Source organism: Streptomyces sp. NBC_00286, from assembly GCF_036173125.1.
Taxonomy (GTDB): domain Bacteria; phylum Actinomycetota; class Actinomycetes; order Streptomycetales; family Streptomycetaceae; genus Streptomyces.
The window spans coordinates 6,943,772-7,057,755 of sequence record NZ_CP108054.1 but is presented as its reverse complement, the minus strand read 5'-3'; the positions used below and the strand labels follow the sequence as shown (position 1 = coordinate 7,057,755).

The window sequence follows — 113,984 nt, the reverse complement described above, 5'->3', positions numbered from 1 at the left end:
GGGGGAAGGTGTCGAGGCCTCGTTCCATCCCTGGTCCGCTTCCCCGTCGACGGCGGCAGAAGGGACCGAGGCCAGGACCCGCTCCCCTTCCGCATCCGCCCCCTGTGCGGATGCGGAAGGGGATGCCCCGGCGCCGGCCGTCACGTCCGACTCCGGCGACGGCGACGGCTTCGCGCCCGCCCCGGCAGCCCCCGCACCCGTGACCCCCGGCCCCGGCATGAGCAGTTCCACCCGCAACCCCGCCCCCCGCTGCTGCGCGACGAACTCGTCGATCTGGCTGCGGCAGGCGTGGTCCAGGTGGGTCACGCCCGTGAGGTCGAGGCGGATGCGGGGCTTACCGGAGGCGGCCGCGGACTCGAGGGCGTCGATCAGGCGCGGCAGGCGCAGGAATGTGGCGTTGCCCGCCATGACGACCTTCGCCGTGTCGTTGTCGATGTGCTGCCGGACGACCGTCTGCGACATCCGCAGCGCCGCCAGGATCACACCGGCCGCGAGGCCGATCAGTACGCCCTCCAGGAGCGCCGTGGCGACGATGACCAGCGTCGTGGTGGTCATCACCGCGAACTCGCCCCGGTCCTGCCGCCACATCTTCGGGAACTCCTCGGGCGCGAACAGCTTCCACCCGCTGTGGACGAGGACACCCGCGAGCACCGAGATCGGGATCAGCGCGAGCACCTGCGGCAGCAGCAGCGCGAAGGCGAGCAGCCACAAGCCGTGCAGCGTACGGGAGAGCCGGGTCTTGGCCCCGGCCTGCACATTGGCCGAGCTACGGGCCACGACCGCCGTGATGGGCAGCGCCCCGAGGACGCCGGCCACCGTGTTCCCGGCGCCCTGGGCGATGAGTTCGGTGTTGTAGCGGGTACGGGGACCGTTGTGCATCCGGTCCACGGCCGCCGCGGTGAACAGGCTCTCCGCCGAGGCGATGACCGTGAAGGTGAGGATCGCGGTGATGATCCCGGCGTTGGCGAGGCCGGCGAACTGCTCCGGCCCCGGCACCTGGACGGAAGCCAGCAGGTTGCCCACCTGGAGCGTCTTCACGTTCACTCCCGGCAGCGAGGCCACCCCGATACCGATGCCCACGGCCACCAGCGCCGCCGGGACCTTCTTCACCGGGCCCGGCATCTTCTTCCACACGAAGCTGAGCACGATCGTCACGATGCCGAGCAGCGCCGCGATCCCCGCCTGGGGATTCGCCAGGGTGTCCACAACCAGGCCGGGGACACCGGCAATGTTCTCGATCGGCATGCCGGGAGCCTTGGCGTCGGCCATCGGGTACGCCTGGCTGAACATCAGCGGCAGTCCGATCCCGGCGAGCATCCCCTGCACGACCGCCAGCGAGATCGCCTGGAACATACGGCCCAGCCGGACCGCCCCCAGCACGATCTGCAGGATCCCGGAGAAGAGAACGATCACGCCGAGCATGGCGACGCCGAACTCCATCACCGTCTCCGCGACCAGCGCCGCGAGCCCGGCGGCCGGCCCGCTGACCTGGAGCGTGCTGCCCCGGGCCGCCCCGACCACCAGCCCGCCGATGACCCCGGAGATGATCCCCAGCTCGGCAGGCACCCCGGACGCCACGGCCACCCCGATACACAGCGGCAACGCGACGAGGAACACGACGAGCGAGGCGGTGATCTCGGTGGCGAAGTCGACGCGACCGCCGCTGCCGCTCTCCTTGCGCAGGTTGGCAGGACCGGCAGATCCTTCCTCGGTACTTCGGGAGCCCGGAGGAGTCCGAGGGCTCTGACTGCGAGGGCTCAGCGGCCGCTCCATCGTGACCGTCGACGACGAGGCCCCCGCCGATCCCGTCCCGCGTCCGCGCGCCCGCCGCGCATGCTGCCCGCTCATGACGCGTGCACCCGGAACAGACCGTCCTCGTCCAGCTCATGGACCTGGCCGGTGTCGATCTCGTAGTACCAGCCGTGCAGCCGAAGCCGCCCGGCATCGAGGAGTTGACGGGCCGTCGGGTACTCGCGCAGGGCAGCCAACTGATTGCGCACGTTCATCTGGACGACGTCCCGCAGAGCCGGATCCTCGGGCTCGACGGCGTTCCCGAGCAGCGAGGTGAGTCCCGGCCGGGCGAGGTCGAGCCAGGCGTCCACCCGCGGCAGCGCGGACAGATCCGCGCCGTGCTTCAGCGCCCCCATGGCGCCGCAGTGGGAATGACCACACACCACGACGTCCTGAACGCCGAGCACCTCCAGTGCGTACTCGATGGTGGCGGCCTCGCCGGAGGCCGCTCCGTGCTCATCGTGCGGCGGCACGATATTGCCCGCATTGCGCAGCTCGAATATCTCGCCGGGCCTTGCTCCGGTGATCAGAGCGGGTATCACCCGCGAGTCCGAGCAGGTGATGAACAGGGCTTCAGGGAATTGCCCCTCGGCCAGCTTCCGGTATTCACCGCTCTCGAAATCGACCCGACGCTTGAACGACCGGGCGCGATCCAGCAACGCCTTCATGCTTCCTCCCTCAAACCTACCGAGAAACCTGTCTGACCAGGTCTTATGCACCGTAGAGGAGGTCCGACCAGAGAAAGGTTAAGGGGACACTAAGACAACACCAGGTTTGCCACATATTTCAGCCAGGCACCCCACCGAAGCCGCCGGAACCAGTCGAATCGGACAGATACAAGCGCTTACTGAGCGCCTTTTCACAAAGCCCGCATTCATGGGACACGCACATGAGTCCTCTTGTAGCGTGGCGACCCCACAGCACGGGATTCGTGTTGTCCGGATTCATGTTTCATGGAGAGACAGGACGCATGGGCGTACGAGTGCTGCTCATCGAGGACGACGAGACGATCGCCGAACCGCTGACCGAGGGCCTGCGCCACTTCGGGCTGACGGTCAGCCATGTCGCCACCGGCGCCGACGGGTTGAGAGGGCCGCACGGCGATGTCGTCCTGCTCGACCTGGGCCTGCCCGACCTGGACGGCATCGACGTCTGCCGCGGCATCCGCCAGACCTCCGACGTCCCCATCATCATCCTCAGCGCGCGCGGCGAGGAGGCCGACCGCGTACTGGGCCTGGAACTCGGCGCGGACGACTACCTGGCGAAACCGTTCAGCATCCGCGAACTCGTCGCCCGCATCCGCGCCGTGACGCGACGGCTGCACCGCACGGGGCCGGGGACGGGGACGCCGGGAGACGCAACTCCCGCGGCTGGTACGTACGTTGGTCCCGCAGCCGGTACGTACACGCCTGATCCGTACGCAGCCCAGTCGGCGACGTACGATCCGAACGCGTACGAACCTGCCGCCCCGTACGAAACTGCCGTCCCCGCCGCTTACGACCGTGGCGCCTACGAACCGCCCAGGTACGAGCAGTCCCCGCCCGAACCCGGCGAGCCGGCGGGTGACGCCCGGGCGCCCGGACCGCTTGTGGTGGACCGGCGGACGCGGCAGGTCTGGGTGGGCGAGGTGCCGGTGCCGCTCACGCCCAAGGAGTTCGAGCTGCTGGCGCTGCTCGCCGAGGACCCCGGCGCGGTGTACTCGCGGCAGCAGATCCTCAACCGGGTCTGGGACACGCACTATCAGGGCCCGACCAAGACCCTGGACGTACATGTCGCCACCCTGCGCCGCAAGTTGGGCGACACGGCGTGGATCCAGACCCTGCGCGGGGTGGGGTTCCGGCTCGCCGTACGGACCGCGGGGCAGCCGACCGGCCGGGAGCGCGGCGGCCAGGGCGACGCCCCCGACAGCCCAGGCACCTCCGAGGAGGCCGCGGTGTCATGACCCGCCGTCTGCTGCTGACCTACCTCAGCCTCGCCACCTTCGTCCTGCTGTGCCTGGAGATCCCGCTGGGGATCGTCTACTCGCGGGCCGAGCGGGAACGGATCGTCAACTCCGCCGTCGACGAGGCCGAGTCGGTGGCCGCGTTCGCCGCGCTGTCCCTCTCGGCCGGGCGGAAGGGCGAGCTCGACAAGCGGGTCGTCCACTGCGCCGAGCGTATCGGCGGACAGGTGGTCGTCCTCGACGCGGACGGCGATCTGTTGGCCGCCTCGCATCCGCTGTCCGATGCGGAGGAACGCGAACTTCCGTCGCGTACCGAAGTGGCCGCCGCACTCGACGGCACGGCCACCAGCGATGTCCGTACGTCCACCATGGGCGGCGTGCAGTACCTGTCCGTCGCCGCCCCGGTCGTCGCGCCCGGCGGGCCTCAGGCAGCGGGCGACGAGCGGGCGCGGGGCGCGGTGCGGATCACGCTGCCCACGGAGATGGTCGCCGACCGGGTCGGCCGGGTGTGGCTGCTGCTGGCGTTCACCGGATGCTCGGCGCTGACCGCCGTCGCCGCGCTGGCCTTCGCGTTCGCCCGGTGGGCCGGGCGTCCCATCCGTCAACTCGAGGAGGCCACACACCAGTTGGCCGACGGAGGCCAGGCGACTCCGGTGGCGGTCACCTCCGGTCCGCCGGAAATACGCAGCCTGGCGGCGGCCTTCAACCGGACCGCCGCCCGCCTCGAACACCTCCTGGCCTCGCAACGCGCCTTCGCCGGCGAGGCCTCGCACCAGCTGAAGACCCCGCTCGCGGCCCTGCGGCTACGGCTGGAGAACCTGGAGCCCGACACGTCGCAGCGCGCGAGGGGCAGCCTCGCCGCCGCCGTGACCGAGACGGACCGGCTGTCGCGGATGGTCGAGGGACTGCTGGCGATGGCCCGCCTCGAGGACAGCGCGGCGGCTCCGGGCCCGGTCGACGTGGGCGAGATCTGCGCGGAGCGGCACCGGACGTGGGCGCCGTTGTTCGCGCGGCACGATGTCTCGCTCGTACTGTTCGCGGGCAGCGTGGGCAAGGTGCTCGCGATTCCGGGAGCGGCGGAGCAGATCCTGGACAACCTGCTCTCCAACGCCCTGCGGCACTCACCGTCCGGCAGCACCGTGTCGATGGAGCTCCGCCTCTCGGCACCCGCCCGCCGGCATCCCCTGCACCATCTCCACCACCTCCGCGACACCCGCGCGTCCTGGGTCGACCTGCACGTCACGGACGAGGGCCCCGGCATGAGCCCCGAACAGCGAAGCCGCGCCTTCGACCGCTTCTGGCGCGCCCCCGGAGCCCCCAAGGGCGGCACCGGCCTGGGCCTCTCCCTGGTCCAGCGCCTCGCCCATGCCAGCGGCGGCGAGGCAACCCTGCACGCGGCGGCCACCGGCGGCCTGGACGCGGTGGTCCGTCTCCCATCTGCGCAATCGCACGAGCCGCTGGCCGAAAAACCCGGGCCCCGCCGCCGCGAGGCCCCGGCGCTGCCCGCCTGACGTAACCTGGCGCCGACGACTCGGGCGGAGGTGCCGGACGTACATGCGCGAGACCGATCCGCACATCCACGTCGAGGAGAAGGTGGCGCAGGCCGGCGCCGCCTACCGCAACACGATCGCGTCGACGCTTGGCCGCGTGCCCGACGCGCCGAGCGTCGTCACCACCGGTTGCGCACGCCGGGTGCCGTACGCGATGACCTCTCCCCACCCGGAACGCGTCACCTGCCTGGCCTGCCGGGAACACGCCCACCGGGAGCACCTGCGCTTCGCCGACCAGGTCGAACGCCTGAGCCGGATGCCCGGCGCGATCATCACCGGCGACCAGGCGGCCGAGGCCGCGCAGTGGCACCGGGACCTGGCGAGAAGGTTCTCCGGCTGATTCTCGGGTTGAACGCGGCGGTGTTCGCACGCCCCGCGCTTTACAAAGCCCCGCCCCATGAGCGGAGAGTTACCCTCCAGTCACGTCACGTTCGCATCACGGGTCCTTCATATCGCCTCTACATCGACAGCCCCTCAATACGTTGATCACCTCAAATCCGCTCGATGGCCACTTCGTGATCACGCGTACGGATATCCGCACATATCTGGGGGCTCTCCATGAACCTGTTCCGCAGACCTGCCGCCGTGGCCGTCGCCGCCCTGGCGCTGGCCGCCCTGCCGACCACCGCCGTGGCCCATGACGGCGACCACCCGTTCAAGAACTGCCCCGAGGCGTACGAGAACGGGTACTCCAACATCCGCGAGGGCGACGAGCACTACGGCGGCCACCTCGACCGCGACAAGGACGGCGTCGGCTGCGACAAGCCGCCTGCGGGCTTCGTCCCGGCCGAGGACACGAACACCGGCGGCGAAGACGAGAGCACCGGAGACGAGGACGCGGGCGCCGGAGCCGACGAGTCCAACGGAACGGACGACACCGCGGGCGACCAGGGCACCGACCTGGCCGCGACGGGCGGCAGCAGCGCGACCCCCTACCTCGCGGGCGGCGGCGCGGCCGTCCTGCTCGCCGGGGGTGGCGTACTGCTGGCGGCCCGCAAGCGCCGTACGACCCGCTGACCTGTGGTCGCCTGACAGGATGACGGAATGACGGACGGACTCCGCTGGGTGGCCGAGGCGTACGACTTCGGTTACAGCCTCATCTTCTGCGAGGACCTCGCACCAGAGGAGGTACTCGTACGACTCGGTGCCTGGCGAGAGTCCGTCCTCTTCCCGCTGACACGACAGCAGGCCCAGGAGATCGAGGTCCGCAACTCGGCGGACGAGCCCTACGACCTCGACTTCCTGGAGGATTTGGACGTGGAGGCGGTGGAGGAGCGGGGGTTCCTCCAGCGTTACGCCGACGCCATCGTGCGAGCCGGGTCAATCGAGGGGTGGGCCTTCGCCATCCAGGCCTCCACCTCGTACGTCTGCGCCCGGGACTACCTTCCCGTACTCTCCCGGGGCACCCGCGTCATCGCCGTCAGCAGGGACATAAACGCCGTGCAGCGCGTGGAGTACGCGGTCGACGGCAGCGTCCTGTCCTCTTTCGATCCCGGGATGAACCCCGCCCACAACGACGGCGCTGATCCGTCGGCGTTCCCCTGGCCGTCGTCGGTTTCGGACTCAAGGCAGGTACTGGAGCACCTGGAAACCGAATTCGACCTGTGGGTACCCAAGGCCTCCGAGAACCAGCTGCTGCTGGCTGCGGCCTTGTCGACCCGGTGATGATTTTGCGGTGCCGCCACCGACCACTACCGGTCACGGACCGACCATGCACTCCAACTACTCGATCTCGAAAACTGAGAACGCATCAGCCTGCGGGTGGGGAGCCTGCGGAGTGCGGCGGCCCAGATCGGCGACGAACCACTGCACGAGAGTGACGGCGAGATGGACGGCACCTTCTACGAACACCGGACCCCGCGCCTCACTTGACGAAAGAACCGCTATCTCAACCTCGGCCAGGGCGCTGCTCACCCACGCTTCGTCCGCCAGCCGCGCCAGCAGCCACGCCCGCAGCGCGGCCGATTCCGCCTCGTGGTGGGCGATCGACAGAAGCACGCGGGTATAGAGGGCCTGTCGGCCCGCGCTCAGGCGCCGCCAGCTCACCGCGTTCTAGCACTACAGTCGCGTCTATGACGCGTGTCCGCGTCGCTGGTAGTGGTGTCGGCGGGCGGTGTGCTGGTGTCTTCGTCGCCAGCGTGAGCGGCGCAGCTGAGCACAGGACGCCTCCTTCAGCTTCCGTTCGCGGCCGAGCGCGGTGGTTGCCGTGCCTGGTTCCGGAACTGTGCGGGCGATGAGCCGACCACGCGGCGGAACGCGGTGCTGAACGCGCTCTCGGACAGGTAGCCCGTGGCCCGTGTGAGCTCGGAGATCGACAGAGTGTCGCGGGCGAGGGCGTCGCGGGCGAGGCTCATGCGCCATTGGATCAGGTACTCCAGAGGCGGGACCCCGACGTGGATCTTGAAGGCCTGGGCGAACGCGGAACGCGACATGTGGCTGATCTCGGCGAGCTCCTTGAGGCTCCAGGAGTGGGCCACGTCCGCGTGCACGGCGCGCAGGGCGGCCCCGATGCCGTCCTCGTTCAGGGCGCCCAGCCAGCCTGTGGGCCGGTCTGTTTGACCGGCGTGAGCACGCAGCATGTGCACGAGCAGGATCTGCGCGAGGTGGTTCTGCACCAGCGGGCCGCCGGCGGCGGCGACCCCGGCCTCGGTGGCCAGGAGATCGATCAGCTGCGCGAGTCGCCCGCCATGAGGATCGCCCACGCGGACGATCACGAGCGGCGGCAGAAGATCGGTCAGGAGGGCCGCGTTCCTGTCGTCGAACGCGATGTGCCCGACGCAGAGGTAGAGGTCCTCCTCGGACTCCGGGCCGATCCACACGAACCCGTCCTCGGCACCCGCCCACACCTGCTCCGCAGAGCGCGGGCTCGCGTCGAGCGTGCTGGCCAGCACGTAGGGCGGCGGGTTGCCCAGCATGAAGGTGTCACCCTCCTGCAGGAGTACCGGCTCGTGCCCTTCGAGGATCAACCAGCACGTGCCGCGCACGAGGCCCCCGATCCGCACGTGCAAGAACGTGTCGAAGCGCAAAGCCCACTCTCCCGCGGCCAGGAGACTGGGCCCGATCACCGTGCGGGGCCGGAGCAGGCCGATCGCGTCAGCCACTGGATCCCGAAATCCGAGCACCGACGACACCTCCTGGACGATACGTAAAGGATGCCGGACTCTGCATTATGGATAGCATCCCCGATCTCCCGCAGTATCGATGTCGAACGGATCGGCATCGAGAGAGCGATGGAGACATCCAGATGGGACAGTTGGAAGGCAAGACGTCGGTGGTCACCGGGGGCAGCACCGGTATCGGTCTGGCCACCGCCGTACGGCTGGCGGACGAGGGCGCGCACGTGTTCGTCACCGGCCGACGCCAGGCCGAACTGGAGGCCGCCGTCAAGACCATCGGAACGGACCGGCCACCGCGGTCGTCGGCGACATCGCGAAGCCGGAGGACCTGGACCGGCTCCACGAGGCGGTCCGGGCGCGAGGCCAGAATTTGGACGTGCTCGTGGCGAACGCGGCGATCGGTTCGTTCATGACGCTGGAACAGACCACCGAGGAGCACTTCGACCAGACCTTCGCAGTCAACACCCGAGGCACGCTGTTCACCGTGCAGAAGGCGTTGCCACTGCTCAACGACGGAGCCTCGATCGTCCTGGTCGGTTCGACGGCCGCTGACCGCGGAATGGAGGCGTTCGGCGCGTACGCGGCGTCGAAGGCGGCCGTCCAGTCCTTCGCGCGGACGTGGTCCACCGAGCTCAAGGGCCGTGGCATCCGGGTCAACGTCGTCTCGCCGGCATGGATCGAGACTCCCGGGGGCACCGCCGCCTTCGGCGACGAGGAGACCGCCCGCGCCATCAAGGAGCAGGTCGCCGCGACCGTGCCCAAGGGCCGCATGGGCCAGCCCGAGGAGGCCGCCGCAGTCGTGGCCTTCCTGGCCTCGGAACAGAGCAGCTACGTCGTCGGCGCGAACGTCTACGTCGACGGTGGCGAGAACCAGACCTGAGGCACCACACGGTGGGTGGCATCTGAAGCGTCCCAGCTTCCATGCCGCTTCCGACGCGCCGACCTCGCGACGTTCGGGCGTACCGCGACACCGGAGATGGCCTGCAGCAGCACGACGCAGTGCTGTACGGCGCGACCCGCAACCCGTGGGACCCGCAGCGCAGAGCGCGTGGGTCCAGCGGGGGCGCGGGCGCTGCCGTCGTAGCCGGAGTGGTCCCGATCGCAGACGCCGCCGCCGGTTCGATCCGCGTCCCCGCCGCCTACAACGGCCTCTTCGGGCTGAAGCCCACCCGCGGCCGGGTCTCCGCAGGCCCCGACTTCGACGAGGTCTTCAACGGCCTGGCCGTACAAGTCGGCGTCAGCCGCACGGTACGTGACAGTGCGGCGCTGCTCGACGGATGTGTGGCCGGGAACCGGGCGACCCCTACGAGGGCGACCTCGCAGACGAGGGTCGGTGGGGCAGCGTCCAGCAGTGGCAGGTGCTGGGCAATGTTGTGGTGGTTTGCCGCCGGAAAGCGTGTCGACGAGTGGGTCCCGTGACGGTCGAAGATCAGGCATCCGTTGCGTTTATGGACCCTGAGGGGCGTATGTGGCGACTCAGCATCAGTTCGGCGTCACATACGCCCCTCGTCGGCGGCGATGACGCGGTTCCGCGTCATGAGTAGCCGTCAGGGGAAGCGCAAGTCATCCACCGTCACTTCGAGAGGAAGTCGCGGAGCGCGGTGTTGACCTCGTCGGCGTGGGTCCAGAGCAGGCCGTGCGGCGCTCCTTCGACCTCGACGTAGTCGGCCTCGGGGAGTGCCTTGTGGAATCGGCGCCCAGTGGCGTCGATCGGGAGGATGTTGTCCTTTGTACCGTGCAGGATCAGTGCGGGCTTGCCGCTCGCGCGGACCGCCTCGACGTCGGCGCGGAAGTCCTCGATCCATGCCGGTACCACAGCGTACGCAGCCACCGGAGCGCTGCGGATCGCGACGTTCCAGCTACCGGTCACGACCTCCTCGCTGATACGCGTGCCGAGGTTCTCGTCGAGGTTGTAGAAGTCCGCGTAGAACTGCTTGAACCAGGCGTACCGATCCGCCTTCGCGGTCGCGGCGATGCCGTCGAAGACCTCCTGCGGCACCCCGCCGGGGTTGTCGTCGCGGGCGACGAGAAACGGCTCGAGCGAGGCGAGGAAGGCGAGCTTCGCGACACGCTCATGACCGTAGCGACTCACGTAGCGGGCGAGTTCCCCGGTGCCCATTGAGAAACCGACAAGGACGACATCCTGCAGGTCGAGGGTCTCAAGAACCGTGTTCAGGTCAGCGGCGAAGGTGTCGTAGTCGTAACCGGAGTTCACCTTCGACGACTGGCCGAAGCCCCGACGGTCATAGGTGATGACCCGATAGCCCTGGGCCAGCAGCTCGCGCGTCTGACGCTCCCAGCTGTGCCCGTTCAGTGGGTAGCCGTGGATCAGGACGACCGGCTGCCCAGAACCCTGATCCTCGTAGTAGAGCTCGACCGGCGTACTGTTCTCCGTGCCGACGGTGATGTAACCCATGATTTCTTCCCCTTCTGGCCGACGAAACGAACGCCGGCCGGCATCTGCATGTGGAAACTGTGTGTTATCGGAGGTGGGTCAGAGGTTTCGCGGCTCCGCATCGGCCTGCGGTGGGGCGCGAATCTCACCATGCGCGTTCAACCGATCTGACCTCCTCCCGCGGTCGCCGTGTGCGAGTCAGCGTGATCGACGTCGTCTACGACTGTGACTCGGCCACCATCGCCGGGATCGGGATCGGGCATGATCGATTCTGGGTCGACGAGGTAGACCTCGTGACCATTCAGCGTCAGCCGGCGTGCGACCTCCAGCAGCACGCGCCGTGCCACGTCGTCGATCGAGTAGACCCTTGTCAGGTCCAAAGCCACCCTGACGTCCGAAGGCGAAATGTCCTCGGCTTCCTGAACAACTCTCTCGGCTCCGGCAAAGCCGATGCCACCTTGCAGTTGCAGGACCCGGAGCGCGTTCGGTCCGCTGCCAACGACATGGTGGGACCGCACGACGGCACGCGCAGCGGCGGGGACCTCCATCACATGCAGACCCATGTCGGAAGAGAATCGTTCGAACAGTGAAATCCCGCGAACGCTGTTCCCGTGACTATCCAGTCGTGGTGAGAAAGTGGCAATGCCGATCTGCCCGGGAAGCGCGCCGATCAGGCCCCCGGCCACCCCGCTCTTTGCCGGAATACCGACCTGGGTCGCCCAGTCACCAGCGGCGTCATACATTCCACAGCTGAACATGACGCTCAGCACCTGACGCACCACCGGTTCCGGCACCACCTGCTCACCCGAGAGAGGGTTTATCCCACGGTTGGCCAACGTCGCGGCCATCATGGCCAGATCTCGCGTGGTGACGAGCACGGAACACTGGCGGGTATAGCCGTCCACGATGGGCCTGGGATCCTCGGTGAGGACGTTGTGACTGCGGAGCATGTGCGCAATGGCGAGGTTGCGGTGCGCGTTCTCCATCTCTGACGCACATACCGCCTCATCCATCCTCAGTCGACGACCGGCGAACGCCGAGAGGCCGTGGAGCACACGTTCCACACGCTCTGCCGGATTCAGGTCCTCCGCGCCGGTCAGTGAGTGTACGGTGATCGCGCCGGCGTTGATCATGGGATTAAGAGGGCGCCCGGTATCACTTTCGAGAGAGATCTCGTTGAACGCCTCTCCGGACGGCTCGACACCGACTTTGGCGAGCACAGGGTCGAATCCGCGATCAGACAGGGCCAACGCATATGCGAACGGCTTGGAGATCGATTGGACTGTGAACTCGATATCGATGTCACCGGCACCATAGACCTCTCCGCCAATCATGGCAAAGGCCGCCCCGAGGCGCTCGGGGTCCGCTGCTGCGAGCTCAGGAATGTATCCCGCCAGCTCTCCGGACGTGTCCGACTCCACATCTCCCACTACCTCGGCCAAATAGTCGGGAATGATTGACCGCATTCGTCCTCCATGCATAACTGCAACCCGGAGTTCACCTTTGACGACTTGCCGAATCCCCGACGGTCGTAGGTGATGGCACAGTATCCGGCGGCTAGGAGATTTCGCGTCTGGCGTTCCCAGCTGTGACCGTTCAGTGGATATCAGTGGATGAGGATGACGGGCTGAACCACATCCTGATCCTCGTAGTAGAGCTCGACCGGCGTGCTGTTTTCATTCCCTACGGTGATGTACCCCATTTACTCCTCCCTTCTTGAGTCGCTGTGGGCGTCGAGGCCCGGAGAATCGGATCCCCTGGTTCCGTGCCTGCTCTTGGACTGGCGTCGAAGACGGCTCTACCCGCAACCACACAGAATGACCCTGGTCTCCGCGCGCGGGCCTGCCGCCGTGGCCATGCTCAACTTGTCGCGCGCCACCAACTGCCCGACGGAGTTGCGCGTGATCTGCGTGGGCCGGTCCGGGTCTCCGCCCCTCAGTCCACGAGTTCGTACTGCAGCGCACCCGAGGGACAGCGCCGCACCACTTCGGCCAGGCGCTCGGCCTCGGCGCCGTCCGGCCGGATCCACGGGCGCTCACCCGGGGCGAAGACCTCCGGCAAACCGTGGACGCATTCGGCGGCGTGCAGGCAGCGCCTGGCCTCGAAGGTCACGGTGATCGACTTGCCCTTGTACGCCTTCTTCTCGGTTTCGTTGCTCATACCGCCTCCGTCGCTGCCATGCCCGGTGTTCAGTCGCTGACGCTGCTGCGGGACTGATACAGCAGGTCCTGGTACTCGGGGTGCCGGGCGATCCACCCCGCGAAGAACGGACAGGTCGCCAGCACCCGCAGGTTCGCGGCGCGCGCCTCGTCGAGGGCGGTGCGCGCCAGCGCCGCCCCAACCCCCCTGCCCTCGTACTCCGGCGAGACCTCGGTATGCACGAACGCGACGAGTTCCGTCGTACGGATGTAATCCGCGATGCCCGCGACCTTGGACTCTCCCTCGGCCCGGGCTTCGTACCGCTTGGCTTCGGGAACGTCACTCACTTCCACTGCCACGTGTCCTCCATGTGCCTTCCGCGTGGGCCTTGCTTCACGCTGAACCCAGTCCAGTTGATGAATCGATTTTGTCTACTTCGCAAGCGTGGCCACACCGACTTACCGCAATTTCAGCGCCCCACCCTGAAGTTTGCGCTCATAGGAGGCCGGGAGCACAGCACCAGGTCCGGGTCCTTGCTGGCCACGGAGCTTCTGCGGCGCTTGTCTTCGTGGTGTGCGGTCGCCGACCGCTCGTTGACACACGGGGAGGCGGTCTGGCGCCCACTGCCGTGGGCGCCAGACCGCCTCCGGCGCAGCAGCCGCCCGCGCTACGCACCAGCACCATCGGTGGTGGGTGTGGCCAGCAGCTGCAGCTCCCAGGTGAGCGCGATCCCGCTGGCGCCACCGTGGTCGAAGAGGACCGGCCCGAGCGCCTCGGCCGTTGACTCGCGAGCCCAGTCGCGCTGCCACTCGCTGGCCACGGCCATCCAGGTGATGGGTACCACGCCGGCCTGCACCATGCGACGCACCGCCATGTCGTGCGCCTCGGCGGTGACCCCGCCGCTGGCGTCCGTGACGACGAAGACGTCGTACCCCTCACCCAGCGCCTGGAGGGCGGGCATGGCGACGCAGACCTCCGTCCACAGCCCGGCAATGATCAGCTTCTTGCGCCCCGTGTTCTCCACGACATCGACGACGTGACGGTCTTGCCAGGTGTTGATTAACGTGCGGTTGATCGGCTTCTGGTCCGGGAAGACGTCTTGGAGGCCCTTGATGAGGTAGCCGCCGCGTCCTTCTATCACCGTCGTCAGCACCGTAGGGACGTCGAACACCTTCGCGGCCTTGGCCAGGCCGACGACGTTGTTGACGATCATGGTTGATTCGTGGCTGTTGAGATTGGTGAACTGGAAGGGCTGGTGGTCGATGAGCACCAGGACGCTCTCCTCGGGGGTGAGCAGTGCTTCGAGTCCGGCCTTTGCGGTGCGCGTCACGATGTTCCTTCTGTGTGATGGGTTGAACGGTCGATGGTGAGAGTCAGCGCTGTTCGGGTGATGCCATCCGGTAGACGAACTGGCCGAGCCCGGACTGGGCGATCGCGAAGATCGGGTCGGCCAGGCCCTCCTGAGTGGCGGCCATGCTCAGGCCGCCCAGGCGGACCGCGTCGTATCCGGCGACAAGACCGAACTGCCTGACAGTGCGCTGGGCTTCGTCGTCACCGGACCACAGGTTGCCCGGCCGTCTCCGAGGCACCGACGTCGCCGCCTGCACGCCCCAGCCGCGTCACCTGGTGCCCGGCACGTTCCCACAGGTCGGCCAACCCGCCGCCGATGTCGCCTCGTTGGATCACGGCGATGCTCACGCTTCTCTCCTTGCCAGGCTGATGTGCGATGGAGGCCGGTCACGTCAACCGAGACCGGATCCGACCAGACTCGACGGGACAGGTTGGAACGTCTCCCGTGGCGTGAAACGACGCTACGGCGGCCATCCGGCGGGAGTCCAAGACTTGTCCGGACGCCGGGCGATAGGATTCGTCTATGGATGTCAGCCCCCGCGTCCTCCGCTACTTCATGGCCGTAGCCGAGGAACTCCACTTCGGCCGCGCAGCCATGCGTCTCTACATCTCCCAGCCGTCCCTGAGTCATCAGATCCGCAAGCTTGAGGAGACCCTCGAAACCCCGCTCTTCGTGCGTTCGAGCCGTCGGGTGCAGCTCACCGCCGCGGGCCGGACGCTGGCTCACGAGGCACCAATCGCGCTGGCCGCGCTGGAACAAGCCGTGCAGCTCACCCGGCGGGCCGGGTCAGGCATTGCGACGACGATTCGGGTGGGCTATACGCCGGTCACGAGCTTCGGCACGCTCACGGTGCTTCTGGATGCTCTCCAGGAAGACCACCCCGACTTCACGATCGACCCTCGAGAGTTCTACAGCGCCGAGATTCCCGAACGGCTCTGTGCCGGCGACCTGGACATCGGTCTCGCCCTCTCACCGCAGCCGCTCGACGGGGTGAATGGCGAGATTCTCCGTGAAGAGCCCGTTTCCGCGCTCCTCAGCACTCACCACCGCCTCGCTGCCGCACCGACGATCCCGGTGAAGGACCTCCGCGACGAGACGCTGCAGCTGTTCCCTCGCCGTCTCGCCCCGGCGTACTACGACAGCATCGTCGCCGCGTGCCACGAAGCAGGCTTCTCACCCGAGATCTGCGCGTTCGAGGATCCGCCAGTAAACGCCATGCTCGCCAGGCTCTCCAGCAGACGCGAGGTCGGCTTAGCCCCTACATCGTTCGCTGAGCACGCCGCGAAGGCCAGCACCGGCATCGTTCGTCGCGATGTGGTCGATCCGTCGATCGTGGCAGAACTCTCGGTGCTGTGGCCCGCGAACGATCCGTCGCCCGCCATTGCGAGCGTCCTCGCCACCGCCCGACGATGCGCTGAACACAATGGATGGCTACGCAGCCCCATCACATAGCGCGTGAAGCTGCGGCCCGCAGCCTCGATCACCGAATCGCTCCGCCCCACAGTCACGGGCGGTCGTTCGACCCCGTCGCCTGCGTCGCGTAGCCGGCGAGGTCGCCAACCAGGGTCTTCGAACTTGAGCCGTGCGTCGTCCTGAGCGGCTGGCTGTCTGTCACGTTGGGTGAGGGCCAGAGGTGGCCCCGGCAGCAGGACGCCCGTGGTCCTGCATCCGGGGCCGACAACCACCCCACCCATCACGGACCGTGACGTCCAGTAGCGCACACACCAGACGCACACCGCTCAAGTTCGAAGACCCGCGAAAAGCGTGAAAACTATCCGGGGAAGTGTTCACGCTTTCACCGGCCCCGAGCACGTTCAGCCCCGAAGGTTCCTGATCATCACCGCGTACACCGGCGAATCGGCGAACGGCTGTTGCTCACCAACCTGGCGGTATCCCCAAGTCTCGTACAGGGACTGCACCTTGGGATGAGTCACGTCGACCAGCAGCACAGCAAGGTCTTCCGCGCGTTCCTTGAGCAGAGCTTCATGAAGCCGCTCGGAAATTCCCTGCTTCCGCCATTGCGGGCGAACCATCACCTCGGACACGGCGTAGGTGGAGGTGTAGCCGTCGCTCGGCTCGTAGCCCGTGGGACGCCACCATTCGCGACCAGGCGTGAGCGGAGCCCCATACGCGAACCCGGCCGGTTCGTCTCCCTCGTAGGCGACAACGCACGAGAAGCCTTCCATCGCTGACCAGTGGTCGACGAACCATGGAAAACGCTGGTGGAAGGGGTCGTCCATCTGGTCGGCGTACGCATCGGCGTGCACATCGACCAGCATTTGCTTGAAGCCCTCGGGGAGGTCCCCCTGGTGGAAGTGACGTAGGTCGATCACACCCGACTCCATTCAGCTCGCATACGGTCTGCCCACTCGCGCGCGTAGACGGTCGACGGGGCCAGCGCGAACAGGTCCCGGTGGAAATCACCGATCAGCGTCCGCATCCGGCCTGGCAACGGAGCATCGTCCATGATCGTGAAGACATGGGCGGCTGTTGTTGTGGCCTGTTCGACATCTCCCTGGTGGAGCTGCGCGTGGGCGAGTTGTGCAGTGGCCAGGGCCCTGTTGCGGCGGAAAGTGCGTGGAATTTTGGCCAGAGCTCGATGCGCCATGGCTTCGGCATGGCTGAAACTTCCGCTGTGGTGATGAACGATGGCAGCGAGGTGGTCCAGTTCGGCGGGGCCGTAGAACGCCGTCCACCGGGGACGCTCGCGCTCTGTGGCCTTGGTGAACGTCTCCTGGGCGAAGCCGAGCGACCGCCGAGCAGCCTGGCGGTCGCCGAGCACCGCGTAGGCGAGGCCAGCGCGGACCCGCCCCAATGAATCGAAGAAAGCGTCCCGTCTGGCTGCCGAAGAAGCTTGGGCTGCCTGGGCTGCCGCAAGCGCTTCGGGCCAGTTCCTGCGCTGATACGCGAGCATCGAGAGATTGACCCATACTCGCATTTCCGTTGGCCCGTCCTGTGAAAGGCCGGCGTACGTTGTGGACTCGTTCAGATATTTTTGCGCCTGGTCAAGATTGCGAACATCGATGCACGAGAAGGCCGCAATGGTCGTGTAGCGGTGCCCGTGGCCGAGGTGATGAAGGTACGACGCCGCACTGGGTCCTCCTGCGGGTGTTGCATGGTGCGTGGTGCGGTGAACCCTAATTCCTCGACAGGGCAGCCGAACACTAGCTCCAGAGCCGCGCACGTGCGTCCGATGGGGCGGCGCGATTCTCCGCTGAGCAGGTTGCGGATCGTACGGGCGGAGACGTCACCGGGCCTTCCGGTGATCTCTGCCAGCGCAGTGTTCATCCGAGCAGCCAACTCATCTTGTGTGAGCCCGAGTTCGCGCATCCGGCTCTTGAGCACGTCATTCGCTCCCATGGCACGGACCGTAGCGCTGCGGTCACAGGTCGAGCCAGACCCCAAGTCACGGAACGGCAAAGTCTTCCGGTCCGGTGCGACCAGCCGCAGGGGTTCCCTTCCTGTTCCCTTTCACCTCGCGGTCGTTCACTGGTCAGCAGCCACCGAGCGGACCTCTCGAGAGAAGGCCCCGCTCGGTGCACGAAGGAAAACCCGTCCCTGTCTGCTCCGCCTGGGCCGGGCGTCCACACCGGAGGGAAATCCGTGACCATGACAGCCGCAAGTCCGAACGCGATCGGTGCGCCTGGCTACACCGAGACACTGCCGTGCGCGCCCGAGTCGGCATCTCGCGCCCGGCTCCTCGTCTCGGCCGCACTGAGGGCTTGGGGCATAGAGGAGCTGGTCGAAGACTCCACGCTGATCGTTTCGGAGCTGCTGGCGAACACCATCGACCACACCAACTGTCGGACGGCGCGCGTCCTGGTGCAGCGCCGACCCAGCGGGGTCGTACGCATCGGCGTGGCCGACAAGTCCTCGGGCCTGCCGGAAATGCGCACCCCCGGCGCCGAGGCCGCGGAGGGCCGCGGCCTCCTTCTGGTCGACGCGTTGAGCTGGAGATGGGGATACGACCGACACCACGGACAAGGTCGTTTGGGCCGAACTGCGGGTGCCCGCCGGCCGAACACTGAACCCATAAGCCTCCGAAACGCGACGATCCCGCGCTGGCGTTGTGCGACGAGTTCTGCACGGACTCAAGAACGGGCGCAGGGCGAGGGGCACACCTCTGCGCCTGCTCCCCACCCATCGAGGAACAAACTCCTGTCAGGGCCCTTGGGCCCCTTCCCTTGGGAGGTACCTGTGCACACTGCTCAGGCCCCGCTTTCCGCACCCCCGGTCGACTGGACCGCGCTACAGAACTTCGCCGCCCTTCGGGGGCAGTTGCGCGTCTCCTTCGGGCCCGCCTGCAACCTGCTGTGCTGGTTCTGCCACAACGAAGGCGATGTTCCACCCCCGCGGACCCGAGAGGACCGCAATCAGCAGCCGCGCAGGCGCTCGTTGTGCGCGGCGCACTACGTCACCGTGATCACCGCGCTCATGGATGCCGGGCTGCGCCGCGTCTACTTCACGGGAGGAGAGCCCCTCGTCTCCCGTTTGGCCCGCCCCGTACTGGAACAGCTCCCCGAGGCAGATGCCGACGCCTCGTACACGCTGATCACCAACGGCCTGCTCGTACAGGCAAATCAGGAGTGGCTGGCCCGTTCCCCGTTGGACAAGGTGAAGGTCAGCCTCCACTACTTCTCCGACGAGTCACTACGAGCCATCGCCAAGACACGCATCGGAATCAACGCTGTCCTCGACGGCGTCGAGGCGGCACGCGACACATTCGAACGCGTTGAGCTGAACACCCTGCTCCAGAGGGAGAACGCGCACGAGATCCGGGACATCCTGCACTTCGCCCTGGACCGCAGGATGCCGATCCAGTTCATCGAGCTCGTGGGAACGGACTTCAACGAAGATCGCGCATCCTCTGCCATTTCGGCCGACGAGATCGTGAGCTATCTCCGCACGCTGACCACCAACGAGCACACAGAGGTGGCCGGTGTCGGCCAAGGGCGCCGCGTGTTCCGGGTCGACGGTGTGGAGATCGACGTCATCCACCGCAATCTCGGCCGCCACCACGTCGGCCAATGCGGCACGTGCCCCGTCCGAGCCAAGTGCGTCGAAGGCTTCTGGGCGCTGCGCTTCGACCACTCCGGCGGCCTCCAGCCGTGTCTTCTGCGCGAGGACCTGCGCCTGGATCTCAAGGCACTCCTGGCCGATCCCGAGCGCCTGGCCGAGGCCGTCGCCGGACACGTCACATCGTTCACCGAAGGGACGCTGTGAAACTCCCTCTCCCCTACCAGCCCGCGTCCTTCGACGAGCCCGGCCTACCGCTGATCGTCCTCGAAGGCGTCTCGGGCATCGGCAAGTCGACACTGGCCAAAGTCCTCGCCGAGCGACTGAACGGCGCCTGTACCCACACGCTCCCCGTGCCGCACTCCGACTGGTCCCAGCCGGTGAACACCCAACTGCGGGCGCTTCCCCAGTTCGCGTTCTACCTCTCCGGCGTCCTGCACTGCTCCGACTCGATCCGCCGGACACGGCAGATCACCCCGGTGATCGCCGATCGGTACGTGTCGTCGGTGATCGCCTGCCACGCTGCCGTGCACGGGGTGAACGTCGAAACGGTCAACAAATTGCTCGCACCCTTCCGCCCCTACCTGGACGCACCGACGCACACCTTCTACCTCCGCTGCTCGGAATCCTCCCTGCGTCAGCGGCTCGCAAGCAAGCGCGACTTGAAGGACGACGACATCGCCTTGCTTCGCACGCCCGGACGGCTTGCCCACCTCCTCGACAACTTCGAAGCGGTCGCCAGCACCGATCCCACGGCCGTCCTGCTCGACACCAACGGGAAATCACCAGACGACCTGGCCGACTGGATCATCGACCATCTCGGTGAGGGACCAAGTGCTCAACTCCATTGACACTGAAGCGGTTATCCGCGACGGCGGCGCCGTGGGCACATACCCCGGCGAGATCCACAAGGCCGTGGCGTGGTGGCTCGGGGCCTGTCTCGTCGTCACACAGAAGGCCCGCAGGATCGTGGTGGCGCACGACGGACACCCTCTCACCCCCGAGTTCGCGCAGCGGTTCTGCAGAGGCGCCATCAACGCCCAGCATTACGCGTGCAACGTCCGCTTCATCGGCCACCAGACCGAGGAACATCTGCTGAGGACCCTCGCGTGCTTCAACGGCGTACCCGGCGCGATGGTCAGGGCAAGCGGAGTTGCCGAGGCGCCCACCGTGCACATCAAGCTCTTCAACAGCCACGGCATCCTTCTGGACGACACCAACGGTCTCGCCGGGATCCGCCGTCTGATCGCGGAAGACCGCGTCCCCATCCCAGTGAACGCGAAGGCCAAGGGGACGATCGAGCCATGGCACGACCAGTTCACCGAGGGAGGACGATCGTGATCGACGCAGCCGAGATCATCGGGTCCGGCACGAGCATCCTCTTCGTCACCCTCGACTCCCTCCGCTACGACGTTGCCAGGACCGCCCTGGACGTCGGGCTCACGCCGGGCCTGAAGAGTCTCCTGCCCAGCGGAGGATGGGAGCTGCGGCACACTCCTGGCAGCTTCACGCTCCCGGCTCACTTCGCGTTCTTCAGCGGCTTCCTCCCCAAGGTGCCACGACCAGAGCAGCCTCCACGGTTGTGGGAGTGCCGCCCGCCCGCCTTCAAAAAGGTGGCCGAGGAGACCTTCGTCTTCGACGCTCCCAATCTCCTCGAAGGGCTTCGGCAGCACGGGTACCTCACCGCGTGCGTGGGCGGGGTGACGTACTTCTCCCGTGAGACGCCACTCGGTTCGGTGTTGCCGAACCTCTTCGACGAAGACCACTGGCGGCCCGAGTTCTGCTCACCCGAGCCGGACTCGACCCGACACCAGGTCGACCAGGCTCTCGAAGTCGCTGAACGCTACGACCGACGCCCTCTGTACCTGTTCGTCAATGTCTCGGCCACGCACGTGCCGCACGGCCACTACATCGCCGAGAGCCGCGACACCCCGGCCTCTCAGAAGGCTGCACTCTCCTACGCCGACGCCCACCTCGCCTGCTTGATCACGACCCTTACGGCCAGAAAACGGTGGTTGGTCATCATGTGCGCCGACCACGGTGACGCATACGGCGAAGACGGTTACCACGGCCGAGGGATCGCGCACCCCGTCGTCATGAACGTGCCGTTCGCCGCCTGGGTGAACTGATCCTCGCTACGCTCGCGTGGCATGAGTGACGACATCCAGAGCCGCGGGCCCACCCGCGATGCCTCAGTGGTGGTGGCCCGCGACTCGGACGGCCTCGTAGCCCTCCTGAGCGCGCACTTTCCCCGGCACGATGGTGAGTTCCTCTTCCTTCCCGGCGGACGCAGAGAAGACGGGGAAAGTCCCGAGCAGTGCGCTCGCCGGGAGCTTCTGGAAGAGGCCGGCATCACCGCTGTGGTCTGGAGGTCCCTCGGCTCCTACGCCATCACGCTCGACTCGGCCGCACGCGTGCATCTCTTCGAGGCCACCTCACTCACCTGCGGCCCACAGCAACTCACCTCTGCCGAGGCGGACTTCAAGCTGTCCTGGTGGCCCATGGTCGACGCCGTCAAGGCGGCCGTACAAGGCCGATTCCTGCTCCCGGCCGGTCCTTTGGCCCTGCTGCTCGCAAGCGAATGAGCCTTGTGCAGGCGTCGGCCGGACACGGTAGGGAAGCCCCTGCCTACGGTTGCCCCTTCTTCGTGCCGGTCTCGCAGCTACTCGGCCGTGGCCATCTGCGCGGCGAACTGCTGGTACGGGACGGCATGGTGCATGGCTGCGTCGCGCACGGTCGATCGCCGCCGAAGTGGGCCGCTGCATCACCGTGCGGACCATCGAGGTATCCGGCCGGCCACAACCTTGGGTCAGAGGCCACAGGCGTTGCCTCGGGCGGCACGGCGCCACGACATGTGTTTTCCGCTCACGTCTCCCACAATGGAGATGTCGTCCCCGGGATCGTCGGCGTCGTGTCCCTCTGACGGAATGGGGAGGTCCATGGGAATCGTTTCGCGGGGCTTTCACAGCCGGGCGCGCCCAGCGGATGTGAAGCTGCCTCCCGGGCAATATCTGACCGAGGACTTTCCGGTGCTGTCGGCCGGTCCCACGCCGAGCATCGCACGGGAGGAGTGGGAGTTCACCATCACGACCGAAAGCGGTACGCGCCACCGCTGGTCGTGGCGGGAGCTGCTGGCGTTGCCGAGCGAGCGGCCGACAGTGGACCTGCACTGCGTGACCAAGTGGTCGAAGCTGGGCACCGGCTGGGAAGGGGTGTCGCTGGACACGCTGTTCGCCGATGTGGAGACGGCGGCCGAGTTCGCGCTGGTCCACTCCTACGGTGACTACACGACGAACATCCCGCTGGAAGACCTGCTGGGCGGCGAGGCGTGGATCGCCTACCAGTACGAGGGGGAGGACCTCGCTCCGGTGCACGGCGGCCCGGCCCGGCTGCTGGTGCCGCATCTGTATCTGTGGAAGTCGGCCAAGTGGGTGCGCGGGATGCGGCTGCTGACCGAGGACGAGCCGGGGTTCTGGGAGAGCCTCGGCTACCACGACTACGGTGACCCGTGGCGCGAGCAGCGGTACCAGGGCGACTGAAAGCGCCCCTGACCTGGCAGGCCGCCCGGCTGGTCGGTCTGCGCGACGAGACGCCTTCGGCCCGCACGCTGGTCTTCGACGTGCCCGGCTGGTCCGGACACCTGGCCGGCCAGCACGTGGATGTGCGGCTGACGGCCGAGGACGGCTACAGCACCCAGCGCAGCTATTCGCTGACCTCGGCACCCGACGGCGACCGGTTCGAGCTGACGGTGCAGCGCGCGCCCGACGGAGAGGTCTCGCCGTACCTGGCCGATGTGATGGAGATCGGTGACCTGGTGGAGATCCGGGGCCCGGTGGGTGGCTGGTTCGTCTGGCGCCCGGCAGACATCCGGCCGGTGCTGCTGGTGGGCGGCGGATCGGGGATCGCGCCGCTGATGGCCATGATCCGCACGCGCCGCAGCCTCGGCAGCCGCACCCCCTTCCGGCTGATCTACTCGGTCCGCACCCCCGAGGACGGGTACTACGCCTCCGAACTGCGCACCCCGCAGCCCGGTGACGGCGGCCTGGAGGTCACCCACCTCTACACCCGGCACACGCCTGAGGGGTGGCCGAGACCCGCCAAGCGCCTGCAACTCGCGGACCTGCAGGCCCACGGCTGGCCACCGGAGTTCGAGCCGGTCTGCTTCGTCTGCGGGCCGACCGGCTTCGTCGAGACCGCCGCGGCCCAGCTGGTGGCGCTGGGCCACGACCCGCGCCGGATCAGAACCGAACGCTTCGGCCCCACGGGAGACTGACATGGACCGACAGGACACCACGGATTACGAGGACGGCAACGCGCTCGCCGGCCCTCTGGGCGAACTGTTCACCGCGGACGTCACCGCAGCCTCCGGGCGCTGCGCCGGCTGCGGGCGCACCGCTGTCGTCGCCGACCTGCGCGTGTACGCGCACGCCCCGGGCCTGGTGGCCCGCTGCCCGAGCTGCGACACGGTGATCCTGCGACTCGTACGGGCCCCCGACGCCGCATGGCTGGACCTGCGCGGCACGGTCTACATGCGCGTCCCGCTACCGCCCGCATGAGGCCACCGCCCGCGGCAGCGGCCAGCGGCAGCCCCGATTGCTCCTCGAGGTGAGACGGAGTCATTCATGACCACACCGCGGGACCTGTTGATCACCGCCATGGACTTGACGGCCAGCCATCCTCCGGAACAAGGCGATCTGTCCCTTGCGCTCGCGGGAGCCGAGCTGATCGACCTCCTGGAGGCCCGGGCCATCACACTGGACGGTGACCACATCGTGCCGAGCGACCGGCGAGCCACAGCTGATCAGGAATTGGATGAGGCCGCGTCGTCACTTGCGCGACAACCGCCGTACGAGTCGGTCGGCGACTGGCTGTGGCGCAGAGGCCGCGGCCTGTCCGCGGCCTATCTGACCGCCCTCGAAGCGGAAGGCCGGCTCACTCGGCGACGCCGCCCCTGGATGATCTTCCAGCCCGCTCACCTGGTGCTGGTGGATTCGCCCGCACGCCGCCGGGCGGCGAACCGCTGGGCATCGGAGGAGCCCGTCCTCACAGCCCTCGCGGCGGCCGTCGGGATCGGCGACAAGCCGACGAGAGAGTCACCGAGCGTGGCCGACGATGCCGTGGCGACAGTGCTCGCCGCCGTCCATGACGCGGTAAGGAGCCTGGAAGCCGAACGGCAGCGGCGAGCCCTCGACGAGGCGGCCTTCGACAACATTTGGCGGGGCGAGTAAAGACCGCACGCGCGGTGGCATGGTCGCCGCGTTCACCCTACGGCGCCTTTCGCCCGCCGGACCTGGCTCCCGCGTCAGCAAGCCGGCATCACCGCTGTGGCCTGGAGACCCCTCGGCTCCTACGCCATCACGCTCGACTCGGCCGCACGCGTGCACCTCTTCGAGGCCACCTCACTCACCTGCAGCCCACAGCAACTCACCCCTGCCGAGGCGGACTTCAAGCTGTCCTGGCGGCCCATGGCCGACGCCGTCAAGGCGGCCGTACAAGGCCGGTTCCTGCTCCCGGCCGGTCCTCCGGCCCTGCTGCTCGCAAGCGACAGGGCGTCGCACCAGCACCCACTGACGATGCGTCACGTCTCTCGTACGGCGGTCAGGCAGCGGACGGCCTGGGCGCGCAGGGTCTCAGCGAGTTCGGGCGGGGCCTCGGTCAGGGAGAAGTCGGCGTCGACCGAGGTGATCATCCAGGCGAGGTCGCGGGGGTTGTCGGCGCCCAGGTGCAGCAGGCAGCTGTGGTCGTCGACGGGTTCGAGGACGCCCATGCCGGGCCAGACGCGGTCGGCGACCGCCGCGGCGGACTCGTGCAGGGTGACGGTGGCTCTGAACGGCCATGCCTGCGTGGACAGTTGGTGGGCGAGATACGTGGCCACGTCCCCGTGGGGGACTTCCCGAGGCGTGAAGCGCGGGCCCGTCGGCGTGCGCGGGGTGAGCCGGTCGACGCGGAAGGTGCGCCAGTCGGCGCGGTCGGTGTCCCAGGCGACCAGGTACCAGTGGCGGCCGAAGCTCACCAGGCTGTGCGGCTCGACCGAGCGGATTCCGCCCTTGCCGCGGGCGTCGGTGTAGTCGAACCTCAGCCACTCGTGCCGGCGACACGCCTCGGCAACGGCCATCAGGACGTCCGGGGAGACCTTGGGGGCCGGAGCCTCACCCGCCCGGACGGTCGCGGCGTGCAGGGTGTTCACCCGGTAACGCAGCCGTGCGGGCAGCACCTGCTCCAGCTTGGTCAGCGCGCGCAGCGAGGACTCCTCGATTCCGGCGACCGATCCACCGGCCGCCGTGCGCAGGCCGACCACGACGGCGACGGCCTCGTCGTCGTCAAGCAGCAGCGGCGGCAGCGTGGTCCCGGCCCCGAGCCGGTAACCAGCGGTTCCCCGGGTGGCCTGCACCGGGTAGCCGAGTTCGCGCAGCCGCTCCACGTCACGGCGGAGCGTGCGACCGCTGACGCCGAGGCGGCCGGCGAGCTCGGTCCCGGACCGGTCATCGTGGGTCTGCAAAAGGGACAGCAGTCTCAGCAGCCGTCCGGACGTCTCCAGCATGCTGTCAGACTGCCAGAGGGTTAGGAACGTTCCTGACCTAAGTGCCTTCTAGCGTCACGGTCATGGCGAACACGAACACGACCACCCCCGACATCCGTCCCTTCCACATCGACATCCCGCAGACGCAACTCGACGACCTCCACGCCCGCCTGGCCGCAACCCGCTGGCCGGACGAACTGCCTGGCGTCGGCTGGAGCCGCGGCGTCCCGGTCGCCTACCTCAAGGAGCTGGCCGAGTACTGGCGCACCACGTACGACTGGCGGGCGCAGGAGGCGTCCCTCAACAAGTTCCCCCAGTACATGACCACCCTCGACGACCAGAACCTCCACTTCCTGCACGTACGTTCGCCCGAGCCCGATGCCACACCGCTGATGCTGCTGCACGGCTGGCCGGGCTCGGTGGTGGACTTCCTCGACGTCATCGGCCCGCTGTCCGACCCCCGCGCCTACGGTGGCAACCCGGCGGACGCCTTCCACCTGGTCGTCCCCTCCCTCCCGGGCTTCGCCTTCTCCACACCCCTGGCCGGCCCCGGCATGAACGCGGCGAAGATGGCCACGCTGCTCACGGGCCTCATGTCCCGCCTCGGCTACGGCCGTTACGGCGTCCATGGCTACGACACCGGCGCCTGGGTCGCCCCGGCGATGGGCAAACAGGACCCGGAACACCTCACCGGCATCCACGTCCACGGCCTGCTCACCTTCCCAGTGGGCGTCGAGGGCGAGATGGACGGCCTGACCGAGGCCGAGCAGCGGCGCTGGGACCGGATGCAGAACTTCAACGACGGCTACCTGCAGTGCAACTCCAAGCGCCCGCAGACGGTCGGCTACGCCCTCACCGACTCCCCCGTCGGCCAACTGGCCTGGATCGTCGAGAAGTTCAAGGAGCACAGCTTCCCCGAGGACGGACTGCCGGAGGACAGCATCGACCGTGACCACATGCTGACCGGCATCTCCCTGTACTGGTTCACCGCCACCGCCGCCTCGGCCGCCCAGATCTACTACGAGGAGATCTCCGCCGCCACGTGGGACCTCAGCGGGCGCGGCACCGCACCCACCGCGGTCCTCCTGACCGCCAACGACGTGGCCATCCGCCCCTGGGCCGAGCGCGACCACAACGTCGTACGGTGGACCGAACTCGACCGCGGCGGCCACTTCCTGGCGATGGAGGCCCCGGACCTGCTGGTGGACGACGTCCGAGCGTTCTTCCGCACGGTGCGCTGACCTCGGCCGTCGCGCCGAGAGGGCGGCGCCTCCGCACAGGCGCCGCCCTCTTTCCTTTCACACACCGGAGCCGCCATCGCGTCGGTGAGGGTCGGGGTGACCGACGGCGGCTCCGGAGTCGGGAAGGTCAGCGATAGTCGCCGCCCCTCGACGTGAGGCTCAGCGGTGATCACTACCCCTCGATATAGCAGGTCAGCGGTGGTCGCTGCCCTTCGACGTAGACGCCGCGCGGCCGGCCTCAAGCCGCGCCACCGGGATCCGGAACGGCGAGCACGATACGTAGTCCAGACCCACCTCGTGGAAGAAGTGGACCGACTCCGGGTCGCCGCCGTGTTCGCCGCAGACGCCGAGTTTCAGGTCGGGGCGGGTGGCGCGGCCGGCGTCGGCGGCGAGTTTCACCAGGGAGCCGACGCCGTCCTTGTCGATCGTCTCGAAGGGGGAGACGCCGAAGATGCCCTTCTCCAGGTACGCCGTGAAGAACGAGGCCTCCACGTCGTCCCGGCTGAAGCCCCACACCGTCTGCGTCAGGTCGTTCGTGCCGAAGCTGAAGAACTCCGCCGCCTCCGCGATCTGACCGGCGGTCAGCGCGGCCCGCGGCAGTTCGATCATCGTGCCGATCGACAGCTTGAGTTCCGTACCCGTCGCCGCCTCGACCTCCGCGACGACCTGGTCGGCCTCCTCGCGGACGATCTCCAGCTCCTGGACCGTACCGACCAGCGGGATCATGATCTCCGCTCGCGGATCGCCCTTGGCGTTCTTGCGCTCGGCCGCGGCCTCGGCGATCGCCCGTACCTGCATGGTGAACAGGCCGGGGATGACCAGGCCCAACCTCACACCCCTGAGCCCCAGCATGGGGTTCTGCTCGTGCAGGCGGTGCACCGCCTGGAGGAGGCGGAGGAGGTTCTCGTGCGGCTCCTGGCGGGCCTCCGCCAGGGCGACCCGGACCGACAGCTCAGTGATGTCGGGCAGGAACTCGTGCAGCGGCGGGTCGAGCAGACGGACCGTCACCGGCAGGCCGTCCATCGCCGAGAACAGCTCCACGAAGTCCTGCTTCTGCAGCGGCAACAGCTGCTTCAGCGACTCCTCGCGCTCGTCCTCCGTGTCGGCCAGGATGAGGCGCTCGACCAGCTCACGACGGTCACCGAGGAACATGTGCTCCGTACGGCACAGGCCGATGCCCTGCGCGCCGAAACGACGGGCGCGCATCGCGTCCTCGGCGTTGTCCGCGTTGGCGCGCACCCGCAGGCGGCGCTTGCGGTCGGCGAACGCCATGATCCGGTGTACGGCCTCGACCAGTTCGTCGGCGTCCTGGGCGCCCGCGTGCATCCGGCCCTCGAAGTACTCCACGACCGGCGACGGGACGACCGGGACCTCGCCCAGGTAGACCTTGCCCGACGACCCGTCGATCGAGATCAGGTCGCCCTCCTCCACCACATGACCGCCCGGGACCGTCATCCGACGGCGCTTGGTGTCGACCTCGAGCTCCTCCGCGCCGCACACACACGTCTTGCCCATGCCGCGCGCCACGACCGCCGCGTGGGACGTCTTGCCGCCCCGCGAGGTCAGGATGCCCTCCGCCGCGATCATGCCGTCCAGGTCGTCCGGGTTCGTCTCGCGGCGGACCAGGATCACCTTCTCGCCCGAACGCGACCACTTCACCGCCGTGTACGAGTCGAAGACCGCCTTGCCGACCGCCGCACCCGGCGAGGCCGCGATGCCCCGGCCGACCGTCTCGACCTTCGTGTCCTCGTCGAAGCGCGGGAACATCAGCTGCGCGAGCTGAGCGCCGTTGACACGCTGCAGCGCCTCGGCCTCGTCGATCAGCCCCTGGTCCACCAGTTGGGTCGCGATACGGAAGGCCGCGCCCGCCGTCCGCTTGCCGACGCGCGTCTGGAGCATCCACAACTGGCCGCGCTCGATGGTGAATTCGATGTCGCACAGATCCTTGTAGTGGTTCTCCAGGGTCTCCATGATCTGCATCAGCTGGTCGTACGACTTCTTGTCGATCTTTTCCAGATCGGCGAGCGGGACCGTGTTGCGGATGCCGGCGACGACGTCCTCGCCCTGCGCGTTTTGCAGGTAGTCGCCGTACACGCCCTGGTGGCCGCTCGCGGGGTCACGGGTGAAGGCCACGCCCGTGCCCGAGTCCGGGCCGAGGTTGCCGAAGACCATCGAGCAGACGTTGACGGCCGTGCCGAGGTCGTGCGGGATGCGCTCCTGGCGGCGGTAGAGCTTCGCGCGGTCGGTGTTCCACGAGTCGAAGACCGCGTGGATGGCGAGGTCCATCTGCTCGCGCGGGTCCTGCGGGAAGTCGCGCCCGGCCTCGGTCTTGACGATCTTCTTGAACTTGGTGACGAGCTTCTTCAGGTCGGCCGCTTCGAGTTCGGTGTCGACCGTGACCTTCTTGGCCACCTTCGCCGCCTCCAGCGCGTCCTCGAAGAGTTCGCCGTCGACGCCGAGGACCGTCTTGCCGAACATCTGGATGAGGCGGCGGTACGAGTCCCATGCGAAGCGGTCGTCGCCGGCCTGCTTGGCCAGCCCCTGGACGGACTTGTCGGAGAGCCCGATGTTCAGGACGGTGTCCATCATGCCGGGCATGGAGAACTTCGCCCCTGAACGGACCGATACGAGCAGGGGGTTATCGGCCTGCCCGAGCTTCTTGCCCATCTTCTCTTCGAGGGCGTCGAGGTGTGCACTCACCTCGTCACGCAGTGCCGCGGGCTCCGCGCCGCTCTCGAGGTACGTCTTGCACGCCTCAGTGGTGATCGTGAAGCCCGGCGGGACGGGAAGGCCCAGGTTGGTCATCTCGGCGAGGTTCGCGCCTTTGCCGCCGAGGAGGTCCTTGAGGTCCTTGTTGCCCTCGGTGAAGTCATAAACGAACTTCACGCCCTGAGCGTCGCTACCAGTTACGTGGGGATCTTTGTTTTCCGACACGGATCTCGACTCCTCGAGGACGCGCTGGCTGCCCTGACGGCGAGGAACATACCCAAATCGAAGGTACCTCGGTACGTCCACTTGCGCGTCATGCGGCCGTAACCGCCCGTCCGCCAACAGATCGCAAGTCAAGAGCTGGCAATGAGTCGAGAGGTGATGTTTTCACTTCCCGAACGAGTCGACGCCCGTAGACCCGCTTAAGCGCTCACATGAGCAGCGCTTCGTACGTGTGAGTTCACAGCGTGAACGATCAAGGGGTGGCACTGAGTGCCACCCCTTGGAGAAGTGCAGTTGCCCAAGATCCGCTCATCTGAGCGCAACCCTTATCAAGGGTGGCAAGAATCACGCCGATTCGAGCGGCCAGATTTCACCATGCGGACGCGTACGCGGTCCGTAATGCGAATGTCACACACCGATCGGCACCCCCGCGCATCCACTGACGCCGGGCGTCTCACACGCCCATCGCCAGCAGCCGTTCCTCGGCCCGCTCCGGCGCGTACAGGTGCTCCACCACCAGCAGCCCCGCCCCCACCAGGCCCGCCCGCTCCCCGAGCCGTGAGGTGACCACGTCCAGGTGGGCGGTGGAGCGGGGCAGGGCGCGCTGGTAGAGCAGCTCGCGTACGCCCGTGAGGAACGGAGTTCCGGCCAGATCCCCGGCGATCATCAGCACTCCGGGGTTGAGCAGTGTCACCACGGTCGCCAGTACGTCGCCGACCAGCCGCCCGGCGTCCCGCGCGAGCGCCGCCGCTCCCGGGTGCCCGGCGGTCAGCAGATCCCGCACATCCGAGCCGGAGGCCGCCGGCACCCCGGTCTCCGCGAGCCGCCGCGCCACGGCACCGCCACTGGCGACGGCGGCGAGACAGCCGTACGAACCGCACTTGCACAGCGCGTCGGCGCCCTCCGGGACCCGTATGTGCCCGATGTCCCCGGCGCCTCCGTCGATGCCCCGGTAGATCGTGCCGCCGACGACGACGCCCGCGCCGATGCCGGTGGAGACCTTGATGAGGGCGAAGGCCGAGCAGTCCGGGTAGGCGGTGCGCTGTTCGCCGTACGCCATGAGGTTGGCGTCGTTGTCCACAAGTACGGGGACGGATTCGGTGCCCGTGTGCTCGGCGAAGGAGCGGGCCAGCCGGGTCCTTATGTCGTAGCCGTCCCAGCCGGGCATCATCGGCGGCTGGACCACGCGGCCGGTGTCGCTGTCGACCGGGCCCGGCACGGAGAGCCCGATCCCGCACACCTCGTGCGCCCGGTGTCCCGCCTTCTCCAGCAGCTCACCGAACCAGCGGCCGAGTTCGCCGAGCACCACGTCCGGGCCGTCCTCGATGAGCAGCGAGCCCGTGTGCTCGGCCAGCAGTTCGCCGCTGAGCGAGAGGACAGCGGTGCGCGCGTGCCGGGTGTCGAGGTCGGCAGCGAGGACGACGGCATGTGAGTCGTCGAACTCAAGTCGGACCGAGGGCCGGCCGCCGAGCGGCGAGTCCACCGGGCCCGCGGCGCCCTCGCGCAGCCAGCCCGCCCGGAAGAGCCGGTCCAGGCGCTGGCCGACCGTGGCCCGGGACAGGCCCGTGACCTGCTGCAAGGCACCGCGTGTGGTGGCCCGTCCGCTGCGTACCAGCGCCAGCAGCTCGCCGGCGCTCCCCTGGCCGGCCGCCCTCGCGGCCCGTCCTGCCGTACCGGTCCTCCCGGCGTTCTCAGTCATGCACACCCCCTTGCGCTCCTCAACTCTGCATTACATATTGAGTTTTGCGTGTTAAATAGACGTAACCCTACGGAAGCATCAACCGAACCGGCCGGACATACGTCTTCGTGGAGACCCGAGTGGACCGCTCGACCCAGCTCACCGCCCGCCGCACCGGATCCCCGGATCCCGTACGCACCTCGACCTCACCCCCATTTTCCGGCCAGGGTGAGATCGGCCATTCCGGGACGGTCGTATACGATCCGGGCCCCGCCGCGCGTTCGCTGCATCTGAGGGCCGCGCGCGTCCTGCACGACAACTGGACCGGGACGTCCACGGTGCCCTCGCGTGGCCTGTACCCCCACCAGTGGTCCTGGGACTCGGCGTTCATCGCGATCGGGCTGCGCCATCTGTCGCCGCTCAGGGCACAAGTGGAGCTGGAGACGCTCCTGGACGCGCAGTGGGGCGACGGCCGGATTCCGCACATCGTCTTCAACCCCTCCGTCCCGCTCGACGCGTACTTCCCGAGCCCCGACTTCTGGCGCTCCTCCACCGCGGGACGCGCCGCGGGCGCCCCGCGCACCGTACAGACGTCGGGCATCGTGCAGCCACCGGTGCACGCGCTCGCCGCCTGGCTGGTGCATGTCGCCGATCCGGGCCTGTCGCGGGCCCGCGGCTTCCTGTCCGGCCTCTATCCGCGACTCGCGGCCTGGCACCGCTATCTGCTGCACCGCCGGGACCTGGGCGGCGGGGGCCTGGCCTCCGTGGTCCACCCGTGGGAGCAGGGGATGGACAACGCCCCGTCCTGGGACGCCCCGCTCAGCCGCGTCACGCCCGCCCCGCCCCGCACTTTCCGCCGCGCCGACCTGGACCACGGGGCCGCCTCGGACCGGCCGACGGATCTGGACTACGGGCGGTATGTGGCGCTGGCGAGCGACTACCGGGATCGTGAATACGTAGACGGTGAAGGCGATGGGGTGGCCCGCAGGGCCTCGTTTGAGGGCGGTGGTGGGAGACGGGCGGGAGAGTTCGCGGTCGAGGACCCGGCGTTCAACGCGCTGCTGATCGCCTCCGAGTACGCGCTGGCCCGGATCGCCCGCGAGCTGGGCGCCACGAGCACGGCCCGCAGTGCGCGCGCTGAGCGGCTGACGGCGGCGCTGGTGGAGCGGCTGTGGGACCCGGCGGAGGGCATGTTCTTCTGCCGGGACGTCACGACCGGGGAGCTCATCCCCGAGCGCGGCGTGGCAGGCCTCGTCCCGCTGCTCCTGCCTGCCCTGCCCTGCGACGTCGCCGACAGTCTCGTACGGACCCTGCGCGGGCCGCACTTCGGGCTCGGCGGCGCCACCCGGCTCGTACCGAGTTACGACCTGACCGGTGAGGCCTTCGATCCGCACCGGTACTGGCGGGGCCCGGCCTGGTTCAACACCAACTGGATGCTGGAGCGCGGCCTCAGGCTGCACGGGGAGCAGGCCCTCGCGAACCGCCTCCGCAGCTCACTGCTCGACACGGCGGGCGCCTCCGGATTCGCGGAGTACGTGACCCCGTACAGCGGCGAGGCCTGCGGAGCGACCGGCTTCAGCTGGACCGCCGCGCTGACGCTCGACCTGCTGCACGACCACGACCACCAGCACGAGCCGGGCCCTTCACGGAGCGCGGCGCAGCACGTAAGCGATCACGTAGGCGAAGAGATCGGCAAGGGTGCCAAGGGAGGGAACCAGGTATGACGGACCGGCAGCATCTGCTCGTGCACGGTGGGACGTTCGCGGCCGTGGGTGACGGCGGGGACATCAGCGGAGTGCGCGGCAGCGGCTCCCCCGACGGGCTGTTCGTACGCGACGCCCGGCATCTGAGCCGCTGGCAGCTGACCGTCGACGGCGCGGTGCCCGAGGCGCTGTCGCCGGTCACGGACGGCGACGTGGCGCGCTGTGTCCTCGTACCGCGCGGGGGCCGGCAGGAGCCGCCCGCGTACACGCTCTTCCGTGAACAGGCCGTCGCCGACGGCGCGTTCGTCGAGTCGTTGCGCGTCACCAGCAATCGGCCGGTGCCGACGACGGTCCGGATCGCGGTCACCGCGGACGCCGACTTCTCGGACCAGTTCGAGCTGCGCTCCGACCACCGTACATACGCGAAGATCGGCGCCGTCCGCTCCCGCGAAATCCTGGACGACGGCATCGAGTTCAGCTACCGGCGCGGCGAGTGGCGTTCTTGTACGACGGTCACCGCCGAGCCCGCGCCTGACGGTGTCGAGGAGACGGGTACGGGCGCCCGTCGCCTGGTCTGGGCCCTCGACCTGGAGCCGCACGGTTCCGCCGAACTGGCTCTGCGGGTCGCGGCCCGCCCGCACGGCACACCGCACCCGGAGGTGCCCGCGTCCCCGTCCGCCGTGAACGAGCAACTCCGCGCGCTGGAGGGCGAGTTCACCGAGGGCGTGCCCTTCCCGACGGGCTGGCCCGAGCTGGCCGCGGCCTGCGAGCGGGGCCTCGCCGATCTGGCCGTCCTCCAGGTCCCGGCAACGGGCCCCGATGGAGAGGAACTTCGTGTCCCGGCGGCCGGAGTCCCCTGGTTCCTGACGCTGCTCGGCCGGGACGCGCTCCTCACCTCCCTGTTCGCGCTCCCCTACCGCCCCCAGCTCGCCGCCGCCACCCTGCCCGCGCTCGCCGCGGCCCAGGCGACCGCGACCGGCACCGGAGCGGTGGCCCAGCCGGGCAAGATCGTGCACGAGGTACGGCACGGGGAGCTGGCGCACTTCGGGCAGGTGCCGTACGGGCGTTACTACGGCTCGGTCGACGCCACGCCGCTCTTCCTGGTGCTGCTGGGCGCGTACGTCGAGCAGACCGGCGATGTCGCGACCGCTCGCCGTCTCGAGCCGCACGCCCGCGCGGCGATCGGCTGGATGCTGGACCACGGCGGCCTCACCTCGCGCGGCTACCTCGTCTACCGCGCCGACGAGGGCGGCCTCGCCAACCAGAACTGGAAGGACTCCCCCGGCGCCATCTGCTCCGCCGACGGCAGCCGCGCCACCGGGCCGGTGATGGCCGCGGGTGCGCAGGGGTACGCGTACGACGCCCTGCGCCGTACCGCGCATCTGTCGCGCACGGTGTGGGACGACGAGGTGTACGCGGCGCTGCTGGAGCAGGCGGCGAGCGACCTCCGCGACCGCTTCCAGCGGGACTTCTGGATGCCCGAACGCGCCTTCCCCGCGCTGGCGTTGGACGGCGACGGCAACCAGGTGGACGCGCTGGCCTCCGACGCCGGGCATCTGCTGTGGTCGGGGTTGTTGGACAAGGAGTACGGGGAGTTGGTGGGGCGGCGGTTGCTGGAGCCGGACTTCTTCTCGGGGTGGGGGGTGCGGACGGTGGCCTCCGGGCAGGCCGCCTACCATCCGCTGTCGTATCACCGGGGGTCGGTGTGGCCGCACGACAACGCCTTGATCACACTGGGGTTGGCGCGGTACGGGCTCCATGACGAGGCCCGGACGGTCGCGCATGCGCTGGTGGACGCGGCGACGACGGCCGGCCACCGGCTCCCGGAGGTCCTTGCGGGCTACGGCCGCGACAGTCAGGGGGAGCCGGTGCCTTACCCGCACGCGTGCGTGCGGGAATCCCGGTCGGCGGCGGCTCCTTTGGCGTTGCTGACTGCCGTCGGGGGCGCCTGAGCTCGAGCTCAGGCAGCGCTGGCGTCGACCTTGATGTTGTAACTGACCTGCTTGCCGTTGACCGCGGTGGTAGTGACGGTGACAGCGCGGATGTCGGTGCCGGCAGTGACCTTGCAGCGGATCGTGGCGCCGACCCGGGCCGGGAGGTGCTCAGGACACGCGCGTGAGCGCTGCTGCCCGTACTGCCCGTACTCAGAGGTCGTCCACGTCGACCAGCCCGTCCTGGATGGCGCGGGCCACCAGGCTTGCCTTGGTCCGCGCGGGGCGGCCGACGTTCGCGTACTTGATCCGCACCCGGTCCAGATACGAGTTGACCGTCCGTACGGAGATGCCGAGACGCTGCGCGACCAGCTCCTTCGACTCCGACTGGAACCACTCGATGAGCACGTTCTCCTCGCGCACGGAGAGCTGGGGGCGGTCGGCGCGGGTGTTCGTTCCCAGCGCGCCGGCCAGCGCGGGCGGCATGTAGGGCCGCTCATCGGCTGCCGCCAGCGTCGCCTCGACCAGGTGGTCCCGGCCCTCACTCTTGGTCAGAAAGGTCGCGGCTCCCAGGTCCAGGCAGTTGAGTGCTGTCTTCTCGTCGTCCCGCATCGAGTAGACGACCACCTGCCGCCCGGCGTCGACGAGTCTTCGAAGGCTGCCGAAGGCGGGGCCGCCCTCGCCCAGTTGCAGATCCAGGACGACGACATCGGCGGTGCTGCCGGGCGCGGTCCAGGCTTCCTGTACGGAGCCGCCGGCCGCGACCACGGTGATGGGCCGCCGTGATGCGGCGTACCACGCCTCTACGCCCGAGAGGATGGCGGGATGGTCGTCCACGACGACCACGCTGACTGGTGCGTTGTCACTCATGCCTGGTCAACTCCGGAGATCGCCGGTCTTCTCCAGCCGGCCTCCACCCACACACTTTCGCCGCGCGTCGTTCGGGCCACGGTCACCTTGGCGTCCATAGCGCGGTCGTGTGCTTGAGCGGCTTCTCCCGTGCCGCGGCCGCCGGCGCAGTCCTCGCTGACCACGCTCACGCGTACCGCGCGGGGTGTCCACACGACGGTCACCCGCGCGGTCGAGCGGGTACGGCCCAGAATCACCGCCAGCGGGTCGACCAGCTCCCTGCGTACCTCCACAGGCACCTCCCCCGGCCGGCCTCGTACGGCCAGGCTCACCTTCACCCCCTGGTGCTCGACCACCTCCACGCACGCCCGCAACTCGTTCAGCAGCGGGTCGGAGACGGCATCGCTCTCCGCGAACAGGCGGCGCATACGGGCGGCTTCCACGCCGCACCGCAGCCTGACCTCCTCGTCGTGCGGGCTCAGCACGCCGTGGCCGAGGCCCACGAGCAGCGGCACCGTCGTCGCCGTCAGGGCGCGGTAGCGCTCCTTGTGGTCACGCTGCATGTCCTCGTGGATGCGTTCCCGGGTACGCAGTTCCTCCTCCTGTGCGGCCGCGGTCCCCGCTGCCGGCGCCGTACCGTGGAGCAGGTGCGTCAGCAGTACACCGACGGAGAGCTGGAAGCCGCAGTCGGAGATCCCCATGACGGCCGACTCGGCGGCGGTCGGCGCCCCCGACAAGAACACAGCGGTCGCGTTGAGTCCGATATGCACCCCGAGGAATGCCGCGAACACCCTGACCCGCAGGTCTGCCAGCAGGAACAGCGCATGCCAGCCGACCAGCCCGAACACCCAGTCCTCCGCCCCTGCCAGCCGCTCCGGCGGGAGCGTGAACGCGCCTGTCGCGGAAACCGTCAGCACCGCGCCCAGGCTCCACCAGCGCACCCTCGGCGGGATCTGCCTGCCGCGCAGCAGATAGGCGCCCCCGGTCGCCGCGACGGCGGCGAGGCAGACGAAGGCCGCTGTCTGTGCCCACGCGGGGCGGTACACGCTCTGGTAGGCCATGAGCTGGTACAGCGAGAGGGTGAACTGCGACAGCAGACTGATCAGCAGCGCGGCCAGTTGAGCCCCGTACAGCAGCTGCCCGCGGATGAGGCGGACGAGGGCCGTGTGCTGTGTCTGGGCGCGGGGCGGACGCGGTACGCCGCCGGTCACCTGCGCTCCGCCCCCTCCTGCCTGTGACGCCCGGGCCGGGCCGTGCCAGCGCCACTGCACGCGGGTCCCGGTGCCCGGATGTGAGGTGACGGAAGCGGAGCCGCCGACCGCGTGCATCCTGCCGACGATGGAACCGGAGATGCCCCGGCGCCGTGCGGGGACGGACTCCGGGTCGAATCCCCGTCCCGCGTCGGACAGTTCGACGACGGTGCCGTTCCCCTCCGCCCATGCCCTGAGCTCCGCTTCCCGCACCCCGGCATGGCGTGCCACATTGGTGACGGCCTCCCGGACCCCGTTGAATATCGCAAGCCCAGGGCCGGACGGGACCGCGAGCGGGCCCTCGATGTGCGTCTTGAGCCGCACCCTGGCCTGCCCCTCACCCTCGGGCACGCAGCCGAGAAGTGCCGCGAGGTCGACGTTCTCCGTCTCGAATCCGGGCATGGCGGACAATGCCTCCAGATCCTGTCTGGCACGGGCGGGCAGCCACGACCAGTCCCGGCCGTCGCCCTGGGAGACCATCAGCAGCGTCGCGCTCGCCGTGTCGTGCAAGGTCGCCAGGTACTCGCGCTCGGCCGCTCTCCGTGCGGCGGCGACATCAGCCTTCCGGCGCGACGCCGCCCTGGCCGCGGCCGCCCGGTCAGCCGCCCGTGCCCGCGCCCGAACCATCAGGAAAGCGGCCCTCGACAGGCCCGCCAGGAAAAGCATGCGCATCAGAGGGATCAACTCCGGGCCGTGCCCGGGCGAGGAGAGGACGTCGCCCAGCGCGCTGACGAGGGCCCCCAACGCGGCCAGGGCAGCCCCGGCCAGGGGGCGCGTCGCCCACTCGTGCTGGAAAGTGATGAGGCTGATGCCGACAATCGCCTCCACCATCACATCCGCGCCGTCGCCGCCGAGCACCGGCTGGGACAGTCCCGTCAGCACCAGCGCGGCCGCGTCCAACGTCCACAGCAGGGCGAACGGGAGCGGGCGGCGCAGCGAGTAGAGGCGCACACCGCAGGCGAGGAGAGCGGGCACCAGCAGAGACATCGCCAGGGGAATGTCCGCCACATCCGCCGAGGCGACGCCCAGCGCACTGCACAGACAGACCACGGTGGACCGGAGCCACACCCCGTACCGCTCGAGGGCCAGGATCAACAGGCGCTCGCTGGACCTGGGGCCGTCCATCGGCTCAGCGGCTCCGCCCCTGTTCCCCTCGCGTCCCCCGTGCCGCATGGGGTCAAGGGTAGTTGAACGGCGATCAAGGTAGAGCGCCCAGCGGGGAGTCGCCGCGAGGCCCGAACACCGATAACGGCCGCTCCTTTGTGGGGCAAACGACCGACACACTCAGCGACTGGACCGGGCTACCGTGCCCGTCGTACGGGACTGACACCGGCCGTGGCGGGCGCCGCAAGAACTCGGGCAGTCCGCCAACAACCAGAAGGTGGAGCAGAGTTGAGCAAAATCCGAAGCGGGCGCGCCAAGTCGGCTACGACCGCGGGGGCCCTTCTGGCCGCCCTCCTCGGCGGCGCTCTCGCCGTCGCCCCGTCCGCGACCGCGGCTGACTACTCCCCTTGCACCTACGGGGCGGTTCTGCACAACAAAGTCACAAACCCCACCTCTTACAAGTACGTCCCTTACGTTGGCAATTCGCCCAATTGCTGGCTGGACTGGGGCATGAGCAATACGGCAGTCCGCGCCCTTCAGAAGAACCTGAATTCCTGCTACGGATACAGGCTGGCAACGGATGGGGACTTCGGAGATCTCACCGAGTCGGCGCTCAAATCCGTTCAGAGGAAGGTGGGCGTCCGGGCGGACGGCGATTACGGCCCCAATACGCGGAATGCGATGGTGTGGGCGAACTACAGCATGGAAACCGGGGCGCGGATCAGCTGTAACTGACGAACAGCCGATCCACCGCCCGGCCCCGCCCCCGGCGTGAACATTCGGGACCGTTCGGTCCGCGTCCATGGCGAGGGGAGGACGCGGCTCGGGCTTGGGCGCCGCCGCTGTTCACAGCGGCGGCGCTCACTCGACCACTTGGGCCGCTGCACCCGCAGCGAACACTCAACCCCCGGACGTGTCCAACTCCGCGTCCTCGCCGATCCCGGCACAGTCGTACGGGTCCTTCAGCCAACCGTCCGGCAGGACAACCCTGTTGTTGCCGGACGTACGTCCGCGTGGCCCGTCCGCGCCCGTCGGCCACGGCTGGTCGAGGTCCAACTCGTCGAGCCCGGAACGAAGTTCGGCCAGTGACGACGTGATCGCCAGGCGCTTACGCATCTCCGAGCCGACCGCGAAACCCTTCAGGTACCAGGCCACGTGCTTGCGGAAGTCGATGACTCCGCGCGCCTCGCCCGCCCGTCTCCCACCACCACCCTCAACGGTGGCCCTTCGGGCCGCCCCTCCTTGTTCGATCCACTCCCCGAGCAGGGTCGCATGGCGGACCATGACGTCGGCCACCTCGCGGAGGGTCGGTCGCGCGTAGTCGCCCGTACGACCCTCGAAGGCGGCCACCAGGTCCGCGAACAGCCACGGGCGGCCCAGGCAACCGCGCCCCACGACCACCCCGTCGCAACCCGTCACCCGCACCATCCGCAGCGCGTCGTCCGCCGACCAGATGTCGCCGTTGCCGAGGACGGGAATCTCCGGCACGTGCTCCTTGAGGCGGGCGATCGCCTCCCAGTCCGCCGTGCCGCCGTAGTGCTGCGCGGCCGTCCTGCCGTGGAGGGCGATCGCCGTCACGCCCTCCTCGACCGCGATCCGGCCCGCGTCCAGGTACGTGATGTGGTCGTCGTCGATGCCCTTGCGCATCTTCATCGTGACCGGCAGGTCCCCGGCGCCGCTCACCGCCTCGCGCAGGATCGCGCGCAGCAGGTGGCGCTTGTACGGGAGGGCCGAGCCGCCGCCCTTGCGCGTCACCTTCGGTACGGGGCAGCCGAAGTTGAGGTCGATGTGGTCGGCGAGGTCCTCCTCCGCGATCATGCGGACGGCCTTGCCGACGGTCGCCGGGTCGACTCCGTACAGCTGGATCGAGCGCGGCGTCTCCGAGGCGTCGAAGTGGATCAGCTGCATGGTCTTCTCGTTGCGCTCGACCAGCGCCCGCGTCGTGATCATCTCGCTGACGAACAGACCCTTGCCGCCGCTGAACTCCCTGCACAGCGTGCGGAACGGCGCGTTCGTGATCCCGGCCATGGGGGCGAGGACGACGGGCGGCCGCACCGGGTGCGGGCCGATCGACAGCGGGGCGTTCACGAGAGGTGTGGGCGTGGGCATGGCCCCATTGTCCCGTACGCCGACGGGCACGAGCCACGGCCTTTCGGCGACCGACCGAGGTCGTTAGTTAGGCGCACTACCGATATCGGCGTACCCTGATGGAATGCCCGAGCTCAGCCACCGCCGACGCATGCTCGTCCTCGCGATCTGCTGTATGAGCCTGCTGATCGTGAGCCTCGACAACACCGTGCTGAACGTCGCGCTGCCCTCGATGCAGCGCGAACTGCACGCGAGTACGGCCGGACTCCAGTGGACGATCGACGCGTACACGCTGGTACTCGCCTCGCTGCTGATGCTCGCGGGCTCGACGGCAGACCGTATCGGCCGCAAGCGGGTCTTCATGGCGGGCCTGGTCGTCTTCACAGTCGGCTCGGTGCTGTGTTCCCTCGCGCCGAACCTCGAATCGCTCATCGCCTTCCGGATGGTGCAGGCGGTGGGCGGTTCGATGCTCAACCCGGTCGCGATGTCGATCATCACCAACACGTTCACGGAGCCGCGCGAGCGCGCCCGCGCCATCGGGGTGTGGGGCGGTGTCGTCGGCATATCGATGGCGGCCGGCCCTCTGATCGGCGGCGTTCTCGTGGACTCGGTCGGCTGGCGCTCGATCTTCTGGATCAACCTCCCGGTGGGCCTGGCAGCGCTCCTGCTCACCCTCCGGTACGTCCCCGAGTCCCGCGCCCCGAAGGCCCGTCGCCCCGACCCGGTCGGCCAGCTCCTGGTGATCGCGCTGCTCGGCTCCCTGACGTACGCGATCATCGAGGCCCCCCACGCGAGCGCCCCCACAGTCATCGCCTTCGGCGCCCTGGCCCTGGCCGCCCTGCTGAGCCTCCTGTGGTACGAGCCACGCCGTGCCGAACCCCTCATCGACCTGCGCTTCTTCCGGTCGGCGCCGTTCAGCGGGGCCACGGTCGTGGCGATCAGCGCGTTCGCGGCACTCGGCGGCTTCCTCTTCCTCTCGACGCTCTATCTGCAGAACGTACGCGGGCTCACCGCCCTGAGCGCGGGCCTGTGGATGCTCCCCATGGCCGCCTTGACCTTCGTGTCCGCCCCGCTGTCCGGCCGCCTGATCGGCAGCCGCGGCCCTCGCCTCTCGCTCCTGGTCGCCGGGGTCGCGATGACCGCGAGCGGGGTGCTCTTCGCCGCCTTCGAGGCCGAGACCTCGAACGTCACGCTCGTCATCGGCTACGTCCTCTTCGGCCTCGGCTTCGGCTTCGTCAACGCCCCCATCACCAACACCGCCGTCTCCGGCATGCCCCGCGCCCAGGCCGGTGTCGCCGCCGCGGTCGCCTCCACCAGCCGCCAGATCGGCCAGACCCTGGGCGTGGCCGTGGTCGGCGCCGTACTCGCCTCGGGCCTGGGCTCGCTCCCGTACCGCGAGGTCTACGTCTCAGCCGCCCGCCCCGGCTGGTGGATCATCGCGGCCTGCGGCCTCGCGGTCCTGCTCGTCGGCGCCCTGACGAGCGGCCGCTGGGCCCGCCGAACCGCCGAACGCACCGCGGAACGGCTGGAGTCGGCGGAGGTCAAGGAACAGGCGGACGTACTGGCCTGAGGCTCTCAGCCCCGCTCGAGGGCGATCGCGTGCAGCTTCTCCAGGCGTTCGCGGGACTCGGTGTCGACCGGGGCGAATGTCAGCATGCGGGGGCCGTTGTGCGGGCCCAGCCACAGGTCGGTGCTGTCCACGGTGAGCAGGCCGACGTGGGCGTTGGTGAACTGCTTGCGTTTGCTGCTCGACGTCACGACCTCGTGCCGCTCCCAGATCCTCCGGAATTCCGGCGACTCGGTACGCAGCCGGCTGAGCAGCATCTTCCAGGCGGGCTCGGCGAGATGACCGGCCATCGAGGCGCGGAACTTGGCCGCCATGACCCGCATGGTCTCCTCCAGCCGCACGAGCGACGACTGCCAGTCCTCGTTCGTGAAGCACAGGAGCATGCAGTTGCGGTCCTCCGGCGGGATGGCGTCGAGGTCGCAGAACAGCAGCCCGTACGTGCGGTTGTGGGCGAGGATGTCGTACCGGCTGTTCTGGATGGAGGCCGGGATCGGATCCAGCTGTCGCAGGAGGGCCCGCTGGGCATCGGTGACCGACGCGCAGTGCGCGCCGGGTGCGGGGTCGACGGCCCCCGCCAGGTTGAACAGGTGCGCACGCTCGCTCCCGTCGAGCATCAGCGTGCGGGCGAGGGCGTCGAGGACCTGGACGGAGACCTGGATGTCCCTGGCCTGCTCGAGCCACGTGTACCAGGTGACGCCGACCGCGGAGAGCTGCGCGACCTCCTCGCGGCGCAGGCCCGGGGTGCGCCGTCGGCGGCCTCGCGGCAGGCCCACCTGCTCGGGGGTGACGTGCTCGCGGCGATGGCGCAAGAAGGCGGCGAGTTCATGCCGCCGGATCTCCGACTCCTTCGCCCCGCGAGCCTCGTCGGCCTGCTGGGCGCCGGGCGGCACGGCGTCCCGTACCGCCGTCTTCCGTGCAGCCGTCTCCTGGGCCATGCTCGTCATGCCTCCAGCCTGCCGCCACGCCAAGCCTGTTGCCAGGTACTGCTGCTACCAGGATAAGAAGACTCTGGTACCAGGCTGAGAGTCGGCCAAAGCTGAGGGACGTGACTGAAACGACGACTCTCGACCGCAGTGCCGCCCGCTCCCCCGCCGCCCCGCCCGTACTCGGCGGACTCGGACTCTTCACCGTGCTCCTCGGCGCGGCGCTCCCCCTCATCGACTTCTTCATCGTCAACGTCGCCCTGCCGACGATCGGCCGCGACCTGTCCGCCGGCGAGGCGGTCCTGGAGCTCGTCGTCGCCGGATACGGAGTCTCGTACGCCGTGCTCCTCGTCCTCGGCGGACGGCTCGGCGACATGTTCGGCCGGCGTCGACTCTTCCTCGCCGGTATGGCCGCTTTCGGGCTGACCTCGCTGGCCTGCGGCCTGGCGCCCACCGCCTGGACCCTGGTCGCGGCACGCGTCGCACAGGGCGCGGCAGCCGCGGCGATGCTGCCGCAGGTCCTCGCCACCATCCAGTCGGCGACTCAAGGACCGCGCCGCGCCAAGGCCATGAGCCTGTACGGAGCGACCGCCGGGCTCTCCATGGTCGCGGGCCAGATCCTCGGCGGCGTCCTGGTCGCCGCGAACATCGCGGGCACGGAATGGCGTTCGGTATTTCTCGTGAACGTCCCGGTCGTCCTGCTCGGCCTGGTCCTGGCCGCACGCACCGTTCCCGAGACCCGGTCGCAGCACCCCGAGCCGGTGGACGTCCCCGGCACACTGCTGCTGGCCGTCTCCCTGCTGACCCTGCTGGCGCCGCTGACCGAGGGCCGGGCGGCGGGCTGGCCGCTGTGGACCTGGCTGGCACTGGCGGCGTTCCCCTTCGCGGCGACGGCGTTCTATCTCGTCGAGCGCCGGGAGGACCGTCAGGGCCGTACGCCCCTGGTGCCGCCGAGCCTGTTCGCGCTGGCGTCGCTGCGCCGGGGCCTGGCCATGGTGGTGCCGTTCTCGATCGGCTTCAGCGGCTTCATGTTCGTGATCGCGGTGGCGCTGCAGCAGGGTGCCGGGCTCGGCCCGGTCCCGGCCGGACTCGCGCTGGCGCCCATGGCGGTGGTGTTCCTCGTCGTCTCGCTCTGGGGCCCGCGGCTCGTCACCCGATACGGAACCCGCATCGTGACCGTCGGCGGACTGATCCAGGGTCTCGGCGTGGCGCTCATCGCCCTCGCCGCCTGGCGCTCCTGGCCGGACCTCGGCGTGGTGGAACTGCTGCCGGGCGCGGCCGTGGCGGGCGCGGGCCAGGCCCTCCAACTCCCCATCCTTTTCCGTGTGATCCTCTCCGAGGTCCCGCCCGCCCGGGCCGGAGTCGGCAGCGGCGTGATGATCACGGTCCAGCAGTCGGCCCTCGCCCTGGGCGTCGCCTCCCTCGGCACCCTCTTCCTCGGCCTGGTCCCGAGCATGGGCATGCGAGATGCCCTGGTCACCACGCTGTTGGTGCAGTTGGCGGGCATCGTCCTGACGATCCTGCTGAGTCTGCGTCTACCGCGCAAGATCAGCTAGAGCCCCTGGCCTCGACGCCGTTCGTGTGCCAACTCTCCTCATAAGTACCCCCTGTTGATGTTGGTCTTGCTGCACACTCGCTCTGCGAGCCACCCCACAAGAGGAGTTCGTCATGCTGCAGATCAACACAAGCAAGGTGAGCCGCTGGGACCAGCACGGCCGCGAGCACGTCGTACGGGTTCAACGCTCTGGCGTGCAGCGCACGATCAGATGCGATACGTGCGGCTGGCGGAAGGGCGCCCAGTTCCTGCCGTGGCTGAAGGCGGAGGAACACCTGGCGGAGGCGCATCAGGCGACGGTGGATCCGTCGGAGGGATAGCGGAGCCGGTCCCTACCGTGCCCGCCCGGTGCCCACCAGCTGGCTCCGCAGCCGGGCCGCGTCCTGGGCCGGCGGCAGTCCGTACGCCCGTCGGTACTCGCGGTTGAACTGCGTCGCGCTCATATAGCCGACCCCTTCGGCGACCACGGCAGCCGTGGTGTCGCCGGCGAGGAGACGGCGGCGGGCCTCCTGAAGCCGCAGATGCTTCTGGAAGCGCAACGGGCTCATGCCGGTCGCGGACTTGAAGTGGCGGTGCAGAGTGGCGGGGCTCATATGGGCCACTGCCGCGATCTTCTCGATGCTGAGCGGCTCGGTGTAGTGCTCGCAGATCCACCTGGCCGCCGTGCGGACCCGGGCGGCGGCGGTGTCCCCCAGCGTGAAGTGACGCAGGGTCGGGCCGAGGGGACTGCCGAGCAGGCGGTAGAGGATCTCGCCCTCGATACGGTTCGCCAGGGGGCGGATGTCCTCCGGAGTGTCGAGCAGCCGTACCCATCGGGTGACCGCGTCGACGATCTCGGGGGTCATCGGTGCGGTGATCTGCCCGCCGGGCTCGGGCTCCGGACCGGTGGGCGTGACGGGGTCCGTTCCGTCCAGTTCCAGCAGGAGGTCGGCGAGCATCGTGCCGTCGAGGCGCAGCACCGCCGAGCGGTACGGCAGCCGCTCGAACGTAGAGGTGACCGGCAGCACGAGCGAGTTGAAGAGCATCTCCCCGCTCCCGGTCGTCCAGCTCCTCTCGCCCGCGACACTGCTCTTGGAGCCGTCGACGATGAAGCAGATCATGGGCTCGTACAGCAGGTCGATGGGGGTGATGGGCTCGTCCAGCCGCACCAGCCGGAGGCGTGGCACCGCGGAGTCGGACCACCAGTCGTCGCCGTGCCGGGCGATGGCCGACGCGAGCTCGTCCAGCATGAAGCGCTCCCTGAGTAGCGGGTCCTGAGTGGGGTCCCGAGCGGGCATCCTGAGAGGATCAGGCAATCCTATGCGGTCCTTGCCCCATGACCGCTGGGTGCCCGCGCTCGTAGCGTCGACGGCATGACACAGCAGGACACAGACCAGCAGGGCACAGACCAGAGCCGGAAGTTGCCGACCCGCAAGCTCGGCACGCAGGGCCTTGAGGCCGGGGCGATCGGTCTCGGCACGATGGGCATGACCATGGCGTACGGCGCCGGTGACGAGCCCGGCGGCATCGCCACCATCCGCAGGGCGTACGAGCTCGGCGTCACCCTCTTCGACACCGCCGAGCTGTACGGCATGGGCACCGGCAGCAACGAGCAGTTGCTCGGCCGGGCCGTGAAGGACTTCCGCGACGACGTGGTCATCGCCACCAAGTTCGGCTTCGACATGAGCGCCCCGCAGACCGGCGCGGGCATGACGCTGAACAGCCGCCCCGACCACATCCGCGAGGTCACCGAGAACAGCCTGCGCCACCTCGGCACGGAGTACATCGACGTCCTCTACCAGCACCGGGTCGACCCGGACGTACCCATCGAGGACGTGGCGGGCACCGTCGGCGAACTGATCGCCGAAGGCAAGGTGCGGTATCTCGGACTCAGCGAGGCCGGCCCGGACATCCTGCGGCGCGCCCACGCCGTCCACCCGGTGTCCGTGCTGCAGACCGAGTACTCGGTGTTCGAGCGGGCCGTCGAGGCCGAAGTACTGCCCGTGGTACGCGAGTTGGGCATCGGCTTCGTACCGTACTCACCGCTGGGCCGCGGCTTCCTCACCGGCGAGGTGAGGCCCGCCGCCGAATACCCGGCGGACGACATGCGCAGCTGGGACGACCGCTGGCAGCCCGGCAACTACGAGAAGAACCTGGCCGCCATCCGCGAGCTGACCGCACTGGCCGACGCGAAGGGCATCACGGTCACGCAGTTGGCGCTGGCCTGGCTGCTCGCCCAAGCCGACGACATCGTGCCCATCCCCGGCACCCGCAGCCCGCGGCGCCTCGCCGAGAACGTCGCGGCGGCGCAGGTCACGCTCACACCGCAGGACTTGGCCCGCGTCCAGGAGATCCTGCCGCGGGGCGCGGCGGGATCCCGCTACCCGGAGGCGATCATGCCGTCATGGTGAGGCCCGGGGGCCCTGGTAAGGCCCGGGGGCTGCTGATGGATCTCAGGCGCGCAGGCCTCGTAGCACCAGGTCCATGACCGCCTCGAACTCCGCGTCGATCCCCGGCCGTTCCCATTCCGGGGCGTAGACCGGGTCGTGGAAGCGGCCCGTGGCCTGGAAGAGGGCGCGGGCGGTGGCCGCCGGGTCGGCGGTGGTGAAGACACCGGCGTCGACACCGGCCCGGACGATCTCCGTCAGCTGGCCGGTCAGGTCGTCGAGATGCCGGCCGACCGCCTCGCCGTTCTCGTGGGCCAGCACGCTGTACGTGGCGAACAGCTCGGGATCGTCTCCCGCCTTGCGGCGCTTGGCGGCGAAGAGGGCCCCGAGCCAGTCGCGCACCCGGGCCTCCGGGTCCCGTTCGCCCTCGGCGACGATGCCGGACAGGGCTTCCGTCGTACGGTCCAGCCATCGCATCGTCACCGCCTCCCGCAGCGCCGCCTTCGTACGGAAGTGCCGGTAGACGCTGCCATGGCTGACGCCCAGCGCACGGGCCACGTCCACCACGGTGGCCTTGGCCGGGCCATGGCGGCGCAGCACCTCCTCGGTCGCTTCGAGGATGCGCTCGGCGGTCAGAGTCCCGGTGGTCGCCATGTCGATGACCGTACCTGGCGGCGGGGTCAGCGTTCGCTGTCGAGGTGTGCCATCTGCTGCTCGGGGTAGCGCTCGCCCGCGACGGCGTCGGCCGGCACCGCGTCCTCGATCGCGGCGAGGTCGGCGGCGTCGAGGGTGACGTCCAGCGCGCCGAGCGCCTCGGTCAGCCGGTCCCGGCGCCGGGCGCCGATCAACGGCACGATGTCCTCGCCGCGGGACAGCACCCAGGCGATGGCGATCTGCGCGACCGAGACACCCTTCTGCTCGGCGATCTTCCGCAACGCCTCGACGAGACCCAGGTTGTGCTGGAGGTTCTCGCCCTGGAAACGGGGCGAGAACGCGCGGAAGTCGTTCGGCGCCAGCTGCCGGTCCGCGGTGAAGTGCCCGGAGATCAGCCCACGGGAGAGCACGCCGTACGCCGTGACGCCGATCCCCAGCTCACGGGTGACCGGCAGCACCTTGTCCTCGATGCCGCGCGAGATGAGCGAGTACTCGATCTGCAGGTCCGCGATCGGCGCGGTCGCGGCGGCCCGGCGGATCGTCTCGGCGCCGACCTCGCTGAGGCCGATGTGCCGGACGTACCCCTTCTCGACCAGTTCCGCGATCGCGCCGACCGTCTCCTCGATCGGTACGTCCGGGTCGAGGCGGGCGATGCGGTAGACGTCGATGTGCTCGACGCCGAGGCGCTGAAGCGAGTACGCGGCGAAGTTCTTGACCGCGGCCGGCCGGCCGTCGTAACCGACCCAGCCGCCGTCCGGGTCGCGCAACGCCCCGAACTTCACGCTGGTGAGCGCCTGTTCGCGCCGCGAGGCGGGCGCGGTCCTGAGCGCCTCGCCGATCAGCATCTCGTTGTGGCCCATGCCGTAGAAGTCGCCGGTGTCGAGCAGGGTCACGCCCGCTTCGAGGGCGGCATGGACGGTCGCGATGGACTCGGCGCGGTCGGCCTCGCCGTACAACGCCGACATGCCCATGCAGCCGAGGCCGAGCGCGGAGACCTGAGGGCCGGTCGTTCCGAGAGGGCGGGTTTGCATACGAGCTCCTTGGGGTCCCGGCGGGGACGGAAGGCCCCGCCGGATGGGGTGTCGTACATCCACCACCCACCCTGACATGACAACTGACAGATTTCAATATCTGTTATCCGTCAGCTGTCATGTGTCAGCGATTGCTATCCAGGCACGGCTCAGCCCTGCCGGAGAGGCAGCGCCAGGTCCACGACCGCCCGGCCGCCGTCGAAGGTCCCCGTACGAGCCACCGAGCCGTTCAGCAGGTCCGCCCGGTACAGCCGCTGCTTGCCGTCGACGCGCAGGACGGCGTACGCGGTGTTCGAGCCGGAACGGGTCGAGGTGTAGATGTCGAAGCCCGCACTCGGGCCGGCGTCCACGCCGAGTTTGCCGGTGGGCGCGAGGTTGCCCGCGTTGGCCGGGGACTGGATGGAGACCTGGTCGAGGGCCGTGTCGAGGTCGAAGAGGGTGGTGGCGGTGTTCGCGGCGAGATCGTTGTTCGTGTACGCGGCTCCCGTCACCCCCTGCGCCGTGGCGCCCGTCGTGGCGGGCGGGACCGGCGGGTTGGTGAGCGTGCCGTCGACCGCGGTGGTGCCGGCTGGCGGGGCGCCGGCCGGGTCGTCGATGTTGTGGCGGAGGTTCTGGCCGGTGTCGCTGATGACCCGCAGCCGGTTCGCGGCCGGGTTGAAGTCGACGCCGAAGGAGTTGCCCTGCAGGGCGACGCTCAGCTGCGAGACCTTGGTGGCCTTGGCGCCGATCTCGCGGATCGTGTAGATGCCGCCGCGGTCGCCGACGCCGTACAGCTTGCCGTTCTGTACGCGGTAGTCGATGCCGATGAGCTTGCTGTCGCCCTTGAGGCCGTTCACCTTGCCGAGCGGGAGGGTGCGGTTCGGCTGGTCGACGCGGAACTTGACGAGTCGCTGGTTGTCGGTGAGCCCGATGGCGCTGAGCCGCCCACCGGAGCCCGCGGGCAGCGACCCCGCCCCGCCCTTGGCCTCTATCGCGGCAGGGGACGCCGCCCCCGGGGCCGCCCCCTGCTCCCCGTCACTCCCCGCGCCGCAGCCGACGGTTCCGATGGCCAGTGCCATGGCCGCGACGGCGATGATTGCCTGCTTACGCATTGATGCCCCCGTGAGAGGTCCGGCGGCCCACCCCCTGCGGGCCGCGCATGCCCTCTCTTCGGAGCGATTTGCCCCGCGGATTGCGAAAGCCCCGGTTCGTTACGTCCGTTACGGACGTGACAGAACCGGGGCATTTCTACGGGGCCGCGGCGGGGTTGCTGCAGAGGGTTCATTTCCCCAAGCCCGCCCCTTCCCGAAGCCAGGGGCTCCGCCCCCTGGACCCCCGCTGGGGACTACGCCCCCAGAACCCCCCTCGGGGCTGCGCCCCAGAACCCCCCCCTCGGGGCTGCGCCCCTGACCCCCCACGGGCTCCGCACCGGACCCCGGCCATGGGTTGCACCCCTGCACCCGCTCGGGGCTCCGCACCGGACCCCGGCCATGGGTTGCACCCCTGCACCCGCTCGGGGCTCCGCACCGGACCCCTTCGGGGGCCAGCCCTCGACCCCCGCTCCTCAAACGCCGGACGGGCTGATTTTCAGCTCGTCCGGCGCTCAAGGCGAGGCCGCCAAACCGTCACCCACCCACCCCGACACCCGCCCACTCGCACTCTGCAGACCGCCCCAGGCACAACCAGCCCGTCCGGCGTTTGAGGACGAGGCCGTTCAGGCCGATGCGGGGTCTGGGGCGGCAGCCCCAGCGGGGTCCAGGGGCAGCGCCCATGGTGGGGTTCTGGGGCGAAGCCGCCCCAGGGGGGTCGGCTGCTAGGGGGGCGCCCCCCTAGCAGCCGACCAGCCGGCTGGCGAGGTACCCCTCGATCTGGTCGAGAGACACCCGCTCCTGCTTCATCGAGTCCCGCTCCCGCACAGTCACCGCATTGTCGTCGAGCGTGTCGAAGTCCACCGTCACGCAGAACGGCGTACCGATCTCATCCTGCCGCCGGTAGCGGCGGCCGATGGCGCCGGCGTCATCGAACTCGATGTTCCAGTTCTGCCGCAGCGCAGAAGCCAGCCCCTTGGCCTTAGGGGAAAGCTCCGGGTTACGCGAAAGCGGCAGCACCGCGACCTTCACCGGAGCGAGGCGGTGGTCCAGCCGCAGCACGGTCCGCTTCTCCATCTTGCCCTTGGCGTTGGGCGCCTCGTCCTCGATGTAGGCGTCGAGGAGGAAGGCCAGCATCGCGCGGCCGACACCGGCCGCGGGCTCGATGACGTACGGAGTCCAGCGCTCGCTCGCCTCCTGGTCGAAGTACGAGAGATCCTGCCCGGAAGCCTTCGAGTGCGCGGAGAGGTCGAAGTCGGTCCGGTTCGCGACACCCTCCAGCTCACCCCACTCGTTGCCGCCGAACTGGAAGCGGTACTCGATGTCCGCCGTGCGCTTCGAGTAGTGGGAGAGCTTCTCCTGCGGGTGCTCGTACCACCGCATGTTCTCCTCGCGCAGACCCAGGCCCGTGTACCAGTTCCAGCGCTGCTCCATCCAGTACTCCTGCCACTTCTCGTCCTCGCCCGGCTTGACGAAGAACTCCATCTCCATCTGCTCGAACTCGCGCGTACGGAAGATGAAGTTGCCCGGAGTGATCTCGTTCCGGAAGGACTTGCCCATCTGCGCGATGCCGAACGGCGGCTTGCGGCGCGAAGTCTGCTGCACCTGGGCGAAGTTGGTGAAGATGCCCTGCGCGGTCTCGGGCCGCAGGTAGGCGACGGAGCCGCTGTCCTGGGTGGGGCCGAGGTGCGTGGAGAGCAGGCCGGAGAACTGCTTGGGCTCGGTGAACTGGCCCTTGTTGCCGCAGTGCGGGCAGTTGACGTCGGCGAGGCCGTTCTCGGGCGCGCGGCCGTGCTTGGCCTCGTACGCCTCCTCCAGGTGGTCCGCGCGGAACCGCTTGTGACAGGAGGTGCACTCGGTGAGCGGGTCGGTGAAGGTCGCGACGTGACCGGAGGCCACCCAGACCTCGGTCGCCAGGATCACCGAGGAGTCGATACCCACGACGTCCTCGCGCGACGTCACCATGTAGCGCCACCACTGGCGCTTGAGGTTCTCCTTGAGCTCGACACCCAGCGGCCCGTAGTCCCAGGCGGCGCGCTGGCCGCCGTAGATCTCACTGCACGGGTAGACGAAGCCACGGCGCTTGCTCAGGCTGACGATGGTGTCGATCTTGTCGGCGGCCACGGTGCTCTCTTCATTACGACGATTACGGACAGGTGCGGCGCGTAGCGCCTCGATGAGGGGTGGTGGTCGGGAGACGGGCGGGAGAAGCATTGCTTGAGGAGCGATTGCTTCAGGAGCGAATGCTTCAGATTACCGGCGGTCCCGCCCCCCGGATCAAATCGGTTCGGAGTCACGGACGGCCAGAGGACCTGAGCAGGGCGTGAGCAGGGCCCGAGCAGGGGTTTTCCGGCCTTACCGGCCTCTTACCAGGCGCTTGTTGACAATCGTTTCCACTTTCACTGAAAATGGGTGTCATGAACGTACGACGACGCCTTGCCCGCTCTCGAATAAACACCGCCGGGACCGCGGCACTGGCGGCCACCGCCCTCGCGATCGGCACCCTGTCCGGCTGCTCCTCCGACTCCAACGCCGCGGAGGGTGAGGGCGAAGGCGGCAAGCTCGACGTCGTGGCGTCGTTCTATCCGATGCAGTTCCTCGCGGAGCAGATCGGCGGGGACCACGTCAGTGTGACCTCCCTGACGGAGCCCGGCCAGGAGCCGCACGACCTGGAGATCAGCGCCCAGCAGACCGCGAAGCTCCAGGAAGCGGACGCGATTCTCTATCTGAAGGGTCTGCAGCCCTCCGTCGACGAGGCGGTGGGGCAGTCCGAGGTCAAGACGAAGGTCGACGCGGCCACGCTGACGAAGCTCGAGGACCTCGGCACCGAGGACAGCCACGGGCACGGCGAAGGCGAAGAAGAACACGCCGGCGAAGAGGAGCACGCCGGCGAGGAGGAGCACGCGGGCGAGGAAGAGGGGCACGCCCTCGATCCGCACGTCTGGCTGGACCCGGTGAAGTACGCCGAGATCGCCGAGGGCGTCGGCAAGGCCCTCGAGAAGCAGGACCCGGACAACGCGGCGGACTACAAGAAGAACACCGCGGACCTCGTGAAGAAGCTGGACGACCTCAACACGGAGTTCGAGGGCGGCCTCAAGAACACCAAGACGAAGGTCTTCTTCACCAACCACGCGGCCTTCGGCTACCTCGCCCAGCGCTACGGCCTGACCATGGAGGCCATCTCAGGACTGGAGCCCGACAGCGAGCCCAGCGCGGCGCGGGTCAAGGAACTCCAGGAGGAGGCGAAGGCGGACGGCGTCACCACCGTCTTCTACGAGACACTGGTATCCGACAAGACCGCGAAGACCCTGGCCGCGGACGCCGGTCTCAAGACTGATGTACTCGACCCTCTCGAGGGCATCACCGACAAGTCCAAGGGCGACGACTACTTCCAGGTCATGCAGGCGAACCTGACGGCGCTGGAGAAGGCCCTCGGCCAGAAGTGATCGCGTTCAGTGCACGCGGGAGTGCACGCGATATGAAGCAGCGAACGGAAGGCGCGAGCCATGAAGGCTGACCGGCCCGGGGAACCCGTCATCTCCCTGCGCGGAGTGACGGCCGAACTCGGCTCGCGCCCCGTCCTGCGCGGCATCGACCTCACCGTGCACCACGGCGAGGTCGTCGCACTGCTCGGCGCCAACGGCTCCGGTAAGTCCACGGCCGTCCGCACGGTCATCGGTCAAGTCCCGGTCACCCGGGGCGAGATCGAGCTGTTCGGCACACCGCGGCGCCGTTTCAGCGACTGGGCGCGTGTGGGGTACGTACCGCAGCGCACGACGGCCGCGGGCGGGGTGCCCGCGACGGTGACCGAGGTCGTGTCGTCGGGGCGGCTGTCCCGGACCCGCTTCGGTTTCCTGCGCAAGGCGGACCGCGAGGCCGTCCACCAGGCCCTCGAACTGGTCGGCATGGCGGACCACGCCAAGCACTCCGTCGACGCGTTGTCGGGCGGCCAGCATCAGCGCGTACTCATCGCCCGTGCTCTCGCCTCCCAGCCCGACCTGCTGATCATGGACGAGCCGATGGCGGGCGTCGATCACGCCAGCCAGGAGATGCTCGCCGAGACCCTGCGCGAACAGGTCGGCCAGGGCGCGTCCGTACTCCTCGTACTGCACGAGCTGGGCCCGCTGGAGCCGTTGATCAAGCGCGCGGTCGTCCTGCGGGACGGCTGTGTGGCGCACGACGGTCCGCCCCCGCCCGCGGTCGGCCAGCATGCCCTGCCCGGCCACGACCACGTACACCCGCACGCGGCGCACGGCGCCGAACCGGTCCGTTCGGGCCTGCTGAGCTGAGGAAGCTGAAGGACCGGCCATGGACATCCTCGATTACGCCTTCATGCAGCGGGCCCTGCTCGCCGCCGTGCTCGTCGGCATCACCGCGCCCGCCGTCGGCATCTATCTCGTACAGCGCCGCCAGGCCCTGATGGGCGACGGAATCGGCCATGTCGCGATGACGGGCGTGGGCCTCGGCTTCCTGCTGTCCTGGTCCCCGATCTGGATGGCGACGCTGGTGTCCGTGGTGGGCGCGGTCCTCATGGAACTCATCCGCTGGTACGGCAGAACGCGCGGCGACATCGCGCTCGCCATGCTCTTCTACGGCGGTATGGCGGGCGGCGTGATGTTCATCAACCTCGCGCCGGGCGGCTCCAACGCCAACCTGACCTCGTATCTCTTCGGCTCGCTGTCGACGGTGAGCGAGAGCGACGTCACGGCGATCTGCCTGCTGGCGGCTTTCGTGGTCCTTGTCACTCTGGGACTGCGCCGGCAGCTGTTCGCGGTGAGCCAGGACGAGGAGTTCGCGCGGGTTACGGGCCTGCCGGTCCGCGCGCTCAATCTGTTGACGGCGGTGACGGCGGCCGTCACGGTGACGGTCGCGATGCGGGTCGTCGGCCTGCTTCTGGTCTCCGCCCTGATGGTGGTGCCGGTCGCGGCCGCGCAGCAGCTCAGCCGCAGTTTCGCGGCCACCTTCGCGATCGCCGTGGCGATCGGGATCAGCGTGACGATCGGCGGCACGGTCACCTCGTACTATCAGGACGTGCCCCCCGGCGCGACCATCGTCCTGCTGACCATCGGGGCGTTCATCGCCCTGACCGCACTGGCCACGCCGCTGAACCGGCGCCGGGCCCGGGCCATGGCACAGTCCGCCGGAGACCCCGCGGAGTGCCCGATTCCGGCCACCCGGGACTCCTCGGGAAAGGTCGGCGTCTGACTGCGCAAAGACCGGGCTGGCACAATGGCCCGGCGACCCGCAGATAGAAGGAGGCAACGGTGACGACCGCTGGACCGCCCGTACGGGGCCGTTCGACCCGGCAGCGCGCTGCCGTGGCCGCGGCACTGGACGAGGTCGAGGAGTTCCGCAGCGCGCAGGAACTCCACGACATGCTCAAGCACAAGGGCGACTCCGTAGGTCTCACCACGGTGTACCGCACACTCCAGTCCCTGGCCGACGCGGGCGAGGTAGACGTCCTGCGCACGTCGGACGGCGAGTCGGTATACCGCCGCTGCTCGACGGGCGAACACCACCACCACCTGGTCTGCCGTATGTGCGGCAAGGCTGTGGAGGTCGAGGGCCCGGCAGTAGAGAAGTGGGCGGAAGCGATCGCCACGGAGCACGGGTACGTGAACGTGGCACACACGGTAGAGATCTTCGGGACTTGCGCGGAGTGCGCGGCGGCGCGGGTTGCCTCCGGCAGTTGAACGGGAGTGTTCGTCGTCGGGCGCGGATCCGTCGTGGCTTGTCGCGCCCGCGCGGCGGAGCCGCAAATCGATACAGCCCCGCGCCCCTGAAGGGCGCACCCCAGGAGCCGCAACGCCCCGAGGCTCCCAAGCCGCGACACGGCCTGTCACCCCCCACCCCTTGCGGGGGGTCTGGGGCGCAGCCCCAGGGATGGGACGGGTAGGGGCGGCGGGGGCGATCAACCCCCTTCGGGACGCCCCTTCATCGCGGCCTCCATCGCCAGCAACTGCTCATTAGGGACCGCCCCGCCGAAGCGGCGGTCCCGCTGGGCGTACTCGACGCACGCCCGCCAGAGATCCCGCCGATCGAAGTCCGGCCACAGCACATCCTGGAAGACCATCTCGGCGTAACTCGACTGCCAGATCAGGTAGTTGGAGATGCGCTGCTCCCCGCTGGGCCGAAGAAAGAGATCGACATCCGGCATGTCCGGGTAGTACAGATACTTCTGCACGGTCTTCTCGGTGACCTTCTCCGGATCAAGCTTCCCGGCGGCAACGTCCGCGGCCAACGCCTTCGCCGCGTCAGCGAGTTCAGCCCGTCCGCCATAGTTGACGCAGAAGTACAACGTCATCGCATCGTTCCGCTTCGTCTGCTCCTGCGCGACCTGAAGCTCCTGAACGACGGACTTCCACAGCTTGGGCATCCGCCCGACCCAGCGGATCCGGATCCCCATCTCGTCCATCTCGTCCCGCCGGCGCCGGATGACATCCCGGTTGAAGTTCATCAGGAAGCGGACCTCGTCCGGCGACCGCTTCCAGTTCTCGGTCGAGAAGGCGTACAGGGAGAGGTTCTTGATCCCCATCTCGATGCAGCCCCTGAGAACGTCCAGAACGACGCCCTCACCGACCCGGTGCCCCTCGGTCCGCGGCAGCCCCCGCTGCTTGGCCCACCGCCCGTTCCCGTCCATGACGACCGCCACATGGTTCGGGATCAGCTCACCGGGAAGCTTCGGTGCGCGGGCGCCGGACGGATGCGGCTCCGGCGTCTTGTACTCGCGGCGCTGGCGCCCCAGGATCCCGCGTACCACCATGTGCTTCTCGTCTCCTAGTTCTCGTACTTCTGTAGTGGTTCTACGTGGCTACTTCTCGACGTAACGCAGCGACCGCAGCCCACGCTCCAGATGCCAGTGCAGATAGGCCGACACCAGCCCACTGCCCTCCCGGACGTACCGCGACTCGCACGCGTCGGCCGTCGCCCAGTCCCCCGTCAGCAGCGCACCGAGCAGTTCGAGGGCCTGCGCCGAGGGTACGACGCTGCCGGGCACCCGGCAGTCCACGCAGACGGAACCTCCCGCGGAGACCGAGAAGAACCGGTTCGGTCCGGCCATCCCGCACTTCGCGCAGTCGCTGAAACTGGGTGCGTACCCGTTCACGGCGAGGGAGCGCAGCAGAAAGGCGTCGAGGACGAGACGCGGCTCGTGTTCGCCTCGGGCCAGTGTCCGCAGCCCGCCGACGAGCAGCAGGTACTGCTGCACGGCCGGTTCGCCCTCGTGGTCCGTGAACCGTTCCGCCGTCTCCAGCATGGCCGTCCCGGCGGTGTAGCGGGCGTAGTCGGCGACGATCCCGCCGCCGTACGGAGCGATCGTCTCGCTCTGCGTGCACAGTGGCAGCCCGCGCCCCACCAACTCGCTCCCGCGCGCGAAGAACTGCACGTCCACATGGGAGAACGGTTCGAGCCGCGCCCCGAACTTCGACTTCGTACGCCGTACTCCACGGGCCACGGCCCGCACACGCCCATGCCCGCGCGTGAGCAGGGTGATGATGCGGTCGGCTTCACCGAGCTTCTGCGTCCGCAGGACGATGCCGTCGTCCCGGAAGAGACTCATGGGCCCATTCTCGCTTACGTGGAGACGGCAACCGCAGGGAGCCGTCTCCACTCTCACCGGTGAACCCGGCACTCTCACGGGTGAACTCGGACGATATGCCTGGCGTGGCACCGCTCAGGCCAGTAAGACTCTCGATATGAGCCTAGAACGCGTCACTATCACCATCCCGAGCGAAACGCTCGACGCGGCCAAAGCGGCCGCCGAGCGCGAAGGCCTGAGTGTCTCCGCCTGGCTGTCGCGCGCGGCCGAGCGTGCGGCGAAGATCGAGGCAGGCCTCGCGGCAGCGGAAGAAGCCATGGCCGACCTCGATCCGCCGACGCCAGAGGAGCAGGCGTGGGTCGACGCCATCATGGAGGACGTCACCTGCACCGCACACTCGGACGAGCAGGTACGAGGTGCTGCGTGAGTGCCTTGAAACCCTTCGTGTACGACGCCGGGGCACTGATCGCCGCCGAGCGAAACCAAGTCGCCTTCTGGCGAGCCCACCGCTCCTACCTGATCGCTGGTGGCGTACCGCTCGTGCCCGCGCCCGTTCTGGCCCAGGCCTGGCGGGACGGAGCCCGTCAGGTGCAGATGGCACGCCTTGTCAACGGTTGCGACGTCCCACCGCTGGATCACGCCCTCGCTCGGAGCGTCGGTGAACTCCTGGGCCAGGCTGGTGTCTCGGACCCGGTGGAGGGTGCCGTCGCAGTGATCGCCGCGAGGCTCGGAGCCAGGGTGTTCACCTCGGACCCAGACGACATCCAGCATCTTCTGGACCACCTGGGCCCGCTCGGCAAGCAGGCCAGGGTCCTACCCCTGCGCTGACACCCAGCTGAGACTCCCGGACCGCGCCCCGTCAGCGGGCGCGGTCGGGATGGCTGATCGCCTCCCAAGGCGCCATGTTCCAGGGGCTGGCCTTGTTCATCGGGTCCAGCAGGGCCTGCAGGTGGGCGTCGGAAGCCTCCTGGGGGGCCGGGAGGTCGGCATCCCCTCGACCCTGGAGGCCCTCGAGCCACACCTTCCGCCCCAGCAGATAGTGCTCGGCGTACTCCTTCCAGGAGCCGTACGTGCGCGCCACCGCCGGGACGATGTTCTTGAGCGCGGTCCACGCCTCAGCTTCGCTCAGCAGCCCGCACGCGAAGCCCCGCCGGGAGATGTCCACGTACAGCCCGGCGTCCCACGCCAGCGGTTCGACACCGAGCCGCAGCCGCGCCCGCGCCCGGTAACCACTCCGCGCGAGCCCGTCGAGCCGGCCGGCCAGCGCCTCACGCGAGGTGATCTCCCACTGGTCGGCCAGCCACCGCCGGGCCTTCTCGTCGTCGATGCGGGTGAAGGGGTACAGCGTCGTCCGCGAGGCGTCCCCGTCGCGGTTCACGGGCGCGCTCAGCGACACCATCCACAGCTGGTGCATGGTGAGCGGCACGGGGTACCTGCGAGCCGTCTTCGGCTTGCGAAGGTTCCGTATCGGGTTCCAGATCGCCATGCGCCCGCACTTTATGTCACACCGACCTCAGGGGTTACCCCCGGTCACGGTCACGCCTCTCACACTCCACTTCTCCCCCCTTCAAGGGACCTCCCCGCGGCTGCGTGCGTTCGCGTACGCCGTGGCCGCGCGGAGCCGTTCCGCCTGGGTGGCCTTGCGGACCGAGCCCGGTTCGCAGTCCCACTCCCGGCCGCCGCCGATCGGTCTGAGCTGTACGTACGGCCCCTCGTGTCCCATCACCACGCCCACCTTCCCCGTCTTCGTGTCGAAGGCGTACGCCCCGATCGGCAGCCTCACCGGATCACCGCCGCCAGCCGTGCCGCCGTCTCGACGGAACACCGCCCCAATTCGATGAGCGGGCAAGGCGTCTCCCGCGCCAAACTTGCCGGGTCGATCCGGAGCGTCGGCAACTTAATTCCTGCGTTCACGAGTGCTTCCCGCAACTCTTTCACCGTTTCCTCCGCCTCTTCGACGCATCCCGTCGAGTGCCGTACGCCGCGACCCTCATAGTCAGCCATCGTGGTGCTCCCCTCGCTTTTGAGTTTCACGCTTTTCATCTCCACGGTGGATCTGGCCGCTTAGACTTTGGAAGACCTCTACGCTCAGCAACGACGGTGCAGTACAAGGGGGTTGGCCATGGCCAATGGTTCGCGTCAGGCGGCCTGGGAGTTCTTCGGCACAGAGCTGAAACGGCGGCGGGAGGAAGCCGGATTCACGCAGTCCGACTTGGGTTCTCGCGTTTTTGTGTCGGGCGGCTACATCGGGCAATTCGAACAGGCTATTCGGAAGCCGCAGTTGGATGTGGCGCAGCGGATCGATGAGGTCCTACAAACCGGAGGCTTTTTCGAGAGGCTTTGGCGAAAGCTCATCAAAGAGCAGGCGTACGCGGACTACTTCGCGCATGTGGCGGAGCTTGAACGGCTCGCGACGGAGATCTGCGAGTACGCGCCAGCGGTCGTCCCGGGACTGCTTCAGACCGCCGAGTACGCACGCGCCATCTACCTGGCGAGCAACCCGCTCGCCGCAGACGAGTACATCGAGGAGATGGTCAGGCTGCGCATGGACCGCACCCAGCTCCTCAAGGACGCTACACGGCCCGTGTATTGGGCGGTTCTGCACGAGGCTGCGCTGCGCATCCCAGTGGGTGGTCCCGCTGCGATGGCCCGGCAACTGGATCACATCGCGGCGATGATGCGTGAGCGCAAGGTGATGGTTCAGGTGCTCCCGTTCTCAGCCGGGGCTCACCCGGCGATGGGCAAGATGATGACGCTCATGGAGTTCGACGACGCCCCGCCAACCGTCTATACAGAGGCGGTGCTTTCGGGGAATCTGCTGGACGATCCGGCAGTAGTGAAGCGTTCGCAGGCGCATTACGATCTCCTCAGGGCCGCCGCGCTGTCGCCGGAGGCGTCCCTGGCCCTGATCGAATCGGTGGCGGAGGACTGAGGACTACAGACGATGCGCGAGTACGACCTGAGCACTGCACGGTGGCGTAAGAGCACCTACAGCGGCGGCGACGGCGGGGAGTCGTGTGTCGAGGTCGCGTACGACTTCGCAGGCGCCGCCAGCTGGCGTAAGAGCAGCTACAGCGGCGGCGCTGGCGGGGAGGACTGCGTCGAGGTAGCCGACGGAGTCCCCGGCATCGTCCCCGTCCGGGACAGCAAGGTCATGGACGGGCCCGTGCTGGTGATCGGTGCGGCGGCCTGGACGGAGTTCATCGGCGCCGTAGCCGAGTAACTCGCATCGCAAGCTCTCAAGTGAACGTTTGGGCTGCCCGCTCGCTTCTTGCCCGTGCTGGAGCGGGTCGAGTCAAGGGTGGAGCGAAGCGGAATCGCCGAAGGCGACGCGACCGGAGGGAGCGCCCTTTACTCGGGCCGTGGAAGCACGACACTGGCAAGAAGCGGGCAGCCCAAACGTTCACGTCACGAGCCCCGGCCCACCGTCACCAAGCCCGTCGCCCTGCTCCTTGCGCACACCCATGCGCTCGGCCACCTGCACCTGGGTGGCCTGGGTGAGCATCCGCCGGGCACCCTCGAGAAACGCAGCCCGGCCACTGGCCAACTCCTCGGCCCTCTCCCGGTGCCCACTGCGCGACCACCTGACGTATCCGCTCTCTTCCCGACTCCTTCGTCCGCTCAACCACGTACTCGCGTACTGAACTTAGCCGCCCCGTAGCTCAGCCCCGCGGCAAGCTGCACTCCGGCCGCCGTCAGGAGCGCGGCAGACACCGACCGCGTCGCGAGCGAGCCGGCAGCCGCCGCGCCGATGGCGAAGGCGGTGATCTTGAGGCTGGCGCCTGTGGTGAAGACCTGGCTGCGTAGGCGTTCGGGTGCCTCTCGGTGCCGGATCGTGAACAGGGCGACGAGTTGGGGGCCTTCGCCGATGCCCGCCACCACGGCGGCCGCGATGACCAGAGCCGGATGACCGGTCGCGGCCAGCAGGAGCGCGGCGGCCAGGAGCAGGGTGCTGGACCAGATGATCGTGTCCGGGGAGATCGCGTGGGGACGGCGGGCGAGTACGGCGTTGGCGGCGAGGGCCGAGACGGCGGTGCAGGACAGCAACGTCGTGCCGTCGGCGGCCGAACCGAAGGCCCGTTCGCCGAGGGACGGGGTGCAGGTGATCAGCATGCCCAGACCGGCACAAGAGATGACCGAGGTGAGGGTCGCCCGGGCCAGGGGCCGGGTGCGGGTGATGCAACGAAAGCCGGCGGCCACGTCCCCGGCCACGGACACCGTCGTCCGGTCCTGCTCCGGACCATGGTCCGCGGCCGGTCGAACCCGCGTCGGACCATGATCCGCAGGCAACCGGCCGCACCCTAGATCGTCGTCCGCGGGCAGTCGGTCCCGCACCGGACCGCGCCCCACAGGCAATCGACCCCGCACCTGACCGCGCCCCACAGCCAATCGCCCCCGCCCCGAACCGCCCTCCACAGGCAGCCCCCACGCCACAGGAAGCGCGAGCGCGATCAACGCGACGGACGCCACCACAGCAGCCGGTGCCCCGAACAGCTTCGCCAGGGCTCCGGCGAGCGCCGGGCCGGCCAGACTCGCCAGGCTGAACGTCATCGCGTCGAGTGCGTTCGCGCGTGGCATCTGCTCGCGGGGCACGACCCTGGGCAGTTGGGCGGTCCAGCCGCCCGACAGAGCAGGCCCGAGCAGGCCGGTGAACACGGCGATCAGGACCGTCAAAGCGAACGGAAGACGACCGAGGCTCAGAAGGATCGCCGCCAAGCCCGCCCCGTAGAGGGCAAGCGCCCGGGCCAGCAGCCGACCCGGCCGCGCGGACCTGTCGAGAAGCGCACCGAGCACCGGCCCACCGACCGCCGCCGCCACCGTGATGCCCGCCAGCAGCGACGACGCCTCCGCAACCGAACCTCCGACCGCGAAGCCAGCCAACAGCAACGCCGGGCCGGACATCTCGTCGCCCATCCGCGCCGCTGCCGCCCCGGAGAGATACGACCACTTCGAGTAACGCTTCCCCATCGGGAAGACGTTAAGGATGTAACTCAAACCTTCGCAATATGCGTTACATTCGGGCCCATGACGGCCCCCACCGACGACTGGTCCACACGGCACTCCGTGCTGACCAACGCTCGCCGCACCGCGGCCCTGATCAACGTCCTCGCCGGCAACGGCACCGGTACGGGTACCGAAGACCAGCCCCCACCCCACCCCAACGCCGTAGTCGAAGTACTGCGCGAATACGGCGAGTTGGACCCCATCGAGATCACCCCCGCCGACATCACCCGCATGCGCGCAACCGCCGTCCTCCTCCGAGAGGTGTTCGCCGCCGAGCACATCGACCCCGCCGCCGCAGCCCTCAACCGCCTGCTGCTGGAACACACGGGCCCACTACGCCTCACCTCGCACGGCGGCAGCGGCCCCTGGCACCCCCATCTCGACCGCGACGACGACGGGCCCTGGGAAGAATGGTTCCTGGCCTCGTCCTGCCTGGCCCTGACCGTCCTCCTCTGGGACCGCCAACGCCCACCCGGCGGCCTCTGCGCCTCCCCCACCTGCCGGAACGTCTACATCACCCAGGGCCCCGGCCCGACCCGCCGCTACTGCTCCCGCCGCTGCGCAACCCGCGAACGCGTCGCAGCCCACCGCCGCAGCCAGCGGGACGGGCAGTCCCTCAGTCCCGCGCCGGAGAGCGGCCGGCGTCCCTGACCTCGTTCGCCCGCTCTCAACAGCGTGCCCGGTCGTAATGACGGGCGACCGCACCCCCCGACAGCAGCCGCTCCCGCCATGAACCGCGCACGACTGATCCCCCGTTCTCCGTGTTCTCCGTGTTCTGCGTGTTCTGCGTGTTCTGCGTGTTCCTTTTGTTGCCCGTGTTCCCCCTGACTCCCCTTGGTCTTCTCCATGCCGCAAGTCTCTTGAGCCGAAGGGAACTTGGCTCTCCGCCGATGGTCGATGGGAGCGCAACCAAGGTATGAACTCCCGACGAGGTACCGTCCGTAGGGGCGAAGGCCTCGCCCGACCGCCACCCGTTCGCGGGGAGCGACAACCCCGTACCCCCGTATACCCCCGGAGGCCCCGTGAGGCGACTCCTCGTCCGCCTTTGGCGCGCCCTGCGCCCGGTGCAAAGCCGCGTGATGTGGCTCCTGAACGCGAAGTTCGTGGTCGGCGTGACCGGTGTCGTGCGCGACGACGAAGGCCGCGTGCTGCTGCTACGGCACCGGATGTGGCCGCCGGGACGCCAGTGGGGCCTGCCGAGTGGCTTCGCGCACAAGGGCGAGGACTTCCGGCGCACCCTGGTCCGCGAAATCAAGGAGGAGACCAACCTCGACGTCGAGGCAGGCCGCCTCGTCCTCCTGAACAGCGGCTTCCGCACCCGCCTCGAAGTGGCCTACGAAGCCCGCCTGCTGGGCGGCGAACTACGCATCGACCCCTTCGAAATCCTGGAAGCCCGCTGGTGCCGCCCCGACGAACTCCCCGCCGACCTCCAGCCGATCTGCCATCCCCTCGTGCGGGGCGAGACCGTCCCCTGAGCCGCTCCAATTCGGCGAGATGGAAACTGATTTGACGGTCCTCCACCCGCACGATTGGCTCCCCCGGTGACCAAGCTTCGTGTTGAGCAAGTAGACGTGGACAGCGACACCGCGCTTCAGGACTGGCAGCACGTTCACAACGTGATCGTTCCTCCGGCGGCGATGTCGATCGAAGAAGCGCGGGAGCGGGCCGAGCGGTATCACCTCGAGGTCGCGTATCTCGGAGACGTCCTCGTGGGGTGCTCGACCGTGCGGCCGCCCGCCGATGACGCGCCGGAGGTCACCGTCATCGCCCGCGTGCTGCCCACCCACCGGAGGCAGGGCTTCGGCGAGGAGATTTACGCGCGCGGGCTGGAGCGGGCGCGGGAGTTCGGCGCCGAGGTGATCGAGACGGTCGTTCTCGCGTCCAACGAGGACGGGTTGCGGTTCGCGCAGAAGCACGGGTTCGTCGAGGTCAAGCGGTACGTGCTGCCGGGCGACCCCGTTCCCTGGATCACCCTGCGCCTCGCCTGACCAACGCCTCACCTGACCCGCGACGGCTCCGCGAAACCCCGTACATACCGTCGCTGCCACGGCGTCTCCACCGCATGCCGGTCGTAGTTCCGGCGTACGAAGTCCACCGCATCCTCAGGCGGTACACCGTCCAGGACCGCCAGGCAGGCAAGGGCCGTACCCGTACGTCCGCGGCCACCCCCACAGGCGACCTCGACCCGCTCGTCCGGAGACGCCGCCCGGTTCCACGCCTCCGTCAGCACCTCGCGGGCGTACGCGCGGTCCTTCGGAAGCCAGAAGTCCGGCCAGCGGATCCAGCGGGTTTCCCAGGAGACTTGGGGTGAGTTTTTGCCCAGCAGATAGACGGCGTACGTGGGTGTCGGCGCCGTCGACGGGAGCGGGTGCCGGAGCCCCCGGCCCCGTACGAGCCGGCCTGACGGCAATCGAAGTACGCCGGCCGTCTCGTCCGGCCAGCCTCCGTCCCGAGCCGTATCTCCGAACCCGCTCACCCAACACCTCTCGACTCCTGCGCCGCACGCGCCTCGATTCCCCGGAAATGTACCGCCATCGCCCGCTGCGCTCCCGCGATGTCCCTCGCCCTGAGGGCGACGACTATGTCCCGGTGTCGCCGCACCGTGACGTCGGGGGTCGGATCGTCCGTCCAGCCCTGGACTCCGGCGACCCGCCGGTACACGGTCCAGAAGGCGCCGAGGAGTTGGGGAACAAGCGCGTTACCGAGGGACGCGTACATCAACTCATGAAATTCGCGGTCGAGTTCGGGGAAGGGAAGGCCCGCCCGCCCCGCCTCCTCCATCCGCGTGACCACGCCCTCCAGCCGGTCCAGCTCCGCGTCCGACAGCACGCCCGCGACCCGTCGTATCAGCCCTTCCTCCAGCACTTCGCGGACCTGGAGGATGTCCCCGAGCGCCAAGGCTCCGCCGTCGTCGGCCTGCTGGGCTGCCAGCGTGCGGAAGGTCAGGCCGTCGACGAGGGGAGTCAGTGACGCCTGGCCGACATACGTCCCGTAACCGTGTCTGATCTCCACGATGTCGAGGGCCTGGAGCGCCTTGAGGGCCTCGCGGACGGAGTTGCGGCTGACGCCGAGGGCGCCCATCAGTTCGGCCTCGGTGGGCAGGGGTGCGCCGGCGCGGAGCTTGCGGTCGAGGATCAGTTGCATGACCTCGCGCTGGATCTGGCTGCTGACCCGCCGCGGACCAGCGGACGCCTGCCCCCGGGAGAGGGAGTTCAGGGAGGCGTTTCCGGCCGCGTGGGGGATGGGCTCCTGCGGCACGGACTCCTGCGACATCGGCTCCTGAGACATGCGCCGCATCGTACGCGTGGCAGACATCCCACGTCCCACCTCCTGACTAAACTTCTCGCCACGACCCGTCGGATACAGGGCTCAACTCCCGTTCCGTGGTACCGACATTGGTCGCACCTCTGGAAGAAACGGCATTCGTGCGCGATCCCTTGACCGCCCCCACGACCCCTCCTATGGTCACGCTGCACCTATGACGTAGGACGTCGTATCTCCCCACTGCATGCTGGAGGAACCGTGCGCGACGCGACCCACGCACCGGCGCTGCACCGCCGGTCGTTCCTGAAGTACTCCGGCGCGCTGGGCGCGGCCGCCGCGATCAGCTCGACGCTGTCCGCCTGCTCCTCGGGGCCGGAGTCCACGAACGAGACGGGCGGCGGGGGCGAGGGCGCCAACCGGACGCTCACGGCGGTGATCGGCTACGGCAACGACCAGAGCTGGGACCCGCTGCTCACGGCGTCGGCGTTCTCGGTGGCCGCCAACCACCACATCTACGAGGGGCTGCTGGACACCGATCCGATCAGCCGTGAGCCGTACGCGGCCCTCGCGACCGAGATCCCGGCCGATCTCCAGGCGACCACGTGGAGGTTCACGCTGCGGGAGGGCGCGAAGTGGCACGACGGGCAGCCCGTCACCGCCGACGACGTGGTCTTCACGTACGGGCGTGTGCTGGACCCCAAAACGACGACGCTCGCCAAGAGCTTCTTCGCGCCCTGGCTGAAGGAGGTGAAGAAGGTCGACGAGAAGACGGTGGATCTGGTGCTCAGGTTCCCGTTCCCCGACGGGGCGCAGCGGCTCACGCTCGCGAAGATCATGCCGAAGCATGTCTTCTCCAAGGCGGGTGCGCTGGACGAGGCGACGGCGGGGAAGGCGGTCGGTTCGGGGCCGTACCGGCAGACCGCGCACAATCCGAAGTCCAACACGTCGTTCGAGGCCTTCGCCGATTACAACGGGCCGCGAAAAGCCACGTTCAAGAAGATGAACTGGCTGTCGATCGTGGACGCCGCGCCGCGCGTCGCCAAGATCTCCGGTTCGAGTGCGGGCGCGCAGATCTCCGACAACATTCCGTACGCCAATATCTCCCAGCTGGAGAAAGGCGGCCTGAAGGTCGAGGGCGGGGCCGGAATGAACCACCTGTTCCTGCTCTTCAACACCGCTCACAAGCCGTTCGACGACGTACGGGTGCGCCAGGCGCTGCACTACGCGATCGACACGGAGAAGATGATCCAGGCCGCGCTGCGCGGTCACGGAAAGCCGGCGATCTCATTCCTCAACGAGGGCAATCCGAGCTATCGGAAGGCCAAGACGGTATACACGTACGACCAGGACAAGGCCCGGGAACTCCTGCGGGAGGCCGGAGTCAGCGGGCTGACGGTCAACCTCATGGCGGTCAACGTGAGTTGGATCGTCGACTGTCTGCCGACCATCAAGGCCTCGTGGGACGCCATCGGCGTCAAGACGACCCTCCAGCCGCAGGAAACCGCCGCGCTGTTCACCAAGCTCGACCAGAAGCAGGATTTCCAGGTCGTCGCCGCCGCCTCGAATCCGAACCAGTTCGGCCTCGACGCCGACCTGATCATGCATTACAACTACGGGCCCGAGAACACCTGGATGCGGTACGCCCGTTGGACGGACAACTCCGTGGCCAAGGACCTCTTCAAGCGCATGGACGAGGCCACGCGGGAACCCGACGCCGAGACGAAGAAGCAGATGACGCAGGAGTACATCGACATCGTCGCGGAGAACGCCGTGATCTATCCGGTGGTTCACAACGAGCTGATGACCGCCTGGAACGCGAAGGAATTGACGGGTATTCGACCACAGCCGTACCCGGGGATAAACCTGCTCCAGGCCAAGTGGGCGTAACCGGAACAACAAGGAGAGCCCTACGTGGTCGCGATCGTCAGGATTCTGGCCCGCCGTATTGCGCTGCTCGTTCCGCTCGTACTCGGCATCGTGCTGTTCGTGTTTCTCGTGATGCGGTTCTCGGACAGTGATCCGGCGTCCGCGTACTTCCAGGGGGCCAACCCCACCGAGGAGCAGTTGCACGAGTTCCGGGAGCGGAACGGGCTGCTCGATCCGCTTCCGGTGCGATACGTCGCCTTCGTCGCGGACCTGGCTCGAGGGGACATGGGCGTCAGTGCGCTGACCAGGGCGCCGGTCGTCGAGCAGGTCACCACCGCGCTGCCGCTGACCATGCAGCTGACGTTCATGGGGCTCGGTATCGCGGTGGTGCTGTCCCTGCTCGGCGGGGTCACGGCCGCGATCTACCGGGACCGGCTGCCCGACCAGCTGATCCGCGTGGTCTCGCTGACCGGTGTCGCGGCGCCCGGCTTCTGGCTGGCGCTGCTGATGATCCAGTACCTGGCGGTGGACTTCGGCTGGTTCCCGACCAGCGGATACGTCAACCCGGCCGACTCGTTCAGCGGCTGGCTGAAGACGATGACGCTGCCGGCGTTCGCGCTGTCGCTGCCGGTCGCCGCGAAGCTCACCCGGATCGTACGGACCGCCGTGGTCGAGGAGCTGGACAAGGACTACGTACGCACGGCCGTCGGCAGCGGTCTGCCACCGGTGGTCGTGGTCGGCCGGAACGTGCTGCGCAACGCGCTGATCAACCCGATGACCGTGCTCGGACTCCAGGTCGGCTATCTGCTCGGCGGCGCGGTCGTCATCGAGACGATCTTCTCGCTGCCCGGGATGGGGAAGTTGATGATCGACGCCGTGAAGAACGGTGACCCGGCCGTCGTACAGGGCGTCGTCCTGACGACCGCCTTCGGCTTCGTGATCGTGAACCTCGTCATCGACATCCTCTATCTGCTGGTCAACCCGCGTCTGAGGGGTGCCGAAGCATGATGCCGCTGTCTCGAAAGCGGATGACCGAGGCCCTCTCCCGGCCCGGCATCCGGCTGAGGGGATTCAGGCGCCTCCCCGTGATGTCGCGGGTCGCGGTCGTCGTCATCGGGATCGTCGTCCTGACGGCCCTGCTGGCCCCGCTGATCGCCCCGCACGACCCGCTCGACCAGGCCACCATGATCGACAACGGGAACGGCGAGGGCGCGCCCTCCGGCGAGCACTGGATGGGCCAGGACAGCCTGGGCCGCGACATCCTCAGCAGGCTGATGTACGGGGCCCGTTGGTCCCTCGCGATCGGTCTCGGCGCGACCGGGCTCGCGCTCGTCGTGGGCGCGGTCCTCGGCGCGATCGCGGCGACCTCGCGCAAGGCGGTCGACGAGACGGTGATGCGCTGTCTGGACGTCATCATGGCGTTCCCGGGCATCGCGCTCGCGGCCGTACTCATCGCGGTGTTCGGCGGCAGCATCCCGGTCCTCATCGGGGCGATCGCGTTCCTCTACACACCGCCCATCGCACGGGTCGTACGGGCCAATGTGATGGACCAGTACGGCGAGGACTACGTGACCGCGGAACGCGTCATAGGAGCGCGCACCTCGCACATCGTGCTGAAGCACGTCGCCATCAACTGCGCCGCCCCCGTGCTGGTGTTCTGCACCGTGCAGGTCGCCGAGGCCATCGTCTTCGAGGCGTCGCTGTCGTTCATCGGCGCAGGCGTACGACCCCCGGACCCGTCCTGGGGAAGCGTCATCGCGGACGGCAAGAACATGGTGCTGACCGGCGGCTGGTGGGCGACCGTGTTCCCCGGGCTGCTGATGCTGATCACGGTGCTGGCGCTGAACATCCTGTCGGAAGGGGTGTCGGACGCGTGGGCGGCGCCCACCGCGCGGGACGTCGAGGCAGCGCGTACGTCGGTGGAGAAGGACCGCCTCGAGGCCCCCGAGCCCGGCAGCGGAAAGGTCCTCGAACTGCCAGGCCTCACGGAAGCGGCCCAGCGGCTACGTGCCCGGGCCCGGCCCCTGCGCGAGGGGCAGCCGGTGCTCGCCGTCGAGAACCTGGCCATCGGTTTCGATGCCCGCCACGGGGGTGTGGACATCGTCGACGGCATCAGTTTCGACGTACAGCCCGGTGAAGTCCTCGGCCTGGTCGGCGAGTCGGGCTGCGGCAAGTCGCTGACCGCGCTCGCGGTGATGGGCCTTGAGCCGAAGGGGGCCCGAGTACGCGGCCATGTGCGCTTCAACCAGCGGCAGTTGGTCGGCGAGCCGATGCGCGTACGCCGCAAACTCCTCGGCCACGACATGGCGATGATCTACCAGGACGCCCTGTCGTCCCTGAACCCCGCGATGACGATCCGCGCCCAGCTCAAGCAGGTGATACGACGCGGCGGCAAGCGCACGGGCGCCGAACTCCTCGAACTCGTCGGCCTAGACCCGGAACGCACCCTGCGCAGCTACCCCCACGAACTGTCCGGCGGCCAGCGCCAACGCGTCCTCATCGCCATGGCCCTCTCCCGCCAGCCAAAGCTGATCGTCGCCGACGAGCCGACCACGGCCCTCGACGTCACGGTCCAGGCGCAGATCATCGAGCTGCTGCTACGGCTGCGCGAGGAACTGGACTTCGCGCTGATCCTCGTCTCCCACGACCTGGCGCTGGTCGCGGACGTGACGGATCGAGTCGTGGTGATGTACGGCGGCCAGATCGTGGAGTCGGGGGTGACGGCGGACCTGGTGGAGTCGCCCGCCCACCACTACACGCGCGGGCTGCTCGGCAGCGTCCTCTCCCTGGAGGGCGCGGCGGAACGGATGACGCAGATCAAGGGCGTCGTCCCCTCCCCCGCCGACTTCCCGGCGGGCTGCCGGTTCGCCGACCGCTGCCCGATGGCGACGGAGGTGTGCCGTACGACGGCGCCCCGGCTGGTGGGCCCGCACCGGCACCACGAGGTCGCCTGCCACCATCCGGCCATTGCCCTGCCCGCGAGCACGGGCACGGCCACGAGCACGACCGAGCCGACGGGAAGCACGACGGAAAGCGAGGCCGTGAATTGAGCGGGGCCATGAAGCAGGAGGGTGGGGCGACGCGGCACGGTAGGGACGATGGGGCGGCACAGGGCAGTGGGGCGGGCCCCGTCATCACGCTCTCCGACACGCACGTCGTCCACAAGGCGCGCACCGGTGGCCTGTTCTCGCGCGATCGCGTGTACGCCCTCACCGGCGCCGATCTCGCGATCGCGCCCGGCGAGACGGTGGGCGTCGTCGGCGAGTCCGGCTGCGGGAAGTCGACGCTCGCCAAGGTGCTGGTAGGCGTACAGAAGCCGACGTCCGGGACGGTGTCCTTCCGCGGCCGGGACCTGTGGACGATGAAGCCGCCCGAACGGCGGGCCACGGTCGGCGCCCACACCGGCATGATCTTCCAGGACCCGTCGACCGCGCTGAACCGCCGGCTGACGGTACGGCAGATCCTGCGGGACCCACTCGATGTGCACAGGCGCGGCACGGTCCAGCAACGGGAGGATCGAGTACGGGAGTTGATGTCCCTCGTCGGACTGCCGCGCGTGCTGGCCGAAGGGCTCCCCGGGCAGCTCTCCGGCGGCCAGCGTCAACGCGTGGCGATCGCAAGGGCGTTGGCTCTGGAACCGGACCTGGTCGTGGCGGACGAACCGACAAGCGCGCTCGACGTATCGGTCCGCGCGCAGATCCTGAACCTGCTCCTGGACCTGAAGGAACGCCTAGGACTCGCCCTCGTCTTCGTCTCGCACGACATCCAGACCGTGCGGCGAATGAGCGACCGCGTCATCACGATGTACCTCGGGCGGATCGTCGAGGAGTCCCCGGCCGACGAAGTGACGGACCGGGCCCGCCATCCGTACACCCGCGCACTGTTCTCCGCGACTCCCGGGCTCCTGGACCCGATCGACCCGATTCCGCTGGTGGGCCCCGTCCCGTCGGCGACCCGTCCCCCCAGCGGCTGCCCCTTCCGTACGCGCTGCTGGAAGGCCGACTCCCGGTGCGCCGAAGTGATGCCCGGCTTCGCGGACGCGTCGAGTCCCGGGCATCGCTTTCGTTGCCATCATCCTGTGGAGGAGGAGCAGTCGACACGTGAGCTGGTGGCGCAGGCCGTCACCGCGGTTCCGGAGGCCACCGCCATGGCCGACATCCCCGTAGAGAAGTCGAAGCAATAGCACCAGGGAGCCCTTGATGACCCTTCCCGCCCCGCTGACCGGTGTTGTTCCACCCGTCTGCACGCCCCTGACACCGGACCGCGAGGTGGACGTACCCTCGCTGCTCAGGCTCGTCGATCACCTGGTGGAAGGCGGGGTGCACGGGCTCTTCGTCCTCGGCTCCTCGTCCGAAGCGGCGTACTTGACCGACCGTCATCGGCGTCTTGTCGTCGAGACGGTCGTCTCTCACGTGGGTGGTCGACTGCCCGTTCTCGCCGGGGCCATCGACATGACGACTCCTCGGGTTCTCGATCATGTCCGGTACGTCACGGATGCGGGCGCCGATGCGGTGGTCGTCACGGCGCCGTTCTATACGCGGACGCATCCGGCGGAGATCTCCCGCCACTACCGCCTCATCGCCTCGCGGTCTTCGGTGCCGGTCTTCGCGTACGACCTTCCGGTGTCCGTCCATACGAAGCTGAGTGCGGAGTTGGTGCTGGAGCTGGCCGCGGACGGGGTGTTGGTCGGGGTGAAGGATTCCAGCGGGGACGAGGGTGGGTTTCGGGCCGTCGTGATGGGGGCGCGTATGGATCCCGCTGTGGCCGGGTTCAGTGTGCTGACCGGGTCTGAGCTGGTCGTCGACACGGCTCTGGCGATGGGGGCGGATGGGGCGGTGCCTGGGCTCGCGAACGTGGATCCGCACGGGTACGTCCGTCTCCACCGCCTCTGCCGCGAGGGCGACTGGGAGCGGGCCCGGGCCGAACAGGAGCGGTTGTGCGCGTTGTTCGGGATGGTGCAGGTGGGGAATTCCGCGCGGATGGGGGGTTCGTCGGCAGGGCTGGGGGCGTTCAAGGCAGCGTTGTATCTGCGGGGGGTTATTGAGTGTCCAGTTACGGCGGAGCCGCAGATCGCCTTGTCGGCGGGGGAGGTTGAGCGGGTGGCGAAGTATTTGGCGGGGGCGGGGTTGCTATAGGGGCTTCTTTCCCCAAGCCCGCCGCAGGCGACCACCCCCCGCAGCGCCCACTTAAGCGGACTTCCGCACGACCAAGCGTGTCGGGGTGACCACAGAGGACAGCGGATGACTGCCGTCTCGCGACGCGAGCTCGCCCGATGTCCGCTTGAACAGCAACCGGGCCATCAGGCGTCCCATGTCCTCGATGTCCTGGTGCACGGTGGTCAGCGGTGGCTCCGTCGCCTCGGCGATGGGCGCCAGGTCGTCGAAGCCGACAACCGACACATCCTCGGGTACTCTGCGCCCGCGTTCCCGCAGTACGCGCAGGGCACCGGATGCCATCAGGTCCGAGGCGACGAAGACCGCGTCCAGATCGGGACACCGGTCGAGGAGCTCGGCCATGGCGTCGGCGCCGCCCTGCAGCGTGAAGTCGCCCTCGGCGATCAACCGGGATGGCGTGTCCAGGAGTACGTCCCGGTAGCCGTCGAGGCGGTCGATCGCGGAAGCCTGGTTGAGCGGCCCGGTGATGGTCCCGATGCGTCGACGTCCCAGTGATACGAGATGCCGGACGGCTTCCCTGGCTCCGCCGCGGTTGTCGGCGTCGACGTACGTGAAGCCGTGGCTGCGGTGGCCGGAGCCGACGGCCGAGCGACCGCCGAAGATGGCGGGCAGGCCCATGTGCTCGACCATGGCGGGCAACGGGTCGTCGGTGCGCAACGAGAACAGCAGGGCGCCATCGACGTGGCCGCCGCCCAGGAAGTTTCCGACGCGCGGATAGTCGTCCGGCTCCTCGATGAACAGCAGCACCGGCTGCGCCCCTTGTTGGACGAGTTCCTGCCGGATGCCGCGCAGGTGGCAGTCGAAGTAGGGGTCCACGAAAAGCCGGTTCTGCGGTTCGGTGACCACGACGGCGACGGCGTTGTTGCGGCGGGTGACCAGGCTTCGGGCGGCTTGGTTGGGTACGTAGCCGAGTTCGTCCACGGCCTGTCGGATGCGTTCGGCGACCGCGGCCCGCACTCTGGGCTCGCCGTTGATCACACGGGACACCGTGGACTTCGACACCTCTGCCCGGCGCGCTACGTCCTCGAGTGTGGGACGTTTTCCGTTCGACCGTTCCGTCAACACCTTCTCCGATACGCGCAGTTCCTCGGGCGCAGGACACATTAGCCGTCGGCCGCCGGGACAGCAGTTCGATTCGGCCTGGTACCAGCCCTGTTCGGCCAAGCCCATCCGGGTGCTCCGATGCAGAGAGGATCGGGCCGTTCTCTGCGCCGGCCTCATGCACCGACCGGTGCACGCTCGTCGAGGAGTCCTGCCTCGCGCAGATCGGCCCAGAGCCGCTCAGGGATGTCGGCTTGGAACGACGCGACGTTGTGCCGTACTTCCTCGGGAGAGCGCATGCCGAGCACGATGCCCGCGACCGTGGGGTGACACAGTGGGAACGCCATCGCCGCCTGCGGAAGGGTCGTGCCGTGTGCTTCGCAGATGTCGGCGATCCCATGCGCTCGCCGCAGGACGTCCGGTGAGGCAGGTGCGTAGTCGAAAGACGCTCCATCGGTGGGCCGCGGCGTGGCGAGCAGCCCGGAGTTGAAGACGGAGGCGGCGAGAACGGAGACGCCGCGTTGGGTGCACGCGGGCAGCAGGTCGTCGAGGGCGCTGTGGTCCAGGAGTGTGTAGCGGCCGGAGAGCATCACCACGTCGGCGTCGGTCTCCTTCACCAGCCTGGTCAGCATGCCTGTGTGGTACATGCCCGCTCCGATGGCGCCCACCATGCCCTGGGAGCGCAGCTCCGCCAGGGCGGGAAAGCCGTCGCGCAGGGCGGTGTCGAAGTGTTCCTCCGCGTCGTGGAGGAACAGCAGATCGATGCGGTCGACGCCCATGCGGGTGAGGGAGTCCTCGACGCTGCGCAGCACACCGTCGCGGGAGAAATCCCACACCCGTCGGTGATTCGCGGGCACATGGAAACTCTCGTCCCTGCCGCCCCGCGAGTCCTGCGCGACGAGGAGCCTGCCGACCTTGGTGGAGAGCGTGAACGCTCCTCGCGGCATGCCGCGGAGGAAGTCACCGGTCCGGCGCTCGGAGTGGCCGATGCCGTAGTGCGGGGAGGTGTCGAAGTAGCGGATGCCGCAGTCCCAGGCCGCGGACAGCGTCGCCGCCGCGGTGCCGTCGTCGAGCGGCGCGAAGAGGCCGCCGAGTGGCCCGCCGCCGAAGCCCAGCTCCGTGACCTCCACCGCGCTGCGCCCGAGTCGGTTCGTCCTCATCCAGTCGATCCTTCCCGCGTGTCACCTCGAATCCGGCGGACGACAGTCTTACTGCGGCAGTGACGCACTCCAACCGGTTTTTGACAGCCCCGTCGCATGCAGCGTGGCCTGGGGCCGACCGGATTCGGCGAGGAACCGGCTCCCCCGCAGGTGGGGGCGCCAGCGTGTTGTCACCACGCACGGGACAGCTGGGTGAGCGCTACCAGATACCAGTACAGCCAGGCGGCCTGCCGCTCGGCAAGATGCCCATGCTCGTCGCGGCGGCGGTTCAAAACGTCACCCCTCCCCCGGTACCACCAGCCCCGACTCATACGCCACCATCACCAACTGCGCTCGATCCCGCGCCCCCAACTTCCCCATGATCCGGCTGACATGCGTCTTCGCCGTGAGCGGGCTCAGCCCCAACGCCTCCGCGATCTCGGTGTTGTTGAGCCCGCGCGCGACCAGGGCCAGCACCTGCCGCTCCCGCTCGGAGAGCTCCTCGGGCCCACCCGCCGCCGGAGCCACGGCATGCGGCGCCCGCAGAAAGCGGGCGATCAGCCGCGACGTCGGCCCGGGCGACAGAAGCGACTCGCCCGCGGCCACCGTACGGATGGCGTCGAGGAGTTCGGCGGGCTTCGTGTCCTTCACCAGGAACCCCGACGCCCCGGCCCGCAGCGCCTCGACGATGTGCTCGTCGGTGTCGTACGTCGTCAGGACGAGGACCTTGACCCCCGCGAGATCCTCGTCGGCGGCGATGAGCCGGGTCGCCTCGATCCCGTCGAGGTCGGGCATGCGGATGTCCATCACCACGAGATCCGCCCGTTCCGAACGGGCCAGCTCCACGGCCTCCCGCCCGGTACCCGCCTCGGCGACGACCTCCATGTCCCCGGCCGACTCGACGAGCATCGCGAAGGCGGACCGAACCAGGGTCTGATCGTCGGCGAGCAGAACACGGATGACGCTCATGGTCACCGGGCCCCTTCTCGATGCACGGACTGCGTGGACGGCTCGGGCGGTGCCGGAGGTACAGACACCACAGGCAGTACGGCCCTCACCTCGAACCCCCCACCGACCCCCGCCCCGGCGTCCAGTGTGCCGCCCACACTCCGCGCCCGCTCCCGCATCCCCACGAGCCCGAACCCGGGGGTGCCCCCGGCGGTCGGCCCGGTGCCGTCATCGGTCACCGAGACACACAACGCGCCGCCCTCCTCGTACACGTCCACCCGGATAGAAAGCCCCGGCCCCCCGTGCCGTACCGAGTTGGTCAGCGCCTCCTGCACGATGCGGTACGCGGCGGCGCCCACGGCGGGCGGCGCGTGGTCGGCCCGTACGGTCGCATCGACCCGTGCCCCGGAGGTGCGGGCGGTCTCCGTGAGGTGGGGGATGCCGTCGAGGCCGGGCAGCGGTCCGCGGCCGTCGCCGTGCTCGGCGGCGCGCAACACCTCGAGGGTGGTGCGGAGTTCGCCGCGGGCGGTGCGGCAGGTGTCGGCGATGTCGTCGAGCGCCTTCGCGACGGCCTCGCGGTTGAGGCGGTCCGGGTCGGCGGTCAGGACGTGGGCGGCGACGGAGGTCTGCACGCCGATGAGCGTGATGCTGTGCGCGAGCAGGTCGTGCAGGTCGCGGGCGATACGCAGCCGCTCCTCGGCGACCCGACGGCGGGCCTCCTCCTCGCGGGTGCGTTCGGCGCGTTCGGCGCGTTCCAGGGTGGAGGCGAGGTACTGGCGGTGGACGCGGATGTAGCCGCCGAGGAGGAGCACGGAGATCAGCCAGCCGGTGATGCGGAGCATCTCGGCGAGTCCGTCCGGATTGGTGACCGCGTTGACGGTGAGGGTCGTGCCGATGAGAACGGTCCCGATGAGCAGGGTGCGGCGGGCGCTGCCGGCGACGGCGGCGGTGTAGAGCGCGAGCAGGGTCGCCGGGATGGGGGCGCTGTGGGTGTAGTCGAGCGCGTGGTACGGGACGACGCAGGCCACCATGGCCAGCATCACGGCCATGGGGTGGCGCCGGCGCCAGATCAGCGAGACGTTCGCGCCCAGCAGCAGCAGCCACGCGAGGGGGTCCGGCTGGCGCCCGTCCTTGAGGAAGAGGGCCATGACCGTGGTGAGGGCGGCCACCGCGGCGGCGAGGTGCGCGTCGTTGCGCAGGGAAGGGACCGCCGGAGGGTGGTTTACGGCGGTCAGGGCCCGCTCGATGAGGGATTGGGGGCGCGACACTGCTCCATCTTCCGTCAGGCGGGCGTCCCTCCGGCAAGGGGAGGGACGCCCGCGGTGTCTACGGAACTGCGACAGGTTCCTGCTGTCGCGGCGGCTCCTGTGCGTCAGGATCCGGCTCCGGTTCCCGCGACAGGCGACCCGGCCACCACATCTTCCGCCGCAGGGCGACGCTTGCGCTGGTCACCAGGTACGTCCGTACGAGGAAGGTGTCCAGCAGCACTCCGACCGAGATCACGAAGCCCAGCTCGACCAACTGCACCAGGCCCATGTTCACCAGCACGGCGAAGGTCGCGGCGAGGACGAGGCCCGCGGAGGCGATGACGCCCCCCGTCGTCCGCAACGCGGTGAGCGCGGCGTCCACGGGTTCCTTGCCGGACAGGGACTCCTCGCGCATCCGGTGCATGAGGAAGATGCCGTAGTCGACGCCGAGGGCGACCAGGAACACGAACGAGAGCAGTCCGAGTCCGGGATCGGTTCCCTCGAAGCCGAAGACCGGGCCGAAGACCAGTCCGCCGATGCCGAGCGCCGCACCCCACACGGCGACCACGGCGGCCACCAGCAGCAGCGGGGCGACCAGGCTGCGCAGCAACGCGATCAGGATCAGCAGTACGGAGGCGAGGACGAGCGGCACGACGACCTTGGTGTCGCTGGCGTTGGTGTCCTTGAGGTCGAGCTGCTCGGCGCTGGGACCGCCGATGTACGACCCGTCGAGCTGCGAGCGCAGAGACTTGATCGTGGCGGTCTCGGCCGCCGACTCGGGCGCGCCCTTGGCGATCACGGAGATCTCCGTCCAGCCTCCCCCACTCTCGGCTTCGCTCGAGCGGGGGGACCCCCATCCGCTGCGTCCCCGCTCGGCGCTTGCGACTCCGTCATGGTCACGCACCACCGCCAAGGTCTCGTCGACCTGCCCGCTGGGAGTGATCACATCGAGCGGCTGGGTGCTCTGCTCGGGGTAGGCCGCGGCGAGCGTCTCCATTGCGACGACTGCTTCCGGCTTGTTGACGAAGGAGTCCCCCTGCTTGACCGCTCCGGGCAGGTTCAGCATGCCAGTGGCGAGCGCGCCGAGCAGGACCACACCGCCCGCGAGCACGGCCAGCGGCCGACGCCTCGCGGAACTGCCCATCGCGGTGAACAGCGACCTGCGCTCCTTCGGCCGGCTGCCGAACGCGGGCACCATCGGCCAGAACACCCGGCGGCCCAGCAGTACGAGGAGCGCGGGCAGCAGCGTCAGCATGGCGAGGAGCGCGCACAGTACACCGACGGTGCCCAGCGGCCCCATACCGCGACTGCTGTTGAGGTCGGCGGCGAGCAGGCACAGCAGTCCGGCGGCGACCGTGCCGGACGAGGCGAGGACGGCAGGGCCGCAGCCGCGCAGGGCGGCCCGCATGGCGTCGTACGGCCGCTCGATGCGCCGCAGTTCCTCCCGGTAGCGGGCGATCAGCAGCAGCGCGTAGTCGGTGCCCACGCCGAACACGAGGATCGTCATGATGCCCACGCTCTGGCCGGAGACGGTCGTTCCGAACGCCGAGTTGAGGCCGTACGCGACGCCCATCGAGAGGTAGTCGGCGACGCCCGCGACGGCGAGCGGAACGAGCCACAGCAGCGGGCTGCGGTAGATGAGGATCAGCAGGATCGCGACCACGCCGACGGTGGTGTAGAGCAGTGGCCCGTCGAGCGAGTCGTACACCTCGTTCGCGTCAGTGTCCAGCGCCCCCGGGCCGCCCACCTCGACGCTCAGCCCGCCGTCCCCCTGAGCGACATCGCGTACATCTTTGACGAACTCTTCCCGGAGTTTCTCGTCGATGCCCGGTTCGTTGCTGGCGACCGGATACATCAAGGTGGTCCCGTCCTCGGACGGCACCACCTTGGGCGTCGCGGTCAGCCGGCCCGCGCCCGCGATCTCCTCGACCTGCTGGGCCGCCGTCTCGCGGTCGGTGGTGGTCAGCCCGCCGTCCCGGTGGTAGACGAGCACCAGCTCGGTGGTCTCGCCGCCGGGCAACTGTTCCTCGATCTTGGCTACTTGGGTGGAGTCCGCGCTCGCCGGCAGATTGTCGACGGCTCGGTCCTGCTGCACATCGGACAGCTTGGACGCGAACGGCAAGGTCAGGACGAGCACGGCCGCCCAGAGCCCGAGCAGCACCCAGGGCACGGCTCGTCGCCGCGTACGCGTGGTTGTCTTTCCGGGCCCCATGGCGGGGTCCCCCTTCCCTTGGACGGTGTCTGGACTCCACCAGACTCCCGGCGGGAAGGGCCGGAATCGTCGCGCGTCAGGGCGACTTCGGGGGTACTGCCGGGGGTGACTCAGGGGGCGGATTACTCCCCGGGGAGTAGTCCCCTCCAGCAGCGGGAGCGCGCTGTGACCGAGTACCTGACGTGCAATGGGTCGTTGATGTCCGTTTCCGCAGCGGATTTTCCCTTTGTTGCTTCCACTTTTCCGCCGTTTTCCGGTGCGGCCTTGTCCCTGTCCGGCCGTGCCGGTAGCAATGCCCGGTAGTGGTACGAGTGCCTGGACGCCGGAATGTCATGGATTTCCGCGCCGACGGGCCCACGGGGTGTCCAACGGGGGAGTGCGCTTATGGTGACAGTTCTGTTTGTGCACGGCACGGGCGTGCGGGAGCCCTCCTACAGCAACGCGCTGGCGCGCGTACGCGAGGGAGTGGCCGCGGTACGTCCGGACGTGCGGGTGGAACCGTGCGACTGGGGATCGGCCCTGGGCTCGTACCTACGGGCGGAGGGCGCGTCGATCCCGGGTTTCGCCGCGCAGGGCGGTCAGGGACCCCCCGCTCCCGACCCGCGCGACGAGGCGGTCGCGCGGTGGGCCCTCCTGTACGCGGACCCCTTCGCCGAATTGGAGTTGTTCGCCCTCACCGGAGCCGGGGCCGTCCCGTCGAGCGGCTTCGTGCCGGGTCCGCGAGCACGCGGGGATCTGCTGCTGGACGGGGTGAGCGGTCTCGATGCCCGGGACACGGTGCGCGGGGCCTGGGCGGACGCCGGTCTCGGAGAGCTTCTGACGGAGGCGGCGACCGCGGTCCGCGGGGCGCCGGCCTTCCGGCGGGCGATCGTGGTGGACGGTGACCCGGCGGGTGCGCTGCCCAGGCTGACGGCTCGCGCCCTGGTGGCGTACGCGCTGAGCCGTACGGACCGCGACGCCGGGGAGGTGTCCGCGAAGGCGCGCGACGAGCTGGTGGACTGCGTCACCGACGCACTCGGCGGTGACCTCCGCGTCGTCCCCGAGGCCCTGACGGCCGCCTTCAGGTTCTCCGCCCGCCTCTTCGAGAACGTCCTGGGATCCCGTCTCGTGGTGGCCCGCAGGACACCGTGGAGCGGCCGGTCGGTGGGCTTCTTCGGCGACATCGTGAGGTACCTGGTCCGGGGAGAGGCCGTGCGCGCCTTCGTCGCGGAGGCAGTGCGTGCGCAGCCCGGTCCTGTGGTGCTGCTCGGGCACAGCCTGGGCGGGATCGCCGCGTTCGACCTGCTGGCCTCGGGAGTGCTGCTCGACGGCGCCGGCGAACAGCGGGCCGGGAGTCTCCCCCAGGTGGAAGCGCTGATCACCGTGGGCTCGCAGGCGCCGCTCCTGTACGAGCTGGACGCCCTGCCCTCACGGCCGTACGGCAGCGGTCTGCCCAGCGGTTTCCCGCGCTGGGTCAACGTGTACGACCGTCGTGACCTGCTGTCCTACACGGCCTCGGAGGTGTTCGGCAGCGAGGTGACCGATGTGGAGGTCGACAACCGGCAGCCGGTCTCCGCCGCGCACAGCGCCTACTGGACGAACGACCGCTTCCACTCGGTGCTCCACGACGTGCTGGACCAGGTCTCTCCTCCTTGAGTCCGGCGGAGCCCCGTTCTTCGCGGCCGCTGTGGTGCGGCCCGTTTCCTGAGGCGTTTCCGCCGGTATTCAACCAAGTGCCCAGCCTGGCATCCCTACCACGGTGCGAGAGGGAACGCGCGTGGCGAGACAGAGGTTCGATGACATCCAGCTCGATCTCATCGCGGCGATCGTCGCGATACTCGAGGAACCCGCCGGAGGTCTGATGCAGGACGGCGGGCGCCTGCTGTGGCGGCAGTTCGTCCACGAAGCGGTGGACGGGCTGCCGCAGGAGACCTACTCCGTTCCGCACCAGGAGTTCCTGAGCGTGGTGCGGGCCTGCGCCCGGCAGGAAGGTGCGCTGGAGGAGCTGGTCCGCGCCACCGAGCTGGTGGCCCCGGCGGTGGGCCGGCAACTGCAGCCCCTACTGGAGGAGTGGTGGGCACATCACGTATACGGAGGGCGGAACTGGTCCTCCCTGCGCCAGGCACTCCAGCCCCGGCTGCCCGAACTGGCCTCCCTGGTCTCCCTGTCGACCGGTGGGCGCCGCACCCTGCCCGCACACTGCGGGACGCCGTGGCAGGCGTTCGTCCACCTTGCCGACCTCAACTCACCAGTCGGCGGACTGCCGCCGGGCATGGTGTTCCTCGAGCACCTGGCGCACTGCCCCGAACTGGCCGCGGCGGTGGGTGAGATACGGACCTGGAACGACCACTTCGCACGGGAATGGGGATTGCTGGACGGGTCCGACGGCTTACGGGGGCTGCGCCGACGGCTGGACTCGGCCCGCCGGCACGAGGGAGTCGGCATCAGCGCGGCCGACCCGGCGGGCGGCGCGGCCGACAGGCCCCAGGACGACGGTGCGGAGGCTGGACGGGAGGACCACACCGCGCCGGACGGACGCCCCCTCATCCGCTTGTACATCAGAGTGGCCACCGACCGCACGCCCCAGCCCAGTACCGGGCGCCGCCGGGCCGCACGGATCCCGCGCTACCAGGTGTCGGCGTGCGTGAAGTACGCGAACTCCCCCACGCTCCACCGGGAACCCGGAGCGGAGCCCCAGGCGCCTGCCACCCGTGAGCAACTCGGCTCCTGTGTCGCCGAGTTACTCACCAGGATGTCAGCGCTCTGGCATAACCGCTCGGAACTCGTGGCCCTTGAATTCTTCCTGCCTCTGGAACTGCTGAACGAGCCGGTCGAATGGTGGGACCGCGATCCGGCCCGCGGTTACGCCAATCCGCTGCTCAGTACGTACCGGGTGTCCGTCCACAGTCTGGATCGCGTGCAGCGGCGCGAATTCCACCGCGCATGGCGGGCGCGCTGGACACACTGGAGGGAAAACGGGAGCAACCTGGAGCACACCCGGCGCGTTGTGCACGAGTGTGCCCCGGAGCCGACGCTCACCGACTCCGAGCATCTGGCACGACTGGACGCGGTAGTCGGCAGCGACGATGATGTGGTCGGCATGCTCTTGTGCCAACCGCCTTGGGATCACAGCAAGTTGGGCATACAGGAGGTGAGCCTGGCCCTGGACCTGGGAGTGCCCTTACTGATGTACCACCGTGAGGACGAAGCGGCGTCCGCCTGTCGGGCCGCGGTGCGGGAAGCCTTGGCCGAAGATGGGCTGGCCGCTCTTCCTCGGCTCGCGCAACAGTGGAAGACCGATGCCGCCGCCGGCCGGCCTTCCGCGCATGACCCCAAGGCGATCCGCTCAATGGGCATGATCTGGGACGACCCTGAGCATCTTCTCGACGGGGGACCGAGCGCTCCCGCCACGTTTGTAGGGGGGACCGATTGAACGCGCCGCTGGAAAACGGAGGGCCTCTCTACAAGGGCACCGGCGCCCCGGTGCCAGACATCCCGTACGAGGAGCGGACTTGGCCGACCGGGCCACCGTGGCGCATGTTCAGCCCTCCGCCCGTGATGCCGGCACCACCCGAGGACGAGGAGGCCGACCGCAGGCTCGGCCGGCCGGGAGTGGAGCGCCGTCCGCGGCCGGAGGAGGTACGACTGGTCAACGCGGCCTTGCTCCTGCGCAGGCCGCTGCTGGTGACGGGGCGCCCAGGCGTCGGAAAATCGGGCCTCGCCTACCGCATCGCACGGGAGTTACGCCTGGGGCGGGTTCTTCACTGGGCGGTGACCAGCCGCACCGCGCTCACCTCGGGGATCTTCGAGTACGACGCCATTGGGCGCGCGCAGGCCCTACAGGGCCCGCCGGGAGCGGCGGAAACGTCGGCGGGGACCGGCGCCTTCGTCCAGCTGGGCCCGCTGGGGACCGCGCTGCTGCCCTACAGGCTGCCTCGAGTCCTGCTCATCGACGAGATCGACAAGTGCGACATCGATCTGCCCAACGACCTCCTCACGCTCTTCGAGGACGGATATTACGAGGTGCCTCCCCTGGCCCGGGTGAAACCGCAGGAGCCCACCACGACCGTCCACACGGCGGATCCGGGCGGGACGGCGGAGATCACGGCGGGTGTGGTGCGCTGCCACGCCTTCCCCGTCATCGTGATGACGTCCAACGGCGAGCGGGAGTTCCCGGAGGCGTTCATGCGCCGGTGTCTGAGGCTGGACATGCCCGATCCCGACGCGGCGGCGTTGGGCGAGCTGGTGGCCGCGCACTTCGGGGACCGGCTGGGTACCCGTCAGGAGGAGTTGATCCGTGACTTCCTCCGGCGCAGCGAGCGGGTGGGCGGGCTCGCCGCCGACCAGTTGCTGAACGCGGCGCACCTGGTGACCTCCGGCCACTATGCGCACCAGCCCGCGCAAGAAGGCGGGGCAGATGAGTGGACAGACCTGCTGGAGGCCATCTGGCACCCGCTCGGCGGTGAAGGGGCGGAACCGGCGTGACTCACGATCCCTCCCCCGCGCAGGACGGGCGGACCGTGCGCGGGCGGGACGGGCCACGTGCGCCGTTGGCCGAGGAACAACAACAGCCCCTCACCCGCCTCCACCCCTGGGAAGTGGCCGATGCGGTGTGGGTGGCGAGCGAACACGCGTGGCTGACCGGGGTGCCGGATCGGTCCGCCGACGAGGGCGAGCAGGCTGGCCACCCGGCGGGCCCGGTGCCGGACCCCGCCGTATCCGCACCCGCCCAGCCGGAAGCCCCGTCCGGGCCCGACGGTAGCGGCAGGCCCGACGAGCACCCGGGAACACCAGGCGACGCCCCGGACGAAGACCCCACGCTCAATAGCGTAGTGGCGCGGGTGGACGCCCAGCCGTCCGTGCCCGCCGCCGAGCACCGCCGTCGGCTGTCCCGCGTGCCAGAACCAGTGTCCACGCAGGGGTCCGCCTCCCGGACCACGTGGCGCTCGAACGCCCGGGCCGTGGGGCGGGCGCTGCGTGCGTTCCGTACCGCCGTCGCCTCCGCGTACGCGAGCGAACTGAACGAGGAGGCCACCGCGGAACGCATCGCGCTGGCCCTGCCCCTGCCACCGGTCCTCCGTCCCACGGCGGAGCGCCGTTGGCGGGCGGTGCTGCTGGTGGACGGCGCGCCGCACATGGCGGTGTGGCGCGACGCCACGGAACAATTCGCGAAGATCGCCCGCCGCTTCGGCGGGTTCCGTGACGTCATGGAGCTGTCGCTGGACGCAAGTTCGGCCGAGCGCGCCACCGTGTCACTGCCCGGCCCGGCCCTCGAAGCCCGGACCGCCTCTCCGCGCAGTCTGGTCGACCCGACGGGGCGGTCCGTCATCTTCGTGCTGACCGACGGGGCCGCCCCCGCCTGGCGGTCGGGCGCCGCCCAACGGCTACTCGCGCTGTGGGGCAAGCGGCAGCCGGTGGCCGTACTGCACATGCTGCCCCAGCGGCTGTGGCACCGTACCGGCCTGAATCCGTCCTGGATCAGACTGCGGGCGTCCGGCCCGTGGGCCGGGGACCGGCGACCCTCCTGGGAGCCGGCGGAGGCACTCTCCGGGGTGTTACGGTCCCGCTCCGGCCGGGGAACGACCGTGCCCGTACCGGTACTCGAACTTGACCCGGACTGGCTGGAGCCATGGGCCCGGTTCGTGGGAGCGGACGAGCCGCGCGACGTCGAGCTGGCGGCCGTCCTGACCACCGTGCACGCGCGGCCGGCGCCACCGGCGCCGACGTCGTCGTCCGACCCCGCCGAGCAGGTCGCGATGTTCCGCGGCTGGGCGTCCCCCGAAGCGTTCCAGCTGGCTACGCACATGGCGGCGATCCAGCTGGACCTGCCCACGATGTCCGAGGTCCAGCGGCGCACCATGCCCCACTTGGGCACCGAGCACATGGCGGAGTTCCTTCTCAGCCGCCTGGTCTCACCACTCCTGTGGTACGACGACGACCAGCTGTCCTTCGTCTTCGCCCCCGGAGTGCGCGAGGAACTACTGGCCTACGGCTCACGGAACGCCACGGAGCACGTGATCGAACAGGCCGCCGAACTCCTGGCCCCCCGCAGCGCCGCCGCGCAGGACCTGCTGTCCTACCTCCGAGGACAGGAGGCGAGCGCGACCCCCGCGCGCGGCCAGGACCGCGAGTTCAGGGAGGTCGAGCGGGCCGTCCTGCACGCGTTGAGCGGACCACACCGCCCCCGCGCGAGAGAACTGGACGCGCTGGAGGACGTGCGCGGCCCCTTCGGAGGGCGCCCTGAGGGCCCCAAAGTGTCGGCCGCTGTGGTCGATTCGGCCCAACCTCGCGTTGCTGAACCGGCAGACCCGTCGTTCTCGGGTATGCCGCAGTCATCGCGCGACAGCTTCCCGCTCGGCACCCAGGCGTTGGACGGCACGGCAGACGCCGATCCAGGAGAAGGAGAATCATCAGTGAGCACGGTCCCCGCCGCGTCCGAACGTGGGCACGATCAGCATCTGACCGCAGGTGGTCCCCGTCCGTCCAGGCCCACTGTCTGGGGGAACATGCCACCACGGAACCTGGTGTTCACCGGTCGCGACGAGCTCCTGGTCGCCCTGGAGCAGGGGCTGCGATCGGGTCCCACGGCCGTCCTGCCCCACGCCCTCCACGGCATGGGCGGTGTCGGCAAATCACAACTGGCGTTGGAATTCGTCTACCGGCATGCCGCTCAATACGATCTCGTCTGGTGGATTCCAGCAGAGCGCCCGACCCAGATTCAGCAGGCATTCGTCGAACTCGCCCGCAGAATGCATCTCCCGGTCAGTTCCGAGGCCATCACCGCGGTACCCGCGGTCCTGGAAGCCCTGCGCACCGGAGTTCCGTACGGGAACTGGCTTCTGGTCTTCGACAACGCGGAAAGCCCGAACGCGGTGCAGGAATATTTTCCCAGCGCTCTCGAGGGCGGGCCGACCGGTTCCGTGATCGTGACCTCACGCAATCCCCAGTGGAACACCCTCGCTCACCCCTTGGAGGTCGACGTGTTCGACCGCTCCGAGAGCATCCAGCTGCTGCGGCGGCGTAATCCCGATCTGACCGACCAAGAGGCCGACATGCTCGCCGAAGTCCTCGGCGACCTTCCGCTGGCCGTCGAGCAGGCCTCGGCGTGGCGCGCCGAGACGGGCATGCCCCCTGCCGAATACTTGAGGGTGTTTGAAGAAAAGCGCGCAGAACTCATGGCGGTCTCTCCGCCCACACAGTACGAAGAGACGGTCGCCACAGCGTGGAACGTATCTCTCGATCACGTGGAGACCAAGAACCCTGGCGCCCTGCAACTTCTCCAGTTGTGCTCCTATTTCGCGCCGGAGCCGATTTCCCGACAGTTCTTCTCCAACGCAGTGGCCGATCCCATCGCGCCGGAACTTGATGTCATCTTCACGGATCCCATTCGACTGAGCCGGGCCATCCGCGAGATCAATCGCTATTCCCTCGCCAAGATCGATCACCGGACCAATTCGATCCAGATGCACCGGCTGGTCCAGGCCGTGCTGAAGGCGCGGATGACGGAGGAGCAGCGCGAGCGCTTCCAGCACGGGGCGCATCTGCTGCTCGCCGCCAACGCGCCGAGCGACCCCCAGGACCCGCGGGCCTGGGTGCGCTTCGGTGAGCTGTACTCGCACGTGATCGTCTCCGAAGCCCTGGAGTCGCCCCACCGCTATGTGCGGCAACTGGTCTACAACGTGGCCGAATACCTCTTCTACTGGGGAGATCACGCGGCTGCCCTGGACTTCGCGAGCCAGGTCTACTCGATCTGGCGCGAGCGATTCGGTGAAGGCGATCCACAGACGCTGGTCCTGGGCCGACACCTGCGGTTCGTGATGTGGCGCATGGGGCGGTACAGCGCGGCCGCGGAACTCGGCGAGCGGATGCTGGCCACGCTGGAGGCGGCCGGGTCCGAACTGGAGGAGGAGTACCTCCGGGTCAAGGGCCAGGTCTCCAGCGACCGCCGGGTGCGCGGCGACTTCCGCGGCGCCCTGGAATTCGACGAGGACGTCTACAACCGGGCGGTGCGCGCCTTCGGGGACGACGACCCCGACACCCTGCTGCATGCCTTCAACCTGTCGGTGTGCCTGCGCGTCAACGGGGACTTCCGGCGGGCGCTGGAACTGGACCAGGCGGTCTGGCGCCACCGGGTGCAGATGTTCGGCGCCGACAGCCCCATCACCCTGAGCTCCGAAGCCTCGGTCGCCCTGGACCGCCAGGAACTCGGCGAGTACACCCAGGCCTTGGGAATGTGCGAAGAAGGTGTGGAGAAGTCCAAGGAGGTGTACGGCGACTCCCACCCCATGACATACCGGGCCATCGCCCGGCTCGGCGTCGCGCAGCGCAAGGCCGGCATGCACGCGGAGGCAGCCGAGAACACGCGGATCGCACTGGCGGCGCTGGCCGAGCGGTACGGCGACCGGGCGCCGGACGTGCTACAGATCTCGCTGAACTTCTCCATCGACCTGCGCCAGAACGGGGACCTCCAGGAAGCCTTGAAGCTCGGCGAGCGCACCCGCAAGCTGTTCGCGGAGACACTGGGCGCCGATCACCCGCACACCGTCTCGGCCGACGTCGACCTGGCCGTGACGCTGAGGCTCCTGGACCAGGTGGACGCCGCCCGCAAGCTCAACGAGTCCGCTCTGATCCGGTTCAAGGAATCTCTGGGCGACACCCATCCCTGCACCCTGATCACCGCGATCAACCTGGCCAACGACCTGTTCGCGCAAGCCGAGGCCGCCCGGGCGCGTGACCTGGACGAACGTACGCTCGACCAAGTGCGGGATTACCTGGGCGACACGCATCCCACCGCACTCGTGCTGCAGGCGAACCTCGCGGCCGATCTGCGGGCCCTGGGGCAGTCCGAGGAGGCGGCGTCTCTGCACAGGGAAGCGGTTGAGGCGATCAAGGAAAAGCTGGGCAGCGCTCATCCCGCTTACCAGGACGCGCTGGCTTGGCGACGGGCGAACTGCGATATCGATCCCATGCACCTGTAGGGCCTGTGCCGGAAGCCCGGCACAACACATTCGGGAGCCGCCAAGGCAGCCGGGCACGACCCGGCGGCCTTGGAAGGAGACTTCGTCAGACCTCCTCGCCGAGGCCTCGCCCCACCCAGTGAGCGAGTCCGACCGGATCCACTCGCGTCCTGGTGCGCCGACGGACGGCACGGGCCACAGCGCCGACTACCTCCGGAACGGCCCCCAGGGCACGTACCGCCTCCGGGGAGCGACCGGTCTCTTCCAACGTCAGCCGCAGGCCCGCCCAGGCGGCTGGCGGAGCTGTGCCGTCAACGACAGTCCGGGTGAAGTGTTCCGCGGCGGCGGACGGGTCGCCGGTCGCCCAGAGCAGATCGGCCCGACCCGCGCCCGTCACCCCCGGCACGTCGGCCTCCTCCGCGACGTCCCGGAGTTTGACCAGCGCAACAGGGTCGACGAGCCGAATACGGGCCAGCACGGCACGCGCGTCCAGATGCCGCTGCCTGCGCTCCGCTCGGACCTGTTGCCGGCGGCGTGGCAGCACGGGCTCGTCCCCCCGCAACCAGGCTGCGGCCAGTCGGTCCGTGTCCACGGGGTACGGGCGCACATGATGCAGGCGCCACAGGGCACGGTGGTCGGCGGCCAGCCGTTGCGCGAGGCCTACAGCCTCCCGGGCCGCTGTCGTCACCGGGCACTCGGCCGCCCAGCCCGCCACCGTGGACCGCACCGCGACAAGCAGACGCCGACCCGCCGCCGTCAGCTCCGGATCGGCCGTGACCCGCGGCAGAACACTCGCCAACTGACCTCGCCACAAGGCGAATTCGAACCAGTCGAGCGGCTCGTACCGCTCAGCGGGCAGCCGAGTCCGGCCACGCCAGAAGCGGGTGACCCCGGTGAACGCGTAGATCCCCTGGAGCATGCCCGGTAACGGCCTCGGGTCGTCCCGCCAGGGGGCGTAGTAGAGCCGCCCAGGTAACGGGCCCTCCTCGAACAGCGGGACAAGATGGGAGAGCGCGTTGAGCTTGCTGTGCTGGAGTTCATGGACGATGGCCGCCGCACAAGCCAGCTCGGAGTCGGGCCAGGACAGGGCCAGGCCACCCACCGCGTGGGAACTGCTCGCGCTGCGGACCCGGAACGCCTCGTGAGCCGGCATGGGCTGGACGGTGCGCAGCAGCGCCCCCACGGTCACGGCCGACGGTGGATCGGCCTCCACCAGCAGGTCGCAACCCTCCTGTATCAGCTTGGTCAGCCTTGCTGCCGCGCCAGCCGGCAGACGCCGGGCAGCCCCCATCGGAGGCGGGACGATCCGGTGTCGCCCCAAGTCGTCGAGGGTGACGCGGACAGCCGGGGCTCCCGGTGGCCGGACCTCGTCGCGGTACAGGGGCAGCCATCCTGGCGCCCGGCGGCCCAGCGGGCCGGGCAACTGCAGGGTGCCGGTCGCGGAGGTCAGCACGACACCGCCCTTGTGGGAGGTCAGCACGGCGGTCTCCCACGGCGCCTGGTAAGGCAGCCGGGCCTGGCCGAGAGTAGGGAGATCGACCCTGCCCTCAACGGACGGCACGGGGAAGGAGAAACTCAGGCCGGCGCGGACCGCGGCCGCCGCAGCGATGCAGTGCAGGTGCCCCACGTCGGCCCAGAGGGGCAGCTCAGTGGGCCGAGGTGCCCGCAGCCGCTGCAGCAACTGCCCTGCCCACAGGCCCGTTTCGGGCAGATCCAGCAGTTCTTGGACGACCGCCGGAGCGATGCGCTGCGTGTCGGCCAGCAGGTTCCAGGCTCGTTGAGGGGCAGGCAACGGCCTGCCGACACCCGCCATGGTCGTGAGGGAGTCCATGACGAGGTCGAGGACCAGCAGGCGGTGACTGCGCTCGGCCAGGACCAAGGCGGTCAGCGCGTCCGCGTCCCCCTCTCCGCGTATCAGACTCTCGAACTGCCGAGAGGTGAACCGGTGCAGCGGTTCTGTGTCCGGCGCCGCCCCCGAAGCCTGCGTCATCACACGACCCAGCTGTTGCCGGTCCCTGGAGAGGCGCTTCGTGTCGGCCTGCCGATGGTCTTGAGCAGCCGCTGTTTCGCTCTCTCCCGGTGGTCGCTGCTGTGCTCGCGCAGCTCCTCGAGAGAGGTGCCCGTCAAGTCGGGCAGGTCCGACCTGACAGCACTTTCCGGCTTCTCCATCCTGCGGTAGACCTCCCCCGGGAATCGAGCCCTGTTCAGTCCGCCCTTACATCATGTCCCAAGCCTCCGTCGGCGGAAACATCGTCAACCAGCCAGCCTGGTGGGCCCGTTGGCCGGTTACCCCCGACAGGTCTGTCAGCCGTCCGGCTTGCGGTACCAGAAGGCTCACAACGGCGTGAACCACTCCGGATAGTCACGCAGAACGGTTTCCAGCTCGGAGAGCGCAAGCGTTCCGGCATCCAGCAGTGACACCGCGTCCCACAGGTGGAGCAACCCGTTCTCAAACACCAGACAGGTCCTGATCAGCGCGAGGATTTCGATCCGCATCACCGGGGAGCGAGGGACACTGGCGCAGATCTCGAGCGGCAGATGTCCGATGACCGCGGCCCGTAGGCCCGGGTCCTGCATGACCGGAAGGTCGGCCAGCGCGTCGTACATCCGCCGGTGGTCCGCCGGGCCGAGCCGCCGCCGGGGAGCGGCCCGGCTCACTTCCGCTCGGGTCGTGTGGCCCGCGCCCTCGAACCAGAGCGACGTCGGCATAACGGCGGCCTCACCGCCCGCCGCTGCCGCGCTGAACTCCTCCCGCAGCGCGGCGGCCAGCTGGGCCGCGTCGTGCCGCCACTCGGGGTGGGCGCGCAACAGAGCCAGGGCCGCCGAACTGAAGGCACCTGAAGCACGGGGTACGCCGTCCCCCGCCCCGGCACCCGGAACTCGGTTGCCCGTAGCCTCGCCGGGCCCGCAGGCGAACAGCACCTGCTGCTCCCGTACCGCGCGCAGACGGCCGCGGGGCACGGGGTCGGGCCGCAGTGCGTTGGCCGCGGAGGCCGCGTCGGTGAAAGTCTGGCAGGCGTCCAGGAGCCACAGTTGCCGCGGGTGCGCCGGTGCGATGTCGGAGCGGAACGCCGCAAGGGCGGCTTCCACGTCGAGACTCCGCAGATCGCGGCCGACCGCGTCCGCGTACACCAGTCGCCGGTGGCCGTCCAGGTCGACCAGTCCGTGCCCGGACCAGGCGACGAACAGCCAGTCGCTGGCCGTCTCCGCCAGCTCCCGGAACAGGGCCCGGTGCACGCTCTCCCGGTCGGCCGGCTGCTCTTCCACGCCCGCCTCCTGGAGCAGGACACAGTTCTCCGGCAGCGGCGACACCAGCAGGGTGATCGCTTCCGGAGCGAAGCCCTGTCCGAGCAGCCAGCTGCGGTGGGCCAACGCGTCCCGCACCGGGCCGTCCAGGTTCCAGGCGGTCCCGGCCTCGTACGTCTCGACCGCGACCAGCAGCGCCCGAGCGGCTGACGGCTCCCCCTGCGCCGGGTTCATGAGCCGAGTGTCCCCGAAATCAATCCGCTCCCTCGCCGGTATGGCAGTCGATCCGCCCTAGGACGGCGTACGCGCCGCAGCCAGCAGCCGCGTCACCTCGTCGGCGCAGATCGTCAGCGCCGCGCCCACCGTCGCGAGGGTGTCGCGTTCGGCGGGGGTGTACGGGCCGTCGGCGAGGGCGATGCGAGCGCCCTGGAGGAGGATCGACTCGCGGCCGGTGGGGGCGAGGTGCGGGGCCAGCGGGTCCAGTGCCTCGTGGAGCTCTATGGCCAGGCCCGGTCCGCAGGGTCCGCCGTGGACGCGGCCGGTGTCGGCGGCGAGGGCTTCGACGAGCGCGGCGAGCTGGTCCTCGGTGCAGTCCTCGAAGCCGGCCGCGCGTACGGCGTCGGCGGCCGTCTCCAGGGACGTACGGGAGCAGGTGCCGCCCGCGGCCAGGATCGCGAGCGCGACGGTGTGGACGGCGTCGCGCAGCATCGCGGAGAAGCGGGTGGTGGTGGGGTGGTCGAGGACGTCCGCGCCGAAGTGGTGGCGGCAGGCGGCGCACTCCACGACGGGTCCGGTGGCGCCGCGCGGCAGGACGGGCATGCCGAGCAGGGTGAAGCGGCGGCGGCCCGCGAGGCGCTGGTAGTTGCGGTCGCCTCCGCAGCCGGGGCAGAAGAACTCGCCGTCGCCGACGGTGGTCCACGCGGTACGGGTTCCCAGGACGCGGGAAACGCCGAGCGCGCGAGCGCGGACAAACCGGCCGTTTCGTCCCCATCCTGGCAGCACGTGGCACCTCCCTGACCCCGCGGCACCATCGCCGCGCTGGCGTGATGTTAGCCACATCGTCGACTCGGAGTCAGTACCCCGTACGAGGCCACTCGGCGACATGGCCGGTTATCGCACCGCGGCCCCGCCCGCCGAAGGGGCGGACGGGGCCGGAGAAAAGCAGGTGAACGGGCTTAGCCCGACCGGCACTTGGAGGGCGGCGTCGCGGGGTCTGGCACGCACATCTGCCGCGTTGTCGTCGGTCGCGATGGCTCCGCCATCACTCCCTCCTCCGCCTTGCAGCTGCACGCTCCCCCACGCTCGGCTTCGCTCGCGCGGGGGGACCCCCATCGCCCCCGCTCCTTCTCCCACCCTCCAAGTGCCGGTCGGGCTCATCGCGTCGCGCGGTTGACCGCGGAGACGACCGCCTTCAGCGAGGCGCGTGTCGTATTCGCGTCGATACCGATCCCCCACAGCACCTTGTCGCCGATCGCGACCTCGATGTACGAGGCGGCCTGCGCGGAGGCGCCCTCGCTCATCGTGTGCTCCTGGTAGTCCAGGAGCCGGGCGTCGACGCCGATGCCCTGCAGTGCGTGGAAGAACGCGGAGATCGGGCCGTTGCCGGTGCCGACCAGGGTGGTCTCGACGCCGTCCACCTCGGCCTCGACGGTCAGCGTGTCCACGCCGTCCTTGTCGGTGGTGGACTGGCCGTTCTTGAGCTGGATACGGCCCCAGGCGTTCTCGGCGTTGGGCAGGTACTCGTCCCGGAAGATCTCCCCGATGGCCTTCGGCGTGACCTCGCCGCCCTCGGCGTCCGTCTTCGCCTGGATGATCTTCGAGAACTCGATCTGCATCCGGCGCGGCAGGTCCAGCTTGTGGTCGTTCTTCAGGACGTACGCGATACCGCCCTTGCCGGACTGCGAGTTGACCCGGATGACCGCCTCGTACGAGCGGCCGACGTCCTTCGGGTCGATGGGCAGATACGGGACCGCCCACTCGATGTCGTCGACCGTCTTGCCCTGCTCCTTCGCGGACGCCTCCATGGCGTCGAAGCCCTTCTTGATGGCGTCCTGGTGGGAGCCGGAGAAGGAGGTGTAGACGAGGTCGCCGACGTACGGGTGGCGGGCGTGGACCTCCATCTGGTTGCAGTACTCGGCGGTCCGCCGGACCTCGTCGATGTTCGAGAAGTCGATCTGCGGGTCGACGCCCTGCGAGAACAGGTTCATGCCCAGGGTCACCAGGTCGACGTTGCCGGTGCGCTCGCCCTGCCCGAACAGGCAGCCCTCGATGCGGTCGGCGCCGGCCATCAGCGCCAGCTCGGCCGCCGCGACCGCCGTACCGCGGTCGTTGTGCGGGTGCACGGACAGGCAGACGTACTCGCGCCGCGACAGGTTGCGGCTCATCCACTCGAAGCGGTCCGCGTGCGTAGAGGGGGTCGAACGCTCCACGGTGGCGGGCAGGTTGAGGATGATCTCGCGGTCCGGGCCGGGCTGCCAGACGTCCATGACGGCCTCGCAGACCTCCAGGGCGAAGTCCAGCTCGGTGTCGGTGAAGATCTCGGGGCTGTACTGGTAGCCGAAGGTCGTCCGCTCGTCCAGCAGCTTCTCGGCGTACTCCACGACCAGCCGGGTGCCGTCGACGGCGATCTGCTTGATGTCGTCCTTGGAACCGCGGAAGACGACCCGGCGGAAGACGGGCGCGGTGGCGTTGTAGAGGTGGACGGTGGCGCGCTTGGCGCCCTTCAGCGACTCGACGGTCCGCTCGATCAGGTCCTCGCGGGCCTGGGTCAGTACGGAGATCGTGACGTCATCGGGGATCGCGCCCTCTTCCTCGATGATCGACCGTACGAAGTCGAAGTCGGTCTGCCCGGAAGCGGGAAACCCGACCTCGATCTCCTTGTAGCCCATCCTCACCAGCAGATCGAACATCTCGCGCTTACGAGCGGGCGACATGGGGTCGATCAGGGCCTGGTTGCCGTCGCGCAGGTCCGTGGAGAGCCAGCGGGGGGCGACGGTGATCCGGTTGTCCGGCCACGTGCGGTCGGGGATGTCGACCTGGTCGTACGGGCGGTACTTGTGGATCGGCATGGACGTGGGCTGCTGGCGGTTCGCCATGATGCGTGGGCTCCTCGTGGTGTCCGGAAGGACGGCCGACGGCGCAACGCCAGACTCCGCGGGGAGGGGGTCGGCCTCGACTACAGGCCCTCGCCGCGGCAGCTAAGGAGAAGCAGCCCGAAACGCATGATGCGAAGAATGCTAGCGGAGCCTGGCTCCGAGCGAGGGTTCGTATCAGTATGCGGGACCGGGAAGACGTACCACACAAAAGGTGCACAAGGTCACACAGGCCCACTAAAGCGCCCCGTTTCAGGGGCGCAGGGCCGCATCAATTTGCGGCTCCGCCGCGATGGGGCCCCCGCTCGAGCGAAGCCGAGAGTGGGGGAGAAGTCGAGAGTGGGGGAGCGACCAGCCACAACGAACCCGCAGCCATAACACAACGGGTAACCCCCACGGCGCCCATATCCCCACGTTTCACCAATCATGGTTGCGCCTGGTGACACCAAAAGCACTCAGTGCAAAGGTGCGGTCATGACCGCGAACCGTGGCTTCGAGCCCACCTTCTGCACCATCGTGCCGCCCCACGTCCTCGACACCCTCGCCCGGTCCGAGGACCCCGCGCTCGCGGGCCCCGCCCGCCGCACCTTGGAGCGCGACGCCCTGGAGCGCACCCACCGCCGCCTGACCACGGTCATCGGCGCCCCCGCCCTTGCCCCGCCGGAGGCCCTCGCCGACCAGCCGACCCGCACCATCTACGACGCCAAACACAAGCAGGACCTCCCCGGCAAAAAGGTGCGCGGCGAGGGCGACAAGCCCGGCAAGGACGCCACGGTCAACCGCGCGTACGCCGGCCTGGGCGCGACCTTCGACCTGTTCCTGAAGGCGTACGAGCGGAACTCGATCAACGGCGAGGGCCTGCCGCTCAACGCGACGGTGCACTTCGGCGAGGAGTACAACAACGCCTTCTGGGACGGCGAGCAGATGGTCTTCGGCGACGGTGACGGCGAGATCTTCCTCGACTTCACGATTCCCGTCGACGTCATCGGCCATGAACTCGCCCACGGCGTCACGCAGTACACCGCGAACCTCACCTACTTCGGCCAGCCGGGCGCCCTGAACGAGTCGATGTCGGACGTCTTCGGCGCGCTGATCAAGCAGTACACGCTCGGCCAGACCGCCGCCGAGGCCGACTGGCTGATCGGCGCAGGCCTGCTCGCGCCGCGCGTCACCGGCAAGGCGCTGCGCTCGATGAAGGAGCCGGGCACGGCGTACGACGACGATGTGCTCGGCAAGGACCCGCAGCCGGCGACGATGGACGACTACGTCCAGACGGGCCGCGACAACGGCGGCGTCCACATCAACTCCGGCATCCCCAACCGCGCCTTCTACCTCACCGCGACCGCACTCGGCGGCAACGCCTGGGAGCGCGCGGGACAGATCTGGTACGATGTGCTGACCGGCGGCGAGCTGGACTCCGAGGCGAACTTCTCCGACTTCGCGAACCTGACCCTGGCGCAGGCCCGTGCCACGTACGGCGAGGGCGAGGAGCTCCAGGCCGTCACGAAGGCGTGGGAGCAGGTCGGGGTGCCCACGGCCTGAGCGCGGCGTATGCGGCCGCGGCCCAGGAGTGGCCTGCCGGACGCTTTCGTACTAGACAGGAACCATGCGTATCCAGGTGAAGCGCACGGGCGGATTCGCGGGCATCGACCGTCACGCCTCGGTGGAGACGGCGGGACGGGCCGATGCCCAGGAGTGGCACGACCTGGCCGAACAGGCGGTCGCGGCAGCCCGTCAGACACCCCCGATCGGCGTCCCCGACGGCTTCAGCTACCAGATCACCGTCGACGAAAAGACGGTGTACTGCTCGGATCCGCGCTTGACGGAGGAGCAACGAAAGCTGATCTCAAGGGTGCTGAAAGAGGGGACGTAACGGCCAGTTCTCACTGGACTGTTGACTTCCGTTACCGCCGGTAAGGATGATCCGTGCATGGCGACTGACGCGCGCGGCGGAACGAACCCCATACCTCAGTTCCCGGCTGGCTTCCTCTGGGGCGTATCCACCTCGGCCCACCAGATCGAAGGCGCCGCGGACCAGCGCGAGCCCTCCGTCTGGGACGCCTTCACGGCCGAGCCGGGCCGGATAAAGGACGGCTCGACGGCCGCCGTGGCCTGCGACCACTACCACCGCTACCCCGAAGACGTGGCCCTCCTGCGCGACCTGGGCGTCGGAGCGTACCGCTTCTCCATCTCCTGGCCCCGCGTCCAGTCTCCCGGCGGCCTCGACTTCTACGACCGCCTGGTGGACGAGCTGTCGGCAGCGGGCGTACGTCCCGTTCCGACCCTCTTCCACTGGGACCTACCGCTCTCCGTGGAAACGGAGGGCGGCTGGCTGCGACGCGAGACCGCCGAGCGTTTCGCCGAGTACGCGGCCCTCGTCGCCGAACGCCTCGGCGACCGGGTCAGCAAGTGGATCACCCTCAACGAGCCCGCCGAACACACCCTGTTGGGCCACGCCCTCGGCACCCACGCCCCCGGCAAGCAGCTGATGTTCGACGCCCTCCCCGTCGCGCACCACCAGCTGTTGGCCCACGGTCTGGCCGTACGAGCCCTGCGCGCGGCCGGAGTCACGGACATCGGGATCGCCAACTCGCACGGCCCTACCTGGCCCGCGTCCGACGAGGAAGCCGACGTAGAGGCGGCCGGCTTCTACGACGTACTGCTGAACCGGCTGTTCGCCGACCCGATCCTGCTGGGCCAATACCCGGAAGGACTGGGCGAGTTGATGCCCGGGGACGTCGAAGCCGACCTGAAGGTGATCGCCGAGCCGCTGGACTGGTACGGGATCAACTACTACGCACCGACCAGCGTGGGCGCACCCCAGGGCGCCGACATCGAGTTCGGCGGCTTCACGCTTCCTGCCGAACTCCCCTTCTCCGTAAGGGAGATCGAAGGACACCCGGTCACCGACTTCGGCTGGCCCGTGATCCCGGAAGCCCTCACCGAGCTGCTGACGAGCTTCCGCGACCGCTACGGCGACCGCCTCCCGCCGATCGTCATCACCGAGAACGGCTGCTCGTACGAAGGCATCGACGACCAGGAGCGGATCGCGTTCCTGGACGGCCATCTCCGGGCGCTGCACAGGGCGTTGGAGGCGGGCGTCGACGTACGCGGGTACTTCGTGTGGTCGCTGCTGGACAACTTCGAGTGGGCGGAGGGCTACGCCAGGCGCTTCGGCCTGGTTCACGTCGACTACGAGACGCTCAAGCGGACACCGAAGGCGTCGTACGGCTGGCTGCGGGACGTACTGCGCGCCCAACACCCCTGAGACGGAGCCGGTTTTCGGGCAACCGTCAGCCGCCTTCGGCCACTTCCTCCAACCATTAGAAGAATCACTTCCGCATCTCTTGCCAACAGGCGCCACTCAGGCCTCAATAGACCTCGACTCTCTCTTTTGACGGGCCGTCAGATCTAACCCTGCGCAGCACTTTCGCGCCCCCACCCGTGGGCGGTCCGTCAACCGTTCCCACATGGCAACTCCCCACCAAGGAAAGGGAATTCATGAGACGCAAGCGGATCGGAATCGGAGCGGCCGTCGCGGCCGGCACCCTCGCAATGACCGGCTTCGTCCTGGCCCCCAGCGCCGCCGCGGTGGTCCCGCAGTCGGCGACCATCAACGCGGAATGCAGCCTCCTCGGCGGCGGCGAGGCCACCCTCACCGCCACGCAGGACGGCACCTCCGCCACCATCACCGTCAGCTCCACCGACATCACCTCGCCGATCGCCCTCGGCGAGGACTCCATCCAGGCCTCGCTCACCATGGTGAAGGCGAGCGGCGGCACCACCACGTTCTCCGGCACCGAGAACCCCGCGATAGCCGCCGGTGAGGGGGTCACCGTCGGGCCCTTGACCGGCACGGTCGCCGCCGGGGACAGCCTTGAGACGTTCGGCGGCTCCCTGAACCTGACGGTCATCGGGATCAACATCACGTGCACCGCCCAGGCACCGCAGTCACCGGGCCCGTTCGTGTTCGAGTAGGCCGTAGCTCCACTGCAAGCGTCGTAACCCCCGTACAACTCCGTACGTGGTGATCGGTGCCGTCGGCGCGCAGACGGCACCGATCAGCCGGCGCGACGGCTCAGAGCGCGTCCGGGCCGCGCTCCCCCGTCCGTACCCGCACCACCGTCTCCACCGGCAACGCCCACACCTTGCCGTCGCCGATCTTCCCCGTCCGCGCCGCCTGGACGATCGCGTCGGTGACGGCGTCGGCGTCCGCGTCGTCGACGACGACCTCGATACGGACCTTGGGGACGAGGTCGACCTGGTACTCAGCCCCGCGGTACACCTCGGTGTGCCCGCGCTGACGCCCGTAACCGCTGGCCTCCGTGACGGTCAGGCCGTGGACGCCCGCCTCCTGGAGCGCGTTCTTGACCTCGTCGAGGCGGTACGGCTTGATGATCGCGATGATGAGCTTCATGAACCCGTGATCGTAAGGGGGCGCGGCGTGCACCGTAAGGCCCGTACGTGAAGGTGCGGACGTACGGACGTGAACACGTGCGGCGGGACTCCGATGATCAGGGACAATGGGCGCCATGAGCGTTCGTACCCAGTCATCCGAGCCGCCGGAGTCTTCCGGGGCCATCCATCGCGCGGGCTTCGCCTGCTTCGTGGGCCGCCCGAACGCGGGCAAGTCCACCCTCACGAACGCTCTGGTCGGCCAGAAGGTGGCGATCACCGCGAACCAGCCGCAGACCACGCGACACACGGTACGGGGCATCGTGCACCGGCCGGACGCACAGCTGATCCTGGTGGACACCCCCGGTCTGCACAAGCCGCGCACGCTGCTCGGCGAGCGGCTCAACGACGTCGTACGGACCACCTGGGCCGAGGTCGACGTGATCGGCTTCTGTCTGCCGGCGAACGAGAAGCTGGGGCCGGGCGACCGTTTCATCGCCAAGGAACTGGCGTCCATCAAGAAGACGCCGAAGATCGCGATCGTCACGAAGACCGACCTGGTGGAGGGCAAGGCGCTCGCCGAGCAGCTCATCGCCATCGACCAGCTCGGCAAGGAACTCGGCTTCGAATGGGCGGAGATCGTGCCGGTGTCGGCGGTCTCCGGCAAGCAGGTGGACCTGCTCGCCGACCTCCTCGTCCCGCTCCTCCCGGAGGGCCCGGCCCTCTACCCCGAGGGCGACCTCACGGACGAGCCCGAGCAGGTCATGGTGGCCGAGCTGATCCGCGAGGCCGCCCTGGAGGGCGTACGCGACGAGCTGCCCCACTCCATCGCGGTCGTGGTCGAGGAGATGCTCCCCCGGGAGGACCGCCCCGCCGACCGCCCCCTCCTCGACATCCACGCCTTCGTCTACATCGAGCGCCCCAGCCAGAAGGGCATCATCATCGGCCCGCAGGGCAAGCGCCTGAAGGAAGTCGGCATCAAGTCCCGCAAGCAGATCGAGGCGCTGCTGGGCACGCCGGTCTTCCTCGACCTCCATGTGAAGGTCGCGAAGGACTGGCAGCGGGATCCGAGGCAGCTGCGGAAGCTGGGGTTCTGAGGGCGCGGCTCCGAACCCCCTCGTTCCTCCATCCCATACCCCTCCGGTAACGGCCACTGAAAACGCCTACGGCGTTGTCAGTGCTCCGACGTACCCTGGGCAGTGCAAAGGCAGTCATCTGGCTGCGGACCCTGTCGAGGAGGACGAGCAAGGCCTACGAGCCGGCCCATGACTGAGACACCCACAGCGCAAGGCCCTGTTCAGGGAAACGCGAAAGCGCAGTTCACCGTTCCGCCCAAGCACCCCATGGTGACCGTGCTGGGCTCCGGAGACGCCCTCCTGCGCGTGATCGAGAAGGCCTTCCCGGAGGCCGACATCCACGTCCGGGGCAACGAGATCAGCGCGGTCGGCGACGCCCGCGAGGTGGCCCTCGTCCAGCGCCTGTTCGACGAGATGATGCTGGTGCTCCGCACCGGACAGCCGATGACGGAGGACGCGGTGGAACGCTCGATCGCCATGCTGAGGGCCAGTGAAGACGGGAACGGCCCGGAGGAGACCCCGGCCGAGGTCCTCACCCAGAACATCCTGTCCTCCCGAGGCCGCACGATCCGCCCCAAGACCCTCAACCAGAAGCGGTACGTCGACGCCATCGACAAGCACACCATCGTCTTCGGCATCGGCCCGGCGGGCACCGGCAAGACCTACCTCGCCATGGCCAAGGCAGTCCAGGCCCTCCAGTCCAAGCAGGTCAACCGCATCATCCTGACCCGCCCCGCGGTAGAGGCCGGCGAACGCCTGGGCTTCCTGCCCGGCACGCTGTACGAGAAGATCGACCCGTACCTGCGCCCGCTGTACGACGCGCTGCACGACATGCTCGACCCGGACTCGATTCCGCGACTGATGGCGGCGGGGACGATAGAGGTCGCGCCCCTGGCATACATGAGGGGTAGAACCCTTAATGATGCTTTCATCATCCTGGACGAGGCTCAGAACACGAGCGCCGAGCAGATGAAGATGTTCCTCACCCGGCTCGGGTTCGACTCGAAGATCGTGGTCACGGGTGACGTCACCCAGGTCGACCTCCCGGAGGGCACGAAGTCCGGGCTGCGGCAGGTCCAGGAGATCCTGGATGGTGTCCAGGACGTCCACTTCTCGCGGCTGTCGTCGCAGGATGTCGTACGGCACAAGCTGGTCGGCCGTATCGTCGACGCGTACGAGAAGTACGACAGCGAGAACGGCACGCAGAACGGCTCCCACAAGGGCCGTAACAAACGGAAGTAGACCAAGCCCGATCATGTCGATCGACGTCAACAACGAGTCCGGAACCGAGGTCGACGAGCAGGCGATCCTCGACATCGCCCGTTACGCGCTCGCGCGGATGCGTATCCACCCGCTCTCCGAGCTCTCGGTGATCGTCGTGGACGCCGATGCCATGGAGCAGCTCCATATCCAGTGGATGGAGCTGCCGGGACCGACGGATGTGATGTCGTTCCCGATGGACGAGTTGCGTCCGCCGTCGAAGGACGACGATGAGCCGCCGCAGGGGCTGCTCGGTGACATCGTGCTGTGCCCGGAAGTCGCCGAGCGGCAGGGCAAGGAGGCGGCGACGCAGCACTCCATGGACGAGGAGCTTCAGCTGCTCACGGTTCACGGGGTGCTGCATCTGCTCGGCTACGACCATGAGCAGCCGAACGAGAAGACCGAGATGTTCGGTCTGCAGGCCGCCATCGTGGACGGCTGGCGTACGGAGAAGGGCCTGACCGGTCCCTCCCCGGCCCCGACCGTGTCATGAACCCTCAGATCGTTCTCGGCGCGATAGCGCTGGTCGTCGTGGCCTGGCTCGCCGCCTGCGCGGAGGCGGGCCTGGCGCGCGTCTCCAGCTTTCGCGCGGAGGAGGCCGTACGCTCCGGTCGCCGCGGCAGCGCCAAGCTGGCCCAGGTCGCCGCGGACCCGACCCGTTATCTGAATGTCGCGCTGCTGGTGCGGGTCGCCTGTGAGATGGCGTCCGCCACGCTCGTCACGTACGCCTGCCTGATGGAGTTCGACGAGACGTGGGAGGCGCTGTCGATCGCGATCGGGGTGATGGTTCTCGTCTCGTATGTCGCGGTGGGTGTCTCGCCGCGCACGATCGGCCGCCAGCATCCGCTGAACACGGCGACGGCGGCGGCGTACGTCCTGCTGCCCCTCGCCCGCATCATGGGGCCGATCCCGCCCCTGCTGATCCTCATCGGCAACGCGCTGACTCCCGGCAAGGGCTTCCGCCGCGGTCCGTTCGCCTCCGAGGCCGAGTTGCGGGCGTTGGTGGACCTCGCCGAGAAGGAGTCGCTGATCGAGGACGAGGAGCGCCGGATGGTGCACTCGGTTTTCGAGTTGGGCGACACGCTGGTACGCGAGGTGATGGTGCCACGTACGGACCTGATCGTCATCGAGCGCTACAAGACGATCCGGCAGGCGCTGACCCTGGCGCTGCGGTCGGGTTTCTCGCGGATTCCCGTCACCGGGGAGAGCGACGACGACATCGTGGGGATCGTGTATCTGAAGGACCTGGCCCGTAAGACGCACATCAACCGGGACGCGGAGAGCGAGCTGGTGTCGACGGCGATGCGGCCCGCGGCTTTCGTACCGGACACGAAGAACGCGGGTGATCTGCTGCGTGAGATGCAGCAGCACCGCAATCACGTCGCGGTCGTCATCGACGAGTACGGCGGCACGGCCGGCATCGTCACCATCGAGGACATCCTGGAGGAGATCGTCGGCGAGATCACGGACGAGTACGACCGTGAACTGCCGCCCGTCGAGGACCTCGGCGACGACCGCTACCGCGTGACGGCCCGCCTGGACATCGGCGACCTCGGGGAGCTGTACGGCTTCGAGGCGTACGACGACGAGGATGTGGAGACGGTGGGCGGGCTGCTGGCCAAGGCGCTGGGGCGGGTGCCGATCGCGGGTGCTTCGTCGGTGGTGGCGCTGCCGGACGAGCGCGAGCTGCGGCTCACGGCGGAGACCGCGGCGGGCCGGCGGAACAAGATCGTGACCGTGCTGGTGGAGCCGATGGGTCCGGCGGATCCGCCGGAGGAGGAGAAGAAGCCGGAGTGACCCCGCAGGAACTGCGCGCGTTCTGCCTGTCCTTCAACGCGGCGGTGGAGGACTTCCCGTTCAGCCCGGAGATTTCCGTCTTCAAGGTGCTGGGCAAGCTCTTCGCGCTGACGCACCTGGACTCCAGCCCTCTCACCGTGAACCTCAAGTGCGACCCGGAGGACGCGGTGCGGCTGCGGGACGAGTACCCCGGGCTGATCATCCCCGGCTGGCACATGAACAAGCGGCACTGGAACACCGTCACGGTGGACGGGAAGCTGCCGGACCGGCTTGTACGGGAGCTGATCGAGGACTCGTACGACCTGGTGGTGGCCGGTCTGCCGCGCGCCGAGCGGCTTCGGCTGGACCGGTCCTGAAGATCTCCTGAAGACCTCGCCTGGATGACCACTCGTGTTGCGGGCACTCGGACGGCGCAGTAAGGCGCTGTTACGGGAGGCGCCGTCACGAGAGGTGGAGCCGTGCGATGGGTCTGGGACTGCTGTTGACGACGTCTCCTTCGGCCGGCGGTCTATCGCTGGCGGGGCCGCGGCTGCTCGCGCGGGCGGTCGCGCCCGCGGTGGGTGTGGCCGCGGCGGCGGTGGCGGGGACGGCGCGGGCCGGGGTGCGGAGCGTGGACTCCGCGGTGCGGGTCGGGCGGGTCGCCCGTAACGCGCTGCCCGGTAGTTCGCCGCACTGGCGGTCCGGTACGCGGGCGCATCTCGCGTTGCGGCCGTCCGCACCGGAAGGGCCGGAAGGGCCGGAACTGGCGGAACTGGCGGAAGGGCCGGAACGGCCGGAACGGCCGGAAGGGGTGCGGCGGGAGGACGGGACGGAGCACCGGGCGCGACGGGTGGCCGCCGCGCTGGCGGAGCACCCGGATGTGGCGTTCGCGTACTGGGACGGCGGGCTGGCGCGGTTGGTGGTGACGGCCACCGAGGACGCGCTCACCGACCGGGTGGTGGAGAAGGCGACCGCTCTGGCGGCCCGGCACGGACTCTCGCCGTCGGATGCGTCGGTGGAGGAGTTCGCGCATCCGGGCGACCCGGCCGGAGTACGAGCCGCAGCGGCGGCGATCGCCATCGACGCCGTGGGCACCGGAGCCGCTCTGGTCGCGAGTGCCCTGCGTCTGCCGCCCTCACCGCGGCTGGTGACCGCGGTGGTGACGCTGCTGCGCGAGAACCCGCGCTTCCGTGGCCTGCTGCGGGCCCGGCTCGGCCGCTCGCGGATGGACCTGGTGCTGGCTGCGGCGAACGCGGCCGCGCACGGCGCGGGTCAGTCGCCGACGTCGCTGCTGCTCGACGGGGTGCTGCGCGCCTGCCAGTTGGCGGAGACGGTGGCGCGTCTGGCCGCCTTCGACTCGGTGCACGACCAGGTGTGCGCGCCGGAGCGGATCAGTGCGGCGGCGGACCACTTCCCACGCCCGCCGTTGCGGACTTCGCCGGCGCAGGAGTATGCCGCCCATGCCTCCGCAGGCAGCGTGGCGGGCGCCGCGGCGACGCTGCTCGTCAAGCACGACGGTGCGGAGGCAGCGGAAGCGGTCCTCGCCGGCTCGCCCAAGGCCGCGCGTTACGGGCCCGCCGCCTTCCACGCCGTGCTGAGCGGCGCGCTGTCCCGCACGGGCGTGCTGGTGCGCGACCCGGAGCGGCTGCGGCAACTGGAGATGGCCGACACGGTCGTCCTGCATCCGAGCGCGCTGCGCAGGCCGGGCGCGGGGCCGGATCCATGGGTCGAGACCGTACTGGACGCAGCCCGGCGTGCCGGGCTGCGGGTCGTGGTGGTGGATGATCCCGCGGATCCCGCGCTGAGCGAGTTCACGAGCCTTGCCGACCAAGTCGTGGGCGGTGACCGGCCGTTGAGCGAGGTGGTGCACGGGCTGCGCGACGGGCACGAGGACGGGGAGGGCACCGTCGTCACGGTCGCCCGGCTGCTGTCGGCCGACGACAGCGACGTACTGTCCGGGCTGCTCGCCGGTGACGTGGCCGTCGCCCTCGCGGACCAGGAGGGCGCGGTCGTGTGGGGAGCGGACGTCGTGGCCCTGCACGGGCTGGCCGACACGTGGCGGCTGCTGACCGCCGTGCGGGCGGCCCGCGTGACCGGGCACAGGTCGCAGACGCTGGCCCGGTCCGGCGCGGCGCTGTCGGGTCTGCTGGTGGCGGTCGGCGAGTCCGGGCGGGGACGCCGTTCGCCGTTGCTGCCCGGCCTGCGGCACGCGCCGGTGGACGCCGCCGCGGCGGTGGCCCTGCTGTCCGGGGCGCGAGCCGCCCTCGGCGTTGCGGCGACCCGGGCTCCGCACCCGCGTCCGCGGGTGGCCTGGCATGCGCTGGAACCGGCGGACGTCCTCTCCCGGCTGGAGCACGAGCCGGACACCGAGACGAGTGCCGCCGAGCAGGCGACCCACCAGGTGCGTGAGGCGGTCGCCACCGTCGGCCGTCATCCCGTAATGGCCCCGGCCCGGTGGTCGCTGCGGCTCGCCCGGGCCGTACGCGGCGAGCTGGACGATCCGCTCACCCCGGTCCTGGCGGTCGGTTCGGCCGCCTCGGCGATCCTCGGCTCCGTCGTGGACGCCCTGCTGGTCGTGGGCGCGCTCGACCTGAACGCGCTGGTCGGAGGCGTACAGCGGCTGCGGGCCGAGCGGGCGCTGTCCGGGCTGCTCGCGGGGCAGAAGCAGAAGGCGCGCGTGACGGACCGGGCGGCGGGCGTCCTCTACGACGACACGTCCGCCGAAGCACGCGGCACGGCGACCGAAGCACGCAGCACAGCGGCCGAAGCACGCGGCGCGGCCGCCGAAGTACCCGTAACGTCCACCGAGGCGCAGGACACGTTCGGCGAGACGCATGTCGTCGACGCCGCTCAGCTCGCTCCCGGCGATGTGATCGAGCTCCAGGCGGACGATGTCGTGCCTGCCGACGCCCGCCTCCTGTGGGAGGACGGCCTGGAGGTGGACGAGTCCGCGCTGACCGGCGAGTCGCTGCCGGCGGACAAGCGGACCGACGCGACTCCGCGAGCCCCTGTGCCCGAACGCTGCTGCATGGTGTTCGAGGGCACGACCGTGGTCGCCGGACATGCCCGGGCCGTCGTGGTGGACACCGGCGACCGCACCGAGGCCGCCCGGGCCGTCTCCCTCGCCGCCCGGACCCCGCCGGCCGGCGGCGTGCAGGCCAGGCTGCAGGAACTCACCCGCAAGGCGCTGCCGTTGACGCTGGCGGGCGGCGCCGCGGTGACCGGTCTGTCGCTGCTGCGCGGCACGCCGATACGGCAGGCCGTGAGCGGCGGTGTGGCGGTGGCCGTGGCCGCCGTCCCCGAAGGCCTTCCGCTGGTGGCCACGGTGGCGCAACTCGCCGCCGCCCGACGGCTGAGCCGCCGCGGCGTCCTCGTCCGCACCCCGCGCACGCTGGAGGCGCTGGGCCGCATGGACACGATCTGCTTCGACAAGACCGGCACCCTGACCGAGAACCGGCTACGGCTGGTGCGGGTCACCGACGCCGACGGCACGGCCCACACCCCGGACGAGGCGAAGTCCGGCCGTACGCTGCGCGACGCGGCGCGCGCCTGCCCCCGCCTGAACGGCGACTCGACCAGGCCGGCGCACGCCACCGACGAGGCGGTCCTGGACGCGGCCGGCCCGGACCCGCACTGGACACAGACCGAGGGCCGCCCGTTCGAGGCCGCCCGCGGCTACGCCGCCTCTGTCGGCCGGACCGCGGACGGCACACCGCTGCTCGTGGTCAAGGGCGCCCCGGAGACCGTCCTGCCCGCCTGCCGCGACCTCCCCGGCCACGCCTCCGACGCGGCGCAGTCGCTGGCCCGCGACGGGCTGCGGGTGCTGGCGGTGGCCGGACGCCCGCTGGCGGAGGGCGAGGAGGCGACGGACGTACTCGAAGAGCCCCTGAACGAGCTGGAGTTCACCGGCCTGCTCGCGCTGGCGGACGTGGCGCGCGACACGTCCACCGCGCTCGTGCACGGTCTGCGGCAGGCGGGCGTACGACCCGTCATGCTGACCGGCGACCACCCGCAGACCGCCCGGGCGATCGCCGCCGACCTGGGCTGGCCGGACGACACCACCGTCGTCACCGGCGACGAACTCGCCGCCGCGGACCGGTCGGCACGGTCCCGGATGTTGCGCGACGCGAGCGTGGTGGCCCGCGTCGCGCCCGAACAGAAGCTCCAGGTCGTGGAGGCGTTGCGGGACGCGGGGCGGGTGGTCGGGATGGTCGGCGACGGCGCCAACGACGCCGCGGCCATCCGCGCCGCCGACGTCGGCGTGGGCATCAGCGCCCGCGGCTCGGCGGCCGCACGCAACGCGGCCGACATCGTCCTCACCGACGACGACCTCACGGTCCTCATCGAGGCGGTCACCGAAGGCCGTGCGCTGTGGCACGGCGTCGCCGACGCCATCGCGATCCTGATCGGCGGCAACGCGGGGGAGGTCGGGTTCGGCATCCTCGGCTCGGTCCTCTCGGGAGCCGCGCCTCTCTCCACCCGCCAGATGCTGCTGGTGAACCTGTTCACGGACCTGTTCCCGGCGATGGCGGTGGCGGTGACTCCACAGAAGGCCACGGGAGCGGAGGACGGCGGCACGACGTCGCGGGAGGCGGACGGCAAGGCGTCGCGTGAGGCGGCAGGCACGACAAAGGGGGAGGCAGCGGAGGCGGCAGGCGTGGCCGATCCGGGCACCGAGCCGCTCGGTACCTCGCTCCTCGGCGCGCCGCTGATCCGCCAGATCCGGCACCGCGCTCTGACCACGTGCCTGGGCGCGACCACGGCCTGGCTCATCGGCCGCTTCACGCCTGGTACGGCGCGCCGCTCCACGACGATGGCCCTGTGCGGCGTGGTCGGTACCCAGCTCGCCCAGACCCTCACCGACCGCCGCGACAGTCCGCTGGTCCGCATCACGTCCCTCGGCTCCGCCGTCGCGCTCGTGGCCCTGATCCAGACGCCGGGCCCCAGCCAGTTCTTCGGCTGCACACCCCTGGGCCCGGTCGCCTGGGGCGGAGTCGCCACGGCGATAGCACTCGCGGTGCTCGGGCAACGGGCCGTGCCGCGGCTCGAAAAGGCGATCATCGAGCACGGACCGCCCGGCGAGGCATGGGCGACCTGGGCAAGGTCTCTCCCCGCCGTCGCCCAAGGCCAGGGACACCGCGTCGTCCAAGGCCAGGGACAGGGCCAGGGACACCGCGCCTGATGTGGCCGGGCTCGGGCTTCGTATGCTCAGGGCATGACCGACACGCTTGATCCCGAGGACCGCAAGATCGTCACCCTGGCCCGTTCCGCGCGGGCCCGCAACGGTGTGCCCGAGGGGGCGGCCGTACGCGACGAAACCGGCCGTACGTATGTCGCGGGCACCGTCGCCCTGGACTCCCTGCGGCTCAGCGCCCTGCAGACCGCGGTGGCGATGGCCGTGGCGTCGGGCGCGAAGTCGCTGGAGGCGGCGGCGGTGGTGAGCGAGGCGGAGTCCTTGGCGGACGGCGACCTGGCGGCCGTGCGGGACCTTGGCGGGGCCTCTACGCCGGTGTTGCTGGCGGGGGTGGACGGGGTGGTGCGGGTGTCCGCGACGGCTGGGTGAGGGTGCTCCCCAATCCCGCGCACTTCCCAGAGCCCAGTGGCTCCGGGAGGTGGCTGCGACGCCCAGACACCCATCGGCCTACGCCGACGTCCGGAACCCGATCGTCGGTACCGCCCGCCGCAGTGGCCACGGCCTGGCGTCCGCCGGGAGCAGTTCCTCCAGGAAGGCGTACCGTCTGAGCGCGGTCGGGTCCTGGTCGTCGTACGACTGGACGCGGCGCCACCAGGCGGCGATCTCGGTCCAGCCGGGGGCGGAGAGGGAGCCGCCGAACTCCTGGACGGAGAGGGCGGCCGTCAGGCCGGCGAAGGCGAGGCGGTCGGCGAGGGGCCAGCCGGCCAGGGTGCCGGTGACGAAGCCGGCCACGAAGACGTCGCCGGCGCCGGTGGGGTCGAGGGCCTCGACGGCGATGGCGGGGACGTCGGCGGTCTCTCCGGTGCGTCCGTCGACGGCGTACGCGCCTTCCGCGCCGAGGGTGACGACGGCGAGCGGTACGTGGTCGGTGAGGGCGCGGGCGGCTTCACGGGGGCAGCGGGTGCGGGTGTAGCGCATGGCCTCCTCGGCGTTCGGCAGGAAGGCCTCGCAGTGCTCCAGGTCGGGGAGGGCGGCGAGGTCCCAGCGGCCGGTGTCGTCCCAGCCGACGTCGGCGAAGATCCTGGCGCCCTTGCGCGCGGCCTGCGCGATCCAGGGCGCGCGCGTGCCCGGCGTCAGCGAGGCGATGGCGGCACGCGCGCGTGGCGGGCAGTCGGGCGCCGGCTCCTCCGGGGGCGGTTCGTGGCCGTGGCTGACCATGGTCCGTTCGCCCTCGTACGCCATGGAGACGGTGACCGGGGAGTGCCAGTGGGGCACCGTGCGGGACGAGGACAGGTCGATGTGCTCGCCGTGTTCCAGGGCGTCCCAGCAGTACTCCCCGTAGTGGTCGTCCCCGAAGGCCGCCGCCAGGGAGGTCTTCAGGCCGAGGCGGGCCAGCGCGGTCGCCATGTTGGCGACGCCCCCGGGGCTCGAGCCCATGCCGCGTGCCCAGGACTCGGTGCCGCGTACGGGGGCGGAGTCGAGCCCGGTGAAGATGATGTCCAGGAAGACGGTGCCGGTGAGGTAGACGTCCCAGGGCGGGTCGCCGGGTGTGCGCAGCCCGGCGAGCGGATCGACGTGGGCGTGGCAGTGGTACGGGCCCTCTCCGTGGGGCGTGGTCACGGTGCGCTCCCCTGGGTGGTGCGATTTCCAGCCAGTGTGCACCACACCACTGACAGCCGCCCTGCGGCCAGGTGAGCGGGCCCGCCCCTACTCGAAGGCGTACGCCTCCACCTCGGCGAGGTACCGTGCCCGCCGCTCCTCGTCGTGTTCCAGGAACGCGGCGAGGAACGAGTTCCGCGCCAGTTCCCGCAGCCGCTCGTGCTGGAGTCCCAGCGTCTCGTGCACGGCGTCGAAGTTGTCACCGACGTAGCCGCCGAAATACGCGGGATCGTCGGAGTTGACGGTGCACAGCAGCCCGGCGTCGAGCATCGCGGGCAGCGGGTGCTCCGCCAGGGTGTCGACGGCCCGCAGCCGTACGTTCGACAGGGGGCAGACCGTCAGCGGCACCCGCTCCCGTACGAGCCGTTCGACCAGCTCCGGGTCCTCCATGCAGCTCAGCCCGTGGTCGATCCGCTCGGCGCCGAGTACGTCGAGCGCCTCGGTGATGTACGCGGGCGGCCCTTCCTCCCCCGCGTGGGCCACCCGTCGCAGCCCGAGGGCGCCGGCGGCCTCGTACACCTCGCGGAACCTCCCCGGCGGATGCCCGACCTCGGCGGAGTCGAGGCCGACGCCGACGATCCGGTCGAGATACGGCCTGGCGGCGTCCAGAGTCTCCATCGCGGACTCGGCGGACTCGTCCCGCAGGAAGCACATGATCAACTGGGTGGAGACGCCGTGCACGGCCTCGCTCCTGCGAAACGCCCGCCAGAGCCCTTCCACCACCGTTCCCATCTCGACGCCGCGCGCGAGGTGCGCCTGCGGATCGAAGAAGATCTCCGCGTGCCGCACTCCCTGCGCCGCGGCCCGCGCGAGATAGGCGTCGGCCAGTTCCTCGAAATCCCGCTCGGTCCGGAGCCCGGCCATCAGCTCGTAGTAGAGCCCCAGGAAGGACTGCAGGTCGCTGAACTGGTAGGCCTTGCGGAGCTCCTCCGTATCGGCGTACGGCAGCTCGACGCCGTTGCGCGCCGCGAACGCCACGGCCTGCTCGGGTTCGAGGGTGCCTTCGATGTGCACGTGGAGTTCGGCTTTGGGGAGAGGCATCAAGGCATCGTACGACCGGATCACCGGCGTTTCGGAAGCGGTACCCGCAGCAGATCGTGGGCCACCGTCAGCTCCCCCTCGAACCCGGCGGCCCGCGCCTCCCGCTCGAATTCATCGGGTTCGGAGTAACGCTGGCTGAAGTGCGTCAGCACAAGGTGCCGTACGCCCGTGTCCCGGGCCACGCCACCCGCCTGCCCGGCCGTCAAGTGGCCGTATTCAACGGCGAGTTCAATATCAGCATCGAGGAAGGTCGACTCGATGACGAGCATGTCGGCCTTCTCCGCGAGCGCGTACACCCCCTCACACAGCCGGGTGTCCATGACGAACGCGAACCGCTGCCCCCGCCGCACCTCGCTCACATCCTCCAGCGCGACATCACCCAGCGCCCCCTCCCGCTGGATGCGCCCCACGTCCGGCCCTTTGATCCCGTACGAGGCGAGCCGCTCGGGCAGCATGCGCCGCCCGTCGGGTTCGACGAGCCGGTAGCCGTACGACTCGACGGGGTGGGCGAGTTTGCGGGCCTCCAGGGTGTACGCCTTCGAGGCCGCGAGTACGCCGTCGGCGGCGACCGGTGCTTCGGTGAGCTGGACGGTCTCGCGGTAGGCGGTGGCGTACCGCAGCCGTTCGAAGAAGTGCCGCCCTGAGCGCGGATAGTGGGCGGTGATTTCGTGCGGCACCCGGTCGAGGTTGATGCGCTGGATCACTCCGGCGAGGCCGAGGGAGTGGTCGCCGTGGAAGTGCGTGACGCAGATCCGGTGCAGGTCATGGGCCGCGACCCCGGCACGCAGCATCTGCCGCTGCGTGCCCTCGCCGGGGTCGAAGAGCAGTCCCTCCCCGTCCCAGCGCAGCAGATAGCCGTTGTGGTTGCGGTGCCGGGTGGGGACCTGGCTGGCGGTGCCGAGGACCACCAATTCACGTACGGACATGGTGAGTTGTCGTCCCGGCTTATCCCGGCGGCCACTGCATGCCGCGGCCGCCCAGAACGTGCGCGTGCACGTGCCAGACGGTCTGGCCCGCACCGCTTCCGGTGTTGAAGACGAGGCGGTAACTCTCCAGCTTCTCGTCGGCCGCGACCACCCCGGCCTCGCGCACCACGTCGGCGAGGGCCGCGGGGTCGCCGGCGGCGAGCGAGGCGGCGTCCCGGTAGTGGGCCTTCGGGATCACCAGGACATGCGTGGGCGCCTGCGGGTTGATGTCCCGGAAGGCAACGGTCGTCTCGGTCTCCCGCACGACGGTCGCCGGCACCTTCCCTGCGACGATCTTGCAGAACAGGCAGTCCTCTTGCGGTGCGCCGCCCTCTTGGCGCCCCTCTGGCTCCTGTGCCATGCGCGGCCTCCTCACGCTGGATGATCGTTACGTCGGCATCGTAGCGACCGGTGGGGACGGGCAGCGGGGCTGCGGCTCGCCGTAAGCCCCTCGTCACTCATCCCCCGCCCTCTGGGGCTCCGCCCCGCCGAGGTCTGGGGGCAGAGCCCCAGGGATGGGACGGGTAGGGGCGGCGGGGGCGAAACAAGGACCCCGGCACCCCGCCGTCACTCAACCCCCGGCAAAGCCGGAGCCGTCTTCGCCGGGTTCTCCGAGAGCGCGGCCAGCGCGATGCGGATCGCCTCATCCAGTTGGGTATCGCGGTCCGCCGCGTAGTCGTGCGGCGCCTGAACGACCTCGACGTCCGGATCGACGCCGTGGTTCTCGACACCCCACTCGTAACCCTCCAGCCAGAACGCGTACTTGGGCTGGGTGACGAGCGTGCCGTCGACGAGCCGGTAGCGGCTGTCGATGCCGACGACGCCACCCCAGGTACGCGTACCGACCACCGGGCCAATCCCGAGCGCCTTGATCGCCGCGTTGACGATGTCGCCGTCCGAGCCGGAGAACTCGTTGGCGACAGCGACGACCGGGCCGCGCGGCGCGTCCTCGGGATAGCTGTACGGGCGCATTCCGCGCGGCAGGTCCCAGCCGACGATGCGCCTCGCGAGCTTTTCGACGACGAGCTGGGACGTATGGCCGCCGCGGTTCTCGCGGAGGTCGACGACCAGGCCCTCCTTGGCGACCTCGATGCGCAGGTCGCGGTGGAGCTGCGCCCAGCCGGAGCCGACCATGTCGGGAACGTGGAGGTAGCCGAGCCGTCCCTCGGACTTCTCGTGGACGTACGCGCGCCGGTCGGCGACCCACGCGTGGTAGCGCAGCGGCTCCTCGTCGGAGATGGGGACGACCACGGCGTGCCGCGGATCGCCACCACCCGAGGGCGAGATGGTCAGTTCGACGGGCTTTCCGGCCGTACCGACGAGCAGCGGTCCGGGCCCGGTCACCGGGTCGACCGGCCGCCCGGAGACGGCGACGATCGCGTCACCGGCGCGCACCGCGACGCCGGGCGCGGCGAGCGGCGCCTGCGCGTCCGGATCGGAGGTCTCCGACGGCAGGATCCGGTCGATACGCCACTGTGCCGATCCCTGAGGGCCGTCCTCGTGACGGGAGATGTCCGCGCCGAGCAGCCCCTGCCGCTCCCCGCCGCCGAAGCCGCCGCGCGGAGTGACGTACGCATGCGAGGTGCCGAGCTCGCCCTGCACCTCCCACAGCAGGTCCACCAGGTCGTCGTGGGTGGCGACCCGGTCGAGCACCGGCCGGTAGCGGTCGAGTACGCCGTTCCAGTCGGCTCCGCCGAGGTCCGGCCGCCAGAAGTTGTCGCGCATGAGGCGGCCGGCCTCGTCGTACATCTGCCGCCACTCGGCGGCCGGGTCGACGCTCTGCCGGACCCGCGACAGGTCGACGGTGATGTTGGTGTCGCTCTCGTCGTCGTTCGAGGCGCGCCGGTCGCTCGGTACGACCTTGAGCTTGCTGTCGGTCCACAGCAGGATCCGCTTGCCGTCGCCCGTGACCGCGAAGTGGTCGGCGTCCGAGGCGAGATGCTCGATGCGCTGCTGGACGAGGTCGTAGCGCTCGAGGTCCGTCTTCGGGTCCGGGTCGTCCGGGGTGGCGCGGGAGGCGCCGAGTACGCCGCGCACCGGGTGGCGCAGCCACAGCACACCGTCCTTGGCGGCGCGCAGCTGCGAGTAACGGGCGGCCTCGACCGGGAACGGCACGATGCGGTCGGCGAGTCCGTCCAGGTCGATACGGGTCGTGGGGGCGCCCTCGCTGTCCGGCGTCTCCTCCTTGTCGGGGGCATCGAAGGGACGACCGTG

Annotated in this window: 103 protein-coding genes and 6 pseudogenes (1 of these 109 cut by a window edge); 57 read left to right on the top strand and 52 right to left on the bottom strand. The window is 69.4% G+C overall.

Annotation, left to right across the window (positions count from 1 at the left end; all coding sequences use genetic code 11):
* Nucleotides 1–129: 129 nt before the first annotated feature.
* Nucleotides 130–1,683, bottom strand: a pseudogene (locus OHT21_RS32070) (SulP family inorganic anion transporter); the annotation flags it as partial.
* Between the two features lie 161 nt (nucleotides 1,684–1,844).
* Nucleotides 1,845–2,459 (bottom strand): carbonic anhydrase, encoded by a 615-nt coding sequence (locus tag OHT21_RS32065; RefSeq protein ID WP_328771759.1) that lies wholly within the window; start codon nucleotides 2,457–2,459, stop codon nucleotides 1,845–1,847.
* A gap of 302 nt (nucleotides 2,460–2,761) precedes the next feature.
* On the opposite strand from OHT21_RS32065, the gene OHT21_RS32060 reads away from it, so the two are divergent.
* From OHT21_RS32060 to OHT21_RS32040, 5 genes are all read left to right on the top strand, one after another.
* On the top strand, nucleotides 2,762–3,733 hold the full coding sequence (locus tag OHT21_RS32060; protein WP_328771758.1) for a response regulator transcription factor: 972 nt from the start codon (nucleotides 2,762–2,764) through the stop codon (nucleotides 3,731–3,733).
* The gene (locus OHT21_RS32055; protein ID WP_328771757.1) at nucleotides 3,730–5,244 is read left to right on the top strand and encodes a sensor histidine kinase; all 1,515 of its coding nucleotides are present in this window, start codon (nucleotides 3,730–3,732) and stop codon (nucleotides 5,242–5,244) included. The genes OHT21_RS32060 and OHT21_RS32055 overlap by 4 nt, the downstream gene beginning before the upstream one ends.
* A gap of 43 nt (nucleotides 5,245–5,287) precedes the next feature.
* Complete coding sequence (locus OHT21_RS32050) at nucleotides 5,288–5,623, top strand: hypothetical protein (protein WP_328771756.1); 336 nt, start codon at nucleotides 5,288–5,290, stop codon at nucleotides 5,621–5,623.
* 218 nt (nucleotides 5,624–5,841) lie between these two features.
* On the top strand, nucleotides 5,842–6,300 hold the full coding sequence (locus tag OHT21_RS32045) for an LAETG motif-containing sortase-dependent surface protein (protein ID WP_328771755.1): 459 nt from the start codon (nucleotides 5,842–5,844) through the stop codon (nucleotides 6,298–6,300).
* A 27-nt stretch (nucleotides 6,301–6,327) separates the two neighbouring features.
* Nucleotides 6,328–6,948: a DUF6461 domain-containing protein gene (locus OHT21_RS32040; protein WP_328771754.1), complete on the top strand. Its 621-nt coding sequence runs from the start codon at nucleotides 6,328–6,330 to the stop codon at nucleotides 6,946–6,948.
* Nucleotides 6,949–7,005: 57 nt separating this feature from the next.
* Here OHT21_RS32040 and OHT21_RS32035 read toward each other — a convergent pair whose 3' ends face one another.
* Nucleotides 7,006–7,281 carry a hypothetical protein gene (locus OHT21_RS32035; RefSeq protein ID WP_328771753.1) on the bottom strand — a complete coding sequence of 92 codons (276 nt, stop codon included), beginning with the start codon at nucleotides 7,279–7,281 and terminating at the stop codon, nucleotides 7,006–7,008.
* Nucleotides 7,282–7,454: 173 nt separating this feature from the next.
* Entirely contained in the window at nucleotides 7,455–8,384 is a 930-nt protein-coding gene (locus OHT21_RS32030) for an AraC family transcriptional regulator (protein WP_328771752.1), read from the bottom strand.
* Between the two features lie 143 nt (nucleotides 8,385–8,527).
* On the opposite strand from OHT21_RS32030, the pseudogene OHT21_RS32025 reads away from it, so the two are divergent.
* Together OHT21_RS32025 and OHT21_RS32020 are read left to right on the top strand one after the other, a co-directional pair.
* Nucleotides 8,528–9,279, top strand: a pseudogene (locus tag OHT21_RS32025) (SDR family NAD(P)-dependent oxidoreductase).
* A gap of 36 nt (nucleotides 9,280–9,315) precedes the next feature.
* Nucleotides 9,316–9,706, top strand: a pseudogene (locus tag OHT21_RS32020) (amidase family protein); the annotation flags it as partial.
* A 266-nt stretch (nucleotides 9,707–9,972) separates the two neighbouring features.
* Here OHT21_RS32020 and OHT21_RS32015 read toward each other — a convergent pair.
* The 8 genes and pseudogenes from OHT21_RS32015 to OHT21_RS31980 form a co-directional block, all read right to left on the bottom strand.
* Nucleotides 9,973–10,815 carry an alpha/beta fold hydrolase gene (locus OHT21_RS32015; protein WP_328771750.1) on the bottom strand — a complete coding sequence of 281 codons (843 nt, stop codon included), beginning with the start codon at nucleotides 10,813–10,815 and terminating at the stop codon, nucleotides 9,973–9,975.
* 137 nt (nucleotides 10,816–10,952) lie between these two features.
* Entirely contained in the window at nucleotides 10,953–12,260 is a 1,308-nt protein-coding gene (locus tag OHT21_RS32010) for a glutaminase (protein WP_328771749.1), read from the bottom strand.
* A 23-nt stretch (nucleotides 12,261–12,283) separates the two neighbouring features.
* A pseudogene (locus tag OHT21_RS32005) lies at nucleotides 12,284–12,496 on the bottom strand (alpha/beta fold hydrolase); the annotation flags it as partial.
* Between the two features lie 233 nt (nucleotides 12,497–12,729).
* On the bottom strand, nucleotides 12,730–12,954 hold the full coding sequence (locus OHT21_RS32000; RefSeq protein ID WP_328771748.1) for a (4Fe-4S)-binding protein: 225 nt from the start codon (nucleotides 12,952–12,954) through the stop codon (nucleotides 12,730–12,732).
* A gap of 29 nt (nucleotides 12,955–12,983) precedes the next feature.
* Nucleotides 12,984–13,292, bottom strand: a complete 309-nt coding sequence (locus OHT21_RS31995) for a GNAT family N-acetyltransferase (RefSeq protein WP_328771747.1) — start codon at nucleotides 13,290–13,292, stop codon at nucleotides 12,984–12,986.
* A 308-nt stretch (nucleotides 13,293–13,600) separates the two neighbouring features.
* Entirely contained in the window at nucleotides 13,601–14,263 is a 663-nt protein-coding gene (locus OHT21_RS31990; RefSeq protein WP_328771746.1) for a hydrolase, read from the bottom strand.
* Nucleotides 14,264–14,306: 43 nt separating this feature from the next.
* Nucleotides 14,307–14,522: a hypothetical protein gene (locus tag OHT21_RS31985; protein WP_328771745.1), complete on the bottom strand. Its 216-nt coding sequence runs from the start codon at nucleotides 14,520–14,522 to the stop codon at nucleotides 14,307–14,309.
* The gene (locus OHT21_RS31980; protein ID WP_328771744.1) at nucleotides 14,485–14,631 is read right to left on the bottom strand and encodes a hypothetical protein; all 147 of its coding nucleotides are present in this window, start codon (nucleotides 14,629–14,631) and stop codon (nucleotides 14,485–14,487) included. Before OHT21_RS31980 ends, OHT21_RS31985 begins: the two co-directional genes overlap by 38 nt.
* Nucleotides 14,632–14,806: 175 nt before the next feature.
* Between OHT21_RS31980 and OHT21_RS31975 the strand changes: the two genes are divergently transcribed.
* Entirely contained in the window at nucleotides 14,807–15,736 is a 930-nt protein-coding gene (locus OHT21_RS31975) for a LysR family transcriptional regulator (RefSeq protein WP_328771743.1), read from the top strand.
* A gap of 362 nt (nucleotides 15,737–16,098) precedes the next feature.
* On the opposite strand, the gene OHT21_RS31970 is transcribed toward OHT21_RS31975, so the two are convergent.
* The 3 genes from OHT21_RS31970 to OHT21_RS31960 are packed head-to-tail and all read right to left on the bottom strand — an operon-like array spanning nucleotide 16,099 to nucleotide 17,644.
* Complete coding sequence (locus OHT21_RS31970; RefSeq protein ID WP_328771742.1) at nucleotides 16,099–16,629, bottom strand: GNAT family N-acetyltransferase; 531 nt, start codon at nucleotides 16,627–16,629, stop codon at nucleotides 16,099–16,101.
* A complete protein-coding gene (locus OHT21_RS31965) occupies nucleotides 16,614–17,222 on the bottom strand; it encodes a hypothetical protein (RefSeq protein WP_328771741.1) in 609 nt (202 codons plus the stop codon). Before OHT21_RS31965 ends, OHT21_RS31970 begins: the two co-directional genes overlap by 16 nt.
* A gap of 47 nt (nucleotides 17,223–17,269) precedes the next feature.
* Nucleotides 17,270–17,644: a helix-turn-helix domain-containing protein gene (locus tag OHT21_RS31960; RefSeq protein WP_328771740.1), complete on the bottom strand. Its 375-nt coding sequence runs from the start codon at nucleotides 17,642–17,644 to the stop codon at nucleotides 17,270–17,272.
* Nucleotides 17,645–17,893: 249 nt separating this feature from the next.
* Between OHT21_RS31960 and OHT21_RS31955 the strand changes: the two are divergent.
* From OHT21_RS31955 to OHT21_RS31910, 10 genes and pseudogenes are all read left to right on the top strand, one after another.
* Nucleotides 17,894–18,211, top strand: a pseudogene (locus tag OHT21_RS31955) (ATP-binding protein); the annotation flags it as partial.
* Between the two features lie 270 nt (nucleotides 18,212–18,481).
* Complete coding sequence (locus tag OHT21_RS31950) at nucleotides 18,482–19,507, top strand: radical SAM protein (protein ID WP_328774298.1); 1,026 nt, start codon at nucleotides 18,482–18,484, stop codon at nucleotides 19,505–19,507.
* Nucleotides 19,504–20,151, top strand: coding sequence for a dTMP kinase (locus OHT21_RS31945; RefSeq protein ID WP_328771739.1), 648 nt, complete (start codon nucleotides 19,504–19,506; stop codon nucleotides 20,149–20,151). The genes OHT21_RS31950 and OHT21_RS31945 overlap by 4 nt, the downstream gene beginning before the upstream one ends.
* Nucleotides 20,135–20,641, top strand: a complete 507-nt coding sequence (locus OHT21_RS31940; protein ID WP_328771738.1) for a hypothetical protein — start codon at nucleotides 20,135–20,137, stop codon at nucleotides 20,639–20,641. Before OHT21_RS31945 ends, OHT21_RS31940 begins: the two co-directional genes overlap by 17 nt.
* A complete protein-coding gene (locus OHT21_RS31935; RefSeq protein WP_328771737.1) occupies nucleotides 20,638–21,429 on the top strand; it encodes an STM4013/SEN3800 family hydrolase in 792 nt (263 codons plus the stop codon). The genes OHT21_RS31940 and OHT21_RS31935 overlap by 4 nt, the downstream gene beginning before the upstream one ends.
* A 21-nt stretch (nucleotides 21,430–21,450) precedes the next feature.
* Nucleotides 21,451–21,885 carry an NUDIX hydrolase gene (locus OHT21_RS31930; protein WP_328771736.1) on the top strand — a complete coding sequence of 145 codons (435 nt, stop codon included), beginning with the start codon at nucleotides 21,451–21,453 and terminating at the stop codon, nucleotides 21,883–21,885.
* A 354-nt stretch (nucleotides 21,886–22,239) separates the two neighbouring features.
* Nucleotides 22,240–22,839, top strand: a complete 600-nt coding sequence (locus OHT21_RS31925; RefSeq protein WP_328771735.1) for a sulfite oxidase-like oxidoreductase — start codon at nucleotides 22,240–22,242, stop codon at nucleotides 22,837–22,839.
* Nucleotides 22,809–23,573: a ferredoxin reductase gene (locus OHT21_RS31920; RefSeq protein ID WP_328771734.1), complete on the top strand. Its 765-nt coding sequence runs from the start codon at nucleotides 22,809–22,811 to the stop codon at nucleotides 23,571–23,573. The genes OHT21_RS31925 and OHT21_RS31920 overlap by 31 nt, the downstream gene beginning before the upstream one ends.
* A 1-nt stretch (nucleotide 23,574) precedes the next feature.
* The gene (locus OHT21_RS31915) at nucleotides 23,575–23,856 is read left to right on the top strand and encodes a DUF6510 family protein (RefSeq protein WP_328771733.1); all 282 of its coding nucleotides are present in this window, start codon (nucleotides 23,575–23,577) and stop codon (nucleotides 23,854–23,856) included.
* A 66-nt stretch (nucleotides 23,857–23,922) separates the two neighbouring features.
* Entirely contained in the window at nucleotides 23,923–24,528 is a 606-nt protein-coding gene (locus OHT21_RS31910) for a GOLPH3/VPS74 family protein (protein WP_328771732.1), read from the top strand.
* Nucleotides 24,529–24,878: 350 nt separating this feature from the next.
* Here OHT21_RS31910 and OHT21_RS31905 read toward each other — a convergent pair whose 3' ends face one another.
* Nucleotides 24,879–25,841, bottom strand: coding sequence for a helix-turn-helix transcriptional regulator (locus tag OHT21_RS31905; protein WP_328771731.1), 963 nt, complete (start codon nucleotides 25,839–25,841; stop codon nucleotides 24,879–24,881).
* Between the two features lie 62 nt (nucleotides 25,842–25,903).
* Between OHT21_RS31905 and OHT21_RS31900 the strand changes: the two genes are divergently transcribed.
* Nucleotides 25,904–27,061 (top strand): epoxide hydrolase family protein, encoded by a 1,158-nt coding sequence (locus tag OHT21_RS31900; RefSeq protein ID WP_328771730.1) that lies wholly within the window; start codon nucleotides 25,904–25,906, stop codon nucleotides 27,059–27,061.
* 192 nt (nucleotides 27,062–27,253) lie between these two features.
* Here OHT21_RS31900 and ppdK read toward each other — a convergent pair whose 3' ends face one another.
* Both ppdK and OHT21_RS31890 read right to left on the bottom strand, forming a co-directional pair.
* On the bottom strand, nucleotides 27,254–29,995 hold the full coding sequence (gene ppdK / locus OHT21_RS31895; RefSeq protein WP_328771729.1) for a pyruvate, phosphate dikinase: 2,742 nt from the start codon (nucleotides 29,993–29,995) through the stop codon (nucleotides 27,254–27,256).
* Nucleotides 29,996–30,446: 451 nt separating this feature from the next.
* A complete protein-coding gene (locus tag OHT21_RS31890) occupies nucleotides 30,447–31,691 on the bottom strand; it encodes an ROK family protein (protein WP_328771728.1) in 1,245 nt (414 codons plus the stop codon).
* Nucleotides 31,692–31,810: 119 nt separating this feature from the next.
* Between OHT21_RS31890 and OHT21_RS31885 the strand changes: the two genes are divergently transcribed.
* Both OHT21_RS31885 and OHT21_RS31880 read left to right on the top strand, forming a co-directional pair.
* Nucleotides 31,811–33,394, top strand: coding sequence for an MGH1-like glycoside hydrolase domain-containing protein (locus OHT21_RS31885; RefSeq protein WP_328771727.1), 1,584 nt, complete (start codon nucleotides 31,811–31,813; stop codon nucleotides 33,392–33,394).
* Nucleotides 33,391–35,325, top strand: a complete 1,935-nt coding sequence (locus OHT21_RS31880) for an amylo-alpha-1,6-glucosidase (RefSeq protein ID WP_328771726.1) — start codon at nucleotides 33,391–33,393, stop codon at nucleotides 35,323–35,325. The genes OHT21_RS31885 and OHT21_RS31880 overlap by 4 nt, the downstream gene beginning before the upstream one ends.
* An 8-nt stretch (nucleotides 35,326–35,333) precedes the next feature.
* Here the strand turns inward: OHT21_RS31880 and OHT21_RS44810 are convergent, their stop codons facing one another.
* Genes OHT21_RS44810 through OHT21_RS31870 form a run of 3 tightly spaced genes read right to left on the bottom strand, consistent with a single transcriptional unit; the run spans nucleotide 35,334 to nucleotide 38,576 of the window.
* Nucleotides 35,334–35,630 carry a DUF4333 domain-containing protein gene (locus OHT21_RS44810; protein ID WP_443050682.1) on the bottom strand — a complete coding sequence of 99 codons (297 nt, stop codon included), beginning with the start codon at nucleotides 35,628–35,630 and terminating at the stop codon, nucleotides 35,334–35,336.
* Entirely contained in the window at nucleotides 35,518–36,174 is a 657-nt protein-coding gene (locus tag OHT21_RS31875) for a response regulator transcription factor (protein ID WP_328771725.1), read from the bottom strand. The genes OHT21_RS44810 and OHT21_RS31875 overlap by 113 nt, the downstream gene beginning before the upstream one ends.
* Nucleotides 36,171–38,576, bottom strand: a complete 2,406-nt coding sequence (locus OHT21_RS31870; protein WP_328771724.1) for a sensor histidine kinase — start codon at nucleotides 38,574–38,576, stop codon at nucleotides 36,171–36,173. Before OHT21_RS31870 ends, OHT21_RS31875 begins: the two co-directional genes overlap by 4 nt.
* Nucleotides 38,577–38,795: 219 nt before the next feature.
* On the opposite strand from OHT21_RS31870, the gene OHT21_RS31865 reads away from it, so the two are divergent.
* Nucleotides 38,796–39,242, top strand: a complete 447-nt coding sequence (locus OHT21_RS31865) for a peptidoglycan-binding domain-containing protein (protein WP_328771723.1) — start codon at nucleotides 38,796–38,798, stop codon at nucleotides 39,240–39,242.
* A 165-nt stretch (nucleotides 39,243–39,407) separates the two neighbouring features.
* Here the strand turns inward: OHT21_RS31865 and dusB are convergent, their stop codons facing one another.
* Nucleotides 39,408–40,616 carry a tRNA dihydrouridine synthase DusB gene (gene dusB, locus OHT21_RS31860; protein WP_328771722.1) on the bottom strand — a complete coding sequence of 403 codons (1,209 nt, stop codon included), beginning with the start codon at nucleotides 40,614–40,616 and terminating at the stop codon, nucleotides 39,408–39,410.
* A gap of 103 nt (nucleotides 40,617–40,719) precedes the next feature.
* On the opposite strand from dusB, the gene OHT21_RS31855 reads away from it, so the two are divergent.
* Nucleotides 40,720–42,165 carry an MFS transporter gene (locus OHT21_RS31855; protein ID WP_328771721.1) on the top strand — a complete coding sequence of 482 codons (1,446 nt, stop codon included), beginning with the start codon at nucleotides 40,720–40,722 and terminating at the stop codon, nucleotides 42,163–42,165.
* 5 nt (nucleotides 42,166–42,170) lie between these two features.
* Here OHT21_RS31855 and OHT21_RS31850 read toward each other — a convergent pair whose 3' ends face one another.
* Complete coding sequence (locus OHT21_RS31850) at nucleotides 42,171–43,106, bottom strand: helix-turn-helix transcriptional regulator (protein WP_328771720.1); 936 nt, start codon at nucleotides 43,104–43,106, stop codon at nucleotides 42,171–42,173.
* Nucleotides 43,107–43,207: 101 nt separating this feature from the next.
* Between OHT21_RS31850 and OHT21_RS31845 the strand changes: the two genes are divergently transcribed.
* On the top strand, nucleotides 43,208–44,641 hold the full coding sequence (locus OHT21_RS31845) for an MFS transporter (protein WP_328771719.1): 1,434 nt from the start codon (nucleotides 43,208–43,210) through the stop codon (nucleotides 44,639–44,641).
* A gap of 112 nt (nucleotides 44,642–44,753) precedes the next feature.
* Nucleotides 44,754–44,960, top strand: a complete 207-nt coding sequence (locus tag OHT21_RS31840; RefSeq protein WP_165343914.1) for a hypothetical protein — start codon at nucleotides 44,754–44,756, stop codon at nucleotides 44,958–44,960.
* A gap of 12 nt (nucleotides 44,961–44,972) precedes the next feature.
* On the opposite strand, the gene OHT21_RS31835 is transcribed toward OHT21_RS31840, so the two are convergent.
* Nucleotides 44,973–45,869 (bottom strand): AraC family transcriptional regulator, encoded by an 897-nt coding sequence (locus OHT21_RS31835; RefSeq protein WP_328771718.1) that lies wholly within the window; start codon nucleotides 45,867–45,869, stop codon nucleotides 44,973–44,975.
* A 123-nt stretch (nucleotides 45,870–45,992) separates the two neighbouring features.
* Between OHT21_RS31835 and OHT21_RS31830 the strand changes: the two genes are divergently transcribed.
* Nucleotides 45,993–47,030, top strand: coding sequence for an aldo/keto reductase (locus tag OHT21_RS31830; RefSeq protein ID WP_328771717.1), 1,038 nt, complete (start codon nucleotides 45,993–45,995; stop codon nucleotides 47,028–47,030).
* A gap of 42 nt (nucleotides 47,031–47,072) precedes the next feature.
* Here OHT21_RS31830 and OHT21_RS31825 read toward each other — a convergent pair whose 3' ends face one another.
* The 4 genes from OHT21_RS31825 to OHT21_RS31810 all read right to left on the bottom strand — a co-directional run bounded on the left by OHT21_RS31825 (nucleotide 47,073) and on the right by OHT21_RS31810 (nucleotide 51,882).
* The gene (locus OHT21_RS31825) at nucleotides 47,073–47,660 is read right to left on the bottom strand and encodes a TetR family transcriptional regulator (RefSeq protein WP_328771716.1); all 588 of its coding nucleotides are present in this window, start codon (nucleotides 47,658–47,660) and stop codon (nucleotides 47,073–47,075) included.
* Nucleotides 47,661–47,686: 26 nt separating this feature from the next.
* Nucleotides 47,687–48,691 (bottom strand): aldo/keto reductase, encoded by a 1,005-nt coding sequence (locus OHT21_RS31820; RefSeq protein WP_328771715.1) that lies wholly within the window; start codon nucleotides 48,689–48,691, stop codon nucleotides 47,687–47,689.
* A 149-nt stretch (nucleotides 48,692–48,840) separates the two neighbouring features.
* A complete protein-coding gene (locus OHT21_RS31815) occupies nucleotides 48,841–49,782 on the bottom strand; it encodes a DUF4394 domain-containing protein (protein ID WP_328771714.1) in 942 nt (313 codons plus the stop codon).
* A 717-nt stretch (nucleotides 49,783–50,499) separates the two neighbouring features.
* A complete protein-coding gene (locus OHT21_RS31810; protein WP_328771712.1) occupies nucleotides 50,500–51,882 on the bottom strand; it encodes a glycine--tRNA ligase in 1,383 nt (460 codons plus the stop codon).
* 293 nt (nucleotides 51,883–52,175) lie between these two features.
* Between OHT21_RS31810 and OHT21_RS31805 the strand changes: the two genes are divergently transcribed.
* The 4 genes from OHT21_RS31805 to OHT21_RS31790 are packed head-to-tail and all read left to right on the top strand — an operon-like array spanning nucleotide 52,176 to nucleotide 55,451.
* Entirely contained in the window at nucleotides 52,176–53,204 is a 1,029-nt protein-coding gene (locus tag OHT21_RS31805; RefSeq protein ID WP_328771711.1) for a metal ABC transporter solute-binding protein, Zn/Mn family, read from the top strand.
* Nucleotides 53,205–53,264: 60 nt separating this feature from the next.
* Nucleotides 53,265–54,047: a metal ABC transporter ATP-binding protein gene (locus tag OHT21_RS31800; protein ID WP_328771710.1), complete on the top strand. Its 783-nt coding sequence runs from the start codon at nucleotides 53,265–53,267 to the stop codon at nucleotides 54,045–54,047.
* Between the two features lie 19 nt (nucleotides 54,048–54,066).
* Entirely contained in the window at nucleotides 54,067–54,963 is an 897-nt protein-coding gene (locus tag OHT21_RS31795) for a metal ABC transporter permease (protein WP_328771709.1), read from the top strand.
* A gap of 59 nt (nucleotides 54,964–55,022) precedes the next feature.
* Nucleotides 55,023–55,451, top strand: a complete 429-nt coding sequence (locus OHT21_RS31790; RefSeq protein WP_328771708.1) for a Fur family transcriptional regulator — start codon at nucleotides 55,023–55,025, stop codon at nucleotides 55,449–55,451.
* A gap of 218 nt (nucleotides 55,452–55,669) precedes the next feature.
* Here the strand turns inward: OHT21_RS31790 and OHT21_RS31785 are convergent, their stop codons facing one another.
* Nucleotides 55,670–56,521, bottom strand: coding sequence for an isoprenyl transferase (locus OHT21_RS31785; protein ID WP_328771707.1), 852 nt, complete (start codon nucleotides 56,519–56,521; stop codon nucleotides 55,670–55,672).
* A 48-nt stretch (nucleotides 56,522–56,569) separates the two neighbouring features.
* Entirely contained in the window at nucleotides 56,570–57,316 is a 747-nt protein-coding gene (recO, locus tag OHT21_RS31780) for a DNA repair protein RecO (RefSeq protein WP_328771706.1), read from the bottom strand.
* 136 nt (nucleotides 57,317–57,452) lie between these two features.
* Here recO and OHT21_RS31775 point away from each other — a divergent pair, with 136 nt between their 5' ends.
* Nucleotides 57,453–57,722 (top strand): hypothetical protein, encoded by a 270-nt coding sequence (locus OHT21_RS31775; protein WP_328771705.1) that lies wholly within the window; start codon nucleotides 57,453–57,455, stop codon nucleotides 57,720–57,722.
* Nucleotides 57,719–58,123 (top strand): twitching motility protein PilT, encoded by a 405-nt coding sequence (locus tag OHT21_RS31770; RefSeq protein WP_328771704.1) that lies wholly within the window; start codon nucleotides 57,719–57,721, stop codon nucleotides 58,121–58,123. Before OHT21_RS31775 ends, OHT21_RS31770 begins: the two co-directional genes overlap by 4 nt.
* 31 nt (nucleotides 58,124–58,154) lie before the next feature.
* On the opposite strand, the gene OHT21_RS31765 is transcribed toward OHT21_RS31770, so the two are convergent.
* From OHT21_RS31765 to OHT21_RS31755, 3 genes are all read right to left on the bottom strand, one after another.
* Nucleotides 58,155–58,781, bottom strand: coding sequence for a DUF1266 domain-containing protein (locus tag OHT21_RS31765; RefSeq protein WP_328771703.1), 627 nt, complete (start codon nucleotides 58,779–58,781; stop codon nucleotides 58,155–58,157).
* A gap of 81 nt (nucleotides 58,782–58,862) precedes the next feature.
* Nucleotides 58,863–59,078 carry a hypothetical protein gene (locus tag OHT21_RS31760; RefSeq protein ID WP_328771702.1) on the bottom strand — a complete coding sequence of 72 codons (216 nt, stop codon included), beginning with the start codon at nucleotides 59,076–59,078 and terminating at the stop codon, nucleotides 58,863–58,865.
* Nucleotides 59,075–59,299, bottom strand: a complete 225-nt coding sequence (locus OHT21_RS31755) for a hypothetical protein (RefSeq protein WP_328771701.1) — start codon at nucleotides 59,297–59,299, stop codon at nucleotides 59,075–59,077. The genes OHT21_RS31760 and OHT21_RS31755 overlap by 4 nt, the downstream gene beginning before the upstream one ends.
* A gap of 118 nt (nucleotides 59,300–59,417) precedes the next feature.
* Here OHT21_RS31755 and OHT21_RS31750 point away from each other — a divergent pair.
* Both OHT21_RS31750 and OHT21_RS31745 read left to right on the top strand, forming a co-directional pair.
* Nucleotides 59,418–60,258 (top strand): annotated as a pseudogene (locus tag OHT21_RS31750) (helix-turn-helix domain-containing protein).
* A complete protein-coding gene (locus OHT21_RS31745) occupies nucleotides 60,240–60,518 on the top strand; it encodes a DUF397 domain-containing protein (protein WP_328771700.1) in 279 nt (92 codons plus the stop codon). The pseudogene OHT21_RS31750 and the gene OHT21_RS31745 overlap by 19 nt, the downstream one beginning before the upstream one ends.
* Before the next feature lie 398 nt (nucleotides 60,519–60,916).
* On the opposite strand, the gene OHT21_RS31740 is transcribed toward OHT21_RS31745, so the two are convergent.
* Nucleotides 60,917–62,263, bottom strand: a complete 1,347-nt coding sequence (locus OHT21_RS31740; RefSeq protein ID WP_328771699.1) for an MFS transporter — start codon at nucleotides 62,261–62,263, stop codon at nucleotides 60,917–60,919.
* Nucleotides 62,264–62,320: 57 nt separating this feature from the next.
* On the opposite strand from OHT21_RS31740, the gene OHT21_RS31735 reads away from it, so the two are divergent.
* From OHT21_RS31735 to OHT21_RS31725, 3 genes are all read left to right on the top strand, one after another.
* Entirely contained in the window at nucleotides 62,321–62,950 is a 630-nt protein-coding gene (locus OHT21_RS31735) for a CGNR zinc finger domain-containing protein (protein WP_328771698.1), read from the top strand.
* Between the two features lie 371 nt (nucleotides 62,951–63,321).
* Nucleotides 63,322–63,774: an NUDIX hydrolase gene (locus OHT21_RS31730; RefSeq protein WP_328771697.1), complete on the top strand. Its 453-nt coding sequence runs from the start codon at nucleotides 63,322–63,324 to the stop codon at nucleotides 63,772–63,774.
* A gap of 66 nt (nucleotides 63,775–63,840) precedes the next feature.
* Entirely contained in the window at nucleotides 63,841–64,287 is a 447-nt protein-coding gene (locus tag OHT21_RS31725; protein ID WP_328771696.1) for a GNAT family N-acetyltransferase, read from the top strand.
* Nucleotides 64,288–64,295: 8 nt separating this feature from the next.
* Here the strand turns inward: OHT21_RS31725 and OHT21_RS31720 are convergent, their stop codons facing one another.
* Nucleotides 64,296–64,775, bottom strand: a complete 480-nt coding sequence (locus tag OHT21_RS31720; protein WP_328771695.1) for a protein-tyrosine phosphatase family protein — start codon at nucleotides 64,773–64,775, stop codon at nucleotides 64,296–64,298.
* Nucleotides 64,772–65,587 (bottom strand): FadR/GntR family transcriptional regulator, encoded by an 816-nt coding sequence (locus tag OHT21_RS31715; RefSeq protein WP_328771694.1) that lies wholly within the window; start codon nucleotides 65,585–65,587, stop codon nucleotides 64,772–64,774. The genes OHT21_RS31720 and OHT21_RS31715 overlap by 4 nt, the downstream gene beginning before the upstream one ends.
* 234 nt (nucleotides 65,588–65,821) lie before the next feature.
* On the opposite strand from OHT21_RS31715, the gene OHT21_RS31710 reads away from it, so the two are divergent.
* From OHT21_RS31710 to OHT21_RS31690, 5 genes are all read left to right on the top strand, one after another.
* Nucleotides 65,822–67,450, top strand: a complete 1,629-nt coding sequence (locus tag OHT21_RS31710; RefSeq protein ID WP_328771693.1) for an ABC transporter substrate-binding protein — start codon at nucleotides 65,822–65,824, stop codon at nucleotides 67,448–67,450.
* Between the two features lie 24 nt (nucleotides 67,451–67,474).
* Entirely contained in the window at nucleotides 67,475–68,437 is a 963-nt protein-coding gene (locus tag OHT21_RS31705) for an ABC transporter permease (RefSeq protein ID WP_328771692.1), read from the top strand.
* Nucleotides 68,437–70,479 (top strand): dipeptide/oligopeptide/nickel ABC transporter permease/ATP-binding protein, encoded by a 2,043-nt coding sequence (locus tag OHT21_RS31700; protein WP_328774297.1) that lies wholly within the window; start codon nucleotides 68,437–68,439, stop codon nucleotides 70,477–70,479. The genes OHT21_RS31705 and OHT21_RS31700 overlap by 1 nt, the downstream gene beginning before the upstream one ends.
* An 83-nt stretch (nucleotides 70,480–70,562) precedes the next feature.
* Nucleotides 70,563–71,612, top strand: a complete 1,050-nt coding sequence (locus OHT21_RS31695) for an ABC transporter ATP-binding protein (protein ID WP_328774296.1) — start codon at nucleotides 70,563–70,565, stop codon at nucleotides 71,610–71,612.
* A gap of 16 nt (nucleotides 71,613–71,628) precedes the next feature.
* Nucleotides 71,629–72,564, top strand: coding sequence for a dihydrodipicolinate synthase family protein (locus OHT21_RS31690; RefSeq protein WP_328771691.1), 936 nt, complete (start codon nucleotides 71,629–71,631; stop codon nucleotides 72,562–72,564).
* A gap of 51 nt (nucleotides 72,565–72,615) precedes the next feature.
* Here OHT21_RS31690 and OHT21_RS31685 read toward each other — a convergent pair whose 3' ends face one another.
* From OHT21_RS31685 to OHT21_RS31665, 5 genes are all read right to left on the bottom strand, one after another.
* Complete coding sequence (locus tag OHT21_RS31685; RefSeq protein ID WP_443050459.1) at nucleotides 72,616–73,707, bottom strand: LacI family DNA-binding transcriptional regulator; 1,092 nt, start codon at nucleotides 73,705–73,707, stop codon at nucleotides 72,616–72,618.
* 113 nt (nucleotides 73,708–73,820) lie between these two features.
* Nucleotides 73,821–74,804 (bottom strand): aldo/keto reductase, encoded by a 984-nt coding sequence (locus tag OHT21_RS31680; RefSeq protein WP_328771689.1) that lies wholly within the window; start codon nucleotides 74,802–74,804, stop codon nucleotides 73,821–73,823.
* 276 nt (nucleotides 74,805–75,080) lie between these two features.
* Nucleotides 75,081–75,752 carry a response regulator transcription factor gene (locus OHT21_RS31675; protein ID WP_328771688.1) on the bottom strand — a complete coding sequence of 224 codons (672 nt, stop codon included), beginning with the start codon at nucleotides 75,750–75,752 and terminating at the stop codon, nucleotides 75,081–75,083.
* Between the two features lie 2 nt (nucleotides 75,753–75,754).
* Complete coding sequence (locus tag OHT21_RS31670) at nucleotides 75,755–76,999, bottom strand: sensor histidine kinase (protein WP_328771687.1); 1,245 nt, start codon at nucleotides 76,997–76,999, stop codon at nucleotides 75,755–75,757.
* Nucleotides 77,000–77,057: 58 nt separating this feature from the next.
* Nucleotides 77,058–79,190, bottom strand: coding sequence for an MMPL family transporter (locus OHT21_RS31665; RefSeq protein WP_328771686.1), 2,133 nt, complete (start codon nucleotides 79,188–79,190; stop codon nucleotides 77,058–77,060).
* Between the two features lie 384 nt (nucleotides 79,191–79,574).
* Here OHT21_RS31665 and OHT21_RS31660 point away from each other — a divergent pair, with 384 nt between their 5' ends.
* From OHT21_RS31660 to fxsT, 4 genes are all read left to right on the top strand, one after another.
* Nucleotides 79,575–80,825 carry an alpha/beta fold hydrolase gene (locus OHT21_RS31660; RefSeq protein ID WP_328771685.1) on the top strand — a complete coding sequence of 417 codons (1,251 nt, stop codon included), beginning with the start codon at nucleotides 79,575–79,577 and terminating at the stop codon, nucleotides 80,823–80,825.
* A gap of 121 nt (nucleotides 80,826–80,946) precedes the next feature.
* Nucleotides 80,947–82,602, top strand: a complete 1,656-nt coding sequence (locus OHT21_RS31655; RefSeq protein ID WP_328771684.1) for a VMAP-C domain-containing protein — start codon at nucleotides 80,947–80,949, stop codon at nucleotides 82,600–82,602.
* Nucleotides 82,599–83,654: a MoxR family ATPase gene (locus tag OHT21_RS31650; protein WP_328771683.1), complete on the top strand. Its 1,056-nt coding sequence runs from the start codon at nucleotides 82,599–82,601 to the stop codon at nucleotides 83,652–83,654. Before OHT21_RS31655 ends, OHT21_RS31650 begins: the two co-directional genes overlap by 4 nt.
* Nucleotides 83,651–88,147 carry an FxSxx-COOH system tetratricopeptide repeat protein gene (fxsT, locus tag OHT21_RS31645; protein WP_328771682.1) on the top strand — a complete coding sequence of 1,499 codons (4,497 nt, stop codon included), beginning with the start codon at nucleotides 83,651–83,653 and terminating at the stop codon, nucleotides 88,145–88,147. The genes OHT21_RS31650 and fxsT overlap by 4 nt, the downstream gene beginning before the upstream one ends.
* Nucleotides 88,148–88,232: 85 nt before the next feature.
* On the opposite strand, the gene OHT21_RS31640 is transcribed toward fxsT, so the two are convergent.
* The 5 genes from OHT21_RS31640 to leuA form a co-directional block, all read right to left on the bottom strand.
* Nucleotides 88,233–90,116: an HEXXH motif domain-containing protein gene (locus tag OHT21_RS31640; RefSeq protein WP_328771681.1), complete on the bottom strand. Its 1,884-nt coding sequence runs from the start codon at nucleotides 90,114–90,116 to the stop codon at nucleotides 88,233–88,235.
* Nucleotides 90,116–90,295: a hypothetical protein gene (locus OHT21_RS31635; protein ID WP_328771680.1), complete on the bottom strand. Its 180-nt coding sequence runs from the start codon at nucleotides 90,293–90,295 to the stop codon at nucleotides 90,116–90,118. The genes OHT21_RS31640 and OHT21_RS31635 overlap by 1 nt, the downstream gene beginning before the upstream one ends.
* 165 nt (nucleotides 90,296–90,460) lie before the next feature.
* Nucleotides 90,461–91,606, bottom strand: a complete 1,146-nt coding sequence (locus OHT21_RS31630) for an effector-associated domain 2-containing protein (RefSeq protein ID WP_328771679.1) — start codon at nucleotides 91,604–91,606, stop codon at nucleotides 90,461–90,463.
* 57 nt (nucleotides 91,607–91,663) lie between these two features.
* Nucleotides 91,664–92,374 carry a TerB family tellurite resistance protein gene (locus tag OHT21_RS31625; protein WP_328771678.1) on the bottom strand — a complete coding sequence of 237 codons (711 nt, stop codon included), beginning with the start codon at nucleotides 92,372–92,374 and terminating at the stop codon, nucleotides 91,664–91,666.
* 371 nt (nucleotides 92,375–92,745) lie between these two features.
* A complete protein-coding gene (gene leuA, locus OHT21_RS31620) occupies nucleotides 92,746–94,467 on the bottom strand; it encodes a 2-isopropylmalate synthase (protein ID WP_328771677.1) in 1,722 nt (573 codons plus the stop codon).
* Between the two features lie 471 nt (nucleotides 94,468–94,938).
* Here leuA and OHT21_RS31615 point away from each other — a divergent pair, with 471 nt between their 5' ends.
* The 4 genes from OHT21_RS31615 to OHT21_RS31600 all read left to right on the top strand — a co-directional run bounded on the left by OHT21_RS31615 (nucleotide 94,939) and on the right by OHT21_RS31600 (nucleotide 98,442).
* Nucleotides 94,939–96,006: a M4 family metallopeptidase gene (locus OHT21_RS31615; RefSeq protein WP_328771676.1), complete on the top strand. Its 1,068-nt coding sequence runs from the start codon at nucleotides 94,939–94,941 to the stop codon at nucleotides 96,004–96,006.
* 64 nt (nucleotides 96,007–96,070) lie between these two features.
* The gene (locus OHT21_RS31610) at nucleotides 96,071–96,337 is read left to right on the top strand and encodes a protealysin inhibitor emfourin (protein ID WP_328771675.1); all 267 of its coding nucleotides are present in this window, start codon (nucleotides 96,071–96,073) and stop codon (nucleotides 96,335–96,337) included.
* Nucleotides 96,338–96,394: 57 nt separating this feature from the next.
* Complete coding sequence (locus OHT21_RS31605; protein ID WP_328771674.1) at nucleotides 96,395–97,732, top strand: GH1 family beta-glucosidase; 1,338 nt, start codon at nucleotides 96,395–96,397, stop codon at nucleotides 97,730–97,732.
* A 233-nt stretch (nucleotides 97,733–97,965) separates the two neighbouring features.
* A complete protein-coding gene (locus OHT21_RS31600; RefSeq protein WP_328771673.1) occupies nucleotides 97,966–98,442 on the top strand; it encodes a hypothetical protein in 477 nt (158 codons plus the stop codon).
* A 100-nt stretch (nucleotides 98,443–98,542) separates the two neighbouring features.
* Here OHT21_RS31600 and OHT21_RS31595 read toward each other — a convergent pair whose 3' ends face one another.
* A complete protein-coding gene (locus OHT21_RS31595; protein WP_165341890.1) occupies nucleotides 98,543–98,881 on the bottom strand; it encodes a P-II family nitrogen regulator in 339 nt (112 codons plus the stop codon).
* A 106-nt stretch (nucleotides 98,882–98,987) separates the two neighbouring features.
* On the opposite strand from OHT21_RS31595, the gene era reads away from it, so the two are divergent.
* The 7 genes from era to OHT21_RS31560 all read left to right on the top strand — a co-directional run bounded on the left by era (nucleotide 98,988) and on the right by OHT21_RS31560 (nucleotide 108,534).
* Entirely contained in the window at nucleotides 98,988–99,956 is a 969-nt protein-coding gene (gene era, locus OHT21_RS31590; protein ID WP_328771672.1) for a GTPase Era, read from the top strand.
* A gap of 168 nt (nucleotides 99,957–100,124) precedes the next feature.
* Entirely contained in the window at nucleotides 100,125–101,177 is a 1,053-nt protein-coding gene (locus OHT21_RS31585; RefSeq protein WP_328771671.1) for a PhoH family protein, read from the top strand.
* A 13-nt stretch (nucleotides 101,178–101,190) separates the two neighbouring features.
* Nucleotides 101,191–101,688, top strand: coding sequence for an rRNA maturation RNase YbeY (gene ybeY / locus OHT21_RS31580; protein ID WP_328771670.1), 498 nt, complete (start codon nucleotides 101,191–101,193; stop codon nucleotides 101,686–101,688).
* A complete protein-coding gene (locus tag OHT21_RS31575) occupies nucleotides 101,685–102,992 on the top strand; it encodes a hemolysin family protein (RefSeq protein ID WP_328771669.1) in 1,308 nt (435 codons plus the stop codon). Before ybeY ends, OHT21_RS31575 begins: the two co-directional genes overlap by 4 nt.
* Nucleotides 102,989–103,348, top strand: a complete 360-nt coding sequence (locus tag OHT21_RS31570; protein ID WP_328771668.1) for an MmcQ/YjbR family DNA-binding protein — start codon at nucleotides 102,989–102,991, stop codon at nucleotides 103,346–103,348. Before OHT21_RS31575 ends, OHT21_RS31570 begins: the two co-directional genes overlap by 4 nt.
* Nucleotides 103,349–103,455: 107 nt before the next feature.
* The gene (locus OHT21_RS31565; protein ID WP_328771667.1) at nucleotides 103,456–108,153 is read left to right on the top strand and encodes a cation-translocating P-type ATPase; all 4,698 of its coding nucleotides are present in this window, start codon (nucleotides 103,456–103,458) and stop codon (nucleotides 108,151–108,153) included.
* A gap of 33 nt (nucleotides 108,154–108,186) precedes the next feature.
* Complete coding sequence (locus OHT21_RS31560) at nucleotides 108,187–108,534, top strand: cytidine deaminase (RefSeq protein ID WP_328771666.1); 348 nt, start codon at nucleotides 108,187–108,189, stop codon at nucleotides 108,532–108,534.
* A gap of 78 nt (nucleotides 108,535–108,612) precedes the next feature.
* Here the strand turns inward: OHT21_RS31560 and OHT21_RS31555 are convergent, their stop codons facing one another.
* The 5 genes from OHT21_RS31555 to OHT21_RS31535 form a co-directional block, all read right to left on the bottom strand.
* On the bottom strand, nucleotides 108,613–109,725 hold the full coding sequence (locus OHT21_RS31555) for a carbohydrate kinase family protein (RefSeq protein WP_328771665.1): 1,113 nt from the start codon (nucleotides 109,723–109,725) through the stop codon (nucleotides 108,613–108,615).
* An 87-nt stretch (nucleotides 109,726–109,812) separates the two neighbouring features.
* A complete protein-coding gene (locus OHT21_RS31550; protein WP_328771664.1) occupies nucleotides 109,813–110,805 on the bottom strand; it encodes an adenosine deaminase in 993 nt (330 codons plus the stop codon).
* A 20-nt stretch (nucleotides 110,806–110,825) separates the two neighbouring features.
* Entirely contained in the window at nucleotides 110,826–111,731 is a 906-nt protein-coding gene (locus OHT21_RS31545; protein WP_328771663.1) for a ribonuclease Z, read from the bottom strand.
* 19 nt (nucleotides 111,732–111,750) lie between these two features.
* On the bottom strand, nucleotides 111,751–112,131 hold the full coding sequence (locus tag OHT21_RS31540) for a histidine triad nucleotide-binding protein (RefSeq protein ID WP_328771662.1): 381 nt from the start codon (nucleotides 112,129–112,131) through the stop codon (nucleotides 111,751–111,753).
* A 206-nt stretch (nucleotides 112,132–112,337) separates the two neighbouring features.
* On the bottom strand, nucleotides 112,338–113,984 hold the 3' portion of the coding sequence (locus OHT21_RS31535) for a S41 family peptidase (RefSeq protein ID WP_328774295.1). 1,524 nt of this gene lie beyond the right edge of the window; 1,647 of the gene's 3,171 nt are visible here — the last part of the coding sequence; its start codon lies beyond the right edge, outside the window; the stop codon is at nucleotides 112,338–112,340.

Coding starts and splice junctions, on each gene's coding strand:
- OHT21_RS32065 (WP_328771759.1), bottom strand. CDS start 2,459: ATGAAGGCGTTGCTGGATCGCGCCCGGTCGTTCAAGCGTCGGGTCGAT.
- OHT21_RS32060 (WP_328771758.1), top strand. CDS start 2,762: ATGGGCGTACGAGTGCTGCTCATCGAGGACGACGAGACGATCGCCGAA.
- OHT21_RS32055 (WP_328771757.1), top strand. CDS start 3,730: ATGACCCGCCGTCTGCTGCTGACCTACCTCAGCCTCGCCACCTTCGTC.
- OHT21_RS32050 (WP_328771756.1), top strand. CDS start 5,288: ATGCGCGAGACCGATCCGCACATCCACGTCGAGGAGAAGGTGGCGCAG.
- OHT21_RS32045 (WP_328771755.1), top strand. CDS start 5,842: ATGAACCTGTTCCGCAGACCTGCCGCCGTGGCCGTCGCCGCCCTGGCG.
- OHT21_RS32040 (WP_328771754.1), top strand. CDS start 6,328: ATGACGGACGGACTCCGCTGGGTGGCCGAGGCGTACGACTTCGGTTAC.
- OHT21_RS32015 (WP_328771750.1), bottom strand. CDS start 10,815: ATGGGTTACATCACCGTCGGCACGGAGAACAGTACGCCGGTCGAGCTC.
- OHT21_RS32010 (WP_328771749.1), bottom strand. CDS start 12,260: ATGCGGTCAATCATTCCCGACTATTTGGCCGAGGTAGTGGGAGATGTG.
- OHT21_RS32000 (WP_328771748.1), bottom strand. CDS start 12,954: ATGAGCAACGAAACCGAGAAGAAGGCGTACAAGGGCAAGTCGATCACC.
- OHT21_RS31975 (WP_328771743.1), top strand. CDS start 14,807: ATGGATGTCAGCCCCCGCGTCCTCCGCTACTTCATGGCCGTAGCCGAG.
- OHT21_RS31970 (WP_328771742.1), bottom strand. CDS start 16,629: ATGGAGTCGGGTGTGATCGACCTACGTCACTTCCACCAGGGGGACCTC.
- OHT21_RS31965 (WP_328771741.1), bottom strand. CDS start 17,222: ATGCGAGTATGGGTCAATCTCTCGATGCTCGCGTATCAGCGCAGGAAC.
- OHT21_RS31960 (WP_328771740.1), bottom strand. CDS start 17,644: ATGGGAGCGAATGACGTGCTCAAGAGCCGGATGCGCGAACTCGGGCTC.
- OHT21_RS31930 (WP_328771736.1), top strand. CDS start 21,451: ATGAGTGACGACATCCAGAGCCGCGGGCCCACCCGCGATGCCTCAGTG.
- OHT21_RS31925 (WP_328771735.1), top strand. CDS start 22,240: ATGGGAATCGTTTCGCGGGGCTTTCACAGCCGGGCGCGCCCAGCGGAT.
- OHT21_RS31915 (WP_328771733.1), top strand. CDS start 23,575: ATGGACCGACAGGACACCACGGATTACGAGGACGGCAACGCGCTCGCC.
- OHT21_RS31910 (WP_328771732.1), top strand. CDS start 23,923: ATGACCACACCGCGGGACCTGTTGATCACCGCCATGGACTTGACGGCC.
- OHT21_RS31905 (WP_328771731.1), bottom strand. CDS start 25,841: ATGCTGGAGACGTCCGGACGGCTGCTGAGACTGCTGTCCCTTTTGCAG.
- OHT21_RS31900 (WP_328771730.1), top strand. CDS start 25,904: ATGGCGAACACGAACACGACCACCCCCGACATCCGTCCCTTCCACATC.
- OHT21_RS31890 (WP_328771728.1), bottom strand. CDS start 31,691: ATGACTGAGAACGCCGGGAGGACCGGTACGGCAGGACGGGCCGCGAGG.
- OHT21_RS31880 (WP_328771726.1), top strand. CDS start 33,391: ATGACGGACCGGCAGCATCTGCTCGTGCACGGTGGGACGTTCGCGGCC.
- OHT21_RS31875 (WP_328771725.1), bottom strand. CDS start 36,174: ATGAGTGACAACGCACCAGTCAGCGTGGTCGTCGTGGACGACCATCCC.
- OHT21_RS31870 (WP_328771724.1), bottom strand. CDS start 38,576: ATGCGGCACGGGGGACGCGAGGGGAACAGGGGCGGAGCCGCTGAGCCG.
- dusB (WP_328771722.1), bottom strand. CDS start 40,616: ATGCCCACGCCCACACCTCTCGTGAACGCCCCGCTGTCGATCGGCCCG.
- OHT21_RS31855 (WP_328771721.1), top strand. CDS start 40,720: ATGCCCGAGCTCAGCCACCGCCGACGCATGCTCGTCCTCGCGATCTGC.
- OHT21_RS31850 (WP_328771720.1), bottom strand. CDS start 43,106: ATGACGAGCATGGCCCAGGAGACGGCTGCACGGAAGACGGCGGTACGG.
- OHT21_RS31840 (WP_165343914.1), top strand. CDS start 44,754: ATGCTGCAGATCAACACAAGCAAGGTGAGCCGCTGGGACCAGCACGGC.
- OHT21_RS31835 (WP_328771718.1), bottom strand. CDS start 45,869: ATGCTGGACGAGCTCGCGTCGGCCATCGCCCGGCACGGCGACGACTGG.
- OHT21_RS31830 (WP_328771717.1), top strand. CDS start 45,993: ATGACACAGCAGGACACAGACCAGCAGGGCACAGACCAGAGCCGGAAG.
- OHT21_RS31825 (WP_328771716.1), bottom strand. CDS start 47,660: ATGGCGACCACCGGGACTCTGACCGCCGAGCGCATCCTCGAAGCGACC.
- OHT21_RS31820 (WP_328771715.1), bottom strand. CDS start 48,691: ATGCAAACCCGCCCTCTCGGAACGACCGGCCCTCAGGTCTCCGCGCTC.
- OHT21_RS31815 (WP_328771714.1), bottom strand. CDS start 49,782: ATGCGTAAGCAGGCAATCATCGCCGTCGCGGCCATGGCACTGGCCATC.
- OHT21_RS31805 (WP_328771711.1), top strand. CDS start 52,176: ATGAACGTACGACGACGCCTTGCCCGCTCTCGAATAAACACCGCCGGG.
- OHT21_RS31800 (WP_328771710.1), top strand. CDS start 53,265: ATGAAGGCTGACCGGCCCGGGGAACCCGTCATCTCCCTGCGCGGAGTG.
- OHT21_RS31795 (WP_328771709.1), top strand. CDS start 54,067: ATGGACATCCTCGATTACGCCTTCATGCAGCGGGCCCTGCTCGCCGCC.
- OHT21_RS31785 (WP_328771707.1), bottom strand. CDS start 56,521: ATGGTGGTACGCGGGATCCTGGGGCGCCAGCGCCGCGAGTACAAGACG.
- recO (WP_328771706.1), bottom strand. CDS start 57,316: ATGAGTCTCTTCCGGGACGACGGCATCGTCCTGCGGACGCAGAAGCTC.
- OHT21_RS31775 (WP_328771705.1), top strand. CDS start 57,453: ATGAGCCTAGAACGCGTCACTATCACCATCCCGAGCGAAACGCTCGAC.
- OHT21_RS31765 (WP_328771703.1), bottom strand. CDS start 58,781: ATGGCGATCTGGAACCCGATACGGAACCTTCGCAAGCCGAAGACGGCT.
- OHT21_RS31755 (WP_328771701.1), bottom strand. CDS start 59,299: ATGGCTGACTATGAGGGTCGCGGCGTACGGCACTCGACGGGATGCGTC.
- OHT21_RS31745 (WP_328771700.1), top strand. CDS start 60,240: ATGCGCGAGTACGACCTGAGCACTGCACGGTGGCGTAAGAGCACCTAC.
- OHT21_RS31740 (WP_328771699.1), bottom strand. CDS start 62,263: ATGGGGAAGCGTTACTCGAAGTGGTCGTATCTCTCCGGGGCGGCAGCG.
- OHT21_RS31735 (WP_328771698.1), top strand. CDS start 62,321: ATGACGGCCCCCACCGACGACTGGTCCACACGGCACTCCGTGCTGACC.
- OHT21_RS31715 (WP_328771694.1), bottom strand. CDS start 65,587: ATGTCTCAGGAGCCGATGTCGCAGGAGTCCGTGCCGCAGGAGCCCATC.
- OHT21_RS31700 (WP_328774297.1), top strand. CDS start 68,437: ATGCCGCTGTCTCGAAAGCGGATGACCGAGGCCCTCTCCCGGCCCGGC.
- OHT21_RS31690 (WP_328771691.1), top strand. CDS start 71,629: ATGACCCTTCCCGCCCCGCTGACCGGTGTTGTTCCACCCGTCTGCACG.
- OHT21_RS31685 (WP_443050459.1), bottom strand. CDS start 73,707: ATGTGTCCTGCGCCCGAGGAACTGCGCGTATCGGAGAAGGTGTTGACG.
- OHT21_RS31680 (WP_328771689.1), bottom strand. CDS start 74,804: ATGAGGACGAACCGACTCGGGCGCAGCGCGGTGGAGGTCACGGAGCTG.
- OHT21_RS31675 (WP_328771688.1), bottom strand. CDS start 75,752: ATGAGCGTCATCCGTGTTCTGCTCGCCGACGATCAGACCCTGGTTCGG.
- OHT21_RS31665 (WP_328771686.1), bottom strand. CDS start 79,190: ATGGGGCCCGGAAAGACAACCACGCGTACGCGGCGACGAGCCGTGCCC.
- OHT21_RS31660 (WP_328771685.1), top strand. CDS start 79,575: ATGGTGACAGTTCTGTTTGTGCACGGCACGGGCGTGCGGGAGCCCTCC.
- OHT21_RS31640 (WP_328771681.1), bottom strand. CDS start 90,116: ATGACGCAGGCTTCGGGGGCGGCGCCGGACACAGAACCGCTGCACCGG.
- OHT21_RS31635 (WP_328771680.1), bottom strand. CDS start 90,295: ATGGAGAAGCCGGAAAGTGCTGTCAGGTCGGACCTGCCCGACTTGACG.
- OHT21_RS31630 (WP_328771679.1), bottom strand. CDS start 91,606: ATGAACCCGGCGCAGGGGGAGCCGTCAGCCGCTCGGGCGCTGCTGGTC.
- leuA (WP_328771677.1), bottom strand. CDS start 94,467: ATGGCGAACCGCCAGCAGCCCACGTCCATGCCGATCCACAAGTACCGC.
- OHT21_RS31615 (WP_328771676.1), top strand. CDS start 94,939: ATGACCGCGAACCGTGGCTTCGAGCCCACCTTCTGCACCATCGTGCCG.
- OHT21_RS31610 (WP_328771675.1), top strand. CDS start 96,071: ATGCGTATCCAGGTGAAGCGCACGGGCGGATTCGCGGGCATCGACCGT.
- OHT21_RS31605 (WP_328771674.1), top strand. CDS start 96,395: ATGGCGACTGACGCGCGCGGCGGAACGAACCCCATACCTCAGTTCCCG.
- OHT21_RS31600 (WP_328771673.1), top strand. CDS start 97,966: ATGAGACGCAAGCGGATCGGAATCGGAGCGGCCGTCGCGGCCGGCACC.
- OHT21_RS31595 (WP_165341890.1), bottom strand. CDS start 98,881: ATGAAGCTCATCATCGCGATCATCAAGCCGTACCGCCTCGACGAGGTC.
- era (WP_328771672.1), top strand. CDS start 98,988: ATGGGCGCCATGAGCGTTCGTACCCAGTCATCCGAGCCGCCGGAGTCT.
- OHT21_RS31585 (WP_328771671.1), top strand. CDS start 100,125: ATGACTGAGACACCCACAGCGCAAGGCCCTGTTCAGGGAAACGCGAAA.
- ybeY (WP_328771670.1), top strand. CDS start 101,191: ATGTCGATCGACGTCAACAACGAGTCCGGAACCGAGGTCGACGAGCAG.
- OHT21_RS31575 (WP_328771669.1), top strand. CDS start 101,685: ATGAACCCTCAGATCGTTCTCGGCGCGATAGCGCTGGTCGTCGTGGCC.
- OHT21_RS31565 (WP_328771667.1), top strand. CDS start 103,456: ATGGGTCTGGGACTGCTGTTGACGACGTCTCCTTCGGCCGGCGGTCTA.
- OHT21_RS31560 (WP_328771666.1), top strand. CDS start 108,187: ATGACCGACACGCTTGATCCCGAGGACCGCAAGATCGTCACCCTGGCC.
- OHT21_RS31550 (WP_328771664.1), bottom strand. CDS start 110,805: ATGCCTCTCCCCAAAGCCGAACTCCACGTGCACATCGAAGGCACCCTC.
- OHT21_RS31545 (WP_328771663.1), bottom strand. CDS start 111,731: ATGTCCGTACGTGAATTGGTGGTCCTCGGCACCGCCAGCCAGGTCCCC.
- OHT21_RS31540 (WP_328771662.1), bottom strand. CDS start 112,131: ATGGCACAGGAGCCAGAGGGGCGCCAAGAGGGCGGCGCACCGCAAGAG.